Genomic DNA, 115,343 nt, shown 5'->3' with positions numbered 1-115,343 from the left:
ACCAATATATTCAGTGCGGATACGCTGCTGATTCATTCGCGGCGCTTCGCCTATTACCTGCTGCCATAAGCGAGCACAGCCCTGGTTACTGCGCTCCGCTACTGGCCAGCCCTCAGGGGACATAGCTACGGGCCGTCGGTCTCGTTCTATTCCTCTTTCATCAAACAACAGCAGTAATATTCGATCGGGCCGTCCCTCGGCGGCCCACTGCCAGTGAGCACTTTCGGCATGACTGGCAAACATAGCCGCCTTACGCAGAAACCCTGAGTCCTGCTCAGAGGGCGCACGACTTTGCATATAGATAATGCCGGCCACCAAAGCCGTGACAAACAAAGCCAGAATTAACCAACGAACCCACTGCACCGCTTTCACTGTCTTCTCCGCTATACCGTTAGCCCTTAAATGCGCCCATCATATCCCACATGGGTGTAAATATTCCCAGAGCCAATACCAACACCATGACTGAAACGATCGCGATCAGTATAGGCTCTATTTTCGAGGTCAAGGCTTTGAGGTCGTATTCCACCTCTCGTTCATAAAAGTCAGCCACATCTCTGAGCAGCACATCCACCTGACCAATTTCCTCACCCACGGCGATCATCTGCAACACCAGAGGAGTAAACAATCCGCTTTTCTTACATACTTTAGAGAGGCTCTCGCCTTTTTCGATGTTTTTACGCATCTCACTAATTCGCTTGCTCATATGGGCGTTATCCACCGAGTCAGAAACCAGACTTAAGGCATAAGTCATCGGAATGCCCGCTCGCAACATTAGCGTAAAGCTCCTGGCAAATCGGGAAAGCAAGGAGCGTTCCATAATACTGCCCACTGCATAAAGCCTGAGTTTGCGCTTATCCCAGCTTTCCCGTCCGTAATCAGTGTTAAGATATTGACGCACTGCGAATATGCCCACTATCAGGGCCAATATAAGCAGATACCAATAATGCACAAACAGATTGGACATACCGATAAGAAACTGAGTCATGGGCGGCAGCTCGGCGCCCAGTCGACTGAACATATTGGCAAAGGTGGGGATAACAAAAATGTTCATAATCACCAGTGCCACGCCAATGGCAAACATAACAAAAATAGGATAGCGAATGGCTGATGCTATCTGTTTACGAGTTTCTTGTTCGCGAGACAGGTATTGCGTAAGAGAAAGAAAGGACTCATCCAATTGGCCGGTATTCTCACCCACATGCACCACGCTAACATACAACTGGTTAAAAATATCGGGGTGACGATTAAAGGCCGTGGACAGATTACGCCCTCGCCCTAACTGATCGACAGCATCTTCTAATGCTGTTTTCAGGCGTTTATTCGTCGTAGTGCTAGCAATGCCTTCCAAGGCTCGGATAATAGGAATACCGGCCTTGGTTAACGAGTACATCTGACGTGAGAAAATCACCAGTTCATCTAGGCTCACCCGGCCCCGGAACCAGGCACCGACATTACCTACCTGAGTAGGTTGGCGCTCTTCCATCACATCCAGAGGGATCAATCCCTGGTCACGCAAATACTTGGCAACCGCATCGTGGTCGGAGGCATCCATGATCCCCTTAACCAGCTCTCCGCCTTGATTGCGGGCGTTGTATTTATATTTCGCCATGAGCAGAAGTCACAGGGGGCTCGTGGCTCACGCCATTTTCGGGCACCATCTCCACCAAGCGCAACACTTCATCTACCGAGGTAATGCCTTGTCTGGCATAGTTTAAGGCATCACTCCATAAGGGCTGATAACCGGGAGTCTGGCTGGCCAACTCACTGAAGCGAGCCGTATCGTTTTGCTTGAGAGGCTGCATCAGAGTGTCGTTCATCTCAAGGAGTTCAAACACACCAATACGCCCCTTATAACCGGTCTGATGACAATTAGGACAACCTTTACCTTGCTTAAAGCTGGCACCATCCAACTCCACGTTCAGACTCTCCAACCATACTTTTTGTTCTGCCGTCAGGGAGTGATCTTGGGAGCAGTTGTCGCATACCCGGCGGATCAGCCGCTGGGCAACAATGGCTCTGAGCGAACTGGCCACCAAATAGCCGGGCGCATCCATATCCAACAGGCGCACCGCACTGCTAATCGCATCATTGGTATGCAGGGTGGAAAGTACCAGGTGTCCGGTCAAAGCCCCTCGCAGGCCAATCTCAACGGTTTCGTTGTCGCGCATCTCCCCGACCATAATAATGTCGGGGTCCTGGCGCAGAGTGGTTCTGAGCACCCGGGAAAAAGTCAGATCGATCTTCGGATTGACCTGCACCTGATTGATGCGGGGTAAACGGTACTCTACCGGGTCTTCTACTGTAATGATCTTAACACCAGATTGATTTAGCTCAGTCAGCGCACCATACAGCGTAGTGGTTTTACCTGACCCCGTTGGTCCCGTAACCAGCACCATCCCGTGGGGTTGATGAATAATACGTCGGAAGCGCTTGAGTATGCCTTCCGGCATGCCGGTCTCGTCCAGACTGAGTATGCCCTGAGATTGATCGAGCAAACGCATCACCACCGACTCGCCCCACTGAATGGGCATGGTTGAAATCCGCAGGTCGATAATATGTCCCTTGACCTTGATTTGTGCCCGCCCATCCTGAGGCAATCGTTTCTCGGAAATATCCAGCCCTGACATCAACTTCAGTCGCAACACTAAGGCTGCGGCAATCTGTTTCTCCTTGAAAATGGTTTCCTGTAATACCCCGTCTACCCGCTGGCGGATGCTCAGGTGTTCCTCACCTGGTTCAATATGAATGTCCGAGGCTCCCATCTGCACCGCATCTTCAAACACAGACTGCAACAACTTGGCCACGGCGGTATCATTATCGTCATCGCTCTGGGCCTCGAGCTGAAATTCATCATCCTGCTGTTCGCTGGCCAACTCAGACGCAAAAGACGCAATTTCTTCAGTACGACGGTAATAGAGATCAAAAGCGTTAAGTAACTGGCTCTCCTTCACCACAGCGATCTTGACCGGTTTGGGCAGGATATTGGCAATAGTATCCACCACCGACAAGTCTGCCGGATCACTCATGCCTACCAGCAATGTATCGCCATTGTCGCTTAACACCAGCGCCCGGTAACGTCGGGCGTGACTCTCAGGAAGTAACTTAACCAGGTCTGGGTCCAGGTCCTGATGACTGATATCCACCAAGGGCACATCCAGCTGACGAGACAAGAACTGTAAAAGCTGAGGCTCGGTTACAAAGCCCATATTAACCAGTAAGTTACCCAGTTTACCGCCGGATTTCTTCTGAGCATTGAGGGCCCGCTGTAACTGCTCTTCTGAAATAATGCCTTCCAGTACCAGAAGGTCTCCGAGTCGCATTTTTAGTTTACGCATTACCTACCTCCTAATGCGTCAATACGCTGCTGAATGAAGCGCCTGGCTTGTTCAGGTAGTACCGTTGAATTACTGACCTGATGATATTGTTTCAGGGCTGGCTGATGTTGGCCTGCCTTATCAAGTGCAATAGCCATACCCAGACGCCAGCGGTCGTTGTCCGGCTGCAGTTCCAGCAGCTGATAGTAGTCCTTCACCGCCTGAAAAAATTGCCCCTGCCCCCGTGCCAGACCAGCCCGCAGTGCATAGTAATCTGTGTACGACGCAACCGGAGGCTTCGCAGCCATCAATAATGCCAGCGCCTGTTGTGGTTTATCCTGACGCCAGAGACGAGCCAGCTGCGAGCGATATTCATAGTGCTCCGGAAATTGCTCGACGGCCTGTTGTAACGTACCTTCGGCCAGCGGACGACGTCCTTGCCGCAAGCTTAAATTAATCAGCTTGGCTCTGATGTTATGCGCGCCGGGCTCTAGCTCCAGCAAGCGGGCTAGAAGTGGGAAGGCCAGCTTATACTTGCGCTCTGCAAGGAGCGGCTCCAGCTGGCGACGCACCTGTTCGGCTTCGCTCACCTCTACCTGGCGTTTACGCACGTCTGGTTGAGGTGGCTCGGCCGCAGCCTGCTCCGTAGCCGGTTGTGCTGTGTCCTGCTGGGCAGGCTGTTCACCGGCGTTCTGGGGTAACGATACCGCTACCTCTTTCGAATCAGTCTCAGGCTCCTTGGAGTCTTGCTCAATGGCGGCCGGTTTTGTTGCCGGGGTATTGGGTTGCTGCTTAGCAACCGTCGTCTGAACCTGTAACGTTTGGTTTGGCGAAGATACGTCAGGACCAGCAGTCGGCTGAGCCGTTTCATTGATTTTCTGCTCGGCTGGAGCAGATTCAACGTATTTTTGTATTGGCATGGGGCCTGCTGGCTGTCCCTTATCAGACACTTCCACCGATGCCACAGGCCTGAAGGTGTCAAACAACACCCAGCCAGCTATAACCACCAGCAATACCACCAACATAACCGGACCAAAGCGCCTCTTGAATGAGGTTTTTCTGGGTTGATAATCCGATTCGGCCGACGATGTGTGCTGTTGACGCTGCTCCAGATCTTTCAGCATTTTATTGACCACACTCACAACACCACTCCTCCCTGCCAGTACCACCAGCCAACAGCCAGCAGAGCAACGACACTGACAGCACAATACATTGGCCAGCGCTGCGGAGGCTGCTGCGCCGCTTCCGTATCTTTTATCGCCGCACGGATGTGGTCCTTGTTCACCTGATTAACCCCTTCACCATACGCTAACATCAATGCCTTATGACAAAGCACATTCACGATCCTGGGAGTACCATCCGTGGCCTGATACAGCATTTTACAGCAGCGTCGGTTAAACACCGGGGAGCCTTTGTGACCGGCAATTTTCATTCTGTGAGCCACGTACTGGTAGAGCTGGTCGGGGTCCATGGAATCCAATTGATAGCTAAAAGTGATACGCTGTTTTAGCTGACGCAACTCACGCTGCTGTAGCTTTTGATCCAATTCCGGCTGAGCGAAGAGAACCACCTGAAGCAGTTTGCGAGACTCGGTTTCGAGGTTGGAAAACAACCTCAGAGCTTCAATGCTCTCTGTCGGTAAGGCCTGGGCCTCATCAATCAGCAACGCCACTGTCTGTCCTTGCCGCTGAATGTCTATCAAACGCTGTTCAATGGAGCGGCTGAAGGCTTGCTGATCTACCGCATCCCCCACTTCCACTTCGAGTTCGCGGGCCACCGCCAGACGCAACTCCTGCGGGTTTAAATAAGGATTCGGGATATAAGCGGTAACAAAGTAGTCCGGCAGTTCATTCAGCAGTTTACGGCAAATGAGCGTTTTGCCAGTGCCCACTTCACCGGTGACCTTGATAAAGCCCTCACCGGTTTTCAGTGCCGTCAGCAGGGTCTCTAACGCCTGCTTATGACTGGGCAAACCAAAGTAATAACTGGTATTGGGCGTGAGGGTAAAGGGCAATTCATTCAGCCCGAAATGGTACAGATACATAGACGACTATTCGTTCAACCAACCTTTAACCTGGGATTCACTTCGGGACAGTTGCTCCTGCCAGGTGCCCGGCCCCACCACAGTTGGTTTAAGCATGATCACCAGTTCCTTCTTGCGTTCTTCGTCACGACGGTTTTTAAACAGTTCTCCCAGCCAGGGAATGTCCCCTAACAGCGGAGTCTTAGAGTGGGTTTCCTCGATAATAGTCTGCATCAGGCCACCGATCACCACGATCTCGCCCGAATCAGCTCGGATTACGGTATCCGATTCACGGATATTACTGCGCGCCAGCGGCAGAACCTGCTCCCGCCCGTTAACGGTAATCACCTTCTCCTGCTCCTCGGTTTCGATCACCGATGGATGCACATGCAATAACACACTGCCCTCATCATTGATCTGGGGGGTCACATCCAGAGCAATCCCCGAGAAGAAGGGCGTTAACTCAATATCTGCACTGTTCTGGGAGACACTGCCGGTAGAACTCGTGTCACTCTGTACATCGGTCACAAAGTATTCATCGTCGCCGACTTTTATCACCGCTTTTTGATTATTGGTGGCGGTTACTCTGGGGCTGGATAGTACCTGCATATTGCCCTGAGTAGAGAGTAGGTTGAGGATACCGCTAAAGCTGCCTGTTTCGAAGCTGACGCCGGTAATCCCGCCTAATGAATTAGTGATTGAGTTGCCCACATTGGCACCGGAGAAAGTAATGGGTCCCAAGCGGCTACTATTGGCAATCTTACTCCAGTCGATGCCCTGCTGATACTGATCATTCAGGGTGATCTCCACGATCCGGGCTTCCAGCACGACCTGACGTTGAATATTGCGTTCAGTCTTACTTAAAAATTCCCGCACCACTCTTAGCTCATCCGGCATAGCGCGCACTGTAACCAGGCCAGACTGAGGGGAAACCAGAATACTGCGGCCGCCACCCTCGCCCACAAACGAGTCCAGAGTCTCTTCCAGATCCTTCCAGAAGTCATTCTCCGAGTTGGTCATAATATTGGTGCCATTGATAGTACCCTGACCCATGCCGCCAAAGCCTTGCTGCTGCATATTATTGCCGAAGCCACCATAGCCGCCGCCGAGCCCGCCCATATTTCCCTGATTGCCAAGGTTATTGTTCCGACCGCCACTGCGGTTATTATTTGCATTCTGCGACACGCCGCCTGAGGTGACACTAATCTGAGTCATACCGTTACGGCGCATTTGCAGATAGTTCAGTGAAAAGGTCTCGGTACGCATACCAGCCGGGAAGACTTTAAACACCTTGCCGCTTTGCTGAATATCATAGCCGTACATATCCTCGATCAAAGCCACAATCTCGGCAATGGTCGCCTGCTTGAGATCCATACTGATGCTGCCATCCACTTCTGGATGCACCGCCACACTGTAGTCTGTATCGGCCACCAGGCCAGCAAAAAAGCCACGCACATCGGCGCCATGCGCACTGATGTCGTAACGCTCCTCCACAAGCATTTCCGTCGTTGAGATATCATCGCCAGTATGGCCTTGCTGCAACCATCCCTCGACATCATCGGGGACCTGTTCCAAAGGTGCGTTCGACATCAATTGACGCTGCTTTTGTTCCTCGGCGGCCTGCTCGAGAGAATCGCTTACCAGTTTGCCATCCCCGGTGCTCTGACAAGCTACTAACAGGAAGATGCCACTGCCAATCACACTGTACTTAAACTTCATCTTTCGCCACTTTTTTGATTGTGTTTGACGAGCCGACTTGACGCTTGACCAATCCTTCAGGCCCCGCAAAAGTCACCTCGGTTGGACGGATACGAGTAATCTTGATTTCCTGCCACCTGTCACCTTCGGCATACCACTGCCCAGCGATTAACGCCAGGTATCGCCCTTGGCGGTGCATCACCGCCTGCACCTTAGGCCAGCTCAATTCCGAGATTTGTGACTTCTGCTCTGCAGGCGCCTTCAACCAATCCTGTGAAGGACGGGTTGGGTCAGTCAGCCGCTGCCCGGGCAAAGCCGAGACAGATACAAATAAGCAAAGGGATAGTATAAGAATACGTTTCACTAGACCCCCAAAAAAGATGCGTTGGTGCTGAGCGTATAAAGTTCCAGAGTTACCTGAGCGGTAGGATATTCAGTAACTCGATAGTCAAACCGACGCCAGTACAACTCCCAAGGCAGCAATTCCATATCGGCAAGATACCGTTGCAGTTGAAAGTACTGCCCTTCCATTTTAATGGTAAAGCCGCGTTGATAGAGGGTATCACTGAGCACCTGCTCTGAGACGCTGAGTTTACTGACCGGCATTGAGGTAACCTCCAATACACTCACCCCTTCATGCTCTTGCAGCAGCTGGCTGAGCACTTGACGCATACGGTCTGCCGGTATCAGTTGAGTGGTCTTCTGACTAAGCTCCTGCTTAAGCTGCTCATACTCTTTCTGCAGCGCTTTGCGCCGGTCGATTAGAGAGGCATCGGGGTCGGTAATGCTGGCACCAAGCGCCTTTAACTCGCTCTCTAAAGCGCGTTGAGTATTATGGTGCTTTGTAAGCGCCTGCTGATAACTCTCTTGTTTATTTAGCCCTGGTTCTATCCAGCCTATAAAGCCCAGATACAGCAACAAGAAGGCACTGGCAAAGATGACGATTTTGCGCTCTCGCTCCTTTAATGCCATAAATCCTTCACTGAGGCGTTTGTGCCAATACTTCATGGCTTACCCCCCACGGACGCTTTGGGATCCAGGCCAGTATTAAGCACAAAATGTAAGCCCTTTTCCTGCTGTTGATACAGCCTGGCATCGGTAAAGTCCCGCCCCTGAAGTGAGGGTTGTTGAGCGAGCTGTTCGAGCCACTCAGGAAGCGCACTGGCTCGGCTAAGCTGGCCCTGCAAATAGAGGTCCGAGCCGGACACACTGATGCGAGATAACCACAATTGCGGGTGATCGGCAGCGGCTAAATCCTCCATTAGCCCGGCCAGTCCAAGATTCTGTTGCCCTTCCAGTGTATCCAGCTGTCTCAATAGCAGACGCTGCTCTCTGGCTTGTTCCTGCATACGGCGCACCTGATCCACTAGCTCCGGGCTCGGCCCCTGCTGTAACTCCTGGCGCTGCTTGGCCAGTATTTTCTGGAACTGTTGTACTTCCCGGCTTGCCTGTTGTGCCTGCTCTTGCCAATGCTCAGTGCGCGCCTGAACCAAAAGGCTGCCAGCCACCACCAGCAGCAAACAGAACCCCAATAAAACCAATGCGAACTGTAAGGTATAGAGCTCCACCTTGGGCTTCAGATCATTCGGATAAAGATTGACACGATACTTCATGAGGCCTGCGCCATCATTAGTTGAGAACGTCCGGCCTGGGCTGCCGCCACACTGGCAATGTTGCCGGGCAAGAGCTGAAAAGACCCTGTATCGAAGGACGGTACCAGCCATTCAACCCGAGCCATCACATTCTGCTGCAATGCCATTTTCAGAGCATCTAAATGAGGCGTATCCAGACAGATCACCAACTTTTGCACTTGAGGCTGACGCAGCTGGCTTTCAAAATAATCCATGGAACGCTGAATCTCTAGGGCCAACCCCTCCACCACATCACTGTCAGCCATTTGTGGCCCCAGCTTACTTAGTTGTCCTATCCCCCGGATTCGGCGGGTAAAATAGAGCTTTCCCTGGCGAACAATCAACAGGCAAACCTCGTCGCCCTGGCCCTGACTTATCAACATCTGAGGCTCATCTTTAACCCCCAGTAAGTCACATAAGCTGAGCTCTTCAATACTAATGGTATTCAGTTTTAGATGGGCCTTAGAGACATGCTCTATTACCGACTCAACCAGACTGCGGGGCGTCGCCACCAGATTAACCTTGTTGACACTGGAGGGCTGGACCGGCAGTTCAAAGCAATCAATAATCTGCTCTTCATTGGTCCCCATCAGTTCGGGCACCGACCACTTCAGCGCCTGTACTACTTCATCATCTTTGACGTTGGGCTTTTCCACCTGTCGTAACTGGTAAAGGCCGGTGGATAGGGTGACATGGCAAGGCGTGTTTTGAGCGCTGTGTTCAGCCACCCAGTCTGGCAGCTCTGTGGCCCATTTATTGGCGGCGAAGAACTGTTGCTGTTCCCACCGCCAGAGTCCATCTTGCTCCGAAAACAATGACAGGCTCACACCTTCGGCGCTGTACTCCAACCCCAGCGATGCATACACTGACGGCCCCGCTAAGCGACGTTTGGCCCAATCAACCCAACCAAATTTCATACGTATGTATATTTCCTCATAATTAAGGCGTACCTTAAGGGAAACCCTACTTCCTGTCTAGCGCTTCACACCCGCAAAACGCCATTACAACCAACATTATCAGCCTTTTTCCACCCTAGCATATGACGCTGATCATATTTCGTCACCCAGTTACCGACTTTTTTGGTACAAAACCGACTATGCCGGACAATCCACCTCTGAACGAGGCAGGGTCTGTTGATTCAGAATACCATTCGAAATAAAAAAAGGCCCTGATATTTAGGGCCTTTTTATACAAGTTCACTGCTCGTTAAAACGGAATATCATCATCGAAGTCAAAGTCCGGCTCCGGCATCTGCCCCGGCTGCTGATTTTGACCACCCTGATTCTGTTGCGGAGCTGGACGTTGCTGAGGTTGCGACTGACCATAACCGCCGCCCTGAGGCTGGCCATAGCCACCCTGGGCAGGGCCGCCACCTTGACCACCACCGCTTTGACCACCGCGACCACCAAGCATTTGCATGGTGCCATTGAAAGGGTCCAAAACGATTTCAGTGGTGTATTTGTCCTGACCGTTCTGATCCTGCCACTTGCGGGTTTGCAGCTTGCCTTCAACATATATCTGGCTGCCTTTACGCAAGTATTCACCGGCAATCTCAGCCAGCTTGCCGAACATCACTACCCGGTGCCATTCGGTTTTCTCCTGAATCTGACCGCTCTGATCTTTCCAGCTTTCAGACGTCGCCAGGGTTAGATTTGCCACGGCTTTACCATTGGCTGTATAACGGATATCCGGGTCCTGCCCCAGATTACCGACCAGAATTACTTTGTTGACGCCTCTGCTCGCCATAATCACTCCTTCAAAAACTGATGCGCTATTTTGGCACTTACGCCACCAAATTACTATGACGGCGCATCACCCCTTTCGCTTTATTGGGTACCGCTGCCCTGCGTCAGTGGCGTGGTAAAATCCAGGTACACCCGGGCGTTACTGCGAACCTGTTGCTGCTTGAGTTGCTCAGAGCCTAAATGCACACGTTCCAGATGATCGGCCGCCACCTTGGTAGAACTTTGGATCATCTTCATGGCATTTTCCAGTGAATAAGTCAGCTTATGGATCTCAGCCATATCCGCCGTGGATAATTCGCCTTCGAGCAGCCCTTCCAACTGTTTATTGTAGGTCTGCAGTACTTGCAAGGCTTCGCCAATGTCGTTCACTTTCTCCCCGGAAAAATGCCTGGGCTGCTCATCGGCGTGCCCCCCCAGGGAAGCGCTCAATACCAATAGGCTTATTAATAACCGTTTCATTATTCGTCTCTCTTATCTTGTTGTGACACAAAATCTCGGGCTTGTTTGAGGGAGAACTGTCCGCCATCCACCTTTAAATACAACGTTCGTTCTTCGGGTACCAGAGTGAGATCCCGCACCCCTGCCCAGTCGGCTAACTGTTTGGCCAGCTGCTGCATCTGCTCTGGCGAACCAGTCAAGGGCAGTTGATAGCGCTTGAGGTGGCGCTGTTCAAACTGCCCCTGCATCAGCCACAATAGCCAGACTAAGCAAGTCAGCGCGGCAAATAGCAAAACCCACGACTCTGACAACCACTGGCTTAGGCCGCCAGCGACCACCCCTCCCAGTGCCGCACCGGCAAATTGGAAAGAAGCATAAATGCCCATGGCCGAGCCCTTTTCTCCGGCTGGTGCCAGGCTGGACACCAGAGCTGGCAAGTTGGCTTCGACATAATTAAAGCCACTAAAGAACAGCCAAATCAATACCAACAACGCAGTAAAGTAGGGAGGTAACAAGGCCAGTCCCAATAGTGACAGTCCCAGCAGCCCAACTGAAAGCATTAATATAGCCCTTACCCCACGGACCCTTGCCAGGCGCATCAGCACCACCATACCCAACACCGAGGCGATAAGAATGGGCAGATACAATTGCCAGTGCTGCGCCAGCGACCAGCCCTGTTCAGAAAAACGGGTCGGCAGATATACAAATAGCAGCGTCATTAACAGGTGCAATACAAATACGCTCAGGTTCAGGCGCATCAGAGTGGCATTGGCGAACAACGCGCGGACTTTTTGCCAGTTGGGTAATGTATCGCCCGTGGGTGCCAAATTCACCGAGTCTGGCACTACCCACCACACCAGTGGAATGCAAAGCAGTGCCAGTAGCGCCGTGATTAAAAACAATCCGGTTAGCCCGAAGCCAGCACCAATCATGGGGCCTAACAACAGCGACAGATAAAAAGAAAAGCCAATGGCCACACCAATGATCGCCATCACCTTAGGCCGCTCGCTGTCGCGACTGATGTCACCGGCCAGCGCCATCACTGCACCGGCGATAGCGCCTGTGCCTTGTAGCAAGCGCCCCAGAACCACCACCCATAAGGAGTCCGCCAGCCCCGCCACCGCCGAGCCAAGAGCAAACAGCCCCAGTCCCAGCATGATCACCGGCTTACGGCCCCATTTATCCGATAGTATGCCAAAGGGGATCTGCAACAATGCCTGGGTCAGGCCGTAGCCACCGATGGCCAGGCCCAGCAATAGCGGCGTGTAATCCGCGTACTCCAGCGCCAGTATGGGGAGCACCGGCATCACCATAAACAGGCCCAGCATTCGAAGCACATAGACCGACGCCAACGAACTGGCGCCACGGATTTCTAATCGATTCAAAGCCCTGACTCGTATTACTGCCGAAAACGCGCCAGTTTAGCATAGGGCGCCTGGCGGCAGAAGCGACAAGGTAGCACCCGCTGGAATCGAATTTTAGGGTCGTGGTCACAAGCCATCCTATGCCATACTAGGCGGTCCATTTTGCTCAAACAGCAACGCTTGTTACCAAACCAAGAAGGGGTTATTAGTGGAAAACATCGAGGTTCGTGGCGCGCGCACTCACAATTTGAAAAACGTCTCAGTCACTCTGCCGAGAGACAAACTCATTGTGATCACCGGCTTGTCCGGCTCCGGTAAATCCTCACTGGCATTTGATACCCTGTACGCCGAAGGTCAGCGCCGTTATGTGGAATCACTATCTGCCTACGCCCGCCAGTTTCTGTCGATGATGGAAAAGCCCGATGTGGATCATATCGAAGGGCTCTCTCCGGCTATCTCCATTGAGCAGAAATCCACTTCCCATAACCCAAGATCCACCGTGGGCACCATTACCGAAATCTACGACTATCTGCGCCTGTTATTCGCCCGCGTCGGTGAACCACGCTGTCCCACCCATGACGTGGCTCTGGATGCCCAGACCATCAGTCAGATGGTGGATAAAGTGCTGGCACTGGAGGAAGGCAGCAAAATGATGCTGCTGGCCCCCGTCATCCAGAATCGTAAGGGCGAGCACGTCAAATTACTGGATAACCTGGCGGCCCAGGGCTACATCCGTGCCCGCATTGATGGCGAGGTGTGTGATCTGTCCGATCCCCCGCCCCTTGAGCTTCATAAGAAACACACCATCGAAGTGGTAGTAGACCGCTTTAAGGTGCGTGACGATCTGCAACTGCGTCTGGCCGAGTCCTTCGAAACGGCTCTCAGCTTATCCGGCGGCAGCGCGAAGGTGATCTACATGGACGATAAGGATAAAGACGAACTGGTATTCTCCGCCAACTTCGCCTGTCCTCACTGTGGCTATAGCATGACAGAGCTGGAGCCGCGCATGTTCTCGTTCAACAATCCGGCGGGTGCCTGCCCTACCTGCGATGGTCTGGGCATCAAGCAGTATTTCGATCCGGACAAGGTGATCATGAACGAAGAAATCAGCCTGTCCGGCGGTGCCATTCGTGGCTGGGATAAACGTAGCTACTACTATTACCAGATGCTTCAGTCAGTGGCCGAACATTATGACTTCGATCTGAGTACCCCTTTCTGCGAACTGAGCAAAGAGCATCAGAATATCGTGCTCTACGGCAGCAAAGGTACCGCCATCAAGTTCAAGTATATGAACGACCGTGGCGATGTGATGGAGCGTAAACACCCCTTCGAGGGGGTAATTCCTAACATGGAGCGTCGTTATCGTGAGACCGAGTCTAATGCGGTGCGCGAAGAGCTGATCAAGTATTTAAGCCAGCAGTCCTGCACCAGTTGCCACGGCAGCCGCCTGCGCGAAGAAGCCCGCCATGTGTTTATCGGCAACACTAACCTGCCAGCGGTCAGCGACATGTCTATTGGCGGCGCAGCGGACTTTTTCGAAACCCTGAGCCTGAAGGGGCAAAGAGCGCAGATCGCCGATAAAATTCTAAAGGAAATCCACGACCGTCTGCATTTTCTGGTGGATGTGGGTCTCAATTACCTGACCCTGTCCCGCAGTGCCGAGACCCTGTCCGGGGGGGAAGCCCAGCGAATCCGGCTGGCCAGTCAGATTGGGGCCGGACTGGTAGGCGTTATGTATGTGCTGGACGAGCCTTCCATCGGTCTGCATCAGCGCGACAACGAACGTCTGTTGGGTACCTTGCAACGCCTGCGGGATTTGGGCAATACGGTGATCGTGGTGGAACACGACGAAGACGCCATCCGCACCGCCGACTATGTGCTGGATATCGGCCCGGGTGCCGGGGTTCATGGCGGTCAAGTCGTGGCCGAAGGCAGCCTCGATGACATCCTAAACAGTGAACACTCACTGACCGGAAAATACCTGTCGGGTAAAGAGCTTATCGAAGTACCTCAAGAGCGTACTCAACACGACAGCAAACAGTGGCTGGAGGTCAGTGGGGCCACCGGTAACAACCTTAAAGGTGTAGACCTGAAACTGCCCATCGGCCTGCTCACCTGCGTGACCGGCGTGTCAGGCTCTGGTAAGTCGACACTGATCAACGACACTCTCTATGTTATTGCTCATAAGGAACTCAACGGCGCCACGGTGGGCGAAGCAGCACCACACAAATCCGTGTCCGGCATGGAGCATTTGGACAAGGTGGTGGACATCGACCAAAGCCCCATTGGCCGCACGCCACGCTCCAACCCGGCCACCTATACCGGTATCTTTACGCCGATCCGTGAGCTGTTCGCCGGGACCCAGGAAGCCCGATCTCGCGGTTATAAGCCAGGCCGTTTCAGCTTCAATGTAAAAGGTGGACGCTGTGAAGCCTGTCAGGGCGATGGCGTGATCAAGGTGGAGATGCACTTTTTGCCCGATGTCTACGTGCCCTGCGATGTGTGCAAAGGTAAACGTTACAACCGTGAGACTTTAGAGATTCAATACAAGGGTAAAAACATTAACCAGGTGCTGGATCTCACCGTGGAAGACGCCCGTGAGTTTTTCGATCCGATTCCGGCGGTGGCCCGCAAGCTACAGACCCTGATGGATGTCGGCTTGTCGTATATTCGCTTAGGTCAGGCCGCCACAACTCTGTCCGGGGGCGAGGCGCAGAGGGTTAAGCTGGCCAGAGAGTTGTCCAAACGTGACACTGGCCAGACCCTGTACATTCTGGATGAACCCACCACAGGTTTACACTTTCACGACATCCGACAACTACTGACCGTATTGCATCGATTGCGGGATCATGGCAATACTGTTGTGGTGATCGAGCATAATCTTGATGTGATCAAAACCGCCGACTGGATTGTGGATCTTGGCCCCGAAGGTGGCTCAGGCGGCGGCGAGATCATCGCCGAAGGCACGCCGGAGCAACTGGTCGAGAGTAAGGCCTCCCATACGGCGCGCTTTTTAAAGCCCATGTTAAAACAACAACAATAATAATAACGATGCTAAGCGAACAGTTTAATGTACGGTTCTATGAAACCGACGCCCTCAAACACGTCAGTAACACGGTGATCGCCGGGTGGTTCGAAGCCGCCCGCGAACCCATCTTCCGGTTTTTCAATGCCGACCTGGATCTTGATAACTGGCCACTGATTCTGGCCAGCTATAAGATCGACTTTTTGCGCCAGCTTTTTTTAGGCTCGCCGGTAGAAATCCGTTCCGGCATCTGCCGCATTGGTGGCAGTTCTTTCGATGTCTATCAGGAAGTATGGCAAAACGGCGAGAAGTGTGTCAGCGGCATTACCACCATGGTGCACTTTGATTATCATCAGCAAAAAAGTGCCCCCATTCCCGATGAGGTAAGATCACGCATGGTCGACATACAGGTAGAGTTATGACCGACTTTATCGAGGTCATCGACGATGCCCTGCCGGCGAAGACTTGCCAGCAGCTTATCCACCAGTTTGAGCAAAGCCCAGGCCGCTATCAGGGCCGCACCAGCGGCGGTGTGGATACAGAGAAGAAAAACAGCGAGGATGTGATGATCACGCGGGCCGAAGACTTCAAAGGTCTGCTGCCACAGGTGATCCCACCGACCACCGCTCACCTGATGAACTACATCGAAAAGTATTACTTCGCCCTCATCGGCCCGATGGGTCTGACCCTTAAGCACCCTGAAACCGGTGAGCCAGTGAAGGTGACTCAGGATAACTTCCATGAGGTTGCCAAACCCAACCTGCCTCACCTGATCCAGTATTTATTTCGCCTCGGGGATATTAATGCCCAGAAATACCAGCAGAACCGAGGTGGTTATCCCTACTGGCACTCAGAGGTCTACCCTCAGGCGGGCGGAAACGACGCCTTGCACCGAATGCTGTTATTTATGTACTACCTCAACGATGTGGAAGAAGGCGGAGAAACGGAGTTTTATTACCAGCAACGGGCCATTAAGCCCAAGCAAGGCCGTATGGTGATCGCACCAGGCTATTTCACCCACACCCACAGAGGCAACATGCCAATCTCCAACGACAAGTACATCATCACCTCCTGGATGCTGTTTAATCCTGCAGAAAAGATTTACCGTTGAGGCGCTTATTCAACGACTGCTGAAGCTCCGGCAGTAGCCCCGAGTGTTTCTTATGAATCACATGATGTAAGCGAACTTTTTTCAACTCTGTTACTTCAAAGCTCTCCCTGAGCTTATCGGTAAATGTGCCATAGGAACCAAAAATTCCGTACCTGACTCGCCCCTCTGTGAGCATTTCCAGAGTGTCGGATAGCTTCTCATTATTGACCACCCGGGCTTTGAACTGATAGCCATCCAGAATCCGCTGGTTAGCCATATTTGTAAGAATAATACTTTCGGGATCTGAAAATACCTCTGTTGTGCACTCAAGTCCCCGCTGACACAACAGTAGCAGCTCTCCGATCAGCAAGCCGGGTTCAACGATAATCAGGTTTTCGAAGGCCCCCGCATTGACGTCAATTCTGAGAACATCGGCATCTGAAAAGCCTTCATTAACCATGAAAAAGCCTCTCATGGCTGGCGTGGGCAGGAGCGTAACTTTAATACCCAAATCATCCTGATAAACGGCCTTAATCATACTGACAAAGGGCTGTATGCCCGGGTGATCGAGGTGAGAAATAACCAAGCGTTCAGGCTTTGAGTAGGTAGCTCTCTCCTCACCCGGGTAGCTCTCAAAACTCAGCAGCACCATTAACAGAGTGATTAACCTATACACTCTCGCCTCCTGCTCTTTTACGGTTATTCACCATTGTAGCCCAACCCTGAAAAAGCATATTGGCGCCGTATGTATTCACTTCGGTTGCCCTATTCAAATCGTCTATTGGCGTGGCTAGTAAACACTGGCTGGCAGAGAAGAACAATCCGGATAATCCCAAAACAGACATTGGAGCCATTACCCGTCGGCCCATAAGCGGGACGGGCCATTACCAAAGGGTACCCTCTTACGCGTCTGCACCAGAGCCTGTGCTGAGATTTGTAATGCATGTGGGTAAGGATGAAGTGGGCCTGGCAATGGCCGGAATCAAAAAACTCCTGGTAGTCACCGTTAACCCAACAGTAGTTTTCACAGGGAAGCCGGATATGATCGTACTCTCTGCCGGGCATTCCAGCCTATTAGAGAGTACAACTGTTTCTTCCTTTTATTCCCGTTGCTTTAGCTCACTGCCACAAGATAAGCGGGCTAAGGTTTGGGTTTGAGGAATAATCGCGTCAACAATGCCTTAGCGCAATCCATCTCCATTTCATCTTTTACGATGGATTCATTGTTTATTCGTAGCTGCTGACGCCGATACCCTTCAACCGATAGCCGACGGTGGCGATGTCGCCACTCCACTGTTTCGTTTCCAGCACGCCATGCACCCAGATGGCATCATAGAGGCTGTCGATAGGCACGCCGTTTTCAAACTTCACATACACAATCTGATTGGATGGCGGGGGCGGCACATGAATACAAGCACCGAAGTAAGGCACGAGTAAAAACTCGGTGAGGTTGTCGTCATCACCTTCCAAGGGCACCACGAAACCGGGGATTTTCACTTCCCTGCCGTCCAGCTCTTGCACCACCGGCGCATTCGGCGACATCTGCGTCATGCTATTTTCACCGCCATGGTCCACTTGCTGCTCCGGAGCCTCAAAATCTTTCGGGGCCAGGTCTTCCCAAAACAGCTCCTGAGGCTTGGCGGTGGCCATTAGAGGTAACAACGCCATTAATACGATCAATATTTTCATTTCAACTACCTGTGTTTTATAAGGCACGACAAACCACTCTGATGTTAGAGACAATCAGGCCAAAACAAAAGAGGCCAGCGACAGGCTGGCCTCAGACAACGTTCAAACACGCTTAGAATGCCGGTTTTTCCGGTGAGTCGTTATAGCGTTTTACGCTGCTTTCGATCTCTTTCTTAGCCGCCGCCGCATCGGCCCAGCCATCGATTTTAACCCATTTATTAGGTTCCAAATCTTTGTAGTGCTCGAAGAAATGCTCAATCTGATGGCGCAGCAGCTCTGACAGATCATTGATGTCCTTAATACCGCGATAGACCGTGGACAGTTTGTCTTTTGGTACAGCCAGCACCTTGGCATCAGTGCCTGACTCATCGGTCATCTTCAGTACGCCCACCGGACGACAGGCGATCACCGAACCCGGTAGCAGAGGGAAAGGCGTAGGCACCAATACGTCTACAGGGTCACCATCTTCTGACAGAGTGTGCGGCACATAGCCATAGTTGGTGGGATAGTGCATGCAAGTGGCCATAAAGCGGTCCACAAACAAAGCACCGGAGTCCTTGTCCACTTCGTATTTGACCGGATCGGCGTGCGCCGGGATTTCGATGATCACATTGACTTCTTCTGGCAGCTTGTCGCCAGCAGGTACATTGTTCAAGCTCATGGGAGATCCTGTGTTGAAGTTATAAAAACTGCGGCGATTATATCGGCTCCAGCCCCAATAGAAAACTCGACTTGTGGACAATTTATTCAATATTATGCCTCTGGTTATTTGAAGCAGTGAGTTTTCAGTAACAACTCCATAAAGGCTTGCGCCGACAGCTTCGCACTAGAGGCAATTGAACTTGGCGTTGCTGAATCGGCGACCTCATAGGTAATGGCAGGGATCTGAAGTTGTTTGTAAAAGAAGGTCTTGGCGTTGGTTCGTTTTGAAGAATGGCCGGGTCTGAGATCGAAGGTCAATTCAGCCCCTTTTTGTTGTATCGCTCTGTGCCAATGCTGGGCAAACTGCGGATATTTCGAAGGCAAGGAGTCAGGCTGGATATAGAAAATATTCTTTCGGGTGGAGTGAAAGTCAAGCATCACCGCAATTTCCCCATCTCTCCGCTGCCTTTCAATATCACGCCATAAGGTTTCTACTTCTGGTTGGGAAAATATACCCCAGTCACGATTGAGATCATGCCCCTTGGCATTATGCCGCCAATAACCATTGGCCACACCATCGGGGTTGAGGTTGGGATATATCAGCAGTGCAAATTGCTGCCTGAACTTTTCTGCCAATGCTGTCTTGGCCAACAAGGTCTGAACAAATTGCTGCATTGCTAAGGCACCTGTCACTTCTGGCGGGTGAGCCCGTCCCAGTAATACGATATATGTCTTCGGACGGTGTCTATCGCTAACAAGACCTGTCAGCACTCTTCCCTGAACAGACTTTCCGTAATGATTCAACCTCACATCCAGATTATCGGCCCTAAGGCGTTGATCCGCGCTGAGGTGTACATGCTCTGTTGGCAAAGGATACCAATGAATAAAGTCAGAGCTGAACTTTGGCCAATAGCGATGTTTGCTGTGCGAGTATTCAAGCAACAAGGTCAATTGACGCTTAGATTCAGACTCTAACGCCATCGCATACCAGGGACTCGGATTGATCGGCAGGTTTTCTGGTCTAATGATCACCTTAACCGCACCATCACCGGTCATTGAACAGCGAGCGAAGGCTCCACCACCAAAATGGTCATGAACCTGCAAACCATTGGCTTCGCAGCTTTCTGCTTGAGACTCAAATACCCCCAGGCAGAAAAAAAAGAGCAGGCCAGTTAGCCTGCTCTTTGAGTTATTGAGAGACTCCATAGAACTGCTGATAGGTTTGCCATGCCGCCGCCTGCAAGGCGTTAGCCACCTCTTTGGGCAAATCGGCATCATAGGCTAAGCCCTGTGGGGACTCTTGATAGAAGGTAGCGTAAAACACGCAGGCGGCTAAATAGGTACCTGCCAGAGACGGGTGCTTTAAGTCCTCTTTGTAAATCACGTCTCCCTGCTCAGTAAAACCTTTAACGTCGGCGTGATAGAGATCAATCTCCGGGTGCTTATGGTTGACATGATCGAAGGCCAAACCAACCGGAGCGACTAAAGCGTCGAGATGATTGCCCAAACTAACATAGCTGCTGTGCAAGGCATCTGTCATTTCCTTATGATGCTTATAGGGCCAGGTCATGAACAGCACGGGCTCTGCACCATGTTGACGAATGACCTTGGTCAATACCTTAGCGCCCTGAACAAACTTTTTATAACGCTTTTTCGTCACCGATTCATTGGAGTGACCTTGGATAACAACCATATCCCAGGCCTTGCCCTTGGGTTGATCGGCAAGATACGGCATGCCAGCAACATGTTCATATAACTTCCCACCCGAGAGGGTCTTCATGCGATAGCGGTTTTGACCTCTCTGCCACTTACCAGCCGCCCGAATCAGGTTGCTCACATGGTTATGTAAGCCTCCATTGAAGTAACTGAAGCTGTTGCCCACAAAGAGTACTTTCTGAGGCGTGCTCGAGGGGTTCACCTCCGGCTTTTCTATCTCCTTGGCAGCCGAGGAAATTGAAAAAGCGCCAACAGCTAACAAAATGAATAAGCTTAATTTACGCATCATGGTTTTATCCTATTAACAACATGGGTGCCCACCACACCGCCACGATAGACAGCAGGACCATTCCTAAGATGTTCAGGAGCACCCCACAGCGGATCATCTGTGGAATGGTCAACATACCAGAAGCAAAGACGATGGCATTCGGAGGTGTTGCCACCGGCAACATAAAGGCACAGCTGGCCGCCAGAGTAACAGGGACGGTCAGCAGCAGCGGAGATATATCCATTTGCATGGCAATCGCAGCCACCACTGGCAATAAGGTCGCCGTCGTTGCCAGATTACTGGTTAGCTCCGTCAGGAAAATCACCAAGGCGGTAGCACCGATGATTAATGCCGCAATACCAAAGATCGATAACGGTTGCAGTGATTCACCCAGGAAGGTCGCCAAGCCCGAATTGGAAACCGCAGCAGCCAGACTCAAGCCTCCACCGAAGAGAATCAACACCCCCCACGGCACACGGCTGGCGTCATGCCAATTAAGAAGGCGCGTCACCCCACCTTTATCGCTAGGGATTAAAAACAGCAGTAAGGCGGCAAGCATCGCGATACCAGCGTCAGTGACTCCCTCCAGCCCCAACCATTCAGTTAAAGGTCTGCGTAATATCCACGAAGCGATTACCAGCACGAAGACCACGGCGACACGTTTCTCAGCTGGCTTCATGGTGCCCAGCTCTTCACGTAGTTTATTAAGGTGGGCATCTACCGCCTGATTGGCAGCAATATCCACCTTGTACACCACACGAGTCAGAATAAACCACGCCAGTGGCAACATAATAAAACTGACTGGTAAGCCGACTTTCATCCAGGTGATAAAGTCGATCTTCATATCATAGTTTTCTGATAAAAATGCCGCCAGCAAGGCATTCGGTGGTGTGCCGATAAGGGTCGATAGACCGCCAATGGTTGCCGCATAAGCCAGCCCCAATAACAAAGCCGTTTGGAAGTGTTTGATTTGTGTTTCTGAGGCTTCAGTTAGGTTATCGGCAATCACTTTCGCCACGGAAAGTGCGATAGGCAACAACATTAGAGTGGTTGAGGTATTACTCATCCACATGGATAAAAATGCTGCTACCAGCATGAAGCCGGCAATTAAACGCCTCCCTTCAGTGCCGGTAACCGACAGTAGGCTAAGGGCAATTCGCTTATGCAAATTCCATTTCTCTACCGATATGGCCAGTAAAAAAGCGCCAAGGAATAGATAGATAATGGGGTTAGCAAAAGGAGCGGCAGCTTCCTTAAAGCTGGCGATACCGAGAATATCAAACATAGCCAGAGGCACCAGTGCCGTGGCAGGAACCGGAATAGCTTCCGATGCCCACCATATGGCCATCCAGATACCAATGGCGGCCGTGCGCCAGGCCACATCAGGCATGGCCGTTTGCGAAGAGGCAAACATCATCATCAAGGCAAAGGCCAATGGCCCTAACACGAGTCCAATGTCCTGATAGCGCCCGCGACTGGTAGCATCACCGGCTTTAGTTGTTTTTTTTTCTTCTGTCATAGTTTTCTACTTCATTAAATAAAAAGAGAAAAGCGGGTCTCCCCACTTTTCTCTTTCACTGACTCAAGGTTAGAAATACGCTTTCACGTCAACATAGTAATTGCGGCCATAGTCACGATGGGCATCTGAAGCGAAACCAAAGTAATCATCGGCTAGCGGGGCTCGTTCATCGGTCAGGTTCTTAACCCCAAAGCGCACCCGTGTGCGTACGTCATTCACGTCGAAGCGGTAATCGACCATAGCATCATAGGTGGTCATGGCAGGAATGATGTATTTAGTGCCGTCATCCAATGTCAAATGGCTCTGATAGAAACTGCCAATACGGTTGCCTGACACAGCTGCCCCCCAATCACCTTGCCTCCAAGAGAGCTTAAAGGTGTGACGCTGTTTTTGATTACCATCTTTACCGATCAGGTCAGCAAACCCCGTCACAGGGAAGCTCTCTGGCAATATACCCTGTTCTTTGGCATTCACCAGTACCGCTGCATCGCCGCCCGCTTCTTGCTCAAACTTGTCCAGGATGGAGGCATTATAACGGAAGTCTAAGCGACCGAAATCGAAAGTTTCCTCGTAGTAAACACCGATGTCATATCCCTGTACGGTTCGCGTATCAAGGTTGGCGTAGGTGTCGTTAATAAAGCGGATATCACCAGCAGGACATAAGCCAGCGGCCTCGTAGACCTCAGCCTGATCAGCGGACGCTTCAACCCGATCTACTGCCGGGTTGGTCATGCAATTATTCACATCCCCTTGTAACCGGTACACCAAATCGAGCAATGTGTGGTTTTCCTCACCCAACAAGCCAATGGTGTTGTTTTTCTCAATAGACCAGTAATCCAGCGTCAAGGTCAAGCTATCGGTGGGCGTCAGCACCAGGCCTAAAGAGGTGTTGGTAGAATCCTCCGGTTCCAGATCCTGGCTGCCTTCAGCACTACGCTGAGTGGAGTTACGGCAGTCCAGCACATCCTGATCCGGATCGCCGCCGTTTTCCGCGGCATACACACAAGTCCAGTCGGTACGGGTATTACTACGGGCAACAAATTCTTCATTGATGGTCACCAGATTCGGCGCACGGAAGGCTTCTGACCAGGAACCGCGAATCAACACAGACTCTGTAGGCCTCCATCCGAAAGCCAGCTTGCCAACAGTGGTGTCCCCCACATCAGAGAAGTCTTCATACCGCAGAGCCGCTTGCACGTCCAGAGTATCCAGCACCGGCAATTGCAGCTCGGTAAACAGCGAGGTTACCTTACGTGACCCGCTGTTGTCCGGCGTTGGGCTGGAGTTCGCCACATCCGAAACGAAGGGGTAGGTATCGCCTTCCCAGTCGGTAAAGCGAATGGTTCCATCCAGCCTGGGGTCACGATCGTCTTCAAAGGTTTCACGTCGGTAGTCTAATCCAACTAACAATCCCGCTTCTCCACCAGGCAATTCAAACATTGCGGGGTGAAAAGCTTTGATGTCAAAGGTAGTCAGGGTGGTTTCATTGTCTCGACGTACATCGACCAAAGCACGCTCAATATTACTGTCTACACCCGCACTGAATGGGTTATAGGCCGCTTCGGTCGGATCAAACAAGGCCTCCTGCATCAGGGTATTGGATACACGGTTGTGGGTCACATCAGACTTTTTGGCCTTGGAGTAGGCAATTGCCGACTCCCACTCCCAATCACCAATATAGCCGCGCAAGCCTTGTAATAAGCGGAATGTTGTCCCTTTATTGTCAACAATTCGCGGCAATTCGGCGAAGCGGTAGTTATCCAGCCTAAACTCAAGCCCTTCACAAGGCACATCCGGAATCATTTCATCCGGAAGGCGGTTTGGCGAGCCACAGGGGCCAAAAGGGTTGTAATAGTTCTGGGCGCCAACACGCAACTCCGAAGTCGAGAACTGAGCAGAAGGATGTCGGATCAGATTGGAGGTAAAATTGTAATAGGATGCCTCGGTAAAGGATTCCATGCCGTTATCGAAGGCATGGTTGACGAAGATAAACAAGTTCCGACGCTCTAAATCAGACACCAGATCCCGGCCGATGCCCGCATTTCCGTTGAAGTTAAACCTCTCCACGCCCTGACCATCGATGGCACCGCAAATGTACTCGTTAATAGTGTACTGACAGCGCTCGTCGCCGATGGGATAGGTTTCAAACTCGCCTCGGCTATCAGTAAGGACACCCTCCAGACCTACACTGCTTGCGCTTGCGCCCTGAAGATCAAACTGACCATAGAGTGAATTTGCCGAGTTATTACGAAAGTTTCTGTCGCCCGCCCAGGGAGAGTCTTCAGGAATGCGGTCACGGAAATCTGAATTGGACCAGCGAGGATCGTGGGTAGAATTCACCCGCCCACGATCATAGTAACTACCAAAGACACTGACATTGGTACGACCGTCATTAAAGTCTTCACCCCACTCTATGGTGAGTTTTTTGTCATTCCGGGGGAGATTCTCATAATCCTTGTAGCGAACACCGACATTAAAGCCCACAAAGTCGGTTTTTAAGACATTGTTGACCACTCCGGCCACGGCGTCGGCACCATAAATCGCCGAGGCACCATCACGCAGTACTTCTAAACGCTGCAGGCCACCAACGGGAATGGTGTTGGAGTTAACAGAATTCACGGGTACAAAGCTGCCGCCTACTTCTTCGGTCTGGTAAGAGGCTGAGTTAACCATTCGACGGCCATTGAGCAGTACCAGAGTATTACCTGTACCTAAGTTGCGTAGGTTAAATGCGCCCACATCACCGCGAGAGGCGTTAACACCACCGCCTATATTACCGGCTTCATTGAAGAAGTTCTGTCCGTTTTCCGGGATCAAGTCGAGTAACTCATCGCCCGACTCAATGCCCAGTTCGGCAATATCTTCGGCATCGAAGACGGAAACGGCCAGAGCTTCGCTGACCTTGCCACCTCGAATTTGTGAGCCCACCACGGCAACGCGTTCAACGTCTTCAGCCTCGGCAGACTTAGCGTCTTGTTCCTGTGCATTAAGACCAAAGGCGCTCAGGCCCGCGACTATGGTAAGTGGGAGTGTTAATAAACTGGCTTTTCGACCTCGAATCGCCTGGGTAATAGGGTTTAACATTTGCTGTGCTCCATATGATAATTCGATGATTTTTCTTGTTATCAATATGTAAACGCACGAGAACGTTACTTCCCCTACTAATTTTTAAAACTTTTTAAATCCGCTTACCCTATTCGGCTCCCAAAAGATACTGTGAACAGCATAGGAGCCACGAGTAGGGGCATGAGTCTTGTCATCAGCAACCGGTTTTTTACATACACCTGGTCGTTAGGCCTTGATGTTACAAAATACCTGCAACTAAACCCAACGCTATTAAGGCAATGGTGATATAGCTCAATAATGAGTAATAGCCTGCGCTAGGTGCTGTGGATTTATTGGAAGGCTTGGTTTCTGGAACTGATGCTTCCGGTCTGATTGATGTCCTGGCCCACACGGTCGACATTTCTTCAAAGGCCCATCGGTGGGTGGGATCATCATCCAACCAACTCATAAATAAGGCTTTTTCGTCGTCACTCATCTCTCCTGAGTCTAGGCGCGTCAGCCAGGAAATAGCCTGTTCAATAATTTCTTCTGGAATGCCATATCCCACCCATTCGTCAATAGACATGGCCATTACCTGTACTGTTGATACTTAGCGCTGTCTGGACTGGTTTGAGAGGGCCGACGAAAGGCATCAAAGCATGCCCTCATACCTCGGGCAATGTGATTTTCCACCGTTTTCTGGGAGATCTGCATAGTTTCTGCGATTTCTCTGTGGCTATAACCATGCAATTTCCTGAGCACAAACACCTGCCGGCAAACCGGGGGCAATTGACTAATTACGGACTGTAACTGCTCGTGTTGCTGTTTCGCCTTTACAGACTCAAAGGATTGACTATCCCCCGAGACCACCTCGATATCTTCGACTCGTTGCTCGAGGAACTTTCTGGCAACTTCTTTGTTCCTTAAGCGGGTGAGAGCAAAGTTGCGAGCAATACGATATACATAACCTTGAGGGTTTTCTGGCACAGCCTCTTTGCACACTTCAAAAAGCTTAAGATAAGACTCCTGAATAACCTCATCGGCCTCAGCAGCCGACAACATTCGACCTAAAGCGCGCTTGAGCTTATTGTGAGTATTTAGCACCAGGCTTTCGTACCAGCCCTCAGCGCCAGCCTCTGAATCATCACTTGCTTTCAAAATCGTTCAGCCCGTGCTATTCGCTCTTATTCAGAATGCGCGAATAATGCACCAATCGGTCACAGAGTTTCAAGCCGCTTCGCAACTTGTTTTGTTCTTTCCATAATTGATAGCCGCTAAGCCAATAGGTTTATTCATCTCGCTATTAGGTCTATATTGACAAAAGGGCTCGGTATCATGTCGTACGTAATGTCCTGATTTTGCTAAAAATAAAAATACAGGAATCGCTATGGACAACTACTTACTGCTACCACCACTATTCGGTGTGGTGGGCTTAGTTATCGCGCTGTTACTCTACCTGCTAGTCAAACGTCACCCTGTCTCCAACCCTAAGATCGCCAGCATCGCAGACAAAATCCACCTCGGTGCCATGGTCTTTATGCACCGGGAATATCAGATGCTGTTTATTTTTTCCGTGGTGCTGGCGGTGGTGCTGTTTTTCACTCTGGGGGCCAACACCACTTTGGCCTTCGCGGTGGGGGCCATTTGCTCAGGCCTGGCAGGCTATTTCGGCATGTTCACCGCCACCAAAGCCAATGTTCGCACCACTCAGGCAGCTCACGATGAAGGGGCGGCTGCGGCGCTGTCGATTGCCTTTTCCGGCGGCTCCATCATGGGGTTATGCGTGGCCTCTATGGGTCTACTGGGTTTAGGGCTGTTGTACTGGCTGTTTGGCAGCGATCCGGCCACCGCCCATGTTATCCATGGCTTCGGTATGGGCGCCTCTACAGTGGCGCTGTTTTCCCGGGTCGGCGGCGGCATCTTCACCAAGAGTGCCGACGTGGGCGCTGACCTGGTGGGTAAGGTGGAAGCGGGCATTCCCGAGGATGATCCCCGAAACCCCGGTGTGATTGCCGATAATGTAGGCGATAACGTCGGCGATGTAGCGGGGATGGGATCGGATATTTTCGAGTCGTACTGCGGCTCAATGATCGCCACCATTGCCATCGCGTCGGCCATGACCGTCAGTGTGTTGGGTGTAAGGGAAAACCTGATGTTCCTACCCCTGGCACTGGCCTCTGCAGGGCTTTTGTGCTCAGTCCTCGGCATCTTTCTGGTGCGGATGCTCTCAAGCAGCCAGCCGGAAACCGCGCTGCGGGCCGGTACCCTGACTTCGTCAGTCCTGTTTATGATCGTGGCCTTCTTTGTGGTAGATGCCTTAGCCATTCATACCCATGTGTGGTGGTCCATCCTGACCGGCGCCCTCGGCGGTATTATTATCGGACTCGTTACCGAATATTACACCGCCGCCAAACCGGTGCGTAAGATTGCCGAGGCCGGTCAGACAGGACCGGCAACGGTGATGATCACCGGCTTAGCGGTGGGTATGCAGTCGGTAGTGGTGCCACTTTTAACCATCTGTGTCATCATTTTCGCATCCACTCAGTTATCCGGTCTGTACGGCGTGGGTATCGCGGCAGTCGGGATGCTCGCCACCGTAGGCATTACTATGGCCATCGACGCCTATGGTCCCGTGGCCGATAATGCCGGAGGCATTGCTGAAATGGGAGGCCTGGGAGCGGAGACCCGGGCCATTACCGACTCCCTCGATGAATTGGGTAACACCACCGCCGCCATCGGCAAGGGTTTTGCTATCGGTGCGGCCGCACTGGCAGCCCTGGCGATCATCGCCGCTTTCGTTGAGACACTGTCGCTCAAGTATGTGGATTTCACCCTTCACCTGGGGAATCCCGAGGTACTGGTGGGACTATTCTTAGGGGGTCTGCTGCCGTTTCTGATCGCTTCTATCACCATGACCGCAGTGGGCGATGCGGCCTTTGCCATGATTAAGGAAATACGTCGTCAGTTCCATGAAATCAAAGGCCTGATGGAGGGCCGAGCCGAGCCGGACACCGCTCGCTGTGTTGATATCGCCACGACCGCCGCGCTTAAAAAGATGGTTTTGCCCGGTGTGATTGCCGTAGCGGCGCCCCCATTAGTGGGCTTTGGCATCGGTCCCCATGCGTTGGGCGGGATGCTGGGCGGAGCCTTGTTGGGCTGCGTACTGCTGGCGCTGATGATGGCCAACGCCGGTGGCGCCTGGGATAATGCCAAAAAGCATGTGGAAAAAGGCAACTTTGGCGGCAAAGGGTCTGAGGTACACGCAGCCACCGTCGTCGGAGATACCGTGGGCGACCCCTTCAAGGACACATCAGGCCCATCAATGAACATCCTGATTAACGTGATGGCCATTGTCAGTCTGGTGATTGCACCACTTTTATAAGCAATTCAGCGCAAACAGGGGGCAGGTGCTTGATATTAAGCGCCTTTACCCCAATATTTGAGATAGGGCGTTATTGTTTCAATAGGCAGTCAAGCGTGCGCATAAATAACCGTTGGCATTGGCTTATCAGCATTATGGCTGGGCTGTTACTTAGTGCAGCTCTGCCATCTTATGCCAGCGCTCATGATCCTGCCTATCAAGCGAGTACACCAGACTGCTTAGTCAGTGTTATTGCAGATGACACAGAAGGAGAGCAACCGGACAGTGCTGTTGCAAACGGTCATCTCTCCTTTACGGTTGTATTAACCAGCCGCACAATCAGGCCCTACCCCCCCTACTTTTCCACCTTTACCGTAACTCCGGGCAACCGCAGCCCCCCAATCTCTCTCTAACGTCACTAGAAATCTTTTAATCCGTTGGAGAGACAATATGAAAACTTACAAACACTTAAAGTTAGTGTCCCTAGGCACTGACGCCAATCTGCTATCCCCCAAAAAAAGCGACATTTCTTTGAGCAGTCCGGCTCTCGATGCAGTGACTCGCCTCAGTAGTCAAAGCCCTTATTTACTATCACAGCGGTTAACCGTGGATGAGGCACTTCAGGTCATCCAGCATACAGGATTGTCGTCCCGAATCGTGGTGAATGATTTGGGCGACTTTGTGGGCATCGTTTCGAAACTGGATTTATTAGGAAGGAAAGTCCTGATGGTAGCGACACGTCAGCAAATATCACGCCACGATGTCACGGTTGCCGATGTAATGACACGGCGGGATCAGCTACATGCGGTCAGCTTTACTACGTTAAGAGAAGCTACTGTGGGTGATGTGCTTGCAACCATGAGAGATGAAGGTGATCAACACCTTCTGGTGGTCAACGAGCTTGGAGCCCTAAAAGGAGTCATTTTCGGTAGTCAACTAAACCACCTGCCCGGTTCATCGCATCTACCCTATAAGGTGCATAACTTTAAGGAAATCGTCTCCGTTGTGCACCGCCAGGATGAAGTCGGTTAACCCTCGCCCCGAGCTTTCTGCTCAATCAAGCTCTTTATTGCTGGCTGGCCGTTCAGGTCAGCCAGTTCGGCCAGATAAGACAACTCGCTCTCGCTCCACTGACGCACCGCCAGCAATTCAACAACCCGGCTCCGCTCGCCATTGGCGATACTGCTTTTCAGTGCCGACATCTGGTTTATGTCGTCCTTATCGGAACCATTCTGAATCTTAAACAGAACTAACTGGGCAATAATCGCCAGAGGCCCCAGAATTAGGCCAACCAAAAACCACCCCGTGCCCCTGCGCCCTTTTCGCACCGCTATCCACCAGCACAACCAGGCACTCAGTAACGCCAGTATTACTAAATACACCATGGGATGCCCCCGATTAAGACCAATACTAACTATAGGGTGAGGCCGAATATCGAATAAGCCAAATAATAGACGTTAAATGAATACTGTTTTTTCATACAGTGTTCATGATAAGGTAGTCCCGTCATTTACTCGCGCTATAGCGAAAAGCCCAAGACAACAGGAGATCCATTATGGCGGTAATAACCCGATACGTTGTTGAACACAAAGGGGTGGAAAAACTGGTGACCACAGATAAAAAAGAGGCCGACAAATACGATAAGATGCTGGACGTGGCGGATAATCTGGCGCGTTATATTGAGGCCAAAGGCATCAAGCTGGACGAGCCGGTGATGGAAGAACTCAGCATCCTGCTATCAGAAAACAAAGATGTGGTTGGCAAACTATTCAAAGGCACCGGTGCCTCTGAGTTGCTGGAGCAGGAAAAGGCCGAGATTGTCGAACTGGAACGCAAACAGGCCTGATACCCATTCGCAGAATCAAGGCTCCTGCTGATCGGGCTGACGCCTGAGTACACGGCCCGGTCGGCGTCCGGTCAGTTCACCTTCGTCAATGGCCGGAACGCCATTGACGAACAGGTAACGCACCCCTGTGCTAAACCGGTCCCAATACTCGAAGGTCGCCCGCGGCGCATAGTTTTTGGGATGAAACACCGTCAGGTCGGCATAGTAGCCGACTTTAATACGTCCACGTTCTGGTAAGCCCAGAACGTCGGCCGTTTTGCTACTGCTTTGATGAATAAACTGTGCCAGCGTCAGCACCGATGCATTGCGCACATAGTCCTGATACTTACGCGGAAAGCTTGCGAATTTTCGCGGGTGCCCATCAGATCCGTCCGAAGAGGTCACCACCCAGGGCTGCTTCATTAAAGCTTTCACATCGTCTGCCTGCATATTGAAAGACGCGACACCAAAAGTGGCTTCCTGGATAAGTTCAATGGCAGTGTCCACTGCCGACTGTTCTCGTTTCTCGGCGACCTCACCTAAAGTCTGCCCCAGATACGATGTCGGCCCACGAGTTATCAACAAAGAATCGGCGCCGCCCCGTCCCCGGAGGTTATCAGCCATATCCCGCTTTATCTTCTGAAGCGTAGCTGTATCTGTCAGCCTGGCCTGAAGCTGAGCTTCACCACCCGCTCTGGCCCACCTGGGCACTAAGGCGGCTCGAAACGATGTTCCTGAGGCCAGCCAGGGATATTGGTCAGCACTGACCACCACACCGCGCTCATGAGCCTGTTCGACCTTCTTGATGACCGCCTGGCTTTGGCCCCATACATCCACCCCAAGTAACTTAAGATGAGAAATATGCAGTGGCACCGAGGCGTTTTCGGCAATTGCGATGGCCTCATCCAGCGCTGCAAGGATACCAACATTAAAGGCACCTTCGTCTCGCAAGTGGGTGTCGTAGTAACCTGAGAATGGTGCCACCTCCTGAGCCAGCGCAATCACTTCCTGAGTATCGGCGAAGCTGCCCGGGGTATAAAACAGTCCTGACGACAACCCCAAAGCACCGTCTTTCATAGCTTCACGAACCAGCGTCTTCATGGCGGCCAGTTGTTGCTTATCAGGCCTGGTGTCTGCCTGACCGAGCACCTGCTTTCGAACCGCTCCATGGCCCACTAATAACCCCACATTGGTGCCAATACCGTGAAACAGCATGGCCTGCGTCCGCCCCTGAATATCCGCACTACCGGCTCCGTCGTTACCTACCACTACGGTGGTCACGCCCTGAGTAAGGTAATTGGCATTGACGGCCTTATCGGCGTGCATCAGCTCTGGCAAGGCATGGGTATGGGGGTCGATGAAGCCAGGGGCTACTATTAACCCCCTGGCATCAACCAGCTTATTCTTCGTGGTCTTAATGGCACCCAACGGGGCAATACGGCAGATTCGCTCGCCACACAACGCAACATCCAACGCCTGAGGAGTGTTTTGCTCGCCGGTAAATACCCGGTCCGAGCGGATAACCCAGTCCACCTCGGCTTGTGCAGCCGAGCTCAGAAAGAGACTGGCGATAAGCATTACTAAACGCATAAATCCTCCTGAGCCCGAGGCACTTTAAGACTCTTTGTAATACTCCAGACAGGCGTTCACTTCCCCCGCGGAGCCCATAATCACAGGAACCCTCTGGTGAATATCCTCCGGCATGATATCCAGAATATCGTGCTCGCCAGTGGAAGCCTTACCTCCAGCCTGTTCCATTAGGAAAGCCATTGGGTTGGCCTCGTACATGAGTCGCAGCTTGCCTGCTTTTCCTGGGTCGCGATAATCAAACGGATAGGCAAAAATCCCGCCGCGACATAGCATCCGGTGAATATCCCCCACCATGGCTGCTACCCAACGCATATTGTAATTTTTGCCCCGAGGACCATCGCTGCCCGCCAGCAGGTCGTTAACATACGCCTGCATCGGTCCCTGCCAGTGGCGCTGGTTTGACATATTAATGGCAAATTCCTGAGTCTGTTCAGGCACTTTGACATTCTCACGGGTTACCAGGAAACCGCCGTGGGTCTTATCCAGTGTATACATGTGGGTGCCATTACCGGTGCTCATTACCAGCATGGTTGACGGACCATAGAGCACATACCCTGCTGCTACCTGCTGAGTACCAGGCTGCAAGAAGGCTTTAGGGTCATCCCCTTCCAGCCACTGAGGCGCATGCATGATGCTAAAGATGGTACCGATCAGGCTGTTAATATCGGAATTAGAAGAACCATCCAGGGGGTCAAAGCTCACAAGGTATTTCCCTTCGGGGTGGCAGGCGATGACATCGTCTTCTTCCTCTGAGGATATTGCCTTTACGTAGCCCGACTCGCTGAGAATATCCTTGATGATCTGATTGGAGATGACATCCAGCTTCTTCTGGCGTTCGCCCTGCACATTTTCGCTCAGGGTAGAGCCCAGTACACCGGCCAGAGCGCCCTGACTAACGCGGAAGGAAATTTCCTTACAGGCTGCCAGCAGAGTGCGGATAAGCAAAATCAGCTCAAGAGGACAACCGTCTTCCTGAAGTTGGGTGTTGAGTCGTTTCATGGTTCAGACCTTATATTATTTTGTAGGGTTGGCACGCAGAGTTGTCTCTGTCTTATTAGTGCCGCTATTGTAACCAAGAATCCTGCCGCTGTCCTCGCTGAGCTTTGCCAACTGTGGCTTTTACGGCATAATCCCAGTGAATTAACCCGCATAGGAGCTCTTATGCCCAAGCCCATTACTCTGGCCATCACCGGCGCTTCAGGAGCCCCTTATGCTCTGCGTTTACTGGAGGTGTTGCTTAACAGTGATACCCCGGTGTATTTGCTCATCTCTTCCGCTGCCCGGGTGGTGCTGGCGACAGAGCAGGACTGGCAACTGCCAGCCAATCCACAAAAGGCCAGTGAGATGCTGTGCCAGCACTTCGGCGCATCGCATGATCAGCTTAACGTGTTCGGCAAGGAAGACTGGTTCTCACCGGTGGCCTCCGGCTCGGCCGCGCCTAAGCAGATGGTGGTCTGCCCTTGCTCCACGGGCACCTTATCGGCCATCGCCTGCGGTGCCAGTGATAATCTGATCGAGCGCGCTGCCGATGTCGTTTTAAAGGAGCGCGGCCAGTTGATTCTGGTGCCAAGGGAGATGCCGCTGTCCAGCCTGCATCTGGAGAACATGCTCAAGCTGTCCCAGATGGGGGTAACCTTAATGCCCGCCTCACCCGGGTTTTACCACCAGCCCAAGTCTATCGACGATCTGGTGGATTTCGTGGTGGCCCGGATTCTGGACCACCTGGGACTGGAGCAAAGCCTGATGCAGCGCTGGGGCTACGACCAACGCTAGTACCTGATCAACCTAAGCCACCCAGCGCCAGATATTTGATTTCCAGATAGTCATCCAGTCCGTACTTGGAACCTTCACGGCCAAAGCCGGATTGTTTCATGCCGCCAAAGGGTGCAGCCGCATTGGAAATCGCCCCTTCGTTCACGCCAACAATGCCGTAATCCAGCCCTTCGCTGACCCGCCAGATTCGGCCAATATCCCGAGCATAGAAGTAAGAAGCCAGACCAAAGTCAGTGTCATTAGCAAGCTCAATGGCCTGCTTTTCATCCTTGAAGGGGATGAGCGGCACCACGGGACCAAAGATCTCATTGCAAGACAGTGGCATATCTGGGCCGACATTCGATAGCACCGTCGGCTCGAAAAACAGACTTTCGTCGTCAGCCGGTTCACCGCCCACTTCAATTTTGGCGCCCTGAGCCACTGAGTCCTTCACCAGCTTGGCAACCTTCTCAAGCGCGGCACTGTTAATCAGCGGCCCGATGGTGACTCCATCATCCAGACCGTTGCCCATTTCCAGAACTTTGACTCTCTCCAGAAGCTTGGCTTTAAAGGCGTCATACACCGAGTCCTGCACCAGAACCCGATTCGCACAGATACAAGTCTGTCCGGCATTGCGGAATTTGGACGCCATAAGCCCTTCTACGGCTGCGTCCAGATCGGCATCATCAAACACCATAAAGGGAGCGTTACCCCCCAGTTCCATAGACACCTTTTTAACCGTATCAGCGCACTGCTTGATCAGCGTTTTGCCTACTTCTGTTGAACCGGTGAAGGTAAACTTGCGGACCCGATCATCCTGGGTGAGCACCTTACCGACGCCTTTCGAATCAGTGCTGGTAACCACATTAAAAACCCCCGCCGGAATACCGGCCTGATGCGCCAGCTCCGCCATGGCCAATGCCGACAGCGGGGTTTCCGAGGCGGGTTTAACCACAAAGGTACAGCCTGCCGCCAGGGCAGCAGCGGCTTTTCGGGCTATCATGGCATTGGGGAAATTCCACGGCGTAATTGCCGTCACGACACCGACGGGCTGTTTAAGCACCATGATACGGTTGTCGGGCGATGGCCCAGGGATAGTATCGCCGTATACCCGTAATGCTTCCTCGGCAAACCACTTCACAAAACTGGCCCCGTAGGCAATCTCACCCTTAGCTTCGGCCAACGGCTTACCCTGCTCTTCGGTGAGCAGTTCTCCCAATGCCTGTTGATTGTCCATCATCAACTGATACCACTTCATCAACAGCTCACTGCGCTCACCGGCGGTCTTATTTTTCCAGCCCGAAAATGCCTTATGAGCGGCCCCGATGGCGGACGTCACCTGCTCAGGGCTTAAGTCTGCAACCTTGACCAGTTCACTGCCATCGTAGGGGTTGGTAACCGAAAACTCGTCTGTCGCCGAGATCCATTGCCCGTCAACAAAGGCCTTATCTTTGATTAACGCCTGTTTCTTCAGTGTCATGATGTTCTCTTGTTCGGGGGTTTATCATTCAACATAGCCCCGAGACCGGATATCTCAACCCCGACAGGCTCAAAGGTAGTCAGTTTGATCAGTAAAACGCTCGGCCAGCGGCCGGAAGAAGCGCTCCGCGTAGCTGGCAGGCGTCCCAACGCAAGGCTGTGCAGGCACATCGGGAAGCAGGCCGCTACCGGCTAACAGGCAGTACCAACTGGGTCTGAAATACACTAACTCGGATTCCATCTCCGTTAAAACCGGCTCAAGTTCCGCGCCAGTGCGCCAGGTATCCAGAATTGCCTGTAAGCGATCGGAAGCTGGAGTCTGCTCGCGGTTATCCCGCCAATAGGGCGTATCTTGGCGGCCATTGGTCTTGTAGTGAGCAACGATATAATCCCGAACACCGTCGAACATTCGGTTTACCTCTTGATTAAAACAATGTTCGGGGGAGCCCTTTATCAGCGCCCGAGCAAACCGCTCGACGGTAAACTGCACCAGCATCAATGCTGTGGCTTCAAGAGGTTCAATAAAGCCTTGCGATAAGCCCACTGCCAGACAGTTGTTCTGCCAGTGCTTTTCGACCCTGCCCACCTTCATAGACAGGCGCCGGGCGGGAATCTCATCGCCAACTTGCAAATAGCGCCGCAACTCTGTCTCGGCTTGGTCAGGCGATTGATAGTTACTGCTAAACACATAGCCAAAGCCAGTGCGCCGTATCAGCGGGATACGCCAGGCCCAGCCATTCGATAACGCTTCGGAACGGGTCTCACTGACCAGGACCTGTTCATAATCACGGGGCAACTGGATAGCGACAGCGCTGTCATTGAGCAAGTTATCGGCAAAGGAACAAAAAGGCACACCCAGGTTTTGTTGTAACAGCTTGCTGGCAAAGCCGGTACAGTCGATAAAAAAGTCTGCGGCTACCGCTTCACCGTCGGCGGTGATCACCGAAGCTATATCGCCACTGGGATGGCGGCGCACGGCGTCGATGGTATTCAGACGATGCCTGATCCCTCGCTGAATGCCAACTTTCTTCAGATACTGCCCCAGCAATCCGGCATCGAAGTGATAGGCATAATCCAGATGAAAGGCATTATCCGGCACTTTCGGCGCCTTACCCTGACTGGCGAGATAGTGAGCCAGGAAAAAGCGATCCGGCTGAGCTTCTGCCATCTGTCCGCGACGCCTTAAGTTGGCATTGACAAAAAACGCCTCACCAGGCTCTTTATCCACACCAGAATAAAAAGGATGGAAGTAAGAGCCATGTTCAGGGTTGTCGCTCCAGCTGGGAAAACGAATTCCGCACTTAAAGGTTGCCTGACACTCTGACATCCACTCACGCTCAGACAGGCCAATGGCACTAAAAAACTGGCGAATGTATGGGGTGGTCCCCTCTCCTACGCCGATGGTGCCAATCTGTTCCGACTCCATCAACGAGACTCGCACTCCGTACTCCGAAAGCTGCTGATTCAGCAACAGAGCACTCATCCAGCCGGCAGTTCCGCCGCCCACAATTAAAATATGTGGTCCCTGTTCGGACCCTTTCTTCAGTTCTAGCAAACGGCTATCTACCCTACTCAGTTATGCGAAAACCATGGCGATCCTGCGACCTCCACCCTGTGAAGAGAGTGAATAATTTATCATTTGCATTATTCATAACGCAGGAATAACCTAATTCTAACCAAATACCAACACCCTAAACCAGATTTTAATACGAGGTCATTCATGGTCAGCGCCGTAGCCGTACTCACGCCAGACGAACACTCCAGCCTTAAGCTTAACCGCCAACAACAGGATTTGTCCCATTGCCGGGACAAGCATATGGTGGCGCTGACCGCTGCCGAGTTTCCCCAGGCCGGCGGCAGTTTCCCAATTCTTTTTGTTCAGGACCCGGACTCCGGCGAATTTCGCAGCATCGGCCTGTTGGGCCTTCAGCCGGGGCAAAATCTAATGGTTGAAGACAATCGCTGGCTTGCCAGCTATATGCCCTTATCCTTACGCAATTACCCGTTCTTACTGGTAAGCGGAAACGATGGAGACCAGGAGCACCAAGCCATCGGTGTCGACACCAATAGCCCTAACCTGAGCCAAACTGAGGGGGAGCCGCTGTTTGATGACACTGGCGAACCCAGCCCCTTACTGGAGCAGATTCGGGATCAACTCGCGCAAACCCACCAACAGGCCACCGTCACCAGCCACCTTTTAAATGAACTGGCGCAACATAAAGTATTCAAGCCTCAGCACATTAATATCAAGCAGCCCGACGGCAGCACCCAGACCGTTGAGGGGTTTTACTGTATCAGTCAGCAGAAACTCAATGAATTAGATGCGGAGACCTTTATTCGCTGGCGCGATCAGGGGTACTTACCGGCGATTTACGCTCACCTGGCATCGCTCAACACAGTGCATGAGTTGGTTAAGCGTTTGCATCAGGACTGAGCCATGAATCAGTCGATACAACGTATTTTGGTTGTCGGCGGAGGCACCGCCGGCTGGCTATCCGCCGCTTATCTGGCCAAGTCTCTGCGCGTCGCCGATCCAAACTCACCCTACAGGATCAGTCTGGTTGAATCGCCGGATATTCCCACCATCGGTGTGGGCGAAGGCACCTGGCCAACCCTGCGCAATACATTGCGCCATCTTGGTATCTCAGAAACTCGTTTTCTGCGTCAGTGCTGCGCCAGCTTTAAACAGGCTTCGAAATTTATCGACTGGCAGCAAAGTCCCAAAAATGGCCAGCACAATCATTATTATCACCTGTTCGATCTGCCCGGCATGCACTGGCCCTTCAGCCCGGCCGGTTACTGGGCTGCCGGACTAGCCGGAGACACACCTTACGCCGACGCGATCTCAGTTCAGGCCAAGGTCTGCGAGGCTGGCCTGGCACCCAAACAGATCACCACGCCCGACTATCAGGGGCTACTCAATTACGCCTACCATCTGGATGCAGGCAAATTTGCAGAGCTGCTCACAGAGGTGGCGACCGGGGAATTAGGCGTCACTCATATCCAGGCCAACGTGACCGAGGTCCAGAAGCATAACAATGGTGATATCGCCGCCGTCGGCACGGACAGAGCGGGTCTGCTGGAGGCGGACTTATTTATCGATTGCACCGGGTTTCAGTCATTGTTGCTGGGACAAAGTCTGGAGGTTCCTTTTAAGTCATTAAGTGATGTGCTGTTTACCGACCGCGCTGTGGTTGCCCAAGTCCCCCATACTAACGAGGATACCGAACTGGCTTCCTGCACCCTATCCACAGCGCAACAGGCAGGTTGGATCTGGGATATCGGCCTCACCAACCGCCGTGGTGTGGGCCATGTGTACAGCAGCAACCATACCGATAAGACGACAGCAGAGGAAAGTTTGCGTCGCTACATTGGCAGCGGCCATGACGCATTAAATTACCGTCACCTGAGTATGCAAGTGGGCCACAGAGAGAAATTCTGGCACCGCAACTGTGTGGCCATTGGCCTGTCCGCTGCCTTTATGGAGCCCCTGGAAGCCAGTGCCATCTTCCTTATTGAGGCGGCGTGTTACATGGTCGCTGACCAGTTCCCCAAGAATCGCCAGGTCATGGACACCATCGCCGGTCAGTTTAACGACTCTTTTCGCACTCGCTGGCAAAAGGTAGTGGACTTTATCAAGCTGCACTATGTGCTTTCAGGGCGCACCGATAACGCCTTCTGGCTGGATAATAAAGACCCGTCCAGTATCCCGGACAGCCTAAAACAAAAGCTTGAGCTCTGGCGTCACCAATTACCCAGCCGCTACGACTTCAGCTTTGCCTTTGAGCCTTTCACTCAGGAAAGCTATGAGTTTATCTTGTTCGGCATGACCCCAGGCAAGTTGCCTGAGGCCGGGCCGTTGGATCCGGATTTGGCTTCCCGGGCCCGAGAACAATTCGAGCGCATTCAGACCGCCTGGACTCAGGTGAACTCGGACCTCCCCTCCCACCGGGCGCTACTCAACCGGGTGCAACAACAAGGCTTCTACCCAAGCTAAATCACTCTCTACCAAAGGTTCGATCCTATGCGTTTTATACTCTCTTTGATGCTGATGTTCAGCGCCAGTACCATGGCGCAAACGACATCATCCTTGCCTGAAGCGGTGCGCGGTGTGTGGCTCACCAATGTAGCGTCTGAGGCCCTGCACAGCCAAACAAATATTCAACAGGCTGTTGATCTGTGCGCCGACATTGGCATTAACACCATCTTTGTGGTGACCTGGAATAAGGCTCAGACCCTATATCCCTCGGCGATCATGAAGCAGCTGACCGGCGTTGCCATGGATCCGCTCATGGACCCCAAAAATGTCGGCAGGGATCCGTTGCAGGAGCTTATTGATGCCGCCCACGCCAGGAACATCAAAGTCTTCGCCTGGTTCGAATTTGGCTTCGCCGCCTCTTACGACGAGCAGGGTGGCGTGCTGATAGACAAAAAGCCACACTGGCAAGCAATGGACCAACACGGCCGGTTAGCCAGTAAGAATCGTTTTGAGTGGCTGAACGCCTTCGACCCGGACGTACAGGATTTTATGACTTCTCTGGTACTTGAGGTGGTGAATAACTATGACATCGACGGTGTTCAAGGCGATGATCGCCTGCCTGCGCTACCTTCCAATGCCGGTTACAACCCGGATGTCGTCGCCGAGTATCGCCAACAGCATAATGGCGCCGAGCCGCCCAGAGATCATAAAGATCCCGACTGGGTTCAGTGGCGGGCCGACAAACTGAGCCAATACGCGCAGACACTCTATCAGGCCGTTAAGAACGCCGATCCGGAAGTGATCGTCTCCTGGTCACCTTCCGTCTACCCTTGGTCCAAAAAGGAATATTTGCAGGACTGGCCGCAGTGGGTCCGCCAGGGCAGTGTCGACCTACTCATTCCCCAGGTCTATCGCTACGACATCGACAACTACCGTCAGACCTTAAAAGACAATATTCAGGCCATGCCCGACTCGGCTCAGGCCCGTTTTTTCCCCGGAATGTTGATACAAGTCGATGACTACAACCCCGACGATGAATTTTTTATTCGCATGCTTCAGGCCAATCGAGAAGCAGGTTTACTCGGGGAAGTGTTCTTCTTTTATGAGGGACTCAGGCATTATGCACAGCCTTTAAAGCAGCACTATCAGGCGAATCCTGTGCGCTTTCCCAGCTGGATCGATAAGGAATAACTTAAACAAAAAACAATTGGTAAAATGGAATATAATATTTGACCTTTGTAAACGGCTTGTATAAGTTTGTTAATGACGGTGTATTTTTTAAGCGGTAATGACACCGTTGTCATAAAGAAAAATAACCGATGTAGGGAACGGAGAGAATTCATGCACACAAAATCCAAGATATGGCGTTTATCAGCCCTGGCAGCAGCCATGGTTACCGCCTACCAAGCACCTGCACTAGCGCAGGAAGAAGACAAAAAAGACGATCAGAAAGACGTCGAAGTCATTCAGATTCGCGGCTTTGCTGCGTCTCAACAGGAAAACCTGAACGTAAAGCGTTTTTCATCTCAGGTGGTGGATGCCATCACGGCTGAAGATATCGGTAAATTCCCGGATAAGAACGTCGGTGACGCCCTGCAGCGGATTCCCGGTGTCGCGGTTGAACGTCGCTTTGGTGAAGCTGACGGCGTCAGTATTCGTGGCTTAGACCCGTCTCTGAGCATGACTTATCTTAATAATCAGGCCATCGCGACGGCGCAATGGTTCGAGGGCTACCGTCCTACTCGCGGCTTCCGTTCTGATATGCTGGCCTCTGAGCTGGTAGCTGGCCTTGAAGTATACAAGTCTCCTCAGGCCGATCTGAACGCAGGTTCCATTGGCGGCACCGTCAATATCAAGACTCGTCGCCCGCTGGATCTGGACCCGAACATTTTCCGCGGCTCCATTGAATATCAATATTCAGAAAACGCCGAACGGTGGGATCCCGCCCTTTCCGGTCTTTACAGCTGGAAGAGTGAAGACGAAACCTGGGGCGTACTGGCGACCGTTTCCCATCAGGAACGATTTACTACCTATGATGGCATGGAAAACTATTATGGTGCCGGCATCAGCAATAAGCTTGTTGATGACACCAGCGGTGCAACCAATGCCACCTGGGGGGCCGGGCACGCGGTTTTCCAGCAACAGCGTGAACGAAGCGCTTTCAATCTGACCGCCCAGTACCGCCCAACCGACGCACTGGATATTACCGCTAACTACCTGCATTTCTCGCTGGCGGCCAATAACGTTAACTCAAACTACCTGGTGGTTCCCGGCCGTGCGGGCACAATCCGCAATGTCACCGACACTCAGGAATTTGGTGCCGGAACGGGTGCATTGAAACACGATATTTATTTAAGCGACATAACCGGCGATCCCGGCAATGATTACTGGTTTGGTCCTGACACCTTCTTCCGTAATACCGAGCCTACCGCCGAAACCTTCGATGTAGAAATCGACTATCAACATGATAACTTCGACGCTCACTTCCAGCTCGGTCAAACCGAGGCTTCTGGCGATATCAAAGTGTTTGGTTTCTTCGGTAAGATCAACACCTCTAATATGGATCAGGCCGGTCTGACTGGCGACGAGCAACTGACACTGGATCTGACCGGCAATAAGCTTGGGGTGACCTTTGATGGTTTCGACCCGACCGATCCCAATAGCTACCCATTAGAATTCCGTGAAGACAACGCTCATATTACCGACTCCAACAAGCAGCGCTATGCTCAGGCAGACTTTGAGATTCCGGTAGACATGGGTCCTGTAATAGCGATTAAAACCGGTCTGAAGTATCACACCCTGACTCAGGAACGTCACCTGTATAACTTCACCAGTAACATTCCCGACAGTATTCTGGAGAACACGCCCACTATCGGCGACCTGTCATTTGTGGATACTGAGTGCGGCTTGTTTGAGGGACAGCGTAAGGACACAACGTTAACCTGTCTGCCCCTGTTTGATCTGAACGGCGTTAAAGATTTCTCACTGGAGTATGCGGGCTTTACCAAACAACGTGAGTCGCTGAATGACTTCTACGAAATCACCGAAGATCGTATCGCCGCCTACGCGATGGCCAAGTTCGACGGTGAAAACTACCGAGGCAACTTCGGTTTGCGCTACGTGGATTATCAACTGGATTCCATCGCTAACCAATACAATGCCGGTGATGATGTCTGGATCGAAAACGTTAAAACCGAGAACGATTACACGGAAGTGCTGCCTAGCCTGAACCTGGCGTACAACATTAATGAAGATCTGATCGTCCGCTTTGCGGCCGCCAAGGTCATTGCTCTGCCTAACTACGAAGACCTGAAGAATACCTTCAGTTTCAACGATACCACCTTCACTGGCTCAGCGGGTAACCCCTTCCTGAATCCCTGGAGTGCCAAGCAGTTCGATTTAGGCATCGAGTGGTACTTTGATGAAGCGTCTCTGGCGAGCATCACATACTTCCGCAAGGACATTGACGACTTCCTGTTTGGATTCAGCGCCGAAGAATCGGTACCCGGTTATGAACAAAAATTTATCATCAACCGTACCCGTAATGGTGGTTCTGCAGAATTGGATGGTATTGAAGCCCAATTCCAGACCGAACTCGGCTATGGCTTTGGTATGGTCGCCAACTACACCTGGACTGATGCATCCGTTACCAATGAAGAAGGCGTATCCGGCCTGAACCTTCCCGGTAACTCAGAGAAAATGTGGAACGTCACAGGTTACTGGGAGAATGAGACCTACAGTGCCCGGATTATGGCGAACCACCGCGGTGGCTTCTTTAACGGATTCCGTATCGGCACAGCGTCTCTGACCGAGGACTTTACCTCTGTGGATGTGGCGTTATCAGCCGAGGTCAACGAATACCTGACCCTTAACCTGCAGGGTCTGAACCTGACCGGTGAGCTGTATCGCACCCAGAACTCTCAGGAGAACTGGGGCGGGATCTTCCAGCTTATCAATGATGGTGGTACCCGTTGGTTTGTGAACGCTTCTGTGAAGTTCTAACCACAGGATACTCTGGCAAGAATTTGCCCTCTCGCTGGAGTTGTTTCGGCCGGTCCTTTGGACCGGCCTTTTTATTTTTACAAGTGGGACTGATCAACTCGCCTTGCCCGATTGCGACTGGCTCAACAAGTCTCTAAAGTAGTCCCATCCAGTAACAGGCTCTGGGAATCTCCATGGCGGTATATAATTTCGGTTCCATCAACTGGGACCATGTGTTTACCGTGCCACATCTGGTGCGCACAGGTGAAACGCTCTCCAGCCTCGGTTATCAGGTATTTCTCGGTGGTAAGGGAGCAAATCAGTCAGTGGCCCTCGCAAAAGCAGGCGCCGACGTTCACCATATCGGCGCATTAAAGCAATCTGATCCGGCCTTAGAGCATTTGACCTCGCTCGGGGTCTGCACTTCAGGGATAGAGCAATTAGACATAGCCACGGGCCAGGCCATGATTCAGGTGATGCCTGACGGGGATAACGCCATTGTATTGAGCCCTGGCGCCAACCACCGCAATCATTTGTCCTGGCTCGAGCGGCAATTAGCTAATGCCGAAAGCGACGACTGGCTGCTGTTGCAAAATGAGACCAACCTCATCGAGGCCGCCGCCAATAAAGGGCAGCAGCACAGTATGAAAGTCGCCTTTAACCCCGCCCCCATGGATAAAGATAAGGTGCACAGACTGTTGTCGTTATTGGATCTGCTCATCATTAACCAGATAGAGCTCACCGACTTAACCGGCACCGAGGATCTGGAAAACGCCCTGCAACAGCTTCATCATCAGGCCCCGAGCCTGGCGATACTGGTCACTCTGGGAAGCCGGGGCGCCCTTTACCAGAGCACCACCGAACGGGTCTCAACTCAGGGCTTTCGGGTACAGGCGGTGGATACCACCGGAGCGGGCGATACCTTTATCGGCTATTTTATTGCCGCACTGGATAATGGCCTGACTCCCTCGACGGCACTCTCTCAGGCTTCTGCGGCTGCTGCCATCAGTGTTACCCAGCACGGCGCTATGGACGCCATCCCCAATGCCGATGAAGTGCATTACTTTATGGACAATTACTGATATCGAACGCATCTATGACCACTACAAAGACTAAGATCATCATCGACACCGACCCTGGCGTCGACGACGCCCTGGCCATTTGCATGGCGCTGAATAGCCCCGAGTTGCGAGTAAAAGCGCTGACCACCGTGTTCGGTAATGTCAGCGTCGAGCAGGCCACTCAAAACGCGCTTTTTCTGTCTCAGTTTGCACATGACTTACCTGTGTATACCGGGGCTGCTGCACCTTTGATAATTCCGCCTAATGGGTATCCCGCTCATGTCCATGGTCAAGGCGGCTTCGGTGACTTTCCTCTGCCCACAATGCCAGCGGATTTATTGGCCCAGTCACTGCCTGCGGCCGACTACCTGGTTCAGGCCACCCGCGAGGAGCCTGGAGATATCACGCTAGTGGCGCTGGGCCCACTGACGAACCTGGCACTGGCACTGCAACTCGACCCCTCGATGACCCAAAGGGTAAAACAAGTGGTTGTGATGGGTGGTGCGGCTCATACTACAGGCAACGTGTCACCCGTGGCCGAGGCTAATATGTACGCCGATCCGCACGCTGCGGATTTAGTCTTTGGTGCCGACTGGCCCATCACAATGGTAGGACTGGATGTCACCGAAAAAACCATACTCAACGAGGCCCTGTTAGCCACACTACCTGATGACACTCAGGGCCAGTTTCTAAAGCAGGCCAGCGCCTTTTACATCGACTTTTACCGCCAGGCCATGGGCTTGGATGGCTGTATGGTGCATGACCCCTCCACCATCGCCTATCTGCTGAATCCCGCTTTATTTAACCATGAGCCAGGTAGGGTCCGCGTGATCGCAGAAGGCCTGGCCATCGGCCAGACCGCTATCGCCCCACCTCACCTTGAGTTTATGCAGGCCGGTTGGGAAGACGTTCCGGTTAACAATATCTGCACCGACGTGGACAGCCAGGGCGTGCTGGATACTCTGCTCAGCGCACTACGCAATCGTCAAACAGCTTAGTCAGCGCCTGCAAGCCTTCTGTCAGATGCTTTTCAGGGATGGTCAGCGGCGGCAATAAACGAATTACATTGCCATAGAACCCACAGGCCAAGAGGATAAGCCCGTACTCACTGGCTTTGCCAATAAGGGCTTTGGTCAGCTCTGGATTCGGCTTATCGGCCTGGCCGTCTTTAACCAACTCCATGGCGATCATGGCTCCGGCACCGCGTACTTCGCCGACAAGATCCGGGTAGCGTTGTTTCAGCGCGCCCAGCGTTTCCATAAACTGATGCTCAATCCACCTGGCTTTCTCAAGCAGCGACTCTTGCTCAATTACATCCAATACCGCCAGCGCCGCCGCACAACCAAGGGGGGAGCCTCCATAGGTACCCCCTAAGCCACCGGCAGGGGGCGCATCCATGATCGCCGCTTTTCCCACCACCGCCGAAATAGGTACGCCTCCGGCAATGCCTTTGGCCATGGTCATAATATCGGCTTCGATGCCCGCTGCCTCGGTGTAAAACCAATGCCCGGTGCGGGCAAAACCGGACTGGATTTCATCGCAGATCAGCACAATGCCATGCTGATCACACAGCTTACGCAATGCCTGCAGTAACTCAGGCGGAGCCACATAGAAACCCCCTTCGCCCTGGATCGGCTCAATAATAATGGCCGCCACATCGCTGGGAGCAATGTCCACTTTAAACAGGGTTTCTAAGCCTTTAAGCGCATCTTTCACCGACACACCATGCAGCTTCGAAGGGAAAGGTGCGTGATAGATCTCACCGGGAAAAGGACCAAACTTGTCCTTGTAGGGCGTTATCTTGCCGGTCAGCCCCATGGTCAGGTTGGTGCGGCCATGAAATCCGCCGTTGAAGGCCACCACTCCCCGACGACCGGTATGAGCACGGGCGATTTTCACCGCGTTTTCCACCGCCTCGGCCCCCGTCGTCACAAAAATCGCTTTCTTATCACTGTCGCCGGGCGCCAACTGAGTTAAACGTTCGGCCAGTGCCACCGCCGATTCATAAGGGTTGATCATGACACAGGAGTGGCTAAAGTGAGCAACTTGCTGTTGCACCGCCTCCACCACCTTGGGATGGGCATGCCCTGTGTTACACACCGCGATGCCGGTGCCGAAGTCCAGATAACGATTGCCTTCGACATCCCAAACCTCGGCATTGTCAGCCCGTTCGACAAAAATTGGATACAGGTTGCCCTGTCCTTGCGCAAACACCTTTTGCTTGCGCGTTTGAAGTGATGCATTGGTACTCATGCTAAGCCTCCCAAACAGCGGTATTGAATATTCAGATAATCATCCAGCCCATATTTGGACCCTTCCCGGCCATAACCGGATTGTTTAATGCCGCCAAAGGGCGCGGTGGGATTGGAAATAGCCCCCTCGTTGATACCCACCATCCCAAACGCCAAACCATTCGCCACTCGATGAACCCGACCAATATCCCGGCTGTAGAAATAACTGGCCAGTCCATACTCGGTTTGGTTGGCAAGCTCTATGGCCTGTTGTTCATCGGAAAAAGACAGCACCGCCACCACCGGGCCGAAAATCTCCTCCTGTGCCAGAGGCATGGATTCGGTCACGCCGGTAACCAGGGTGGGCGGGTAGAATGCACCGCCCTTCCAGTCCCCACCTAGCAGACATTCGGCCCCCTCTGCGAGCGAGTCCTGCACCAGAGCGTGAACATTTTTGGCAGCCTGCTCGCTGATGAGCGGCCCCATATCCACCGGCTCCAGTCCATGACCCGAGCGTAAGGCCCGTATTTTTGTCTTCAGCTTGTCGACAAACTCATTCATCACCGCTTCGTGCACAATAAAGCGATTGGCGCAGACACAGGTTTGTCCGGCGTTGCGAAATTTTGACGCCATGGCGCCAGTCACCGCCGCATCGATATCGGCATCGTCAAACACAATAAAGGGCGCATTACCTCCCAACTCCATGGAGACGCGTTTGACCGTAATGGCACAGTCGGCAATCAGCTGACGACCTACCTGAGTGGACCCGGTGAAGCTAAACTTGGCGACTTTCTCAGACTGTGTCAGCACCCGGCCAATCCCTCTGGCATCGGTGCCCGTGATCACGTTCAACACGCCCTCGGGAATACCAGCCTGTTGAGCCAGTTCCGCCATAGCCAGTGCCGATAGAGGGGTTTGCGCAGCCGGACGAACCACAAAAGTACAACCAGCGGCCAGGGCAGCAGCGGCCTTGCGAGCGATCATCGCGTTGGGAAAATTCCAGGGCGTTACTGCCGCTACCACCCCCACGGGAGAGTTTTCTACCTGTATCGACTGGCTGTTTTGTAGTGGCGGTATCGTATCGCCATAAACCCGTTTGGCTTCCTCGGCGAACCATTCCACATAACCCGCCCCATACGCGATCTCACCTTTGGCCTCGGCCAGGGGTTTGCCCTGCTCCAGAGTCAGTAATCGACCCAGCGCATCCTGATGGCTCAGCATCAAGTCGAACCAGCGCCTCAGTAGTTGGCTGCGCTCTTTGGCCGTGGTCTTACACCATGATCTAAACGCCTGGCTTGCAGCCTCAATGGCTTGCTCGGCTTGCTCTGTTCCGGCATCGGCCAGCCGCGCCAAAACGGTACCACTGGCTTTATCGGTCACCTCAAAGCGGTTATCCGACTGATGCCATTGGCCGTTGATGTAAGAGCCCTGCTTCAGTAATCCTGCAAAATCCTGGTTCATTGGAATCTCATATCGAATGCGTGATGACAGCTATTGCATCAACAACGCGAAAGGCGTTAAATAACAAACATTCAACCTTTAGTTTGATTTCATAAAACTTAACGATGAGCTTGTTTCAACATCGCGCCGTGACCGAATACGACCTTAAACTGTTGCGTGTGTTTAAGGCCGTGGTGGAAAATGGCGGCTTCGCCGCCGCCGAGGACGAGCTGGGCATCACCCGTTCTACCATCAGCATTCATATGAGCAGTCTGGAAACCCGGCTGCGACTGAAGCTTTGTAGCCGGGGGCGCAGTGGCTTTGTGCTGACACCGGATGGCCAGGTGGTCTACAAGGCTTGTCTGAAACTGTTTGCCGCTTTGGGCGAGTTTTCCGGCGCGGTGTCGGGTCTGAGTCAGGCGCTGAGTGGCGAGTTGGTGATACTGCACGCCGACATTCTGGATGAACAACGGTTAGAATTGCTGGCTCAGGTTGTGGCCAGGCTCAATCAACAGGCGCCGGAGTTAACCATCACTCTGGACGGTGAGCGCATCGACCATATTGAGCAGGCGCTGCTGCGCGACAAGGCTCACATAGGTCTGTTTCCCGGCTATCGAAAAGTGGCCGGGCTGCATTATGCGCCCATGTTCCAGGAGCACCTGTACCTATGCTGCGCCCGCTCACATCCGCTGTTTGAGACAGACGATGCCAACATTGACGATGCTCTGTTGGCCGGGTTCCCGGCGGTCATGCCGGGTCTTGAGATCAGTCCGGATGGCCGGGAACAACTAAAAAAACTCAAACCCGGCGCCAGCGCCTATCAGTTTGACTCACGAAAAGCCCTGATCGCCTCAGGCCGGTTTATCGGCTATCTGCCCTACCACTATATTCAAACCGATGTCGAGCAAGGACGGTTCCGCTTTTTGAAGCCCGAGTGCTATCACTATCCCTTCGAGCAGTCCCTGGTCCATAAACAAGGCGCGGCCGAACCTAAGAAAGTGGACGTGTTTCTCGACCTAATGCAGCACCTGATAGCCCAGCAAGGTGAGAAGCTGTCTGGAACTCTGCCCCTCAGTCCATAGCTAAGCCGGCGTCGACAAAGGTTTCGTAGACATCGCTCAGCTGGGATTCGAATCGCTTCCAACGCCCCACCGAACTGGTATAGACAGGTTGTCGAACTTGGGTGGCGCTGCCCGTCGTCACACTGCGGGGCTGCTTAAAAAAGTCTAAGCACTGGCTTTCAAACGGCAATGCGCAGGCGCTGAGCAGTCGTCGCATCTGCGGCTCGGGCTGAGTGACCAACGCCTCATAGTCCACTTCGATCAGCCGTTCACCAAGTTGCTTGCGCCAGTGTTCCATCAACCGTTCATAGGCCAGCAAGTAGCGGGCAATGTCTTTTGGATCGTAAGAGTAGGGATAGGCATGGGTGAACAGGTGCTTGTAGATTGCCCATACCGCATCCATAGGATGGCGCCGCACATGGATGATTTTGGCCTTAGGTAAAGCCTTTTGGATTAGACCCGTATAAAGAAAGTTCAGCGGCAGCTTATCGGTCAGGTGAGGTCTATCGCCCTGCAAGTGCCGGGTGGCTGACAGATAGCCTTGCCCCAGTGCGTTAAAATCCAGCTTCGGGCAGGCGCCGATGGCATCGAGCACACTGCCGCTGGTGAGCTTACTCAGCATCGGCATCATGGTTTGAGAAAAGGCATTGAGTTCACCGCCCATGGCGACCTGACTGTGAGCCGCCAGGATATTTTCCACCAGAGTCGAACCGGTTCTGGGCAAGCCCAGAATAAAGATGGGACTGGCCTCACTCTTACCCGTCGGAAGACGGGCAAAATGCTCATTGTCACAGCTGGCCCGGATGGTTCTTAGGATCCGTTCGTCCTGCGCCACATCGTATTTCAGATACTTTCGTCGCAGCGACCCGCCCCTTGCTATGGCGTCGAAGGCCTGCTCATCGGCGCCTATATCCTCCAGCTCCTTGCCGAGAGCATAATACAAGTGCACACGTTGTTTTGGCGGCAGATCGGGGTTGCCGAGCTGCTGACGAAGCTCCGCTACATGATTCGAGTCGGAACACTGCGTTTTTAGCTGGCTGCGCAGATATTGCCCTTCGCCATCGGCAGGGTCCAGAGCCAGCTGACGATCCAGTGCCTGTTCGGCGGCGTCCAGCTCACCCAGCACTCGCCGGGTGGTGGCCAGATTATACCAGTAAGCCGGTTTGTCCGGATGCGCCTCGCACAAAGACTGATACAGCCGGGCCGCCTGAGCGTAATCGCCCAGGTGGCAATACCAGTAGGCGGTATCCGCTGTGACATCCGGCGACGCGGCTCTTGAGCTTAAATGATCCAGAGCCTGTTTAGCCGACAGACGATCCCCGGCCTCAATCAAAGGCCGGATCCGTTGCTCTACACTTAAAGCATTATCAAAAACGGTAATTAAAGGACACTCCTATGGTTCTTGGCTGAGTGATGTACTTCTTGGAGGCATTACCGTAGAAGTTCTCGGCCGGATCTGTCCCCATGTAGGCTTCCGACAGTACTCCGGTCACACCTTCCTCATTAAACAGGTTTTTAATATACAGGGTCGCACTCCAGTCGTCAGCATGCAGTGCCGTACTGGCATTGGCGATCCAGAAACTGTCCAGGTCGATGTCGAAGGTGGGGTTACTGCCCAGCGCATTGCGGGAGTCCGACTGATAGTAAGCGCCCACACGGCTGACCAGATAGAAGTCGGCGTTAATATCATAGTCATGCTCCAGATTGGCACTGAAAGTGTGCTCGGCGGTACTGGGCAGTCGCTCACCTTTTTCCGCTCTTAACACCTCACTGGGGTTGGCCTGAGTACCGGCTGGCACATAGAGGTCATCAGTCAGTTCCGCGTCGGTAAAGGCATACTGCAAGTTATACTGCAGGTTGTCGCTGATATAACCGCGCGTTTCCAGCTCCAGTCCCTGGGTGCGCGCCGACTCACCATTCACCGCCGCATAAAAGCCCCAGTTAGGCGTAGCCACGTTAAGCTGAGGATCTTCCCAGTTCATACGGTACAGGGTCGCGGAATAGAAAAGCTCTCCGGTGTTACCTTTAATGCCCACTTCATAATTGGTCACCCAATCGGCGTCATACGTCAGGTAGTCAGGGTTCTCGGCAAACGCCCCGGTCAAGGGTACCGCACTGGTCCCCCCGCGACGATAGCCCTCTGATACCGTGGCATACAGCATGGCTGCGTCATTCATCTGATAAGACAGGTTAAACTTGAACAGGGTATCGCTTTCTTCATTTTCGGACCGCACCTCTGAAGGCCCCGGGTAAATAGGCAGCTCAATGATGGTGTCATTGGCAATCTCATTATCGAAACGACGCACACCCAGGGTCGCATTAAGCTTGTCGCTGAAGTGATAGGTCAGCTCACCGAAGATGGACACATCTTTCACGTTACCACTGTCGCGATACAGAAAATCCTGATCGCCCAGCACGCCACCCCAGGAGGCTAATGTCTCATCGAAACCACTGGCCATGGCCCATTCAGAGAAGCCCGGCATAAAGCTGTCCTGCGTGGCTTCGGTGTCCTGATCCATATAAAAGGCCCCCACTATCCAGTCAAATGGACCATCACTATTAGACACCAGGCGCAGTTCCTGGCTCACCCCTTCATCGGCATAGGTACGGGACGCTTGCGCCATAGGGCGCGGTGAGCCGCCATAGAACCAGGCGAACCAATTGTTCTGGGCATAAAAGCCGGTGTTATCACTGATAGAGCTGCCTTCGTGTTCGTATTTTGAGGTACTGGAGGAGAGAGTCGCAAAGCCAAGGTTCCACTCCATCTCCAACGCCATCAGATCGACCTTACGTTCACTCGGCTCCCGCTGAATCGCCCCATTCTCATATTCATCATAGGCCTGCTCCTCGCCAGACACCCAGTTGGTGCCGGTGGTCACCTGACGACGTCCACCGATATCATCAGACTGGTACTGATAGGACAGCAAGGCACTGAAGGTCTCGGACGGCTCGAACAACAATGATGCGCGTCCGTAATCGATGTCCACGGTGTCGGCGTCCTCGATCTTCTCAAACAGCGGTCCACCGTTAGCGATATCGCCATTTTCCGCCACAGGCGCCCCGCTACTGTCCAGCTGATACACATTGGCATAATCCACGATGCCGTCGTTACGGATCACACCGGCGTTGGCGCGAAACGCCAGATTGTCACTAATCGGCAGGTTAATCAGGGCGTCATAATTCTGATTGATGCCCTCGGAGCCGTCGGTACGACTGATGCTGGCACTTACCGCGCCACTGGTGTAATCCAGATCGGGCCGCTTCATCTTGTAGCGCACGGTTCCGGCCAGTGCGCCCGAGCCATATAGGGTTCCCTGAGGGCCGCGCAGGACTTCCACCGCATCGATGTCTTTGAGAATAAAGTTGGCAAACAGAGGGGTATCGTTCACGTAAGAAGATACGGTTGGTGCAGCATTAAGGGCAAAGTCGCCATTGCCCGAGGAGTCCACGTTCATGCCGCGGATGATGATGTTATTCAAAACCCCTGAGTTGCGGTAGCCGCGGTCCACCGCCGTCACACCAGCGACGTTGCGGATCATCTCCACCGAGTCGACAATGTTACGGTCACTTAAATCGCTGCCGTTTATCACAGAGATGTTGTAAGGCGTTTCTTCCACCGTCGTCACCCGACGGGAGGCGGTCACCTGAATTCGTTCTACCACCTTCGCTTCATCATTGTTGTTGTCCTGGGCATAGGTGCCGGAGGACATCACCGCCATGGTGGCACTGGTCACGGCAAGTGCCAGTGGAGATAAGGTAAACAGACCGTTTTTGTGATGATTGTGTTTCATAGTCTCTTCCTGTTGGTCCTGATTATTGTTCTTTTAATTTGCTTAAGGCTGACTGTAGAAAAACTGACCACTTGCCCGTTAGAGCCAGTTATCAACTTTGCATTAGGCCAGTTTGGAGCCTGGTTTTCTGAGTGGCCCCAGATTATCCAGACACCCGGAGCGTGCGCCTGCCTGATATTGGGGGTAGTCGATAGGGTGATCTCTAAAGCTTTTCAGAGGCTGGCCCAGGCTGTTCCAGCCCGTCTCCCTGACCCGGCGAACATAGTTCATATCAATATCCATCACCATTACATCTTGCTCGGCACCCGACTGATGCAGTGTCTCGCCACCTGGGCCAGCGATAATGGACTTTCCGACGCCCATAGGAGCCGCCGCGTTGACATCAAACAGATAACATTGGTTGGTCGCGGCACTGGCCTTAGCGATCGACAACTCCACGTCGCGATCCACGGTGTTAGTCAGAGTGGGGTGCAGAATCACCTCAGCCCCCTGCCAGGTGAGAGCCCGGATAGTCTCGGGAAACCACATGTCGTAGCAGATCGACAGACCAAAACAGCCCACGCCCGGAATATCGAATACACACGCCTCTTCCCCGGCAGAAATGCCCTCTTCATAAGGTAAGAATGGGAACATCTTGCGATACCTCGCCACCACTTCCCCTTGCGGTGAAATTGCCGATGCAGTGTTGTAAACCCGCTCGTCGGCGCGTTCAAATAGGGAGCCGGTAATGAGCCACAGGTCGGTTTCTGTGGCCAGCGTCCGATATTTCTCTTCCATATCACCGGGCAGTGTTTCGGCAAAGCGCGGTGCGGGGCCGAACGTCGCCAGCTCCGACAGCATCACCAGGGTTAAATGAGGAAAACGCTTCTTCACCGAGCGTACCTGACTGGCGATAGTGTCGAAATTATTGGTATTCGGGGGGAGGGCTAACTGTAAGCCGGCCACTGTAATTACACTCATCCATTGTCTCCTGTCAGCCCGAAAAGGCATATTACAATGAGACCAGCTTAGGCATGAGTGATTAAAAGCCATAGGTCCAGTTTTTGATTACCGCTGGCACCAGCTGCCTTATGTGTGCTGACAGGCCGTGGATATAAAAAAGCCCGCTCTCTGGCAAGAGCAGGCTTTTTATGTCTGTCGAACTCTCAGAGATTACTCGTAAATATGTAACCAGAGATCATCGCCGGTGCCATTATCATTAATGGCATGCTCAAACGCGGCCTTAGAATATTTCTGATCTTCGCCAGACACACTGGTGTCATAACTGCCCCACTTTTCTTCGTTCCATCGTCCATTAGGGTCATTGACAATATAATGGCTTCCATCAAAGCCCTTCACCATTACAATATGACCGGATTGAGTAAACCAGCCATGAATAATAGCCAGTTTGCCCGATGTTACCGCCTCTCTGAGCTGCTGAATGGTGCCCGTAGTGGTACTCTCTGCCCGCTTGTCGCTACCTGCACGCCGGGCTATTTCATTGAATCCCCATTCCAGAGCTGGAACATCCTGAAGGACCCCTCCTAACTGGTTAAACAGGTAGTCCGGGCTTCGGCCATTCACAGAAGGGTCCGTAAAGCCAAAATAATCCGTCACCATTGCCAATGAGGTGAGAGAACAGGTTCTCTCTGGTTCATGCGCGTTATTGGTTTGTTTCCAATAAGGAATTTCCTTACCGGAGAGAACTGCCCCGGGGTTATCTTCGGAACGACTCTCGGTTTTTCTGAGGGGTTTATCTTCCTTCACCACATTTTGCTGGGCCTGTACGGGTAAGAGAAACAGAACTCCCACAGCCAGTGTCGTGAAAACTGTCGTCGCAATAGTCATAATCATTCGCCTTCATAAAAGAAAAAACCAGCCCCAAAATTGAGGCTGGTCGGTATTACAAGGGCTTAGTAGTAGCTATAAGACAGATTCAGACCAATGGTTCTGGGCTGAACGAAGATGGTTCTCCAACCGTAACCCACACTGGTTTGCCCCGAGGTTTCCGCACGTTCGTCGGTAAGGTTTTGCACCCACAGTGACACCTTCCAGTCATCGCGCCCATAGCTGACGCTGGCACTGTAGGTGGTGTAGGAGTCTCGACTGTAGACGTCTTCATCGGGGAAGTCCTGACGACCACTGGGTGTTTCCCCGACATAACGGCCATCAATGTTGGCGGTCATGTAGCCTTCATCAAAGTCCTGCTCGTAGGAGAAACCATAGTTGTGGCGCCATTCTGGGGTGCCACCCAGATTACCGCCGTCTTCCCAGCTACGGCACTGAAGGTCCGCATCGGGAGCATTGGCCACAGGAGCAAACACGCAACGCTCAGCGGTTTCGGTCCACTCCCCTTTGGTTTTCGCTGCGGCATAGCGGAAGGTCAGGTTATCGGTAATCCGATACCGTGAGCTTAATTCAAAGCCCTGTGTTTTAGCATCCGGTCCATTGGTGGTGCCGTTCAGCGGGAAAATACCATTCAGTGTCTGTGAGAAGTAGGTCTGAACATTATTCCAGTCAATGCGATAGACGTTAGCTTGCAGGTACAAATCACGGTCTAGCAGAAATCCTTTGATACCCAGCTCATAGTTGTCGGTAGAGTCTGGCTTATAATTTTGCGCATCGTCGGCCACCTCCTTGTCAACGGTATTGCCGTCTTGATCGACGGTGGTGTCATCTTTAAAGCCATTACTGCCACCGCGACGGAAGCCTTGCGAGAACGTAGCATAAGCCAACATATTGTCGGTCATTTGATAAGACGCGTTGAACTTGAAGAAGGACTCATTACCACTGGCCTCGGAATCCGAACGACTGTCAGTAATACCGGTGTAATCCACGATGGTGGGTTCATTACGGTCTTCGTAATCAAAGAACCGTGCACCCGCCGTTAAATCCAGCTTGTCGGTGACCGCATAGGTAACTTCACCGAAAATGGCGAGCTCTTTGTAATTATTATAGAAATTCTCATGGTAGCCTTCATCGGTCATACCCAGACGGGAATCACCGTACCATGCCTCTCGATCAAAGCCGTAGAAGGCGTTGGTGGCCGCGTCGAAGCCAGGCACAAACTCGGAGAAAATCAGCCGCTTCTCGGTATCAGTGTAATAAACACCCGCAATCCAACTTAACGGCCCTTCCGTCGTAGAGGTCAGACGCGTTTCATGATTCAGGCCCTCATGAGTGTTGTCATAAGTAATGTAGGCCGAGCGATCGATATCACCTAAGCCCAGGCCAGGCACCCAGCCGTAATAGATTTGCCCATAACCAAGATAATCAGCCTGTCCCTCGCGGGTATCCTTAAAGTAAGACGTGCTGCTGTGCAAATCGGCAAAGCTCAGTGTCCAGTCGAAATCGATGGAGTCGAGACGAAATTCCCGATCCGAGAACTCCTCGTAGGTTGAGACAATGGTGTGGTCGTTAACCTGAAAAGGTGTATTGTAACGGTCGTATTTGTTATCACAGGCATCCCCCGTCAACCCTTCCAGTTCACAGGCCTCACCAACCGGATAACGACTCGCACCCCGTGTACCGTGAGCCATCTGGTCCTGCTGAATATGAGTCAGAGTGACACGGAAATCTTCATCAGGCTGCCAGCGCAGGGCAATTTTACCACTGGTAGTTTCTTCCCAATCATCGTCTTCATAAAGATTCTTATTGGGATTCGGGTCAGGTGTCAGACGCTCGTCCTCATCGAAATACACCGGATTCGCGATACGATCCACATAACCACTGTCATCCAGGTGCGCCACAGACGCCCGCAGGGCCAGCGTATCCGTCAGAGGGACATTGACCACGAAATCGGTGTCATAGCTTAAATCGCCGTGTTTGGTCTGAAACAAGCTGGCGTTAGCGTCGAAGGTAAACATATCCAAATCAGGCTGATTGGTAATATACCGAATGGTGCCACCCAGGCTACCACCACCGTATAACGTCCCCTGAGGTCCTAATAGTTTTTCCACCCGATTCACATCTTTGATGCGATAGGCGATGTTCGGCAATGGTGTGTCATCCAAATAATATGCCACGGTGGTGCGAACAAACTGCTCCAGGTTATTCGCATTTACGGGGGACACATTCAGGCCACGCACAGTGACCGACTCTGCCAGACGATTGTTATTGCCCGGTGAACTGATGGCGACAGAGTCGGCAATCAAATCTTTAATATTAGTGATGTTTTTACGGCGCAGTTCAGCCTGACCCACAGCAGTAATATTCATCGGGATTTCATTGGCCGTGGTCAGACGACCACCACCAGAGACCTGAATAACCTCGATATCCTGTTCTTTCAATTTATCTGATTTCTTTTCGTCTTCTGATGCTTCCTGAGCGAAAGCCGCACCTGTAAACAGGATACTGGATACCAAAAGAGCGAGCGGGCGTTTATTTGTAGTTATCATGATGGTTCCTCAACACGTTGCTTGCTTATTCCTGCACTACAGCAAAATGCGCAGATATTTTATTCTTTTCATCTTGTTGAACCTCATATTCATCAATTAGTATGGTGGTTAAAAGTTATTTACTATCGGTTGAGGCGATATATGGAATTCTCTCTGGAACAACTCAGAGCTTTTATGGCCACAGTTGAAGCAGGCAGTTTCTCTGGTGCGGCGCGCAAATTGGGCAAGGCTCAGTCGTCTATTAGCGGCCTGATCGGCAACCTGGAAATCGACGCCGGCTTCGATCTTTTTGATCGCTCCTCCAAAACCCCCAAACTGACGGCGGAAGGGCTGGCATTGATGAATGACGTCAAGGCTGTCCTCAAGAGCCACCGGAACCTGTGCTACCGCGTGGATAACCTAATGGACCATGTAGAAAGTGAAATCAGCCTGGCCTATGACGATATGGCCATTCCGGATTCACTGATGCTGGATGTGGCCGCCGACTTCGAGAAAGTTTTTCCACAAACCTCACTGATGTTATTGCAGGCCACCCATAAGCGGGCCTACCACCTTATTGCCGACAACAGAGTAAACGTAGCGGTCGTCATCAGCCAGGACGATTACCCTGAGCACTTTGCCTTTCGAGGCGTGGCTCAGGTCCAATACTGCACCGTCGTCGGAGTAGGCCACCCGTTGGCAAAGAGCGAGTCGGTCAGCACTCAGGATCTGGCCCAACACCGGCACCTGCGGATCACCGATACCGAAACCGGCTTTCGACGCTTCGAGTCGGACATTACCAGTAACATCTGGTACTCCAATTCTCACCGAGCCATGTTAGATCTGTTGCAGCGTGGCCTGGGATGGGCCGAGATGCCCATGCATATTGTCGAGCCACTGCTGGAAAAAGGCCAGTTGGTACGTGTGCCCACCAGTCATCAGCGGGTCACCTTCCCCCATTGTGTGGATTTACTCTGGCCGACCGAGCAGGCCTCAGGTCAATGCTTAAGTTGGTTATTGGAGACGCTGACCGAGCGTGGCCAGTCGCTCACTTAAGGGCTTTAGTCCAGCCACTGTTGGCGAAAGCGCTGAACCGATCGCGCCAAAGAGCTTAATACCGGTTTAATGGCGGCCACAGTTTGATCCGGTCCGCCAAATAGTTGCTCTGCCTGCGCCTGCGCCCCAATTTCCAATAACAACGCCCCACCCTCGGAGTGACCGACAATATGTAAGGTTTGATTGGGCTGAAACCGAATTTGTTTTTCGTAGCCGGGCCGGATGCGCAAGCCTGTATCCTCAAGCTGCCTGAGAACCTGCGTACGAAATAGCAGAGACTCCGCCAGTAACCGCGCACTGTTACCGACACTGCGCTCATCCAGTATGATCTGAGCTCCACCTTCATAGACTACTTTATCCGGCTCAATGTCGTCATAGATTTTGTCCGCATCATAATGCAGCGCCAGTATCGTCACACCCGCTTCGACGGCGGTCTTCAACACCTGGTCATAGCGCTGGTAAGCCAGTTCAAAATCGGCCTTCGTTGTTATAGGCCCGTCGACCATCTGTTCCACATTAAGGATCTGACTGGTGACGGACAACTGCGTGAACTGGCTCTGTAGTTCAGACAGTGTCGGATCGATGTAGATGCGCTCGCGTCCATCAGCACCGCCACTGGACAAGTTAAGATGCCCAGGCAGGGTATGATCGGAAACCAAAAGCACCTCCACTTCGCTGGCACTATTGCGATAGTGCTGCCAGTCATAATTAGTAAAGGGAGACTGGCAGGCACTCAACAAAGTCATACACCAACAAGCGAGTAGGATTCTTAGCATTATTTCTCTCTCCGGCTAATGGCTTACACCGCCGCCCGTGTTATCGAGTCAAAGGCCGGGAAACGCGTGTGATAAAAGTCAGCACTGAGGGTCCTGGACAGTTGCCGAGCAACAGCGAACACAGCTTGTTCCTGATAAGGCCGCCCTACTATCTGGACAGACCCGGGGATGCCATTATCACACTCTCCTACCGGCATGGTCAGAACCGGGCACTGGCCCAGGGTATTGAACGGATAGGTCATAAACCAACCTTTGTTGGGGTCCACAATCTGACCATCTACTTCAATTTGGTGACGACTGTAATCAAAATCGGCCGGCACCTGAGTGGTGCAAAGCGTCGGACAAATCAACACATCATGCTGGGCGAAAACCTGTGACAAAGACTGCCACATATGGCAAAGATACAGGTTGGCTTCCAGTATTTTTTTGGCGGTAACGGCCTCAGCATTATCCAGGTATTGTCGGAGATAGCTGGTCATATGCGCACGATTTTCCGGACGATTCCATCGTTGGGCCAAATACAGACCCATGTTGGCCCGCTGATGCACCTTAGCAGTTTCTATAACCTGTTCATCCCAGTCGAGCGTTATGTCGGTGGCGACCACGCCCGCTTGCGTTAGCTCACCAACCGCCTGCCGAAGACAACGTCGCACATCCTGCTCTACCGAATAAAAGCCAAGATCTTCACTAACGCCCACTTTTACATCTTTCAACGACACGATATCGGCTTCCTGCGGCCTTGGCACGAAAGAATGCAAATCCCCCTGATGCGGGCCACGGATGACCTGATATCCAAGCTGAATATCGTCCAGCGTCCTTGCGAGCAGACCGTGGTGGCAGTAAGGATCAATGTTATAAGGCGCGATCTCCGGCACCCAGCCATGGGCCGGTTTATAACCATAAAGACCACAAAACGCCGCCGGTATGCGTACCGAGCCACCTATATCGGTGCCGTTGGCAAAGGCCGTCATCCCGCTGGCAACCGCAATCGCAGAGCCTCCGGACGATCCTCCACAGGTCACCTCGGGGTTCCAGGGGCTGCGGCTCACTCCCCAAAGATCGGACCAGGTTACCGCCGCTGTTGAGAACTCTGGGGTAGTCGTTCGGCCATGCACTATCCCGCCAGCCGCAATTAAGCGTTCTGCGACAGGGTCGGTACTGGTTGCCACATCCCCTTGCAGCAAGCGGCTGCCATTGGTGGTTTCCTGTCCCTCAATATAGGTTTCATCCTTGATTGCAATCGCAAGCCCCTCAAGAGCCCCTGCCTGTCCGCTGGCATAAGCCTGTTCGGCTTTACTAGCCTTTGCCAATGCCTGCTCAAAAAAAGTGAAACTAAAGGCGTTCAGGCTGGGGTTCACCTTGTTATATTGCTGGATATAGTCGGTCATCACCTCTACCGGCGAGGCCTCCTTGCGGCGGTACAGCTCCACCAATTCCGTTGCGCTTAAATAATTCAATGCTCGCCCGCAGTCGTTTGAGTGATACACGCACCATATACCGACAAATAAGATTGTATAAATGAATAACTATCGCCTGGAGCGATAGTTGATACTGCCAATCGATCTATCGGTAAACCTGTGAGATACCATCTTGTTATAGGCCAACGGTCACTATAGGTTGGATGAAATACAAACAACAAGGATAAAAATCATGCTACTTCGATTCAGCATTATGGCGTCAGCATTCATCGCACAGGCTTCTCTGGCCGCACCGGCCATTAATGAAAAAATCTCCGAGGCTGCTAAACCGTGGGCTGATCAGCCATACAGAGTGGGCCAGGCGGAGCAATGTATGAACTGGACCCGGGAAATATTAACCGCCGCTTGCGGTGAACACTTTCAAACAATCTCATCAAAGAACCCCTGGGATGCCCATTTGCTGGGAGCAGGGGATGAGTTGCTGCCAGAGCACGCCGACTCTCTGGCCGCGGACGAATTTGGTCAGAAGGTTTCCAGTATCAGTGACCTGAAACCCGGCGATTTGGTGTTTTTGAAGAACACCTATGGGAACTGGGCCGATGGTGTATATACCCATGTGGGTATTGCGACTGGTGACGGTAACTACATACACCGGATGACATCCAACAAAGGCATCGTGCGTGTTCAGCCTATCCCAGAGGCCGACTTTGCAGCAGGCATCCGCTTAGATGAGGACTTATGCAAGTAACCAAAGACTAATTTGGGTACCACCGGTTATTTTGCCGGTTGGTATCCGGTATCTTGCGCTGAGGATCCAACACCGCACCGGACACATCTCCCTGGGCCGGTAATGGCAGCTTCAGCCTGTTCTTCCCCTCCCATTGAGAAGGGGAAATAATACGACGCTCAATCCGACCGTCCTGCCACAAAAGGTTCACCTCTACCGGAGCTAATAAACCGCCTCTATTCTCAATGATAAGTTGCGGCTCTGGCTTTGAGGTCATACCGATAACCGCCAGATCCAGATGCTGATGACTCTCCAACCACGGCAACCAGAACCAGTCCAACGCTTTATTCGTGTGCTGTTCAACAAAGTGGATCCAGTCGGCAAAATAGGCACGCTTCCCTCGCCATTGGCGGATGAATCGGGTTAGCAGGCGATCAAATTGAGCTTCACCCAAATACTCTCTCAGCAAAACATGGCTTACGGCCGGTATATGATAGTGGGCATCCAGTTTCTGTGTCGATGATAAGGCATCAGCCTGAGTGACCGGCGCCGTATAGTGGGGCTGTGCCATCACCTGGGCGGCCGGATCCGCAAAGCCGTAAAAGCTCTGAAAATCCCGGCTATAGGCCTGTTCGGTCATAAAGGCGATGAAACTGGTCAGCCCTTCATCGAAAAATCCCTGAGCTCGCTCATTGGTATTCACCAGCATCGGAAAGTACACATGCGCCACTTCGTGGATAATGCCACCAATCACATCATACTTCTGAGTTCGACTGAAAGGCGGCGTTTCATCACCCTGTTGATCCGGGCCCCGAAAACCAACCCAGGTGATGCCGGGATACTCCATACCCAATCCGGCAATATTTACAACGGAATATTCTGTATCCGGAAAGGGGGCAATCTGAGCGTCCATAAACTCTACCGCATGACTGACCGCCTGCATGGCGTATTGCTGCCACAGATAACGGCCATTGTCTGGGTAGTAGACGTTAATTGCCGTCTTGCCGCCTTGCGTGGCGATTTTTCGTCGTTCCCACACCCAGTTATTGCTTAAGGCAATGCTAAAGTCCCGCACATTCTTTGCCTCAAAACGCCATTGCCGCTGCTCGGCATCCCCGGAGAGCGCCGCTCTGATAAACTGAACCTGCTCACCGGCGTTCCTGTATTGCTTAAGACCTTGTTCAGAAAGCACCTGATTGGCGTTCGTTAAATTGCCTGTCGCAGCCACCAGCATGTCACCAGGTGCCGTCACCGTGACCTCATAATTGCCGGTCTCCAGGTGAAACTCTCCATTACGGCCAAAGGGTAGACGCTGCCACCCCGTACTACTGTCATACGCCAACACTCTTGGGAACCATTGAGCCAATGCCATTGCCAGACTGCCATCGGCAAAAGTTTCAAACCCCGCTCGAGGCTTCAGGGCGTGTCGCCGGTCAATCAGTTGCAAGTCCCAGCTGAGTCGGAATTGGCGTTGCTGCCCAGCAGGCAATGGCTCATCCAGTGTGACCCGATAATAGGTGCTATGACGCATTACACTCAGTGGTTTTGCCTCACTTGTCACGGTGAGGGCTCGGGTGCCCGCGAGACGCCCATTGACCTCAATGCCTTTGTCACGAAACAGTTGCTGAGGTAACTCCAACCAAAGCTCAGACAATGCCTTTGGTGAGTTGTTGTGGTAGGTCAGAGAGCCCACGCCAGTCAGTGACCGGCTCTCGGGGTCTACCGTCACCGATAATGTGTAGTCTGCCTGTTGCTGCCAATAGTCTGCGCCGGGAATGCCCTGCGAATTACCGTTTTGCCACGCTGTCAGAGACTGTGCAGCAACCGAACCGCTCAACAACAATAACAGTAAGTAGCTAACTGATTTTCTTAACCTCACCACGGTGCTCCAGATAGGACAGAACGGGATCCTCAGTAATCGGGTGCACGGCGCCAGCCAATATATCGATAAACAGCGCCAGTAACTCCGGTTGCGAGCCAATACCCAGTTTGACGTAAATCTTTTTGCGATGCATTTTCACGGTTTCCAGACTGCACTCCAACTGTCGGGCAATGGTCTTGACCGGATAGCCTTGCAGCATCAACAGCACCACCTCATGCTCTCTGGGGGTACAGACGCTGCTGGCAAATAGACGTTGAAAGTCATCAATTAGCACCGCATGGCGGCGGGCATCCAGGGCCTGAGGTGAATTTGATTGTGTCAGGCAGCCCTCATGTTCCACCACCAGTTGGTCAATCAGGGGGAACAACTCGTGCAACTGTTGAGCGAGCTCTGCGGAGAAGCCCGCATTATCCTCGAAGTTGGCAAACTCGATATGAATAAAGCCCGATTCTGTTTGGATCAGGTAACCCATCTCATCGACAACTTTAAGATAGCGAAAGTAGCTGTTGTAATAGTCCTGAAAGGCACGTTCACCATCTTCAATCAGCGCCTGCAAACGGAAAAAACCTTGCTGCCCCTGATGAGCGCCTGCCTTATAAAACGGATCCAACACATAGGCCTTATCAAGATACAGAGTCAGATTGTCTCCCTCGGAAGCCTGACTTTGCCATCGAAGTTCGGGGGGCTGCTCGGTATTAAACCTGAGGATCAGCAGTTCATCGAAATCGCCCAGTAACTGCAATAAACTGGCTAGGTGTGGGTAAAACTTTGGCCCTCCCACTGAGCCAGACAAGCGAAGTAACTGCTCACTCCAAATAGCGAGATTCATTGCTCACCAGCCTGACTCAATATGGCACGCAAGAGCACATTGGCCCCGGCCTTTGCGTCCTGTGGTTTAATGTTTTCAGCCTCATTGTGACTGATGCCCTTTTCACAGGGAATAAAGATCATTGATGTGGGCGCGACGCTGGACACGTAAACCGCGTCATGGCCGGCACCGCTGAATAACCGTTTGCTTTTAAGTCCCAGCTCGTCTGAGGCGCGTTGCACCGTTTCAACACACTCAGATGCAAAACTCACCGGTGGGCTGAGCCATTCATCGCGAATTTCAGCTCTGACCCCTGCAATTTCTGACACCTCGTTGGTAAGCAGGCGAAATGCCTTATCCATTTGTTCCAGCACATTGGCATCCGGATGGCGCAGATCCACCGTGGCGGTGACTCGCTCGGGCACCGTATTGCGTGCACCTGGATAGGTTTCAATACTGCCGAGAGTTACTCTGGCCCAAGGCCCATGCTCACGCGCCAGTTCATAAAGCTTTGCGGCAATGCTGGCGTAGGCCAACACCGGATCTTGTCGGACGTCCATAGGGGTAGGACCGGCATGCACCGGCGCACCCGTCAGAATAAGGTCATACCAACGCATTCCCTGCACCCCCTCAACAACGCCAATCGGTGTCTTAGCCTGTTCCAGAATCGGTCCTTGTTCGATATGCAGCTCAAAAGCCGCCTTAATCGGATAAGGCTGACAGGGTTGTAATGCGTCATACCCAAGCGACTTGATGGCTTGTTTTACCGTCGTCCCAGTGCTGTCCGTACGACCAAGACCGTACTCAAGTGAAAACGCGCCCGCCCAGACTCCAGAACCCAGCATAGCAGGCGAGAACCGGGCACCTTCTTCGTTAGTCCACACAGCAATATCAATGGGGTGTGTGGTGTCTATCTGGTGGTCATTTAAGGTGCGGATAACTTCCAGTCCCGCCAGTACGCCATACACACCGTCAAACTTGCCGCCGGTGGGCTGAGTGTCCAGATGACTGCCCGTCAACACCGCTGGCGCGTCAGGTTGAGTACCGGGCCGGCGCACAAACAGGTTACCCATTTCATCCAACCACCAGTGGCAGCCTGCTTGTTCACACCAGCGTAAAAAGAGTGCTCTGCCCTGTTGATCTAACTCCGTAAGCGCCTGGCGATTGCAGCCGCCTTTATCCGTGGCACCGATCCCGGCCATTTGCATCAGCGAGTCCCACAGACGCTCCCCATTGATGGTAACGGCACTCATGCGACACGCTCCCGCCGAAGTGGCTGACACATACAGTGGACACCGCCACCGCCAGAGGTAAACATGGATAAATCCGGTGTCAGTACCGTCAAACCATGGGCGCGGCATTTGTCGATAAGTTCGGTACTGGCGGCGGGCACCATCACGCGATCGTTGCCCAAGGCCACAACATTGACACCCAGCTCCAGTACCGACCGGTAGGAAATATCGATAATTTCGATGTTACGCGCAGCAAACCAATCCAGCAGTTCATCCTCCACCGCTTCGGTGCAGACCGCGGCCAACTTGTCGCTGAGCATGGCCACTAACACATCCAGGTGTAAAAAATAGGGATCAAACTGATAGGCATGAAATTCCCAACCCTGGGCTTCAACCCAACCTTGCACCTGACGAAGCCCAGCTTCGCTGGTGCGCTCACCAGAATAACCACACAGTACCGCGCCGGGTTCCAGCACCATAAAGTCACCGCCTTCAAAACTGCCCGCAGTAACAATATCGAACAACGGGATATCCATGCGCTGGTAGAACTGCAGCACCTGATTCCACTCACCTCGACGCCACGGACTGTAAAGCTGGGTGATAATCGGTCCCCAAGGCGTCATGACTGATGAGTCACGGGCGTATAGCTGATAGGGCAGGTTTTCATCGGCCATCAGAATATGCGGCTTCACACCAGCATCACGGTACATGGCCAGCATCGTTTGGTATTGATCTTTTGCTTTAGCCTGATCATAACTGCGGCCAAGGCGCATGGCGCGCCGCGCCATGGCATTCCCGGTCTGCCAGCGATAATGATCCATAGGGCCGATCAGTACGTCTTTCAGCACCCCGTATTCCGAGTCCATGCCCCAGTTGGACAAGGGTGAAACCATGCCCATCTCCTGACGACGTTTAAACACAAATTCGCTCATTGGTTACTCCATGATCACGGATTGCAACTCAAGAAATTCGTCGATGCCCTCAGGGCCGAGCTCGCGTCCGAGTCCCGATTGCTTAAAACCACCAAAGGGCACATCGTTACGCATCAACGCCTGGTTTAGATAAACCTGACCGGCACGTAACTGTCCCGCGATGCGACTCGCCTCTGTGGCGTCGTCGTGCCATACCCTCGCACTGAGCCCGAATGGGGTGTCATTGGCAATGGCGATGGCGTCATCAATCGAACTATAAGGTATGAGGCACAGCACAGGACCGAAGATTTCTTCCCGGGCAATGCGCATTTGATTATGCACATCGGCAAACACGGTGGGACGGACGAAGTACCCGCCCTCAAGATTCTCAGGCAAAGGAGTCAGACCGGCGATCTGCCTTGCACCTTCCTCCCGGCCTAACTCAATATAACGCTGAACCTTCTGATACTGACCTTTGCTGACCAGCGCACTTAAGACAACATCGGGCGTGTCAGGGAGGCCTATATTGATACTGTCTGCCGCAGTGGCAGCGAAGTCACATGCCTCGGCGTATTGCTCTTCATGTACCAGCATTCTGGTCAGGGCATTACAGGTTTGCCCGGCGTTAAGCATTACATCCTCCACGCCCAGGCTGACCGCCTCGGAAAGCTGTTCGGTAGGCGCAATCAGGTAAGGCGACTTTCCTCCCATCTCCAGACAGACTCGTTTGGTAGAGGATGCGGCAGTTTGCTGGATAGCTTTCCCCACACCGGTCGAGCCAGTAAAAGAGACCACATCCACCTCTGGATGCTGAATAAGCGCGTTCCCTACCGGGTCTCCCGCGCCAATCACAAGGTTAAACACCCCTTCAGGTAACCCCGCCGCGTCAATGGCTTCCGCCAGAATCAGGGCATTTTCCGGTGACAGTTCAGAAGGTTTTACCACCATAGTACAGCCAGCAGCCAACGCAGGCGCCACCTTAGCCACCAGTTGATGCAAAGGGTAATTCCAGGGTGTAATTAACACTGCCACCCCCTTTGCCAACCACTGCTGACGAACACCGTCTTTATCGCTACTCAGTGTCAGCTCCCGGGTCCAGGTCTCGTGCTTGGCAAAGGCATCGATGGGATCGTCCACCTGAATTTCTTCGACAAACCAGCGCGGGCAGCTAAGTTCGCGCACAATTGCGTCCACTAAATCATCCCGCCGCGCTTTGAGTTCGGCAACAATTCGGCCGATGGCATCGGCTCGCTCATCTTTCGGGGTGCTAGACCAGCGTTGAAACGCCTGTCGCGCCGCCATAACCGCTTGCTCAGCCTGTGAGGCATCGGCAAGGGTCAGCTCAGCATAAGCAGCACCGGACGCACCATGGATCAGCGTTTGCGTATTCTGGCTTGGGCTGGGTTGCCACTGCCCATTGATATAATGACGGTTAATCTGTTTCACGGCGGATCTCCTGCGCGTATTTCTGACTGCTCTGGCCGGCCCGATCCAGCAGCACCATGCTAAGCACGATCGCCACCCCTCCGAGCCAGAGTACATCTTTGACCTCTGCAAAAGTCACCACCGCTCCGGCCACGGGCGGGCCGATCACCAGGCCCACCTTAAAGGCTGATACGCAGAGCACGATCAGGCGACCAGAGCGGTCCACATCATTAAAAATGCCCATCATCACAGGGACGACAAAGCTCCACATAATCTGATACACCACGGTGGCACTGGCGTACACCCACCAGGCATGACCGGGTACCATCCAATAAAGCGCCACCAGACAGGGCAGCTGAAGCAAAGCCGTAGCCACCAAAGCCGCCCGGCGACCATAGCGCACCGCAAACGCTCCGCTGACCATCGAGCCCAGTACACTAATGGCAAACCCGGCCCCCAGAATTTGTCCGGCCTGAGCCTGAGTTAACTCAACGGCCACGGCCATGCGCTCTAGATAGGCCCAGACTGTTCCCTGAGCGAAGTAGTAAGCGACGACTCCGGCGAATACCAAAGCGGCGGCCCGCTTGCTGCCATCGATAGAGAATGTCGACACTTTGCTGGTTCGTTGATTGGTAGAATAGTTGAGCAGTACCAATAGAAAGGCAGGTAACAGACACAGGTTAAAGAACCAGAACACCCCATCCAGGCCCTTATCGTCGATGATGCCGGGAAGCACCCAGAATCCCAGCGTGCCGAACGCCACCTGTACCGACACCATGGCCGAAAAAGCCTTATCGGCGTTCCCGCGGTCGCCCAATGCCGCCAGACTGATGGCATAGGTCACACCGCAAGCAAGACCCGCGGCAAGGCGAATAAGAAATAGGATGGTGAAATCGGTCACCGCCGCCGACAGCCAGTTACAAAAGATGAATACCACCAACCCAAACAGCGTCATTAGTCGCCAGTGGACGCGCCGACACCAGAAAAATGCCGACACACTGGCGGTAAGAATCCCGGCAATATCGGCCGATGTCAGCCACCCCACCTGTGTTGGAGTGAAATGCCCCGAATCGCTGTAGGCCCCGACCATCAAAGGCATCAGATTGGTCACTGCAGCGCCCATCATGGCCACCAGCAGTAGACCGACAACGTTTATCGCATTACTGAGCCAATGCGAGGTCATCGTGTTTGCCTGCTCCAAATTGCCTCCCGTACGGGTGTAGTTTTGTATGTAGCCTCACCATGCCGCAATTTAACCGATAAGTTAAAGATAAGTACCATCGCTTTAACCGATACCTAATGGGTAACCACGTCAGTTTTCCGCGTACGCCGCCACCTGCTTCCAGGCATTCCCCAAACGGGGAATAGCCGTTTTTAGACCTTACTGTCAGACTTTGTCGCATTGAGTTCTCTGACCCGCGTCGCAGGTTTTCATTATGTCTACTAAAACACACGCCCAGCACATTATCGAACTGGATAAAGCTCACTTTACCCATCCATGGACAGTCTTCGACGTTTTTAACGACGAAGGGGCTCTGCCCATCGCCAAGGCGGAAGGCATTTACATCACCGACAGTCAAGGCAAGCGCTACCTGGACGCCGTTGGCGGACTTTGGTGCACGAATATTGGTCTGGGCCGGGAAGAGATGGCTGATACCCTTGCTGAGCAATGCCGCAAGATGGCCTACGCCAACCCCTTTGTGGATATGACTAACGAACCTGCTACCCTGCTGGCCGCTAAGCTGGCAGAGCTGGCTCCAGGCGATATAGACCACTGCATTTTTACCTGCGGAGGCTCCACCGCCGTGGACTCGGCCTACCGTCTGATTCAGTATTATCAAAATTGCCGCGGCAAGCATGAGAAAAAGCACATTATCTCGCGCAAGAACGCCTACCACGGTTCCACCTATCTCTCCATGTCCATTGGCGGTAAGGCAGGCGATCATCCACCAGAATTTGACTTTATTGATGACTTTATCCACCACCTCAGCTGCCCGAACTTCTACCGGGCGCCGGAAGGACTCAGCGAGCAGGCTTATCTTCAGACCCTGGTGGAAGAGTTTGAACAAACCATTACCCGTATTGGTCCGGATAAGGTCGCGGCTTTCTTTGCCGAGCCCATCATGGGCGCCGGCGGTGTAATTGTGCCACCCAATGGCTATCACCGGGCCATGGCAGATGTGTGTCAGCGTCACGATATTTTGTATGTGGCCGATGAGGTCGTCACGGCTTTTGGTCGACTCGGCGAGTGGTTCGCCAGTGAAGAGCTCTTTGATGTGACTCCGGATATTATTACTTGTGCCAAGGGCATCACCTCAGGCTATCAGCCTCTTGGTGCTTGCCTGTACTCGGATCGTATTCACCAGGTAATCAGCGAAGCCGGGCACGAGCGTTGCTTCGCGCATGGGTTTACCTACTCGGGGCACCCCATTGCCTGCGCAGCCGCATTAAAGAATATAGAGATCATTGAGCGTGAAAAACTGCTGGATAATGCGCGTGATATTGGCCCTTACTTCCAGCAACAGATGCAAACCCTCACTGACTTGCCCATCGTAGGTGAGGTGCGCGGACAAGGGCTTATGGTGTGCGTGGAGAATGTGGCAGATAAGAACAGCAAGCAATTATTCCCGGAAGCGCTGGATATCGGTAAGCGCATCAGCGATCACTGCGAAGAACTGGGGCTTATTATTCGCCCTATCGTGCATTTGAACGTGATGTCGCCGCCGCTGACCATTACCCGGGAAGAAGTGGACTTTATTGTCAGAACCCTGCGTCAGGCCATCTTGCGGGCCACCGATGATCTGGTCAAAGAAGGCTTACTCGCCGCTTAAAAAACCTCCGTTCCTACTGGTTTTTGCAGGGCTTCGGCCCTGTTTTTTCTTAAGGTTAACCTAGCTTCTGGTAATCGGCCGCATCCACCAGCTTGCCATCGCGCACCCAGTGAATCCGGGTATCGGTAATGTAGACATCAAACCCCAACAGTTCACCGTAGGACCAGTTTTGCCATTGTCGATACCAGGTATCGTCTTTTAACCACCAGGTGCCCGCATCCTGCTTTTCATCCCTATGGCCTTCGAAACCTTGCATTGAACCGTCTGCATCAAGAGTAATCCGGTATGGGTCGCCAAATACGGTGGTGCCGCTGAATTGCACCCCCGCCAGAAAAAGCTTGAGCTTGTCACCCTGCAAATGCTCACCAAAGGTCGCGTCTTCCCGGGCTTCTACATCATCAATCAGTTTAGCCAGCTCCTGGATTCCGGGCCGGATCTTATCTTTGGGAATACTGCGTACACCGAGCCGGAAAAAACCTCGCGCCTTCTCGGTACGGGCATAAAACCGCTCTACCGGCTCAATCAATATGCCTTTTTCGGCCGCCTGCTCGGCGAAATGACGACTGTCCAGCCCCGGCGGACCTTTCACCCAGCACGTACTGCCACCCATGGTTTCGGAGGTGAGGATATAAGGCCCCAGATAGTGATTCAAAGCCTCGCGCAATTCCTGCCAGCGTGCATTTATGGCCTGGTGCAAGCGTCGCATGGTCATGTCGTAATAGCCCAGTGACAGAAACAACGCCATGATGCGCTGATTGTTGGCCGGAGGGTGACGCAATATCAAGGACCTCAGTTGTCTTGCTTTCTTTATCAATTCTGGACTGGCGACCATAAACCCCAGTCTCAAACCCGGAGCCAGTACCTTAGAAAAGCTGGAGATATACACCACCCGGCCTTCGCCATCCAGACTCTTAAGCGCCGGGTTCGGGTTACTGATGAAATTAGCTTCACTTTCGTAATCGTCTTCGATGATCACAAAATCTTCCTGCCGGGCTTTTTCAACCAGAGCCTCACGCTTTTGTCGTGACATGGTGACCGCCGTCGGTACCTGATGGCTGGGCGTAACATACAGCAAGTCCGTCTGCGGGCAGACGTCCTCCAACTTCACACCGTCTTTTTCCACCTCGGCATAGCGAGTCGGACACAGGTTGATCTGGGCCAGCTGGCGCATTCCTTGGTAGCCGGGCTCCTCCATGGTCAATAGGGTCGAGCTGTTCATCAACAATCGGCTAAGCAGGTACAGTGCCTGTTGGGAGCCCAGTGTTACCAGGATCTCATCTGGCTGAGCCATGATACCTCTGCGCGGCAATACCTTAGTGCGGATCTCATGGATCAGGTTAGGATCGTCCTGTTGACCACTGTCCCCGGCCCAGCTCTTTATCTCGTCCACGTTCAGACACAATCGGGAGCATTCCCGCCACTGGTTCAGCGGAAACAGTGACTGGTCGTATTGCCCGTCGATAAAAGGATAGGCGTAGCGCTGCCAATCGTCCGGATACGGTGGCTCGCTGGCTTCCACATTCAACGAATTAAATCGCTGCTGCCAGTCATACTGAGGTGTATCGGGCGTCGGTGGGGCGTCGGTGGTAGCATGGTCGTCGTAGATCTTATCGTTGACGTAGATGCCACTGCGTTCACGACTGACCAGATAGCCTTCCTCAATCAACTGCTCGTACGCGGCCACCACCGTATTACGGGACACCTGCAACTGCTCGGCTAACTTTCGCGAAGACGGCATCTTCGAGCCTCGACTAAAATAGCCGCTTAAAATGGACTCGATAAGCTTGCGTTGTAGCTGGCGCTGAAGACTGGTCGCACCATCATCGTCGAGAGTAAACAGGTGTTGTAACATAGGCGTAGTTTAAGGCCTTAATCTCTACATCATTTCATCCTGTCCCGCTTTACCTGCTTTATCAAGAAGTTGTGAAGGATAGAGGCAAATCAGCAACCCCAAAACCAAGGCCACCGCGGCAACATTAATCAACACCCCGTAGCCTTGCGCGTCTAGCATCAGTGCAGCTATAAAAGGACCAGAGGCTAAGCCGGTCTTGGACGCAAAGCCACCGAGCGCGGCCATTTTGCCCGCCTTATCAAATTCAGCACAAACCCCTAACAAGTAAGCAATACTGAAAGCCCAGGTAATGCCTACCAACACATTGGCCAACCAGAACACCCATTGCACCTCACTCCAATGCAGAGCCACCGTTGCCAATACCGTCAGGAGCATGGCACCGAACAGGGGCAAGGTGCGGCCAAACTTAGTGGAAAACAGGATCACCAGCCAGGCACCCACCAACCCGGCCCAGGCGGAGATACCTAAGGTAGGTGAAATAAAATCGATGGTCAGCCCGTAGGCTTTTCCTAAATCAATGATGTAAGCGTACAGGCCCATATTGGCACCCTGAAATAAAAATACCGCCAGCAGAGCAGCCGATAAGGGTCGCCACTGGATGGGCACTTCAATATCATCACTGCTGGGTACCTTGACCGGGTAATCGGTCAGAAACAGCAACATGATAAAGCTGGCCAGACTGAACGCCGCCAAGGACAGAAACAGCGCTGCGGTCCCAAATTGAGGCTCCAACTGGGGCAAAAACATCACGCCAAGCCCGCCAAGCCCGAATTGCACAAACAGCAGGTACCCAAAGGTTTTGTGCACCTGAGAAACCCGGGCGATAACGGCAAAACTGACGCCCACCAGGACGCCGCCCACTACACCGTGCAAGCCTCGGGTCAGCTTCATGGTCAGGGGCTGTTCGATAAAAATGGACAGAATATCCAATGCCATCAACATCAGTAGCAATGCCACCGCCTGCGGTTTCCAGTGCCAGCGACCGACAAAGAATACCGCCAATAAGGCTCCGGCGGCGGCCCCATAGATATTCAGCGACCCCACCATGCCAGCATCACTGCGGCTAAAGTTCAGAGAGTCGATCAAGCCCGACACAATGGCCGGCATGATATTGACATAGAACAGACCCGCCGTTGCCAGAAATGCAAGCATCACCCGGGCCGCCATACCATCGGAAGCCACCTTGGGAAGTAAGAACATGGGCGTTGTTTTTATTGTTTTTTCCATAATTTCAGCCTATCGGGACGCTGGCAATGGGCATAGTGCCAGTTGCCAATTACCTGAGGCACCAGTTTGGTCGGTGCCTGCCACCGTCTTGTCTTCAGAGTCCACACAGGGCACTAATCTTAGCCAGCTCCTTGACGGTCTTGGTAAAACCATATTCCTTGTTATCGCTGACATAGTAATACAGCATGTCGTTGGGCAACATCACCACACCAATGCCACCAAAACCGGACATGTAGGGTATCCAGGTGGGCTGGCTGCAGCTCACCACCGACGACGCACTGAGATCATAGGCCCACACGCTATTCTGGTAGCGGCTACTGGCCGTGCCTGTGCTCAGCCCGCCATTGCTGGTTTGCTGCAAGGCATCGGCTAACATGCCGCTATCCAGCATGGTCTGACTGCCCAGCATGCCATCTTCCTGAGCCATAAAGCGGCTCAACTTCAAAAAGTCATCGCCACTCAAAGTCAGGCCATAGCCGCCCCAGACCTGCGCTTCACTGCCATAGGTGCGCTTACTGTCATAACTCAGCGGGCTCAGGTTGAGGGGTTTAAACAGTTCCTCCACCAGCATATCCCGGTAATAATCAGCATTCAGACCTTCCTGCTGCTCGTAATAAGTCTGTAAGGCCCGGCTCAGGATGTAGGTGTCCGAGGTGTGATACACCCAGGAGGTACCAGGCGTCGTCTTACGCGGATAAACGCAGGCGTGGCTAATTTTGTCGCTGTGTGACGAGACCAAAAAGAAGTCATCCACCGTTTTTTGTGAGCCTTCGTCCACCGAATCTCCTGAAGAATCATAATTACCGGTGGCCATATCCAGCGCCTGCTCCAGTGTTACGTCCGTCCATTGACTGCCCGAGCAGGCACTGACCGTATTGCTCACGATGAGGTCCTGCTGTGAACCGCCGTACTTTTGTTCCATCCGCATCAATCCCAAGCCCGCCACGATGGTTTTCGCAGTGGAATAAGACGGTAACGCCATTACGTCACAGAAAGGATATTGTCCCTGCCGGGTCTGACACTCTCCCAGATAATGCACGCCCTGATAGTAAACGCCATAAGCGGTTAGGTGGCTGGCGGTCTGGTCGCTACCAATATTGCCAGCAGACACACCGGCATTCGGATAGTCGATACTAAGCTCACTCAGGGGTCGTATCTCAATGCGATTGGCCACTTCCTGTACATAGCCATCGATCAAAGCTTGCTCGTTGGGGAGCACTTGCGGCGTGTAGCTGGCGTTGAGCTGACCGTGCAGATCGTATTTAAAATACTCGCAGGTTTCCTGAGCAATCTGATAGGCCACATCGGACACCGAGCCGTCGCTTTTAAACAGGAAAGTCAGCACACCGTTATGGGTGCAGTTGGCGTTGATCTCCTGCAAAGCAAAGGGCAACGCCGCCCGGCTATACCCGTTATCACCATTTTCATCCCAGACCCGCCCCGGCAATAACACCCACTCCCAGGCCGTATGACCGGTATTTGTGACCTGACGCTGCTCAGGGATAAGATGGGTGCCATGCTGCACAAAGTTAAAGTCAAACGGGGGCAAGCTATCGGGATTAGTATAGGCGGAGGCCAGATTCGTCCCCCGCTCAGTCAGACTCCCAGGGGCTATGGTCAGACTCAGGTTACCGCTGAAGCGATGACTGGGGTCGGCCGCACTGACAGGCACACCATAATGACTGTAGTCCAGAAGCGTCAGTGCCGAGCCTGACATTAACTGATTATAATCGAGCTGACTGCGCCCGGTATTCCCGTCTCCGCCCAGGCAGTCATAGTCACAGTTTCCCGCCAATACTCCAACGCCTTCCAGCACCACATCTTTGGGAGACTGAGGATCATTGGAGGCAATAGCAAAAGTCTGGCTGCTACTACCGTCACTGGCTGGGCTGAATTCCAGAGTCAACTGGCAGCTTTCCCCCACCGCAAGTAACTGATTACTGCAATTATCAGCCGCTAAATAAAACGGTGCCGAGGGGGCGTTCAGCGCATCAATATTTAAGGTGGCACTGCCCGTATTACTCAAAGTCAGGTTACCCGAAGCACTGGTACCCACCGACACACTGCCGAAGTTAGTGCTGCCGCTCACAGAAAGCTGGGGTTCATTTACCGAACTGACCGCTTCGCCGGTCACCAGAAGATTATCGCCATAACAATAATTGCCATAAAGCGTATACGCCCGGTAACGCACCCAAAGCTGGCTTACGCCATCCAACCCCGTACTGATGGTAGCGCTAATCATGGTGCCATCGTCCTGTCCGTTACCAAGAGTCAGCAAACTCTGCCAGGTCTGTCCTCCATCGGTGGAGTATTCGGCATGGCACTGATCTCCAGATACCAGATACAGGGCCGCCAGCTCCATGGATAGACTCACGTTCTCGAAACCTTGAGTAGACAGGATCTTCGTGGCCTGGCGAACCCCATCCAAGCGCAGGGAGTCATTGCCCTGATAGCTGTTTAAGCTGTCATTACCATCACCAGATAAGCTCCAGTCACTGTACTCCCCGTCCTGAAAGTCATCACTGGCAATAGTGCCCCCACTAATCGGTGTGCCTTCCAAAGCCAGATCATCGGCGTAACAAAAGTTGTCATACAAACTGTATGACCGAAAGCGCAACGACAGCTGACTGATGTTGTCCAGACCCGAGCTTCGCGTAAAGCTCTGAAAGCCGCCTCCGGAGGCGCTCACACCAATACTGCCCAATTGCTGCCAATTCGCGCCACCATCGACGGAGTATTCAGCGTAACAATAATCACCATACACCAGGTCAGTGGCCGCCAGTTCCATACTCAGGCTGACGGATTGATAATCGGCGGTAGAAGTATCTAACCGGATTTGTCTTAATCCATCCAGTTTGACCGAATAGTTCGACTGGTAAAGATGGATACTGTCCTCACCATCACCGCTTGCAGCCCAGGAGGAATAGTCGCCGGATTGAAAGTCATCTGAGGCTATGGTGTCTGCATACCCCTGCCCAGACAGGACAAAGAAGAGTAAACCCAAGACTGTAGTGCTGCCGAGTAAACGCATAGTTGTCTCCGCTTTTTTGAGTCATTGAGAATCAAAATACGCTGTTTACATTGGGTTAACAGAACCAGTTTCAGAGCTTTATTGGGACCAGAGCGATTGTGACAGAATCTTAATAGCTCACCGGATGTGTAAAGTTAAGAAAGCCCGTGATGGTCAGTCGACCGCTTTGCGGGTCATCCGTTAAACGGCGATCGTCATTAACCAGGCCGGAATGAAGCAGACTGGCCGGGTACAGCACAATCCGGTTGATTTGGGCGGGCTGTTGATACAGGCAGTCATAATACTGATCGCAATAACGGCTGTAACCGGGCTCAACATCCTTAATATAGCTATCCAATACCGTTTGATAGCGATCCAGATTATCCTGAGTGACGTTCTCAATGCCGGTTTGGCGCTGACGAAAGAATCCGGTTCCGTCAAATGGCGATTCGCACAGGTAGTGCACCATGGCCAGTTGCCGACCCGTTATGGCATCAAAATGGGGCACCGATTGCAGTCGGGTTAACTGTTGCTCGCATTGAGTCGCCAGTGAGAAACAGCAAAATGCCTCATCTATCTGCTCTGGCGTCAGCCCATAGGCCTGCTTTAATGCCGGGGCCATCTGTTTGATCAACTGTTCAAAGTAGTCCCCTGGCACCTGTGCCCGAATTCCCGGATAGGCATTACCTCCGGGGATCCAGGTTTCCTGCGTTGCCGCCATAGCCAGCCGTTGATGAGAAAAATCCCCGGCAAGGCTGATCACAGGGGTTTGCTCGGTGCCCACACAGAAGATATCGCTCGCTTGACCGGGGTCTTTCATGCGCGTTGTCTGAGTTGTTGCTGCCACTGGCGCAGAAAGCGTTTGCCTTCGCGCTTACCCACCAGGTAGTCATACTGCAATACATGGGCCGAAGAGCCTAACACCATACTTTGCAGAGTGCCTCTGGGGGCGATTTGTAGAATCTCTACATCCTCCGGCGGGTTATTGATAAAGTCCAAGGCCTCGGCATAACAACGCTGGTGATGCAGATACATATCGAACATCTTCGGCGATTGACGCACCCGTCGCATAATCGGTTTTAACCGTTCCATGATCGGCATCCGCCCATCGTCATCAGCTTCCATAGTGCGGATCAGCAGAATCCGCTTAGCACCCTGTTCATAGGCCCACTTTACCGGTAAGGGATCGGACACCCCGCCATCCATCAGCCTAAGTCCTTCTACCTCTACCCCCGGGCGATAAAGAAAAGGAATGGCACTGGATGCTTTCAGATGCTCGAACATATTGTCATACCAGGTATGCAGGTAGTGCGGCTCCAGGGTATCCACATTGGTCGCCACGGCATAAAAATTGGCAGTCTTATCCAGGTTTTCGGCCGCAGTAGGAAAGCGGTTTTTCTCATCGTGCCGTACCTGATGGAAGTACCAGTCCAGATCGATGACATTGCCGCCGGTAAAAAACTTTGACGGTTTAAAAAATGGTTGGGTGGTGGTCAGCTGCTGTATCGCCCGGCGGGCATACTGGCGCGCCCGGGCCGAATAAGCGGCCAGGTTTTGTGCGCCGGCCGAGACGCCCACCTTCAGATGAAAGGGCCAAAATTCAGCATCTAAAAAGGCATCCAACACCCCGGCGGTAAAGATGCCCTTTTGTCCGCCGCCTTCGGCGACGATGGCAAATTTTGTTGCTTCGGTGTGCTTTTCCTGGCTCAACGTGACCTTCCCAAAAATTAAGGACGACAACTCCACTTCAGGCTAACACAGTTATTGGGCGTATTGGCGAACTTTACAACGTCAGTCCCACCGCTTTCTCGGTGATTGCCTTGTACGTTATCTGGTTTGTCGCTTACATTAATTTGCATGGACTGTGCATCGTATAGCCTGATGACGTCCGACTCAAAACAGGAGAACAACAATGAAAAAAGCCTTACCGCTCATCGCCACTCTGCTATTCAGTGGCGTTGCCAACGCTCAACAGCATCAGGATGTCAGCCAGATGGCTGAGAACATAGAGCCGCAGGTGATTGAATGGCGACGTCACTTCCACCAAAATCCAGAGCTTTCTAACCGTGAATTTGAAACCGCCGCCTATATCGAAAAATACCTGCGCAGCCTGGAGTTGGATGTCACTACCGGTATTGCCAAGACCGGTGTGGTGGGCGTGCTGGAAACTGGGAAGCCAGGACCAACGGTGGCCTTGCGAGCGGATATGGACGGCCTGCCAGTCAAGGAACAAAACGATCTGCCGTTTAAATCCGCCGCTACCGGAGAGTTTAATGGCGAGACCGTGCCCGTGATGCACGCCTGCGGTCATGATACTCATATGGCCATGTTGATGGGGGCAGCCAAAATCCTGGTGGATATGCAGGATAAGCTCACCGGCAAGGTGAAGTTCATCTTCCAGCCTGCCGAAGAAGGCGCGCCGGAAGGTGAAGTGGGTGGCGCCGAGGTCATGGTCAAAGAAGGCGTAATGGAAGACGTGGATGTTATCTTCGGCCTACACATCAGCTCGGATACCGACGTTGGCGTGGTGGAATACCGCCACGGTGGCATAATGGCGGCAGTCGATCCCTTTAAGGTGGTGATTAAGGGCAAGCAGGCCCATGGCGCTTACCCCTGGCTGAGTGTGGATCCCATCACTACCGCTTCTCAGGTGGTATTAGGCCTGCAAACCATCGTCAGCCGTGAGCTGCCGCTGATTCAGGATGCGGCGGTGATCACCATCGGCTCCATTCATGGCGGCAATCGCTCTAACATCATCCCCAACGAGGTGGAACTGGTTGGCACCATCCGCACTCTGGATGACAAGATGCGTGACCATATTTACGAAGCCATTCCCCGTAAGGTCAACGCCATCGCAGAGAGCATGCGCGCCGAAGCCGAAATCACCCTGCCGCTGGATTACAACTACCCGGTGACCTATAACGAACCGGCCCTGATGGACCAGATGCTGCCTACACTCAAACAAACGGCGGGCGAGGCCAATGTGCATCAGGTGAATGCTGTCACAGGGGCAGAGGACTTTTCCTTCTTCCAAAAAGAAGTGCCCGGCCTGTACCTGTTTGTGGGCGGTAAGCCCAAAGATCTGCCCAAGGACCAGGCCCCAGCGCACCACACGCCGGAATTTAAGATCGACGAATCCGGCATGCAGTTAGGCGTGGAACTGCTGACCAATCTGACGTTGGATTATATGCACCAGCAATAAGGCCAAACATAGGTACGGCAAGGATGCTGTACAACGCCGCTCACAGCGCTAACCAGCGTTGCTAATTCCACCCTAGTTTCCGTTCCATTTATCGCCTGAAGTTAGTACAGCCAGCCCCTGCTGTAATACCAACCTGCATAGATCTCTGGTCCCTCAGAGCGAGTCAAAAGGTCTTGGGCCAAGGCGAAAAGGCACTCTGGCTGTGTGATTAAAGATCTATACGGGTTGGTATGATAATGTATAGCGCATTATTCTAAGCTTATTGGAGTCGCCGCCAATGCAGCAATTAGCCAAGCTGTACCCTCAGCATATTGAAGAGCTTCAAAAACGCACCCGGAATGCCCTTGCCCGCGAGGGCATTGATGGGTTAGTCATCCACTCCGGCCAGGCCAAACGCAAGTTTCTGGACGATATGGATTACCCCTACACCGTTAACCCCCATTTTAAAGCCTGGGTACCGGTGCTGGATAACCCCAACTGCTGGTTGGTAGTGGATGGCAATACCAAGCCAAAACTGATTTTCTACCGCCCCAAAGACTTCTGGCACAAGGTACCGCCCGAGCCGAGTGACTTCTGGGCAGAGCATTTCGATATCGTACTATTAGCCAAACCTGAGCAGGTAGAAAAACACCTGCCGTTCGACAAGGCCAGATTTGCCTATATCGGCGAGTACATCGAAGTGGCCAAAGCGCTGGGCTTTGATCTGGTGAACCCGGACCGGGTGATGCACTACCTGCATTACCACCGGGCCTATAAAACCGATTATGAACTCGCCTGTCTGCGTGAAGCCAACCGCATCGCCGTCGAAGGCCATAAGGCCGCCAAGGCCGCGTTTTTTGCAGAAAAAGCCGAGTTCGATATCAATCAGGATTATCTGTCTGCCGTGCGCCTGGATATGACAGAAGTGCCCTACGGCAATATCGTGGCCCTGAATCAAAACGCCGCCATCCTGCACAATATGGAAGTGGAAACGGAGAAGCCCGACGAGTATCACTCGTTTCTGATCGACGCTGGCGCTCACTTTCATGGCTATGCGGCGGACATCACCCGTACCTATGCCCGCCAGGATAATGATTTTGCCGACATGATTCTGGCCATGGATCAGGTCACACTGGATCTTATCGACATGCTCAAGCCCGGCGTTCCCTACCCTAATCTGCATATTGAGGCTCACCGCCGCGTGGCCGAGCTACTGAAACTGTTTGGGGTGGTAAACCTGGACGCCGATGGCATCGTGGAGAAAGGCATTACCCGTACCTTCTTCCCTCACGGCATTGGTCATCATCTGGGCCTGCAGGTACATGATGTGGGAGGACAGTTTGCCGATGATCGCGGTACACCTGTACCGCCACCTCAAGAACACCCGTTCCTGCGCACCACTCGTGAAGTCGAGGCCCGCCAGGTGTTCACCGTAGAGCCGGGGCTGTACTTTATCGACAGTCTGCTGGCCGATCTCAAGGCCACCGAAGACTCCAAGTACATCAACTGGGATAAGGTGGATCATTTCCGCCCCTTCGGCGGCATTCGCATCGAGGATAATATCATCGTGCATAAAGACAAAAACGAGAACATGACCCGGGATTTGGATCTCAACTGACCGGGCTGCCTGCGGCCCGGCCGCAGGTCTAAAACAACAAGAAAAGAGGAAATCACTTTGCTAAAGAAAACTGCCCTGTTTGCCCTGCCGCTATTGGCCAGTGTGAGTGTCAGCGCCATTGAGCCCAGCGATAAAGCTATTCAACTGGCTCAGGATACCATCATCACCGATGGTCACATCGATGTCCCCTATCGTCTGAACGACGGCTGGGAAGACGTCACTCAGGCCACCGATGGCGGTGATTTCGATTATCCCAGAGCGGTTCAAGGCGGCTTAAACGCGCCGTTTATGTCCATTTATATCCCGGCCCGCTATGAAAAGCAGGGCGGCAGTGTACTACTGGCCAACAAGCTGATCGACAGCGTAGAAGCCATCGTCGGTCGCGCACCGGGCAAGTTTGCCCTGGCCACCAGCCCGGACGAAGTGGAAAAGGCGTTTGCCGAGGGTAAGATTGCCCTGCCCATGGGCATGGAAAACGGCACGCCCATCGAAGGTAAAATAGAAAACCTGAAGCACTTCTATGACCGTGGAGTGCGTTACATCACACTGGCCCACTCGGAGAGTAACCATATTTCCGACTCCTCCTACGATTTGCGCCGTCAGTGGGATGGCCTGAGCGATTTTGGCAAGGAGTTAGTAGTGGAGATGAACCGCATCGGCATGATGGTGGATATCTCCCATGTCTCCGATGACGCCTTCTGGCAGGTGATGAAGATTTCCAAGGCGCCAGCCATTGCTTCCCATTCCTCGCTGCGCAAATACACACCCGGCTTCGAGCGCAATATGAGTGACGACATGGTCAAAGCGCTGGCAGAAAATGGCGGCGTGATCATGATTAACTTCGGTTCCAGCTTTGTGTCTAACTCAGCGCTAAAATGGAATAACCAGTTTAAAGATAAGATGGCCGAGAAAAACCTGTCCTGGGGCGACAGCGGTGCCAATAAATTTGCCAAGATGTATCGCAAGGATAACCCCTACCCTTATGCCAGCTTAAAACGGGTACTGGACCATATCGACCATGTGGTTGAACTGGTGGGGATTGACCATGTGGGGATTGGCTCTGACTACGACGGTGTGGGTGACTCTCTACCGGAAAACCTCAAGGATGTGTCTTCTTACCCCAATCTGGTACAGGGTCTGATTGATCGCGGCTACAGCGACGCCGACATCAAAAAGATCCTGTCCGAAAACACTCTGCGCGTCTGGCGTGAAGTGGAAGCGGTCGCCAAACAGATGCAGCAGTCGTCCTGAGTATTACCTAGGTCTCGGCTCCGGGCCGGGACCTGCTGCCAAACAATATTTAATAAGGGCCGCCTAGGCCCATTTACTGACCAGAACGAAAACCGCACAGCCCGGCTAAATTTTCTCGCCGCCTGGTAGGTAGATCTTGCCAATTAAATACGTCACCGCCTGTCCTTTCAGCATCACCCGGTCACCAATCAGCTCACATTCCACCACGCCGCTGCGGGCAGACAGCTGCTTTCCGGTAAGTATAGGTTTATCCAGTTTCGACGCCCAGTAAGGCGCTAACTCACAATGGGCCGAGCCGGTAACCGGATCTTCATTGACGCTCAATCCGGGAAAGAAACAACGGCTAACAAAGTCATGTTCGCTACTGGCAGCGGTGACGACCACCCCCCGCTTATCCAAATGCTTCCAGTGACCCAGGTTCGGTTTCAGTGTCTGCACGGTTTGTTCACTGTCCAGCTCAACAATAAAGTCAAAGCCTGCGGTCACGTTCACCGGAGACACTCCCAGCCCTGCCAGTAAGGCGGTAGGTATGGACACCGCCTCAGGCTCCGAGGCTGGAAAATCCATGGCTAAATGCGGCCCCGAGCGACTCACAGTCAATACACCACTTCGGGTATGAAATCTCAACGTTTCCCGGGCCACATTCCCATGCTCAAACAGCACATGGGCGGCCGCCATAGTGGCATGGCCACAGAGGTCCACCTCATCGGCTGGCGTAAACCAACGCAGCTCGTAATCGTCCTCTCTGACCACCAGAAAAGCGGTTTCAGACAGGTTATTTTCGTTGGCAATCCGACGCAGGACATGGTCTGGCAACCAATACTCCAGAAACACCACGGCCGCCGGGTTGCCCTGGAAAACAGTATCGGTAAAGGCATCAACCTGGTAAAGAGGCAGTTCCATCACAGTTTGTTGCATCCATTTTGTTGGGTCACTGATTTCACCAATCCTAGCAGAAACTGCCATTTGAACGATGGAATTGATACAGCCTGCCGGTTAAAACCGATTAATCACTGCCTGTCTGCTTCAGAGCCTCTCACCTGCCACAGCACAGCCCCAGGTTACCCGTTTTCACTCAACGCCAGCACACTGTAAACCCTATCCAAAACGGCTTGCCAAACTGGTTTTACAGAAGGGTAGCCCTCGGTTTTGTCCGGCAAGGCCGGATGCTGCCTGTTGGTGAGCAGTATCACCACTAACTCGTCCTGCGGCTGAATCAAAAACTGCGTACCGGTAAAACCTGGGTGCCAGTAAACCTTTGCCCCATCTGGACTGGTGGAGGCCCAGTAGCCGTGAGCCTGATTGTCATCAAAAGGGGTTTGAAAGAAGACCTTGACCGTTTCCCGGTCAGTAATGCGCGCCTTGCCATAACAACCACCATTAATCAGGGTCTGTCCTAGTATCGCCAAATCCCCGGCAGTGCTGAACAGCCCGGCATGACCGGCCACGCCGTTCAGCCCATAATAAGCATTGCCATCATTGGCCTCGCCGACAAGGGTGTACTGGCGGTAATCAAACTCCTGCTCATCCGGTATGGGGCGGGCCATGGGGTAGGGCTTGCCCGTTTTTATCATCTTCCGCTCGAAGGGGTTGCCGTGAGAAGTGGCAGCAATACGTTGTTTTAACCTGGCTGGAGGCCGGTATTGGGTATCAGCCATGCCCAGAGGCTGATAAATATGCCGGGATACGTACTGGTCCAACGTCACCGCCGTTACCCGCTCGATCACCTTGCCCAACAAGATAAAGCCAAAGTCAGAGTAGGCCCGGCGCTCACCGATGGGATAGCGTCGAGGTAAACCGGCCAGATAGTCCACCACATCCGGCTTTTGCTCATTCAGAAATAACCAGCTGGGCTGCCATTGCCATAAACCGCTGCGATGCGTTAGAAGCTGCCGCAGTGTGATGTCGGCCTTATCGGTGCCGACCATCTCTGGTAAATGCTCACCCAGTGTATCGTCCAGAGAAAGCTGGCCCTCACTAACAAGGCGCATCAGAGCGGTAGTCGTTGCCGCCACCTTAGTCACCGAGGCCAGGTCAAACAACGTATCGGGCTGCATGAGTCTGGGTGACTCATGCTCCACAAGACGTCCCTTCTCATCCAGCCACATCTGCTGTGCCTGCCCCACCGCCTGGTGATAAATCACATTGCCCTTATAGACCACTAAAGCCACAGCGCCAGAGTACTTTGCATTACTCCCGACTCCTGCTGAATCTTTTAAGAGCGTCCCGACTGCCTTCGTTAACCGGTTACTAATAATGCTTTTCTCTTTCTTGAGAATAGGGCAGGTTGCAGCCGGTCCCGCCACAGCCGTTTGAGAATAGACTCCCCCCCCTCCGGGTATTAGCAGTAGGAACAATATCGGCAATAAGCCTGTTCTCATTTCAACCCAACATTTAGACCTTGCCAAAAACGATCTCCTCTCATCCGAACTTCTTTTGTCAGCATATTTTACAGTCCGTGCTTTCATGCCCAATAAGCTTTATTAAAACGGCTTTTAAAGCAAAGGGATACTTATTCTGGCACAGAGTGTGCAGTTATCACCTCTCTTGTTGTAACGACGCACTGGATATCTAAGCAGTTCCAGTAAACTGATTAACATTGGAGCGCTTCATCATGTTAAGGCTAACCATACTGATACTTACCATGTTGTCATTCAACAGCGTTGCAGGGCTGATTGTCACGACCTCATCAAGTGGCAGCGATTTCACAAATGCAATTAGCGGTAGCGGCATTACTATCGATTCAGGGTCGGTTAATTATATCGGCTCCGACACACAAGGCGGCCTATTCTCGGGTGGAGTAAGCGCCGGTATCGGGATCGAATCCGGCATCCTGTTAACATCCGGAAACGCCACGGGTGCCGTCGGTCCCAACACCAACACTGGCTTTTCCGGTAATATTGGCTCTGCCGGTGACGCGGATCTTTCCGCCCTTATTGGCGGTACATCCACCAATGACGCCAATATTCTGGAATTTGAGTTCACTACGGACACTGGAAACCTGTTTTTTAATTTTGTGTTTGGGTCTGAAGAGTACAATGAGTATCTAAGCTATATTGACCCCTTTGGCCTATTAGTGAACGGCGTAAACTATGCGCTGGCCCCCGATGGCCAAGCCATCTCGGTGGGTACGGTTAACTGCGGCAGCACTGGCGCTGGCACTGGCCCCAACTGCTCCTACTTCAACAACAACGTCGGCGGTATTTTTGACATCGAATATGATGGTTTCACCGATGTATTTACGGCCAGTATTTCGAACCTGGCCATCGGTCAGACTCACACTATGAAGTTCGGTATTTCTGACGCGACTGACAATGCTCTGGATAGCGCGGTCTTTATTGAAGCAGGCTCATTCTCCAGCACTGACCCTGCCATCTCGGTGCCGGAACCTTCCAGCATGCTATTACTGATATTGGGACTGCTCAGCCTTTGCTTGTTAAGGGTACACCGTTACTGAGCATGGTATGCAATCATACAGGCCCACACCAGTGGGCCTGTTCATTAACGACTAAGCTGCCGCTCAACCCAGTTTAACACTCTGAGATCGGCTTCCACCGCATCCCGTTGCCGGGCAAAGAGAAAGTCTTTGTAGCGGACATCCTCCTTCTCAAACAGACACAACCGCCCCTCCGCATTCTCAAGCGCACCGGCCTCACCAAACAACGGATTCTTAGTCACACCATCTTGATGATAGACCGCATATCGACCAAAGAAAGCCTCTCCTTCAGGCGGTTGCCAGAAGTCCTGCCAACGATGCTGAGGGCAATCGGGTATGGCCTGCTGTAAGGCATGCAATGTCTGACGGGCGGTTTGCCGTAAAATGGTGTCGATTTTCGGGTTATGGTGGCTTATTTGCTGGCAAAATCCTGTATCTTCAAGCAGCTGACTTTTAATTCTTGAGCTTTGCACCGGCTGTTTATCGACGGCATCGATAATCATGCCTTTAAACTCGGGCCGAAACGCCTGCATATAATCGACTAAGGGCTTTAACTGGAAGGGCCCCACCACCTCAATCAAAGTCGGCCCGTGATAAACCGGCACCACATGGGCGGGCACCGTCATATCCTCAATAAAGTGCATCAGGCCACCGGCAAACATCAGCTTATGATAGGGTTTTCGGTGCTTCTCCAGCCCCTGCTTTAAATCTTGCCAGAGCCGCTCCAGTGACTGCTCCACTAACAAAGCCCGAGAGTGATGAGTACGCTCAGGATGATAAAAGTGCCAGTTCACCGAGCGCCGCCACAGACTAAAAACCCCGTCATCATTCAGCCGTAGCCAGTCGACAAGGTCGAAGCCCAGCCCCTCATCCATGGCACGGTTACCTTCCACCAGCCGTGCCCGCCAGCCGGACACCCGGGCCAAATGGCTGCCAGTAAAGCAACGTTGATATATCTCGGTGGCGACGTTAGTCAGCGGCTCATGCCCCGACTCTGGCTTATAGGCGAAAGCCGACGCGGCAAATAGGATAGTAATGAACGTAAGTAGCAACCCGCGCGACATTCCCTGTCTCCTCTTATTTCTCAATGGCTTGATTTGAAGTCACACAGCTTAGTGTAGCCTCAGCTCAGCCGACCTGGTAACTATAAAGCAACAACCGTTGCCACTGGACACAAGGTCATCAAAGCTTTGTCAGCGCAAAGTGATGGCTGGCGATATGAAAGCCTTCGCGCAGATAGAACTTATGCGCATCGAAACGCTGCACGCCCGAGTCCAAACGAATCTGTTGGCAGTCATGCTGGCGGGCGTAATCTTTAAACCAGTTGATAAGAAAGGCACCCACTCCGCTGGCACGATGTTGCTCGCAGGTCACCAGATCATCGATATAAATGTGTTTGCCCCAGGCCAGTTTCTCGCTCATCACAAAGCCTGCCGCCGCCAGCACCTGCCCCTCCTGCTTCACGTAGACAACTCGATAGCCTTCAGCCTGCTGCCGCTCTATCTGTTCCATCAGGGACTGATGGTTATATTGCGGACGAAGCTGGAGCAGTGTCTCCAACACCCCATTGAGATCGTCGTTATTCTCCAAAAAATACACATGCATATCGGCAGCTCCTTTTTATATCCTGGTCAGGGCGCATTACGTTCGGAAGGAGCCCGTTTGAAGGCCTTGATCGACGCGTGAGGGTCATTGTGTTGCCGCTCGCGGCTTGTCGCCTGCGCCCACCACAATAGCTGCTTAAAGCTGCGGCCAATATAGTCAGCCCAGCGATCTTGCTCAGCGCCAACCTGCACCTGCCCACTGTCCGTAAACACCTTCTGCGCCTCAGGAATATGCACCATGGCCGATACCGGCAAGCAGCCCAGCTCCGACAAAAACGTACGCATTCCCACCGCCGCGCGCATACCGCCCCACTGCCCTGCGGAGTAGGTAACAATGGCGCTGGGTTTGTAGGAAAACAGCGAACTGCCAAAATGATTCAAAAGGTGAGTCAGCGCTGGACTCATGGTGTGATTGTATTCCGGGCTGACCATAATGTAGCCATCGGCGGCTTCAATCTGAATTGCCAGCGTGTCCAGATCCTCCGGCACCCGGCTTCTGGGATAAGCGAAGTGCGGCTTAAACACCGGCCCGGCAGGATAATCCAGCGCATCGACCAGCGTGACGTCTATCTCTGGCGCCTGATGCTGAAACCAATCCAGGCAGGCTTTCGCCACCCGTTCGCCCAGACGGGACGGACGAGGCGGACTGCTGTCTCTCACCGTACCGAGGAAAAGCAATAACTTCATTCTGACATTACCACCACTGAGTTTCAGTCAGACAACCATACTGGTATTAGTGAGCAGAAGAAAGCCACCGGCCTACCCCGGCCATTTCAGCAGGGTTTTAACAAACTGCCAGTGCCAGGCGATTCCCGCCAACACGGCGATGTGAAATAGCTCATGAGGGCCAAGCACACCGTCGATAAGCACCGGCCAGCGCAGAAAATCCAGTGTTGCACCCAGCGTATAGGCCAGTGCCCCGAAAAGTAACGGCCTGATGATCGCCAGACCATGCATACGGTGAGTCAGATAGGCTGAGACAATCCCCAGCCATCCCAACCCGATATAGAAGATAAGCCCCAGCCATTCGGCGAAATCATTAAAGAAAATGGTTTTCAGCGTTAAACCTGTGATGGCCAGAGTCCAGATAAAGGCCAGGAAGCCCCAACACCAAAAGCCACGAAAGATAATAGCGTGAATGGGCGTGAACGTGCCGGCAATAAGCAGGAAAATACCGGCATGATCCAAACGTTTTAGCACCGCCCGTCCGGTAGTGCCCGGCTCCAGCAGGTGGAACACGCCGCTCATGGACAGCAGAAACACCACCGAAAACACATAGATGCCAACGGTAATCACCCGCCGCCGCTTTCCTAAGGCCTGTTGGATCAAAAAGTAGCCCGGAATCAGGACCAGCCCGGCGGCTAACAGGTGACTGATTGAACTAAAGGGGTCGCTAAAACCGGGGATCTGGATAACTTCCATCAGGGTCTTCTATGCGTTAAGGAATTTTTCATTAACTGCCAAGCATAATTTTCTTAGGGGTATAGTTAATCCAGTCTTCTTGCGCAATCACCTTGCCCGCCTGGTTCAGCTCCTGCCAAATGATGAACTTCCAGGGCCCCATCCTGTTACCGTTATACTCAAACTCCCTGAATACCCCTTTCGTGATCACTTGGTTTCCCGATATCACCTGTTCCTCAACCTCCAGTGCAGGCCCTGCGTCAACCACCGTGAAGTCGCCGCGGTGCCAGTCAAAGAAGTCTCGTATATTGTCCTTACCGTTAATTTCATTGCCATACACGATGTCCGTTAGCTTTGCGTCATCAGCATAAAAGCGCATAAAGCGATCGAAGTCAGACCGCTCGGCATAGGTTTCAAAATACGAATGGGCAACCGCCTGTACGTCGGCCTCAGAAGAGTTAGGCAATACCGTGCAAGCGGATAGCAATAAGCAGTACACCAGCGACAAGGCTCCTGCGACTCCCTTCCCTAGCCTGAACGCACCGATACGGGCCTGAATAGCGTTATATTTATACATCATATTCTCTTGATTCTGTTTGCATGCGCGAAAGGGACATGGCGCTATCGCCCTCTGGTTATAAGGCAATATAACTCACTGTGACATAGGCAATATAACCTAACAGCAAGACAGCCCCCTCAATCCGGCCCAGCCTGCGACCACTGTATAACATTCCCATCAGGACCACCGCCACGCCCAGCATGACCCACTGGTCAAAGGCTGCCACCCGCCCGGACAAAGCCAGAGGCTGCGTTGCCGCCGAAATACCGAGGATCCCCAACAGATTAAAAATATTGCTGCCGAGAATATTACCCACCGCCACATCGGCATGCCGGCGAATCGCCGCCATAACAGAGATGGTTAACTCCGGCAGAGAGGTCCCCACGGCGACCAGAGTTAAGCCGACAACCGCCTTGGGAACACTTAAAAGCTCAGCAATACCCACTGCGCCTTTCAACAATACCTGCGAGCCGCCAATCAGTGCCGCCAACCCAACCATAATGGCCCCAAAAGACCATGCCAGGGACTTGGGTACCGCCTGTACTTCGACCGCCTCTGCCTCGTGCACCCTGGCAACGGGCAAGGCTTTGTCCCGCTCACTGCGATAGGCCCAGATTAAGTAGCCCGCCAGTGCCACCATTAAAATCACCCCGTCAATGCGCGACAAAGCCTGACACCAAGCCAGTCCAATCATAAGCAGACTGGCACCGACGACCACAAGCCCATCCCGGTTCAACGCCGTGGGCGTCACCGCCATAGGGGTTATCAGCGCACAGAGGCCTAAAATAAACAGGATATTGGCAATATTGCTGCCCACCACATTGCCAATGGCGATATCAGGCTGCCCGCTCAGAGCGGCATCCAACGACACCACCATCTCTGGCATAGACGTACCGAAGCCAACGATCACCAGCCCAGACAGTAAGGCCGATATCTTAAGCCTTTGGGAAATCCCCAGAGCGCCGCGAATTAATGCCTCCCCGCCGCCTGCGAGTAGCGCGATTCCCGCTAATAGATACAAAACCTCAAGCATTGGCTCTCCTTCATCCTGCCGCCTGATACCGCTGCCGAATGACAGCTGCTAGGACGATGTTTGAATATAATTGCGATGAATATACGCGCACCACTGGGGCGACGTTAGTGCAGGCACTGACTCATCCTCCCGAATCCCCAACCTGAACTCAATAACAGAACGCCACTCCTCAGAACCATAGTCGGGACCATGGCCCTGACCATCTCCGGTCGGAATGAGACTTTCGACAAGCTGGTACCAGCTTTCATTGCAACTAATGGCATCACCTGAATCGGTGACTCTGGCCCCTTCGCAGCCTGCAATCATTACCAAACCTGATGCCAGAATGAGTCCGGTTTTAGTCATCGTGCACCTCATCTTACCCTGCTAAGAAACAACGATTGTCCTGCAAGGTGCTTAGGAATAACATAAATGCTCCAGCGCCTGCGAATGATATGGCCAGACATTACCGATAGAATAGCGGTAACGCCGCGTTTTATCTTATTGCCACAAAAGTCACCACGCACTTGTCTTGTCAGGGTGGCTCGTTTTGAGTGTGACCGGCCTGAGACAATATACCAGCACAGACGCCCACGTGGCTTTTGCGTTCGATAACCCATACTATCAATAATCTTCAGTTTGAGAGGCACAGATGACAACCCGCCTTAATGCAGACTTTGAGCAACCTGTGGTAATCCGGCCTGAGGATTATCAATGGTTGGACTCACCCATGCCCGGCGTGCAGCGCATGATGCTGGATCGCATTGGGGATGAAGTAGCCCGGGCCACATCGCTGGTTCGTTATGCGCCTTTTAGTGAGTTTTCACCCCACACCCACGATGGTGGCGAAGAATTTTTAGTACTGGAAGGCACCTTCGCCGACGAGCATCAAAGCTACCCCAAAGGCAGTTATGTGCGTAATCCCATCGGCACCGCCCATCAGCCCCGGATTGGTGAAGACGGCGCCACCATATTCGTAAAGCTGCACCAGTTTGATAAAGCAGACCAGCAGCAAAAGGTGATCAACACCCATACTCAGCCCTGGCATCAGGGATTGGTGGATGGGCTCACCGTCATGCCACTGCACGAATTCCAGACCGAGCATGTGGCGTTGGTAAAATGGGCACCTAACACTCAGTTTAAACCCCACCGACACTGGGGCGGCGAAGAAATCCTGGTCTTGGAAGGCACGTTCTACGATGAGCATGGCGTGTACCCCAAGGGAACCTGGCTACGCAGCCCCCACCTGAGTGAACATACGCCGTTTACCAAAGAAGATGGTGCGCTGATTTACGTCAAAACCGGGCATTTGTAAAAACGCCCGGCGCCACTGCGTGGCAACAACGCCAGTGTGGCTTTGCCACTAAAACAGGCGGCGAATTTTTGCTGACAGCCAGGGCGCAGCGAACGTCATAACCAGCGCCAGAGCAAACAGGTTGCCCTGTGTAACATCGAAGACCTGCAAAACCTCAGACCAGGACTTACCAGAGACGAAGTACCCCAGCAGCAATTCAAAAACCAGTGTGAGCACAAACCAGACCGCCCCTATAGCAAAGCTGGCACGGCTTGTCTCAGGCCGAAGCCAGGGCAGGCTTAACCAGGCTATCAGCAGGATAAGAGCCGTGAGCAACACACCACTGGCTGGCAGCGCCAGCTCCGCCCCGATCACGGGGACCAGCAGCAACTCCCGAATGCCCGCATTTACTATCGCCATTAGCAGTATTATCAACCAGATACCCACTGCTTTAAGCAACCGGCTGGTCTGAGTCATCTTCATACAGGTTCCTTTTCGCCTTTCTCGGACAGATTACACCGCCAGCCTCGCCCCTACTCTGGCAACCAGAGCCTCAGTCTTCACGGAATTAAGTTGCGCATAACTCCGCCATTAACTATCTGTTATAGCCTGTTTCTTGTCGAGAGCTTAGGTTTTGAGCCAGATTGATCGTCGCCGCTTTTTAAAACTGTTCAGCGCCGCGTTAGCGGTTGGCAGCACTAAGCTCAGTGTCGCCGCAACCATGTCACAGCGCAAAGTCGGCGTGGCATTACTGGGACTGGGCAACTACAGCACCCACCTGTTGGCCCCGGCACTGCAAGCCACCCGCTTCTGTGAACTGCGCGGTATAGTGACCGGCTCACCGGAGAAGATCCCGAAATGGCAGCGCCGGTACGGGATACCCGATGCCAATGTGTACAGCTACGACACCATGCACCGGCTGGCCGACAACCCGGATATCGATGTGGTGTATGTGGTGACACCGACCAGTTTGCACCTGAAGTACGCCGAACGTGCCGCCAGCGCCGGTAAACATGTATGGTGTGAAAAGCCCATGGCGATGACCGAAGCCGAATGCCAGCGCATGATCGATGTGTGCAACAAAAACCATGTGCAGCTTGCCATTGGTTACCGGATGCAGCACGAACCCAATACCCGCGCTATGGCCAACTATGCCCAAACCAGCCCCTTCGGCACCATAACCTCGGTCAGCAGCTTTGCCGGCTATCCGGGCAATGGCTTACCGGCCGATAACTGGCGTATGCAAAAGGACATGGGCGGCGGTGCTCTCTACGATATGGGCGTATACCCCATTAACGGCGCACGCTTTCTAACCGGCATGAACTCGGTGGCCGTGACCGGTCGGTTTGAAAAATCCCACCCCGAGATCTTCACCCAAGTGGATGAAACCACCTATTTTACCCTGGAGTTTGCCAATGGACTTATCGCCGATTGCGGCACCAGTGTGGTGAGAGGCTTTAATCACCTGCAGGTGGATTGCGAATCCGGCTGGTACCGGTTAGCGCCCATGCAGAGCTATTCGGGCGTGACCGCCACCACCAGCTCGGGCAAGCGACTGGCGCCCATCAAGGGCATGCAGCAAACCCTGCAGATGGACAACGACGCCCAGGCCATTCTGGGCCAGGGCCCAATTCTCGTGCCCGGTGAAGAAGGCCTGGCCGATATCCGACTGGTGCAGGCTATCTTTAAAGCCGCCGAATCCGGCCGGCGAGTCGCGCTATGAGCGTTTCCTGATATTCGTGCCGCTTCTGATTGCCTCAGTCATACTGCTACCTGTAGAAGCATGGAATCGCCTCATCTAGTTATTACGGGCCACACCCATCAATACGTCCATTTTGTCGCCCCCGGCCTGCACTGAAAAAGCGGTGGATACCGTGCAGTCCACCAGGCCAGCGGCGGTCATCGCCGAACGGATCTGGTGCGGTGAAAATCCTGCCCCCTCATCGTCCTGCTTTTTGAGCCAGTCCCACTGTATAAGTCTGCCACCAGGCTTCAGCAGTTGCTTTAACAGACTGACCGTCTCCACGTAATCGGGCACAAAGGCCAGCGCCGATGACGCCACAATAAGATCAAACCCCGGGGTGAGCAGCGGATGCTCGGCGGCCAGTTTAGGGTCTAACCCGGCAGTGATGGTGGCCACATTGCTCAGCCCCTTATTCTCCAGTACAGCAATCATTTTTGGGGCTGGGTCCAGTGCCACAATCGATGCGGCCGAGGGCGACAACCGCTCGCTCAGCAAGCCCGTACCACAACCAAAGTCGAGAACCCGGAAGCCTGCCGGATCCATAACCTGTATCAGCGCCTGGTGTGCTTTATCAGCATAGGCGATGACCGCTTCATTGCTGTCCCAGCCCGGGGCATAATCGTCCCAGCTTTCACTCATTATTCATTCTCCTGTTGGCTATAACCAGCGTCGGACCCGGCGAGTATACGCTGTGTACGATTGCTGAAACATGGCCTTGAGGGCTCTTTCTTCCTCGGGAATTTGAAACCGGTTGATGTACCAGAAAAAGACAACGCATGCGGGCAATGTGTAGAGGTTCGCTAAAGCGATAGACCACGCCAGCAACATCATCAGAAAGCCGACATACATCGGATTGCGGGAGATCCGGTATATACCGGTTTCCACCAGCGAGCTGGCTTTATCCGGCGATAAAGGGTTAACGCTGGTCTTCGAACGCCTGAATGCCAGCACCCCACTTAAGCTAATGCCTGAGCCCGTGATGAAGATAACGGCGGCTGCCGTGAACCGCAGTACAGGATGCACAACCACCGATGGCGTAAACAGTGAGATGACATACATCAGCGCGCCCAGTAGTAAAACAAGTAATAGAGGGGGTATTTTCATATTTCCTTAGAGGCCAGTTCTGCACTTCAACATTGGAATATTCGACCGAAGCTCTCACTTTGGATACACACTACGCGTTACTGTCCCTGCGAGCCTGCAAACGATTAAGTGCGATTATTATGTTCGTGCCAACGCAAAACGACGCTTTAGTCTTTTTACGCAGCGCACAAAAGTCGCTATCGCGGTCACTCCGCCACAAATAACGCCGAATTGAAGCATCGATAACTCAACAGTGCCCGATACGAAAAATCGACCCATCGCTGAGCCAAGAATAAAGATAGCAACAATGAGCACGGCAACTGAAAGAACCAACATTGCCCCCACCCCGGCGATTTCCCATTTATTCATACTAACTCCCTAAATAGTTTTAACTGCATAAGTCCAGTAAAAGGGGCGCAACTTGTTAAATGCTGTATTGCCCTGCGTCAGATGCCGTTATTTTCTGCGTTTTGCGAGTCCGTGAAAGTGGGTGGGGCCGCCCGGAATGGTTGGGTCCATATTGAAATCGATATCAATGATCTCCCAACCATCTTGCCCCAGACTATTCAGGTAGCTCTCTACAGAGTCGACGGTTCGACCTTTTAAAAAGCCTTCCTTTTCGGCCAGGGAAGAATCCACAATTTTATATTCCCACATTTTCATTCCTCTTCTCGTCATTTAGGTATTGTTTTTTCAGGCGTATCTGCGCATTACCATTGGAACACTCGGTCAAAGTTTTCTCCGTCCCGAATTCTGGCCAGTTTTGAATACAGGCTCGCGGGCTCCAGCGATTCCACCGCCAGCCTCGAGGCGAGATAATGCTTGTGGGTATTGGCGCCATCGAAAAAGGCTCCACCAGTATTGAGTTGCTTTACAGCATCGACCTCGGCCTGGCTCAGGTGAATGTTTTTAACCAAAAACGGCGATCGGTGATCCACCATCAGAGCCACGCCCTCATTAAACCAAACCGGTATTTCCTGCCGAAACCTAAACCAGCCAACCCGCTGGCCGACTTCGGCATGTACCCATTCATGGGCGATCACATCCACATTCTGACCCTTTGGCCCAAGGACCATGCAGGTTCCAAAAGGAGTAAAGTGAGCGGTAGCCGTTGAGTTAGCCCCAAAATCAGCCGCTTGTTCTGCGTTGGCGACCAGGATCAGTGTTGGCCGCGCCGTCAGCACGCCAAACGTCGCCTCGACCCGTTCTTTCCCCTTGCGGACTGGTGTCAAAAGCGAATCCGGGTTATTCAGCTCGGGGGAGGCAAACACACCAGGCGCAATCATTTGATAGCCGGATAACGACACCGCCTCGCAGGCGATAGCATGACGTTGCCAGAAGAGACCGGCAGCGATAACCACCAGACATAGCAAAGCCACTAACTTAATAACCTTCATTGCTTTCCTTAAGAAGCGGGGCGGCGTCAATCGATACCTCCCCGAGTTTATCAACACGCTGACAGCCATCCATAACGACTGTGACTTGCTATGTTTTACCCTCGCCGCTGTCGGCTTCGGCTTTTTTGCTTTTCCTGGCCCGAAAATGAACAACCGCGGAGCGCAGTAAGATGATGGCCCCGACGATAGTCATTATCAGCCAGGGGAGTACACCAAAATCCCGTTTAATATCTAACCGGTAGGCGGTTTCAACGGCATCAATGATTTCTGGAACGACGAGCCCTGTGATGACCAGCGCAACACCTACTTTGGTCCATTGACCCATCATGCTTCACCACTCACCGCCCTGTTACCCTTGGCTCACTAAGGAATAGAGTTCATACCACATCCCCAGCAACACCAAAGTGGACAACAAAAATATCAAAAAGCGGTGGAGGGGGTGGTTGTAGCTAATGTGGATTGCCGTATGCAGTACCCGCAGCCCCACAAAGGCCCACGCCATAGATAAAAACAGTGGGCTACTGACCGTTAACACCAGACTCAGTACACAGACCACATAGAACAGCACCGGCAACTCCAGTAAATTGCCAAAATTACGCTCTAGTTGTTTTAGGTGCTCCGGCAACTCGTAGCCAGACATCAGTTTAAAATAACGTCCGTCCACTTGGCCTTTTTTGATACTGGCAAATCGTGCGCCCCCGAGCGCAAAGCCCACCAGCGCGGTGAGTATGACCATGCTAAAGATGGGGTTGAGAATTTCCATGGTTTGTTCCTCCTGAAACCGGCACGCTGACCGTATTGATTCGATAAGGCATCAACATATCACCCACAACGACCCGGTGCACACACCGGAACGGCACTTCTGTGCGGTTATGGCCTGTAAAGGTTGCGGCCTTGCTCAGCGCTGACCAGCCCCTTTCTGACACGCCTGCTCGATATTGGCTTGCAACCCGTCAAGCCCCTGATCACCAACGAGGGCGTTGTAGGACTGGATACCCAGCCCTATGACAACCAGTGCCAGCGCCGGTGATAACATCCCGGCGACGGCAAGCACCCGAGCTTTAGCGCCGGTTGTGACTTTGCGCCCCTTAAAGCCGGGCATTCCCGCTGGCGGAAACTGCCCGCTTTTCAGTGACTCATAACTGATGTAACTCATATAGCCTGCGCCCAGAAAAACCGTGGCTGGCAGCAGATAACAATACATCAGCATGGCTAAAACCAGGGTATTAACACCGAAAAGCGGCTCACACTCCGGCCGGTGCAGAATCATCAGGTAACCGGTGAAGCCAAGCTGCAGGGCTATCAACAGCAGTAGCGGCCAGTAAAACTTAACAACGGCTTTCATCGGCCTTACCACGCCATAAGCTTAATGACATTGTGTGGCATCCGCTCACTGCCTGCGCCGCCTGACTGGAAACAACCCCAGCCAAAAGCCCGCCTCAAGGATGAAGCCAAGAATGATAAAGACAAACATGCCTGTTTGACTGCCAACGCTATAGGCCGATATCGCAGCAATAAGCAATGCAAGTAAAATCAGATAACGATAAAGTCTTTTCATCGTGCTCATCACGTCCCTTTATTTTTGTGTCTGTCGTCCATCAGCCGCAACTGCAGTGACACAGACACTATGAGTTGCCGTCACGGCTATTTGGGTCACAGCCGCTGTAGTAACCGTTTTAATTCCTCGACAACCAGCTCTGGCACATCGTCCTGCACATAGTGGCTGCTTTGTTCCGCCAGAACAGCGCGCCCACGGGGAAAGGCCTGCACCCAGTCACTCTGATACTGGCCCCATAGCTTACGCCCCTCGGCGCTTTCAAACAGGTTTCTGGGTTCGGCGGGCACCTTCGCCGCGGCGATCAGGGTAACGGGCAGATCGCCAATGGCCTCATAGCCTAACGACTCAGTCTTATCCCAGATAATATCCAAAAAGCACCATTTGCCCGCGCCCGCTTCATAATCCGCTTGCTTCACCGCTTGAATCTGCCTGGGGCCATCCACCGGGTCCAGTTGTTTTAAAATATCCACATCGTGCGGGTTATAGGGGTCGAGCAACAACATGGCCGAGACCTCGCCCCGATGCGCCGCAGAAAACTGCCGCGCTGTAATGCCGCCAAAAGAATGCCCCACATACACAAAGGGCCGCTCAATATCGAGGGCAGTAAGAACCTTATCCACCTCCGCCACATAGTCCTGTCGGCTGCGCTTGCCTGTGCAAGCGTCAGACTCGCCCTCACCCAGGCGGGAAAAGCGAATGGCGGTGATATTGGAGGGCAACTGCTCCCAAACCGAATCCCAGCCAGCCATACCCATCAGGGCACCGGCATCGAACAAGACCGGAATTGGCCCATCGCCCTTTACCTCATATTCGATGGCCTTGCCGTCGATGGTCAGTGTGGATGAGGCACAAGCCACCTTTACTACCGCCAGTAGCAGCAAAGCCAGTATCAGTCGTAACATAAAATTCCTTACGTAAATGATGAAGCAGGTGAGGCGAAAGGCGTCGGCCCTGTGACTCGCGCTCACTTACAGGCAGCCTTTAGTCTGAACTATCGACTCACTGCTTTGGGGAAGCATCATCCGTTTTTAACGGCGCCAGTAAAAGATAAAAAACCCAGGCGAACCAGGACACAAAGATCACCAACAGAATCCAGGCAATCTTCTCATTACCCCGGGTCCTGTCTGAAATACCAATCATGATCACCGGCACCAGCCAAATAACTAAGAGGATTGGTAGCAGGATTAACATTTCCATATTATGACTCCCCTGTTTATAGACGCACTGCGATGGATAACAAGCCACGTAGAGCGGCTCTTATTGTCGAAGCCTACAATACCCCCAACCAACCGTCTTTAGCAGCAGTAATTGGATAATAAGCTTCCTGCCGCTGTTTTATCGCTCAGCTACTTTAAAGGCCTCATTAATCGCTGCGCCCACCACTGCCGTCATAACACCGAATATGGCCCCTTCACTGGAGGGGTATGCAATGCCCCCAGCGGCCTCCAGCAAACTGGTCACGACCAACGACGCGACTAAACCAATACCTGAATACTTAAGCCATAGTTTGGTTGATGCTTTCATTACGCACACTCCTTGTATTGCTGACGCGACTTGTTAGCCATAATGAGCTTCACGGTGGCAGTTCGGACAAACCGCTTCTGTATTATCGATTGTATCCGTTCCGCCCTCGGACAATGGGACTGTATGGTGCACTTCAAGGTATGGCGAGTTATCAAATCGCTTCCGAAAGGGTGCTGGACTTCCACACCTTTCACATACCCCATTTGCACGTCTGAGTACAAAAGCGGATACATATGGATTTCGTCCGAACTGGTAGCTAGCTGTCAAGTGTTTGACTGGCTTCTTCGGCGCCTCATTAGCACGCTTACGAATTTCCTCATCCGAAAGCGTGCTTCCAGCCAACTGATCTGCTTTTTTACGCCACTCGTTGTAATATTTTTGTTTACTATCCAGCCGAACGACCGAATATTCCCGCTCTGCGAGCTCTTTCCGTGCGTGGCTAGTATTGAAATTTCTAGGCGCGGAATTGGTTGCTAATGCCCAGATGTACTTGAGCGGATACAACCGACCTACCCCGTCCGCGACATACCAGTCTCGTTCTACATGCGTCCAGGGCCGCTCACCGGTACGGTACCGGGTAAATGCTTGCTCAATCTCTTGGCTCATATGCCTCATTCACTTTTACTGGCTAACGCCCCAAGCAGCGGAAAACGCGAACGTTTTGGCGCAGCCAGTGAGTGGTTTTCCGATGACTTGCCTTGTTAGCAGTAAATTGCATGACTATTGTTCAGCAACACATTTAAATCGGATTTCTGTTTTAGGGAAATTACCGAAAATATAAGGTGGTTTTGCATCGATTGTTTCTATTACTTGAACAATTTTATTAGACTTTCGGCATTGAGCATAAGCTTCCTTCATTGCCTCAGCTTTTAGAGTGCCCATTCCAGAAAAACCAGTCGCTGCTTGACGAGAAACCATATAAGTATCTCCACCCATCGGGATAATCCCAGAGTTTTGAGCGCAACTAGTAAGAAATAAAACTAATATCAACCATTTCAACTTCATATTAAAAACTCCCTTTTACTGCTAACGCCGCCAACACAGGCGGCCGAAACGTAGTGTAGGCCGTCCAGTGCAATGCGCTTTTTGCATTGCACGATTGTGCTTGGCCTTGTTAAATGTTTTTAGCAATCGTAGCGATCTTTTATATATTGGTGATAATACTGACCAACTGAGCGAGCATTCACGAACTCTCTAAATACCCGCTCAGGAACTCTGCAAAATGTATAGACAGGGTCACTATCTTCAAAGTCGATATACATACGCATTGAATCTGAGTCATACCCAATGCGGCGGATTGCCGTAGACCTAACATTTACCCACTCAGTCATTTAGGCCTCCTATTTTTTAAGCCAAGGCAGTGTATTGGAGGGGCCATAAATATGACCATCTTCTATCCAAAACTTACCACCATCAGTTGGGCCCCAAATCCAGTTGTCTTCAATCCACCACTTTCCAGAATTGTATGGCCCCCAGACCCAACCATCGTCGATCCAGAACTTACCCGATTCTTCAGGCCCCCAAATGTAATTATCGTCAATCCAATATCCGGTATACATGATTACTCCCTGTACATTTAACAGTTATTAGTGTGCATGCGCACTAAATACGGGATGATTGTAGCTGGTTTGAGGATAGCGCATCGGTTAACTCCTTTTAAAACAATCCTTTAATGGCCTTTGGGCAGATCGCCATGTGCCAGAAGATATGTAGAAAGTGAGCACAGTCTAACCGAGCGCTCGCTAAAAACACAAGCTTGACGAAAAATGGCGTTTTATCAAACTGTTGCGATAACCCTCTTGCACAATGCGAGCACCAGTACACTCTCTCCAACTGGAAAATGACACATAGTCTATTATAACTGTATATAAACACAGTTGTGGGTAGGGCCTTATGCCAAAGTCTCAGTTTATGGAGTCGGTAAGAGCTGCACTTAGGACTCGTCAATACAGCATTCGAACAGAAAAATGTTATCTGTACTGGGTGCGTCAGTTCATTCGTTTTAATGCCATGCTACACCCGGAGAACATGAACAATGAGCATGTCGAGCGGTTTCTAACCGACCTTGCCGTAGCCAAAAAGGTCAGTCCTTCAACACAAAACCTCGCACTGTGCGCCATCGTATTTATGTATCGCTATGTAATTGGTAGGGAGCTTGAAGGTTTGAATTATGGCTATACTCGGACACCGAAAAATTTGCCAGCGGTGCTGTCTCCCTCGGAAGTTAAAACCATTATGGAGCAGCTTCACGGAAGAGCAAAACTCATTACCGCTTTACTCTATGGATCTGGCTTACGCATTCACGAGGCCCTACGGCTCAGAGTTAAAGATATAAACTTCTATGATCGGTCTGTTTTCGTTTTTAGAGGTAAAGGGCGTAAAGACAGATACACCCTTTTACCCAGTGGGCTTGTCCAAGGGTTGATGCAACAAATGGAAAAAGTCAGGGAGTCGCATAATGCTGACCTTGCCGAAGGGTTCGGCGCTACCTCCGTACCTGCGTCTTTAAAACGTAAATATCAGTCGGCATTAAATGACTACGCGTGGCAGTATCTCTTCCCGTCCGATGTGCGCTGCCAACATCCAGTGGATGGCTATATCTGTCGCCATCACTGGCATACGTCCTCTTACCGACGGCAACTCAGAGCTGCGGTGGTAAAGTCCAACTTGCCCAAGCGCGTGACCGCGCACACGTTTCGTCACTCTTTTGCGACCAGGCTACTGGAACAAGGAACCGATATTCGCACCGTTCAGGAATTGCTGGGGCACACTGATTTGAAAACAACCGAAATCTATACCCATGTTCTTGGGAGTAGGCGAGCCGGAGTGTTAAGCCCCGTAGACGGCATAATTAATACGAAGCAACAAAACTCATAGCAATAAAAAGCCCGGCGCTGGGCCGGGCTATTAAAGGCTAACGAGACGTTAGGCTGGCTTACATCATGCCGCCCATTCCGCCCATACCACCCATGCCGCCCATATCAGGGGCACCGCCTTCGTCTTTCTGAGGAATCTCAGCGACCATGGCTTCGGTGGTAATCATCAGGCTGGCAACAGAGGCTGCGAACTGCAGCGCGCTGCGGGTTACCTTGGTTGGATCCAGGATGCCCATTTCCAGCATGTCGCCGTAAGTATCGTTACCGGCGTTGTAGCCGTAGTTACCTGTACCTTCGGTTACCTTGTTGATAACCACAGAGGCTTCAGCACCGGCGTTGGTGGCGATTTGACGCAGAGGCGCTTCCATCGCACGCAGGGCCAGGCGAACACCGTGAGTCTGGTCTTCGTTGTCGCCGGTCAGTTCAACAATCTTAGCGGCGGCACGAACCAGCGCCACACCACCACCAGGTACTACGCCTTCTTCAACGGCGGCGCGAGTGGCGTGCAGGGCGTCTTCAACGCGGGCTTTCTTCTCTTTCATTTCCATTTCGGTGGCCGCGCCAACTTTGATAACGCCAACACCGCCAGCCAGCTTGGCCAGACGCTCTTGCAGCTTCTCTTTGTCGTAGTCAGAAGTCGACTCTTCGATTTGAGCGCGGATTTGAGCAACACGGCCTTCGATGGCAGTGTCTTCACCAGCACCGTCAACGATGGTGGTGTTGTCTTTGTTGATTACAACGCGCTTGGCCGTACCCAGATCTTCCAGAGTGGCTTTTTCCAGGTCCATGCCGATTTCTTCAGAAATCACGGTACCGCCAGTCAGAATGGCGATGTCCTGCAGCATGGCTTTACGACGGTCGCCAAAGCCAGGCGCCTTAACGGCAGCGGCTTTCACGATACCGCGCATGTTGTTCACAACCAGTGTTGCCAGCGCTTCGCTTTCTACGTCTTCGGCGATCAGCAGCAGCGGCTTAGAAGCTTTGGAAACGGCTTCCAGAGTCGGCAGCAGTTCACGGATGTTGGAGATCTTCTTGTCAACCAACAGGATGTAGGGGCTTTCCAGCTCTACCTGGCCGCTTTCCTGGTTGTTGATGAAGTAAGGCGACAGGTAACCGCGGTCGAACTGCATACCTTCAACCACGTCCAGCTCGTTTTGCAGCGCCTGACCTTCTTCAACGGTGATAACGCCTTCTTTGCCGACTTTTTCCATCGCGTCGGCGATGATCTGACCGATTTCTTCGTCAGAGTTGGCAGAGATAGTACCTACCTGAGCGATAGACTTGCTGTCGGAACACTCGGTAGACAGCGCTTTCAGCTCTTCAACGGCAACGGCAACGGCTTTGTCGATACCGCGCTTCAGGTCCATGGGGTTCATGCCGGCGGCAACAGACTTCAGGCCTTCGGTCACGATGGCTTGCGCCAGTACGGTGGCCGTGGTGGTACCGTCACCGGCTTCGTCGTTGGCTTTAGAGGCAACCTCTTTCACCATTTGCGCGCCCATGTTCTCGAACTTGTCTTCCAGCTCGATTTCTTTCGCTACAGATACACCATCTTTAGTGATGGTTGGGGCACCGAAAGACTTGTCCAGAACCACGTTGCGGCCTTTTGGACCCAGGGTAACTTTTACAGCGTTTGCCAGGGTGTTTACGCCCTTCAGCATTCTGTTGCGGGCGTCGTCAGAAAAACGTACTTCTTTAGCAGCCATGATTGTTTCCTCTTAAATTCGTTCGCTCGATTATTCTTCTACAACGGCCAGAATGTCTGACTCGCTCATGATCAGCACTTCTTCACCGTCGACTTTTTCGGTTTTCACGCCGTAGCCGTCGTTGAAGATCACGGTGTCGCCCACTTTAACGTCCAGCGCTTTCACGTCGCCGTTATCCAGGATGCGGCCATTGCCTACGGCAACAACTTCACCGCGCGTGGATTTCTCAGCGGCTGAACCAGTCAGAACGATGCCACCGGCAGACTTGCTCTCCTGCTCTTGGCGTTTAACCATCACACGATCATGTAAAGGACGGATTTTCATTCTCAATTCTCCTGAATATTGAAAATATCAGCTGTAAATATCCCGGCGGAAACCGGGAAACCTGCTTGGCTCGGAGGTAAGTCTGAGCCGTGAATTCGTAGATGCTAGGCTAGATGGGGTTGGTCGGTATGATCTCAAGTGTTTACCCACATTTTTTTTGCACTTTTTTGTTTTTCTTTGAGGGATAAGGAGTTAGGCGGCACAAAGGTGGTTTTTGGGGACTAAGACAAGGAATTCATATCGCCAATGAATTTCTGCCCGGTGGCAGAAATGGCTATTTTTGTAATTCCCGAGGGTATATACAACAAAGCCTGCCGCGAAGGGCAGGCTTTCTGAGCGTCATACCAGCTTTGAGAGCAGGCCGGTATTACTCCATATAGCCTTTTGGCAGGGCTTCTAAGTCGGTGGCACCGCTGTCGATGGCGGCCTGGGCCACGGCCTTAGCCACACGCTGACACAAGCGAGGGTCCATCGGCTTAGGAATGATGTAATCCTTACCAAACTCGAGTTTGTCGATATCCGCCGCTTCCAACACTTCTTGTGGCACCGACTCTTTGGCGATGGAACGGATGGCTTCTACCGCCGCGACTTTCATTTCATCGTTAATGGTGCTGGCCCGCACATCCAGCGCCCCGCGGAAAATAAACGGGAAGCAGAGCACATTGTTCACCTGATTGGGGTAGTCCGAACGGCCGGTGGCCATAATCAGATCGTCCCGCACCGAGTTGGCGAGCTCAGGCTTGATTTCCGGGTCCGGGTTGGAGCAGGCGAAAATCACCGGATTTGGCGCCATCAGTTTCAGCGCTTCCGGTGGCAATACATCCGGGCCGGATACGCCCACAAATACATCGGCACCTTCCAGAACATCTTCCAGGCTGCGCTTATCGGTATTGTTGGCGAAGGCCTGCTTGTGCGAAGGGAGCTCTTCACGACGGGTGTGGATCACACCTTTGCGATCCAGCATATAGATGCGTTCGCGCTGGGCACCGCATTTAATCAGCAGCTCCATACAAGCTACAGCAGCCGCACCCGCGCCCATACAAACGATAGTACAGTCGTGGATCTCTTTGCCCTGAATCTCCAGCGCATTCAACATACCCGCAGCGGTCACAATAGCAGTGCCGTGTTGGTCGTCGTGGAAAACCGGTACCTGACAGCGCTTGATCAGCTCTTGCTCGATCTCAAAACACTCGGGCGCCTTGATGTCTTCCAGGTTAATACCACCAAAGGTGTCGGCGATATTGGCTACGGTGTTGATAAACTCTTCGGTGGTGCGGTGTTTAACTTCGATATCGATGGAGTCGAGCCCCGCAAAGCGTTTAAACAGCAAAGCCTTACCTTCCATAACCGGCTTGGAGGCCAGCGGACCTAAGTTGCCCAGACCAAGAATCGCCGTGCCATTAGAAATGACCGCCACCATATTGCCCTTGGCGGTGTACTTATAGGCATTGTCTGGATCGGCGGCGATTTCCTTCACCGGCTCAGCCACGCCCGGGCTGTACGCCAGCGCCAGGTCAGACACCTTCTCGGCGGGCTTCGTCAGTTCGACACTGATCTTGCCGGGAACCGGTTTAGCGTGATAATCCAGAGCTTTTTGACGAAAATCGGACATTTTAGCCTCTAGTTTTTGTTGTAGGGTTCAAGGTAAAGCACAGCTTTTTATTATTATTGTGGCGTTTCGTGTGTGCTTTTTATGTATTCAGTTATATGAGGTAGCAAGTTACCACAAGACTTTAGTACAACATATCAGATGAGCCGCGTATCAGGCAGTTAAAAAAACATCTAAGTTTTTACTTCTGAGTATAAAAATCATGAATATGCGTATATTTGCGGTTAATGTGAGAGTTTATGCTGAAACGATGAAAATTTACCTGCGTAATTTTTTCGAATAATAATCAGTCCCTGGAGCTGGGTTTTAGCGCCGCTGCTGGATACTGAGTCATTCCTGCCCCCGAGCAGGGTGAGAGCCGCCAGGAAATGGTGAGGGCGCGCAACCATTTCAGGCTCGAACGCGAGGCAACGGATGCTGAGCTGGGCGTTCAGTCAGGGAAGACATATCGCAGACTTGAAGATATTGATTGCGCCGATGGATGCCTGCTTTCGCAGGCATGACGGAAGGCGTTGCTCGTTGCTCGTTGCTCGTTGCTCGTTGCTCAACCCACCTTACAGGCACAAAAAAAGCGTCCGAAGACGCTTTTTTAGAGAAATAAGTCGATGCTTACTTCTTACCACTCAGCATACCGAAGCGCTTGTTAAAGCGGTCAACTCGGCCACCGGTATCAACGTTACGCTGCTTACCAGTGTAGAAAGGGTGACACGCTGAACATACGTCCAGGTTGATGTCTTTTTTCAGAGTGGAACGGATCGCCATTTTGTTGCCACAGGTGCAAACAGCGTTGATCTCGTTGTACTCAGGATGAATACCTTGTTTCATGGGTTACCTCATCGTATAAGGCCGCATCGCTATCCAGCCCGAAGCTGAACACCATACGTCATTGTCAGGAAAAATTTGCGACTTGCCGCAAAGAGCGGCGCATATTAATGTATCCACAGGCTGGGTTCAAGATCTTTGTTGTCGAAATAATCACCGCCTTTCGTCCGCTTATAACCAAAACCTAATACACCGGACCTTATGACCAAACCCATTGCGCAAATCGCTTTACCCGTGCCCATGCGCCGACTGTTCGATTATAGCTTACCTGAGCCGCTGCGTGCATCGGCCCTGCCCGGAGTGCGTGTGCAAGTGCCCTTCGGCTCACGCCGGTTGGTGGGCATTGTGGTGACACTGAAAAGCGAATCAGACGTTCCGACCAGTAAGTTACGCAACATTACCGAGGTGTTGGACAGCGAACCGGTTCTCCACGCGCTGCACCAAAAGTGGCTGCACTGGGCCAGCCAATACTATCAGCATCCTATCGGAGAAATTTACCAGGCGGCGCTGCCGGTGAGTCTGCGCAAAGGGCTGCCCGCCGAGCAGCAACATATCAAGATGTGGCGTACGCTGGGCGACGAGGATGCCGCCGAGTCGTTAAAGCGCGCTCCCAGACAAAAGGCACTGTATCAACTGCTTAAACAGCAGCCTCTGACCGATGCGGCCCTGAAGCAGGAATTTTCCCCTCAGGTTTTTAAAGGCTTAGAGGAAAAATCGTTAATCGAGTGCTACCAAAGCGACTATGAGCCCGACACCCAGTGGTTTAAGCATCTGGACATGGGCCCGGCGCCCCGCCCCAATGTAGAGCAGTCGCTGGCCATCAGCGGCATTAACCAACTCTACCAGCAGTTTGGCTGTGTGTTGCTGGAGGGCGTGACCGGCTCCGGCAAAACCGAAGTCTACCTGCAATGCATCGAGCCACTGTTAAAGAGCGGCCATCAGGTGTTGATTCTGGTGCCCGAAATCGGCCTCACACCGCAAACGGTGCAGCGCTTTGAACGCCGTTTTGGTTTGCCGGTGGGCTTGCTGCATTCCGGTCTGACCGATAACGAGCGCCTGAGCGTATGGCAAAAAGCCAGAAGCGGCGAACTGGGCATAATTATCGGTACGCGCTCGGCCATTTTCACACCGCTGGCGAGACCTGGCATGATCATCGTCGACGAAGAGCACGACCATTCTTATAAGCAACAGGACGGCTGGCGCTATCACGCCCGGGATATGGCCGTGGTTCGCGCCAGTCTGGAAAACATTCCACTGGTACTGGGCAGTGCCACGCCGTCGCTGGAGAGCCTCAACAATGCGTTGACCGGCAAATATCGTCATTACCTGTTGAAACAACGGGCCGGTAATGCCGAGCCAGTCAAACAGCAGATGCTGGATGTAAAAGACCAGCCGCTAAAATATGGCCTGGCGGCTGGAATGCAGGACAAAATCGCCCAGCACCTTCAACGGGGCCAGCAGGTGATGCTGTTTATTAACCGTCGTGGCTATGCGCCAGCGCTGATTTGCCACCACTGCGGCCATGTAGAGATGTGCCAGCGCTGTGACACCAGCTTTACCCTGCATCGCCGTCAGAATAAGCTGCAATGTCACCATTGTGGTGATGCCAAGCCACTACCGCGAGCCTGCCCCTCCTGCCAGCAACCACAGTTAACCCCCGTGGGGCTGGGCACCGAACAACTCGAACAGGGTTTGACCGAGCTGTTCCCCGAATACAGAGCCGTGCGCATCGACAGCGACGCCACCCGCGGCAAGCAGAAGCTGCACCAGTTGCTGGAAGATATTCAGCAAGGTGACTATCAGCTTTTGATCGGCACCCAGATTTTGGCTAAGGGTCATCATTTTCCCAATGTGTCTCTGGTGGTCATTGTGGATGTGGATGCGGCCTTGTTCAGCGCCGACTATCGCGCCGCCGAGAAGTTGGCCCAGTTAATTACCCAGGTTTCGGGACGGGCGGGCCGCGCTCATGTGGCCGGCGAGCTGTGGCTGCAAACCCACAACCCCAGTCACCCGCTGCTGCAAGATCTGTTGAATAACGGTTATCAGCACTTTGCCCGCTATGCGCTCAGCGAGCGTCAGTTTGCCAATTTGCCACCCTTTTCCCATCAGGCTTTGGTGCGCGCTGAAAGCCACGACCCGCGCCAGGCCTTTGAATTTTTAAGCCAGGCGCGTACCTGTTTTGCCGATACCGACGGCGTGCTGCTGACCGGCCCCCTGCCAGCGTTGGTTGAGAAACGCCAGGGGCGATTCCGATTCCAGCTATTGCTGCAAACGGCCAAGCGCACCGGCATTCAACAGGCGCTCAACCGCCGCTTACCGCAAATGGAATCGCTCAGCCTGGCCCCGAAGGTGCGCTGGTCGGTGGATATTGATCCCCAGGATTTTAGTTAGCGATAGTCCAGAGGCAGGCCCTACCCTTCTTGTGTCATTCCTGCCTCCGAGCAGGGTGAGAGCGGCCAGGAAATGGTGAGGGCGCGCAACCATTTCAGGCTCGAACGCGAGGCAACGGATGCCGAGCTGGACGTGCAGCTAGGGAGGGCATATCACAGACTTGAAAGTATTTATTGCGCCGATGACTACCTGCTTGCGCGGTATGACGATATTGTTAACCGCAGACCGGGTGTCCAGTTCCTTCGGTAGCAGTTTCTTTTCGACTGTCGTTGGTATTCTGATGGCAGGGCGGTAAAATCCGACTTTCCTTAGTCGTAACAGCATTGGTTTTCATGGCCCATAAAGACTACGTTTCCCGAGGCAAAGCCAAACAGTCACCACCGCCCAAGCCGCCGGTGCCCTGGATGCGCATTATTATTACCCTGGCGTTGATCATCGGTTTCGCTACCTTCTTATGGTTTATTAAAGACAATGCCCCTGAGCCCGCGCCAGGCTCGACTCAAAGTACCGATAGACGACAGCAACCCGAGCCACTACCGGAACCACCGGAAGAGGAATGGGAATTTATCGAAACGTTGCCTAACCGCACCGTGGAGGTGGAAACGCCGGAAATCGAAACCTCCGACGTTCCATGGTTGATGCAGTGTGCCTCCTTTAAACAGCGCCCTCAGGCGGAGGAAATGCGTGCTAAGATTGCCTTTGCCGGGCTGGAAGCACAGATCCGAGCCACCAATGGCAGCAACGGCCTTTGGTACCGGGTGATTCTGGGTCCCTATGAGTCCAAGCGTAATGCCGAGCGGGATCGGCACCGGCTACAGGACGTCAACATCAACACCTGTCAGATCTGGCATTGGAATCTGGACTGAGAAAACACTCAGTCCAGCTGGCATTGGTTGATGTCGTCTGTGTCGGGGGGCTGGTCATACCTGGTGCTTTTTTGTGCTGTCCGCTCGTAGTATGATTGATACAGCTCACTTGATTAGACAAGTTAATGCCAAGCCCAGGCATCGAAAAGGACCCCATCATGCGCTCATTGCTCCGATATTGCTGGCCACTGATACTGTTTGTTAGTGCCTGCCAACCCCATACCGAGACTACATCCGAGCCAACCGGCCCGCGCCCGGTAAAACTGCATTACATAGCCAAGCAAGAGGATCATCGGGTACGCCATTTTCCGGCGGAAGTCTCCACCCAGGACGGTTCGGTGCTGGCTTTTCGGTTACCCGGTCAAATACAGCAGCTGCCAGTGCGCAACGGCCAAGGTGTCAGTAAAGGTGAGCTGTTGGCAAAGCTGGATGACACCGACTATCGCAACCAACTCCTCGACCGTCAGGCTCAATTCGAGTTGGCGGAGTCTCAGCTGAAACGAGCCGAACAGATGCTGACGAAAGATCTGATCCCTCAGGCCTCTTTCGACGAAGCCAGAGCGCGTTTTACCCAGGCACAGGCGGCGCTACGCATTGCCCGGGATAACCTGACTTACACCGAGCTGCGCGCCCCCTACGATGGCATCATCAGCAAGCGATATGTAGAAAATTATCAGTTTGTGCAGGCAAAAGAGCCCATCTTGCAGCTTCAGAACGACAAAATGATCGATATTACCATTCAGGTTCCGGAGCGATTGATCTCACGCGTCAGGGACGAATCCCGAGAGTATGAGCCCAAGGTGCGCTTCGAGAGCGCCGCCGAACAGACATTTTACGCCCGTTACAAGGAACACGACGCCATTGCCGATCCGGCCACCGGCACCTTTAAGGTCACACTGACCATGGAAAAACCCGAGACGGTCAATATCCTCCCCGGCATGTCAGCCGACGTTTCGGTAGACATGAGCCAGGTGTTTCACCTCCCGCGGGAACAAGCCATAGTGGTCCCCGTGGCGGCCGTTTTTCGTAAAGATGGCGCCGACGGCAGCTATGTATGGCGCTATAACCCCGAGAACCAGACCGTCAGCGAGCAGGCGGTTACGCTGGGCGAGATTAGCTCAGGTGGGGTAGAGGTCACAGGAGGTATCAGCGCAGGCGATACCATTGTGGCGGCCGGAGTGGACTTTCTGAGCCCGGGGCAACAAGTGCGACCGCTGGAAAAAGAGCGGGGTCTGTAAATGTCCATCGCCGCCTACGCTATTCGCCACAAGGTTATCTCCTGGCTGTTTGCTCTGATTTTAGCCATTGGAGGTGTGGTCTCCTTCTTCGAGCTGGGGCAACTGGAAGATCCGGCCTTTACCCTCAAATCGGCCATGGTGATCACCCAATACCCCGGAGCCTCTCCCACACAGGTGGAAGAAGAGGTCACCCTCCCCATTGAGCAGACCATTCAATCCTTGCCCTATGTGGATTATGTCACCTCCATTTCCAGTCAGGGTCTGTCACAGATCACCGTGGAGATGAAGCCCACCTATCGTGAGCCTGAGTTAAAGCAGATCTGGGATGAACTGCGCAGTAAGCTGTCCGATCTGGAACAAAAGCTGCCTCCGGGCGTCGAGCCGATTCGGGTTATGGATGACTATGCCGATGTGTATGGCATCTTTATGGCCATTACCGGCGATGGCTACAGCTATCAGGATTTAAAGAACTACGCCGACTATCTGCGTCGTGAACTGGTGCTCGTGGAAGGCGTTGGCAAAGTTGCCTTAGGCGGGGTACAGCAGGAGCAGGTATTTGTGGAACTGTCCCGGGCCAAGCTAGCGGCGCTGGGCATCAGTCCCAACCGAATTTTCCAGCTGCTCAGCTCACAAAACTCCGTTAACCCCGGCGGGCATGTGCGGGTAGGCGATGACTATATTCGCATCTACCCCACTGGCGAGTTCAGCAGCGTCAAACAGATGGAAGGTCTGTTGATTTCCGAGCCGGGCAGCAAAGATCTGGTGTATCTGGGGGACGTGGCCAATATCCACCGAGGCTACAGCGAGGTCCCCAGCCATCTGTATCGATTCAATGGAGAGCATTCACTGACCTTAGGCATCGCCTTTAGCAGCGGGGTCAATGTGGTAGAGGTGGGCGAGCGTGTGGAAAGCCGTTTGGCGGAACTGGAATATCAACGGCCAGTGGGCATGCAATTAAGCACCATTTACCACCAGCCACAACAGGTGGACCAGTCTGTCAGTGACTTTCTGATCAACCTGGGTGAAGCCATTGCCATTGTCATCATCGTGTTACTGGTGTTTATGGGGCTGCGTTCCGGCTTGTTAATGGGCTTGATTCTGCTACTCACCATCCTCGGTACCTTTATTGCCATGAAGATTGCCGATATCGAGCTACAACGCATCTCGCTGGGAGCGTTGATCGTGGCGCTGGGCATGTTGGTGGATAACGCCATTGTCATTACCGAAGGTGTGCTGATCGGGTTAAAACGAGGCCTGAGCAAATTAGACGCTGCCAAACAGATTGTCGGCCAGACCAAATGGCCATTGTTGGGCGCTACGGTGATTGCTATCACGGCCTTTGCTCCCATCGGCCTGTCTACCGACGCCACTGGCGAATATGCGGGGTCCCTGTTCTGGGTATTGTTGATTTCGCTAGGTTTAAGCTGGTTCACCGCCATTACCCTCACGCCCTTTTTCTGCGATTTATTCTTTAAAGAGACCATCGCTAAGGGCGAGCAGGCAGGCGATGACCCCTACAAGGGGGCGGTTTATCAGCTTTATCAGAGCCTGCTGCAATTTTGCATTCGCCATCGGGCGCTGACCCTGTCGATCATGGTGCTGGCTCTGGTCGCTGCCGGAGTGGGTTTTGGGCAGGTCAAAAACTCCTTTTTCCCACCCTCGAATACCCCGCTGTTTTTGGTGGACTACTGGTTGCCACAGGGCAGTGATATCCGTGCGACCAAAGAACATGTGACGCGACTGGAACAGCAGGTGCTGGACATTAACCATGTTGAACAGGTGACCAGCACCATTGGACAGGGCGCGCAGCGTTTTATGCTGACCTATGCGCCCGAGAAAAAATACCCGTCTTACGCCCAGCTTATGGTAGATGTGGATCAGCGAGAGAACATTGAAGGGGTTATCGCCCGTGTGCAAGAGGCGGTGTATCAGCAACACCCGGATGCCTTTGTGCGCATCCGCCGTTTGATGATTGGTCCCAGCCCCAAGGCTGCCGTCGAGGCGCGCTTTGCCGGTCCCGACCCGGAAGTTCTGCGAACTCTGGCAACGCAGGCCCGGGATATTTTCGAGCAGGACGGGGGCATGGAATCCATTCGTCACGACTGGCGGCAACAGGTTAAGGTGATCCGTCCCCGGTTTGCAGAGGCTCAGGCCCGACGCGCCGGTATCAGCCGTCAGGATCTGGATGATGTACTGGCGATGAACTTCCCGGGCAAAACCGTCGGCTTATACAGAGACGGATCTCAGCTGCTGCCAATAGTGGCCCGCCCCCCGGCTGACGAGCGTAACGCCGCCGACCACATCAAAGACGTGCAGATATGGAGCCCGGTGTTCAACACCTACCTGCCGATTACTCAGGTGGTGTCAGAATTTGACACGCGATGGGAAAACGCTCTGATCATGCGGCGGGATCGAAAGCGCACCATTACGGTCCAGGCCGAACCCAAAGTACTGGGTGAGGAAACCGCCGCTCAGGTACTTAGCCGGGTGCGCCCCAAGGTAGAGCAGATCTCCCTGCCTCAAGGCTATAGCCTGAGCTGGGGTGGCGAGTACGAGAAATCCTCACAGGCTCAGCAAAGCCTGTTCTCCAGCCTGCCCGTGGGCTATCTGCTGATGTTTATTATCACGATTTTCCTGTTTGATTCGGTGCGCCAGCCATTGGTGATCTGGCTGACGGTGCCTCTGGCACTGGTCGGTGTCACCAGCGGCTTGCTGCTGATGAATGCGCCCTTCAGCTTTATGGCCTTACTGGGCTTTTTATCCCTCACAGGGATGCTGATCAAAAATGGCATCGTGCTGGTTGAACAGATCAAACTCGAGCAGGATGAGGGTAAAGAGCCCCTAAGCGCCATATTACATGCCTCGGTGAGCCGGGTTCGTCCGGTGTGCATGGCAGCAATCACGACCATCTTAGGCATGGTGCCCTTGCTGTTCGATGCTTTTTTCGAGTCCATGGCGGTGGTCATCATGTTTGGACTCGGGTTTGCCACTGTGCTGACCCTGATTGTGGTGCCCGTGCTCTACACTCTGTTTTATCGCATTCAGGCTCGGTGATCAGGCGCTGCGTTGCAGCACCATTTCCACCGCCAGGGTCTGAATGCCGTCGGGGCTAACATTGAACATACTAACCAGTGTCTGCTGCGGATCGGGCTTGAACTTGATCCGCCAGCCCCAGTCGGGACCAGACGCTGCCGCATAGGTACCAAAGACATTCCAGCCGGTATCCAGGCCAAGAGTGCCCTTAAGTACCATAATATCCCGCCCCATGTGCCAGTTATCGGCCCAATGTAGGCACGCCAGGTCTGACGTAGGTTGATAACCAAAGATCATAAAGCCTTGATGGGGCTGACCCTCGTGCTGCCATTGATAATCCAGCCGCACAAAATGCTGATCCAGCATTGGCGTAACCGAAGCAGTGACGCCGGAGCGGGCGGCACTGCCCACTTCGGCCAAATAAAGTTGGCTATGGCCTTGCCATTGACCTTGCAAGGCCAACACCGGTTCCAACTGCGTTATCATTTTAAGACTTCCTTCCCTGTCGCAGTATTGAAGCTCAAGACATTAACGCTCCAGTACCAGACGATAACGCACGTCACCTGAGCGTAATTGATCCAATGCTTCATTCACCTGATCAAACTTATACGTTTGCACCATTGGTTTTATCCCATGTCGCTGGGAAAAGTCCAACATCTCAGTGATGGTAGCCGGACTGCCTACCGGTGAACCGGACACGCTGCGCTGACCCATAATCAGGTTAAACACATTGATATCCAATGGTTCCAGAGCCGCACCAACAAAATGCAGTCGCCCCTTAGGTTTCAGGGTATTCAGGTACAGGTTCCAGTCCAGTTTGACGTTCACGGTGGACAAAATCATATCAAACTGCCCGGCAGCTTCTTCGAGAGTCTTTTCGTCGCGCGAGTTAAGGGTATGGTGAGCGCCAAGTTCCAGTGCCTCCTGCTTCTTGGCTTCACTGGAAGTAAATGCGGTAACCTCACAACCCCAGGCATTCAGGAATTGCAAGGCCATATGACCCAACCCGCCGATGCCAATCACGGCTACTTTATCGGTGGGTTTGATATTAAATTGGGTCAGGGGATTAAATACCGTAATGCCACCACAAAACAGCGGACCGGCAGATTTAAGATCGACGCCGTCTGGAATTGGAATTACGCTGGTAGCATCAGCGCGTACCTTGTCGGCGAAACCGCCATGGTGGCCGACGATAGTCATGGTGGACTCCTGACAAAGGTTATGCTCGCCGCTATGACAATGAGCACACTGGTGACAATAATCGGAGTGCCACCCCAGCCCCACGACCTGCCCGGGTGTGACTTCTGTCACCCGCTCACCAACCTGGGCCACCTTGCCTACGACTTCGTGGCCTGGCACCAAGGGGTATTCCGATAAGCCCCATTCATTGTCGATCATACTCAGGTCACTGTGGCAGATGCCACAATAATGCACCTCGATTTCCACCTCATGCTCCCCCAGTTCACCGGGGTCATACTGATAAGCCTCTAGCTTGGCTCCAGGCTCAGTGGCTGCATAAGCGTTGATCATAATCTCTCCTCATTATTG

Annotated in this window: 107 protein-coding genes (1 of these 107 running past the window's edge); 28 read left to right on the top strand and 79 right to left on the bottom strand. The window is 52.8% G+C overall.

Features of this window, described 5'->3' with window-relative positions:
- The 13 genes from HMF8227_RS01380 to HMF8227_RS01320 all read right to left on the bottom strand — a co-directional run.
- Positions 1–372: the 5' portion of a hypothetical protein gene (locus tag HMF8227_RS01380; RefSeq protein WP_109338477.1), read on the bottom strand. Its footprint begins 102 nt before the window's first position; 372 of the gene's 474 nt are visible here — the first part of the coding sequence; its start codon is at positions 370–372; its stop codon lies off the left edge, out of view.
- A 19-nt stretch (positions 373–391) separates the two neighbouring features.
- Complete coding sequence (locus HMF8227_RS01375) at positions 392–1,609, bottom strand: type II secretion system F family protein (RefSeq protein WP_109338476.1); 1,218 nt, start codon at positions 1,607–1,609, stop codon at positions 392–394.
- Positions 1,596–3,335 carry a GspE/PulE family protein gene (locus HMF8227_RS01370; RefSeq protein WP_109338475.1) on the bottom strand — a complete coding sequence of 580 codons (1,740 nt, stop codon included), beginning with the start codon at positions 3,333–3,335 and terminating at the stop codon, positions 1,596–1,598. Before HMF8227_RS01370 ends, HMF8227_RS01375 begins: the two co-directional genes overlap by 14 nt.
- The gene (locus tag HMF8227_RS01365) at positions 3,335–4,456 is read right to left on the bottom strand and encodes a tetratricopeptide repeat protein (RefSeq protein ID WP_109338474.1); all 1,122 of its coding nucleotides are present in this window, start codon (positions 4,454–4,456) and stop codon (positions 3,335–3,337) included. Before HMF8227_RS01365 ends, HMF8227_RS01370 begins: the two co-directional genes overlap by 1 nt.
- The gene (locus HMF8227_RS01360) at positions 4,453–5,358 is read right to left on the bottom strand and encodes an ExeA family protein (protein WP_109338473.1); all 906 of its coding nucleotides are present in this window, start codon (positions 5,356–5,358) and stop codon (positions 4,453–4,455) included. Before HMF8227_RS01360 ends, HMF8227_RS01365 begins: the two co-directional genes overlap by 4 nt.
- Before the next feature lie 6 nt (positions 5,359–5,364).
- Positions 5,365–7,056 (bottom strand): pilus (MSHA type) biogenesis protein MshL, encoded by a 1,692-nt coding sequence (gene mshL, locus HMF8227_RS01355; RefSeq protein WP_109338472.1) that lies wholly within the window; start codon positions 7,054–7,056, stop codon positions 5,365–5,367.
- On the bottom strand, positions 7,046–7,399 hold the full coding sequence (locus HMF8227_RS01350) for a hypothetical protein (protein WP_162558451.1): 354 nt from the start codon (positions 7,397–7,399) through the stop codon (positions 7,046–7,048). The genes mshL and HMF8227_RS01350 overlap by 11 nt, the downstream gene beginning before the upstream one ends.
- Complete coding sequence (locus tag HMF8227_RS01345) at positions 7,399–8,043, bottom strand: type II secretion system protein M (protein ID WP_109338470.1); 645 nt, start codon at positions 8,041–8,043, stop codon at positions 7,399–7,401. The genes HMF8227_RS01350 and HMF8227_RS01345 overlap by 1 nt, the downstream gene beginning before the upstream one ends.
- The gene (locus HMF8227_RS01340) at positions 8,040–8,648 is read right to left on the bottom strand and encodes a PilN domain-containing protein (RefSeq protein WP_162558450.1); all 609 of its coding nucleotides are present in this window, start codon (positions 8,646–8,648) and stop codon (positions 8,040–8,042) included. The genes HMF8227_RS01345 and HMF8227_RS01340 overlap by 4 nt, the downstream gene beginning before the upstream one ends.
- Positions 8,645–9,583 (bottom strand): 2-oxo acid dehydrogenase subunit E2, encoded by a 939-nt coding sequence (locus tag HMF8227_RS14995; RefSeq protein ID WP_162558449.1) that lies wholly within the window; start codon positions 9,581–9,583, stop codon positions 8,645–8,647. The genes HMF8227_RS01340 and HMF8227_RS14995 overlap by 4 nt, the downstream gene beginning before the upstream one ends.
- A 289-nt stretch (positions 9,584–9,872) precedes the next feature.
- Positions 9,873–10,412: a single-stranded DNA-binding protein gene (ssb, locus tag HMF8227_RS01330; protein WP_109338467.1), complete on the bottom strand. Its 540-nt coding sequence runs from the start codon at positions 10,410–10,412 to the stop codon at positions 9,873–9,875.
- A gap of 80 nt (positions 10,413–10,492) precedes the next feature.
- Entirely contained in the window at positions 10,493–10,870 is a 378-nt protein-coding gene (locus HMF8227_RS01325; protein WP_109338466.1) for a DUF6746 family protein, read from the bottom strand.
- Complete coding sequence (locus tag HMF8227_RS01320; RefSeq protein ID WP_109338465.1) at positions 10,870–12,234, bottom strand: MFS transporter; 1,365 nt, start codon at positions 12,232–12,234, stop codon at positions 10,870–10,872. The genes HMF8227_RS01325 and HMF8227_RS01320 overlap by 1 nt, the downstream gene beginning before the upstream one ends.
- A gap of 187 nt (positions 12,235–12,421) precedes the next feature.
- On the opposite strand from HMF8227_RS01320, the gene uvrA reads away from it, so the two are divergent.
- From uvrA to HMF8227_RS01305, 3 genes are read left to right on the top strand one after another with little or no spacing between them, the layout of a single operon-like run.
- On the top strand, positions 12,422–15,256 hold the full coding sequence (gene uvrA, locus HMF8227_RS01315) for an excinuclease ABC subunit UvrA (protein ID WP_109338464.1): 2,835 nt from the start codon (positions 12,422–12,424) through the stop codon (positions 15,254–15,256).
- Positions 15,257–15,264: 8 nt separating this feature from the next.
- The gene (locus tag HMF8227_RS01310) at positions 15,265–15,660 is read left to right on the top strand and encodes an acyl-CoA thioesterase (protein WP_109338463.1); all 396 of its coding nucleotides are present in this window, start codon (positions 15,265–15,267) and stop codon (positions 15,658–15,660) included.
- Positions 15,657–16,349, top strand: coding sequence for a 2OG-Fe(II) oxygenase (locus HMF8227_RS01305; protein ID WP_109338462.1), 693 nt, complete (start codon positions 15,657–15,659; stop codon positions 16,347–16,349). Before HMF8227_RS01310 ends, HMF8227_RS01305 begins: the two co-directional genes overlap by 4 nt.
- Here HMF8227_RS01305 and HMF8227_RS01300 read toward each other — a convergent pair.
- The 9 genes from HMF8227_RS01300 to HMF8227_RS01260 all read right to left on the bottom strand — a co-directional run bounded on the left by HMF8227_RS01300 (position 16,321) and on the right by HMF8227_RS01260 (position 26,365).
- Positions 16,321–17,004 carry a hypothetical protein gene (locus HMF8227_RS01300; protein ID WP_162558448.1) on the bottom strand — a complete coding sequence of 228 codons (684 nt, stop codon included), beginning with the start codon at positions 17,002–17,004 and terminating at the stop codon, positions 16,321–16,323. The genes HMF8227_RS01305 and HMF8227_RS01300 overlap by 29 nt on opposite strands.
- 551 nt (positions 17,005–17,555) lie before the next feature.
- The gene (locus HMF8227_RS01295; RefSeq protein ID WP_109338460.1) at positions 17,556–18,017 is read right to left on the bottom strand and encodes a DUF3299 domain-containing protein; all 462 of its coding nucleotides are present in this window, start codon (positions 18,015–18,017) and stop codon (positions 17,556–17,558) included.
- A gap of 112 nt (positions 18,018–18,129) precedes the next feature.
- Positions 18,130–18,678: an inorganic diphosphatase gene (gene ppa / locus HMF8227_RS01290; protein ID WP_109338459.1), complete on the bottom strand. Its 549-nt coding sequence runs from the start codon at positions 18,676–18,678 to the stop codon at positions 18,130–18,132.
- Positions 18,679–18,782: 104 nt separating this feature from the next.
- The gene (locus HMF8227_RS01285; RefSeq protein WP_162558447.1) at positions 18,783–19,865 is read right to left on the bottom strand and encodes a M14 family metallopeptidase; all 1,083 of its coding nucleotides are present in this window, start codon (positions 19,863–19,865) and stop codon (positions 18,783–18,785) included.
- Positions 19,849–20,664 (bottom strand): SGNH/GDSL hydrolase family protein, encoded by an 816-nt coding sequence (locus tag HMF8227_RS01280; protein WP_109338457.1) that lies wholly within the window; start codon positions 20,662–20,664, stop codon positions 19,849–19,851. The genes HMF8227_RS01285 and HMF8227_RS01280 overlap by 17 nt, the downstream gene beginning before the upstream one ends.
- A gap of 4 nt (positions 20,665–20,668) precedes the next feature.
- Positions 20,669–22,162 carry an SLC13 family permease gene (locus HMF8227_RS01275; RefSeq protein WP_109338456.1) on the bottom strand — a complete coding sequence of 498 codons (1,494 nt, stop codon included), beginning with the start codon at positions 22,160–22,162 and terminating at the stop codon, positions 20,669–20,671.
- A gap of 69 nt (positions 22,163–22,231) precedes the next feature.
- Positions 22,232–25,246 carry a TonB-dependent receptor domain-containing protein gene (locus HMF8227_RS01270; protein WP_109338455.1) on the bottom strand — a complete coding sequence of 1,005 codons (3,015 nt, stop codon included), beginning with the start codon at positions 25,244–25,246 and terminating at the stop codon, positions 22,232–22,234.
- A gap of 220 nt (positions 25,247–25,466) precedes the next feature.
- Entirely contained in the window at positions 25,467–25,793 is a 327-nt protein-coding gene (locus HMF8227_RS01265; RefSeq protein WP_162558446.1) for a FecR/PupR family sigma factor regulator, read from the bottom strand.
- Positions 25,794–25,798: 5 nt separating this feature from the next.
- Positions 25,799–26,365, bottom strand: a complete 567-nt coding sequence (locus HMF8227_RS01260; protein WP_109338453.1) for an RNA polymerase sigma factor — start codon at positions 26,363–26,365, stop codon at positions 25,799–25,801.
- Between the two features lie 229 nt (positions 26,366–26,594).
- On the opposite strand from HMF8227_RS01260, the gene HMF8227_RS01255 reads away from it, so the two are divergent.
- Both HMF8227_RS01255 and HMF8227_RS01250 read left to right on the top strand, forming a co-directional pair.
- Entirely contained in the window at positions 26,595–28,589 is a 1,995-nt protein-coding gene (locus tag HMF8227_RS01255; RefSeq protein WP_109338452.1) for a sodium-translocating pyrophosphatase, read from the top strand.
- A 429-nt stretch (positions 28,590–29,018) separates the two neighbouring features.
- Positions 29,019–29,600, top strand: a complete 582-nt coding sequence (locus HMF8227_RS01250; RefSeq protein ID WP_109338451.1) for a CBS domain-containing protein — start codon at positions 29,019–29,021, stop codon at positions 29,598–29,600.
- Here the strand turns inward: HMF8227_RS01250 and HMF8227_RS01245 are convergent.
- The gene (locus tag HMF8227_RS01245) at positions 29,597–29,953 is read right to left on the bottom strand and encodes a hypothetical protein (RefSeq protein WP_109338450.1); all 357 of its coding nucleotides are present in this window, start codon (positions 29,951–29,953) and stop codon (positions 29,597–29,599) included. The genes HMF8227_RS01250 and HMF8227_RS01245 overlap by 4 nt on opposite strands.
- Positions 29,954–30,123: 170 nt before the next feature.
- Here HMF8227_RS01245 and HMF8227_RS01240 point away from each other — a divergent pair, with 170 nt between their 5' ends.
- Positions 30,124–30,414, top strand: coding sequence for a YebG family protein (locus tag HMF8227_RS01240; protein WP_109338449.1), 291 nt, complete (start codon positions 30,124–30,126; stop codon positions 30,412–30,414).
- Positions 30,415–30,429: 15 nt separating this feature from the next.
- On the opposite strand, the gene HMF8227_RS01235 is transcribed toward HMF8227_RS01240, so the two are convergent.
- Both HMF8227_RS01235 and HMF8227_RS01230 read right to left on the bottom strand, forming a co-directional pair.
- A complete protein-coding gene (locus tag HMF8227_RS01235; RefSeq protein ID WP_109338448.1) occupies positions 30,430–31,983 on the bottom strand; it encodes an N-acyl-D-amino-acid deacylase family protein in 1,554 nt (517 codons plus the stop codon).
- A 24-nt stretch (positions 31,984–32,007) separates the two neighbouring features.
- A complete protein-coding gene (locus HMF8227_RS01230) occupies positions 32,008–32,982 on the bottom strand; it encodes a class 1 fructose-bisphosphatase (protein ID WP_109338447.1) in 975 nt (324 codons plus the stop codon).
- A 162-nt stretch (positions 32,983–33,144) separates the two neighbouring features.
- Here HMF8227_RS01230 and HMF8227_RS01225 point away from each other — a divergent pair, with 162 nt between their 5' ends.
- Positions 33,145–33,756 carry a flavin prenyltransferase UbiX gene (locus HMF8227_RS01225; protein WP_109338446.1) on the top strand — a complete coding sequence of 204 codons (612 nt, stop codon included), beginning with the start codon at positions 33,145–33,147 and terminating at the stop codon, positions 33,754–33,756.
- Between the two features lie 7 nt (positions 33,757–33,763).
- On the opposite strand, the gene HMF8227_RS01220 is transcribed toward HMF8227_RS01225, so the two are convergent.
- Both HMF8227_RS01220 and HMF8227_RS01215 read right to left on the bottom strand, forming a co-directional pair.
- Complete coding sequence (locus HMF8227_RS01220) at positions 33,764–35,218, bottom strand: NAD-dependent succinate-semialdehyde dehydrogenase (protein ID WP_420820545.1); 1,455 nt, start codon at positions 35,216–35,218, stop codon at positions 33,764–33,766.
- Between the two features lie 66 nt (positions 35,219–35,284).
- Positions 35,285–36,721 (bottom strand): tryptophan halogenase family protein, encoded by a 1,437-nt coding sequence (locus HMF8227_RS01215; protein ID WP_275425511.1) that lies wholly within the window; start codon positions 36,719–36,721, stop codon positions 35,285–35,287.
- Positions 36,722–36,934: 213 nt separating this feature from the next.
- Between HMF8227_RS01215 and HMF8227_RS01210 the strand changes: the two genes are divergently transcribed.
- From HMF8227_RS01210 to HMF8227_RS01185, 6 genes are all read left to right on the top strand, one after another.
- Positions 36,935–37,648, top strand: a complete 714-nt coding sequence (locus HMF8227_RS01210; RefSeq protein WP_109338443.1) for a SapC family protein — start codon at positions 36,935–36,937, stop codon at positions 37,646–37,648.
- 3 nt (positions 37,649–37,651) lie between these two features.
- The gene (locus HMF8227_RS01205; protein WP_109338442.1) at positions 37,652–39,211 is read left to right on the top strand and encodes a tryptophan halogenase family protein; all 1,560 of its coding nucleotides are present in this window, start codon (positions 37,652–37,654) and stop codon (positions 39,209–39,211) included.
- A 27-nt stretch (positions 39,212–39,238) separates the two neighbouring features.
- Complete coding sequence (locus HMF8227_RS01200; protein ID WP_109338441.1) at positions 39,239–40,384, top strand: glycoside hydrolase family 10-like protein; 1,146 nt, start codon at positions 39,239–39,241, stop codon at positions 40,382–40,384.
- 150 nt (positions 40,385–40,534) lie between these two features.
- Positions 40,535–43,195 (top strand): TonB-dependent receptor, encoded by a 2,661-nt coding sequence (locus HMF8227_RS01195; RefSeq protein ID WP_162558444.1) that lies wholly within the window; start codon positions 40,535–40,537, stop codon positions 43,193–43,195.
- 173 nt (positions 43,196–43,368) lie between these two features.
- Positions 43,369–44,256, top strand: coding sequence for a ribokinase (locus tag HMF8227_RS01190; RefSeq protein WP_109338439.1), 888 nt, complete (start codon positions 43,369–43,371; stop codon positions 44,254–44,256).
- A 14-nt stretch (positions 44,257–44,270) separates the two neighbouring features.
- Positions 44,271–45,233, top strand: coding sequence for a nucleoside hydrolase (locus HMF8227_RS01185; RefSeq protein WP_109338438.1), 963 nt, complete (start codon positions 44,271–44,273; stop codon positions 45,231–45,233).
- Here HMF8227_RS01185 and gabT read toward each other — a convergent pair.
- Together gabT and HMF8227_RS01175 are read right to left on the bottom strand one after the other, a co-directional pair.
- The gene (gabT, locus tag HMF8227_RS01180; RefSeq protein ID WP_109338437.1) at positions 45,202–46,488 is read right to left on the bottom strand and encodes a 4-aminobutyrate--2-oxoglutarate transaminase; all 1,287 of its coding nucleotides are present in this window, start codon (positions 46,486–46,488) and stop codon (positions 45,202–45,204) included. The two genes, HMF8227_RS01185 and gabT, sit on opposite strands and share 32 nt — an antisense overlap.
- Positions 46,485–47,927: an NAD-dependent succinate-semialdehyde dehydrogenase gene (locus HMF8227_RS01175; protein WP_109338436.1), complete on the bottom strand. Its 1,443-nt coding sequence runs from the start codon at positions 47,925–47,927 to the stop codon at positions 46,485–46,487. Before HMF8227_RS01175 ends, gabT begins: the two co-directional genes overlap by 4 nt.
- 104 nt (positions 47,928–48,031) lie before the next feature.
- Between HMF8227_RS01175 and HMF8227_RS01170 the strand changes: the two genes are divergently transcribed.
- Positions 48,032–48,988 (top strand): LysR family transcriptional regulator, encoded by a 957-nt coding sequence (locus tag HMF8227_RS01170; RefSeq protein ID WP_109338435.1) that lies wholly within the window; start codon positions 48,032–48,034, stop codon positions 48,986–48,988.
- Here HMF8227_RS01170 and HMF8227_RS01165 read toward each other — a convergent pair.
- The 5 genes from HMF8227_RS01165 to HMF8227_RS01145 form a co-directional block, all read right to left on the bottom strand.
- A complete protein-coding gene (locus HMF8227_RS01165) occupies positions 48,978–50,300 on the bottom strand; it encodes a tetratricopeptide repeat-containing sulfotransferase family protein (protein ID WP_109338434.1) in 1,323 nt (440 codons plus the stop codon). The genes HMF8227_RS01170 and HMF8227_RS01165 overlap by 11 nt on opposite strands.
- Before the next feature lie 34 nt (positions 50,301–50,334).
- Positions 50,335–52,758, bottom strand: coding sequence for a TonB-dependent receptor (locus tag HMF8227_RS01160; protein ID WP_109338433.1), 2,424 nt, complete (start codon positions 52,756–52,758; stop codon positions 50,335–50,337).
- Positions 52,759–52,860: 102 nt separating this feature from the next.
- On the bottom strand, positions 52,861–53,718 hold the full coding sequence (locus tag HMF8227_RS01155) for a carbon-nitrogen hydrolase family protein (protein WP_109338432.1): 858 nt from the start codon (positions 53,716–53,718) through the stop codon (positions 52,861–52,863).
- Positions 53,719–53,910: 192 nt separating this feature from the next.
- Positions 53,911–54,585 carry a C39 family peptidase gene (locus HMF8227_RS01150; protein WP_204101017.1) on the bottom strand — a complete coding sequence of 225 codons (675 nt, stop codon included), beginning with the start codon at positions 54,583–54,585 and terminating at the stop codon, positions 53,911–53,913.
- 65 nt (positions 54,586–54,650) lie between these two features.
- Positions 54,651–57,134, bottom strand: coding sequence for a TonB-dependent receptor (locus tag HMF8227_RS01145; protein WP_109338430.1), 2,484 nt, complete (start codon positions 57,132–57,134; stop codon positions 54,651–54,653).
- Positions 57,135–57,275: 141 nt separating this feature from the next.
- Here HMF8227_RS01145 and HMF8227_RS01140 point away from each other — a divergent pair, with 141 nt between their 5' ends.
- The gene (locus HMF8227_RS01140) at positions 57,276–58,169 is read left to right on the top strand and encodes a LysR family transcriptional regulator (RefSeq protein WP_109338429.1); all 894 of its coding nucleotides are present in this window, start codon (positions 57,276–57,278) and stop codon (positions 58,167–58,169) included.
- A 5-nt stretch (positions 58,170–58,174) separates the two neighbouring features.
- Here the strand turns inward: HMF8227_RS01140 and HMF8227_RS01135 are convergent, their stop codons facing one another.
- Both HMF8227_RS01135 and HMF8227_RS01130 read right to left on the bottom strand, forming a co-directional pair.
- Positions 58,175–58,945 (bottom strand): hypothetical protein, encoded by a 771-nt coding sequence (locus HMF8227_RS01135; RefSeq protein ID WP_162558443.1) that lies wholly within the window; start codon positions 58,943–58,945, stop codon positions 58,175–58,177.
- A gap of 23 nt (positions 58,946–58,968) precedes the next feature.
- Positions 58,969–60,402, bottom strand: coding sequence for an amidase (locus HMF8227_RS01130; RefSeq protein ID WP_162558442.1), 1,434 nt, complete (start codon positions 60,400–60,402; stop codon positions 58,969–58,971).
- 193 nt (positions 60,403–60,595) lie between these two features.
- On the opposite strand from HMF8227_RS01130, the gene HMF8227_RS01125 reads away from it, so the two are divergent.
- Positions 60,596–61,111: an NlpC/P60 family protein gene (locus HMF8227_RS01125; RefSeq protein WP_204101016.1), complete on the top strand. Its 516-nt coding sequence runs from the start codon at positions 60,596–60,598 to the stop codon at positions 61,109–61,111.
- Positions 61,112–61,118: 7 nt separating this feature from the next.
- On the opposite strand, the gene HMF8227_RS01120 is transcribed toward HMF8227_RS01125, so the two are convergent.
- From HMF8227_RS01120 to HMF8227_RS01095, 6 genes are read right to left on the bottom strand one after another with little or no spacing between them, the layout of a single operon-like run.
- The gene (locus HMF8227_RS01120; RefSeq protein ID WP_162558441.1) at positions 61,119–62,969 is read right to left on the bottom strand and encodes a M1 family metallopeptidase; all 1,851 of its coding nucleotides are present in this window, start codon (positions 62,967–62,969) and stop codon (positions 61,119–61,121) included.
- Positions 62,947–63,801, bottom strand: a complete 855-nt coding sequence (locus HMF8227_RS01115) for a LuxR C-terminal-related transcriptional regulator (protein ID WP_109338426.1) — start codon at positions 63,799–63,801, stop codon at positions 62,947–62,949. Before HMF8227_RS01115 ends, HMF8227_RS01120 begins: the two co-directional genes overlap by 23 nt.
- Complete coding sequence (locus HMF8227_RS01110; protein ID WP_109338425.1) at positions 63,798–65,033, bottom strand: Zn-dependent hydrolase; 1,236 nt, start codon at positions 65,031–65,033, stop codon at positions 63,798–63,800. The genes HMF8227_RS01115 and HMF8227_RS01110 overlap by 4 nt, the downstream gene beginning before the upstream one ends.
- On the bottom strand, positions 65,030–65,944 hold the full coding sequence (locus HMF8227_RS01105) for a dimethylarginine dimethylaminohydrolase family protein (RefSeq protein ID WP_109338424.1): 915 nt from the start codon (positions 65,942–65,944) through the stop codon (positions 65,030–65,032). Before HMF8227_RS01105 ends, HMF8227_RS01110 begins: the two co-directional genes overlap by 4 nt.
- Before the next feature lie 3 nt (positions 65,945–65,947).
- The gene (locus HMF8227_RS01100; protein WP_162558440.1) at positions 65,948–67,369 is read right to left on the bottom strand and encodes an aldehyde dehydrogenase family protein; all 1,422 of its coding nucleotides are present in this window, start codon (positions 67,367–67,369) and stop codon (positions 65,948–65,950) included.
- Positions 67,356–68,531, bottom strand: a complete 1,176-nt coding sequence (locus HMF8227_RS01095) for an MFS transporter (RefSeq protein WP_109338422.1) — start codon at positions 68,529–68,531, stop codon at positions 67,356–67,358. The genes HMF8227_RS01100 and HMF8227_RS01095 overlap by 14 nt, the downstream gene beginning before the upstream one ends.
- A gap of 253 nt (positions 68,532–68,784) precedes the next feature.
- Here HMF8227_RS01095 and HMF8227_RS01090 point away from each other — a divergent pair, with 253 nt between their 5' ends.
- A complete protein-coding gene (locus HMF8227_RS01090) occupies positions 68,785–70,179 on the top strand; it encodes an aminotransferase (protein ID WP_109338421.1) in 1,395 nt (464 codons plus the stop codon).
- A gap of 55 nt (positions 70,180–70,234) precedes the next feature.
- Here the strand turns inward: HMF8227_RS01090 and pdxR are convergent, their stop codons facing one another.
- From pdxR to HMF8227_RS01065, 5 genes are all read right to left on the bottom strand, one after another.
- Positions 70,235–72,031, bottom strand: coding sequence for a MocR-like pyridoxine biosynthesis transcription factor PdxR (gene pdxR / locus HMF8227_RS01085; protein WP_109338420.1), 1,797 nt, complete (start codon positions 72,029–72,031; stop codon positions 70,235–70,237).
- A gap of 24 nt (positions 72,032–72,055) precedes the next feature.
- Positions 72,056–73,258, bottom strand: coding sequence for an MFS transporter (locus tag HMF8227_RS01080; protein ID WP_239421171.1), 1,203 nt, complete (start codon positions 73,256–73,258; stop codon positions 72,056–72,058).
- A gap of 94 nt (positions 73,259–73,352) precedes the next feature.
- Entirely contained in the window at positions 73,353–76,289 is a 2,937-nt protein-coding gene (locus tag HMF8227_RS01075; protein WP_109338418.1) for a choice-of-anchor D domain-containing protein, read from the bottom strand.
- Positions 76,290–76,398: 109 nt separating this feature from the next.
- Positions 76,399–77,088 (bottom strand): DUF6445 family protein, encoded by a 690-nt coding sequence (locus HMF8227_RS01070; protein WP_109338417.1) that lies wholly within the window; start codon positions 77,086–77,088, stop codon positions 76,399–76,401.
- Positions 77,085–77,978, bottom strand: a complete 894-nt coding sequence (locus HMF8227_RS01065) for a patatin-like phospholipase family protein (protein ID WP_109338416.1) — start codon at positions 77,976–77,978, stop codon at positions 77,085–77,087. The genes HMF8227_RS01070 and HMF8227_RS01065 overlap by 4 nt, the downstream gene beginning before the upstream one ends.
- A 202-nt stretch (positions 77,979–78,180) precedes the next feature.
- On the opposite strand from HMF8227_RS01065, the gene HMF8227_RS01060 reads away from it, so the two are divergent.
- The 3 genes from HMF8227_RS01060 (at position 78,181) to HMF8227_RS01050 (ending at position 82,318) form a co-directional block, all read left to right on the top strand.
- Positions 78,181–79,470 carry an amidohydrolase gene (locus HMF8227_RS01060; protein WP_109338415.1) on the top strand — a complete coding sequence of 430 codons (1,290 nt, stop codon included), beginning with the start codon at positions 78,181–78,183 and terminating at the stop codon, positions 79,468–79,470.
- A 277-nt stretch (positions 79,471–79,747) separates the two neighbouring features.
- Positions 79,748–81,067 (top strand): Xaa-Pro dipeptidase, encoded by a 1,320-nt coding sequence (pepQ, locus tag HMF8227_RS01055; protein WP_109338414.1) that lies wholly within the window; start codon positions 79,748–79,750, stop codon positions 81,065–81,067.
- Positions 81,068–81,124: 57 nt separating this feature from the next.
- Complete coding sequence (locus tag HMF8227_RS01050; protein WP_109338413.1) at positions 81,125–82,318, top strand: dipeptidase; 1,194 nt, start codon at positions 81,125–81,127, stop codon at positions 82,316–82,318.
- A 105-nt stretch (positions 82,319–82,423) separates the two neighbouring features.
- Here the strand turns inward: HMF8227_RS01050 and HMF8227_RS01045 are convergent, their stop codons facing one another.
- Both HMF8227_RS01045 and HMF8227_RS01040 read right to left on the bottom strand, forming a co-directional pair.
- Positions 82,424–83,236: a PhzF family phenazine biosynthesis protein gene (locus HMF8227_RS01045; protein WP_338056542.1), complete on the bottom strand. Its 813-nt coding sequence runs from the start codon at positions 83,234–83,236 to the stop codon at positions 82,424–82,426.
- Between the two features lie 143 nt (positions 83,237–83,379).
- Positions 83,380–84,699 carry a serine hydrolase domain-containing protein gene (locus HMF8227_RS01040; RefSeq protein ID WP_109338412.1) on the bottom strand — a complete coding sequence of 440 codons (1,320 nt, stop codon included), beginning with the start codon at positions 84,697–84,699 and terminating at the stop codon, positions 83,380–83,382.
- 233 nt (positions 84,700–84,932) lie between these two features.
- Between HMF8227_RS01040 and HMF8227_RS01035 the strand changes: the two genes are divergently transcribed.
- Positions 84,933–85,775: a choice-of-anchor L family PEP-CTERM protein gene (locus tag HMF8227_RS01035; RefSeq protein ID WP_109338411.1), complete on the top strand. Its 843-nt coding sequence runs from the start codon at positions 84,933–84,935 to the stop codon at positions 85,773–85,775.
- A 44-nt stretch (positions 85,776–85,819) separates the two neighbouring features.
- On the opposite strand, the gene HMF8227_RS01030 is transcribed toward HMF8227_RS01035, so the two are convergent.
- The 7 genes from HMF8227_RS01030 to HMF8227_RS01000 all read right to left on the bottom strand — a co-directional run bounded on the left by HMF8227_RS01030 (position 85,820) and on the right by HMF8227_RS01000 (position 90,696).
- Complete coding sequence (locus tag HMF8227_RS01030) at positions 85,820–86,818, bottom strand: phospholipase C/P1 nuclease family protein (protein ID WP_109338410.1); 999 nt, start codon at positions 86,816–86,818, stop codon at positions 85,820–85,822.
- A 118-nt stretch (positions 86,819–86,936) separates the two neighbouring features.
- Positions 86,937–87,359: a GNAT family N-acetyltransferase gene (locus tag HMF8227_RS01025; protein ID WP_109338409.1), complete on the bottom strand. Its 423-nt coding sequence runs from the start codon at positions 87,357–87,359 to the stop codon at positions 86,937–86,939.
- Between the two features lie 26 nt (positions 87,360–87,385).
- Positions 87,386–88,045, bottom strand: a complete 660-nt coding sequence (locus tag HMF8227_RS01020; RefSeq protein ID WP_109338408.1) for an NADPH-dependent FMN reductase — start codon at positions 88,043–88,045, stop codon at positions 87,386–87,388.
- Positions 88,046–88,117: 72 nt separating this feature from the next.
- Positions 88,118–88,780, bottom strand: a complete 663-nt coding sequence (gene trhA / locus HMF8227_RS01015) for a PAQR family membrane homeostasis protein TrhA (protein ID WP_109338407.1) — start codon at positions 88,778–88,780, stop codon at positions 88,118–88,120.
- Between the two features lie 31 nt (positions 88,781–88,811).
- Positions 88,812–89,339, bottom strand: coding sequence for a nuclear transport factor 2 family protein (locus HMF8227_RS01010; RefSeq protein ID WP_109338406.1), 528 nt, complete (start codon positions 89,337–89,339; stop codon positions 88,812–88,814).
- Positions 89,340–89,394: 55 nt separating this feature from the next.
- Entirely contained in the window at positions 89,395–90,351 is a 957-nt protein-coding gene (locus HMF8227_RS01005) for a calcium/sodium antiporter (RefSeq protein WP_109338405.1), read from the bottom strand.
- Between the two features lie 48 nt (positions 90,352–90,399).
- Positions 90,400–90,696, bottom strand: coding sequence for a hypothetical protein (locus tag HMF8227_RS01000; RefSeq protein WP_109340970.1), 297 nt, complete (start codon positions 90,694–90,696; stop codon positions 90,400–90,402).
- Positions 90,697–90,982: 286 nt separating this feature from the next.
- Between HMF8227_RS01000 and HMF8227_RS00995 the strand changes: the two genes are divergently transcribed.
- A complete protein-coding gene (locus HMF8227_RS00995) occupies positions 90,983–91,645 on the top strand; it encodes a cupin domain-containing protein (protein WP_109338404.1) in 663 nt (220 codons plus the stop codon).
- Between the two features lie 48 nt (positions 91,646–91,693).
- Here HMF8227_RS00995 and HMF8227_RS00990 read toward each other — a convergent pair whose 3' ends face one another.
- On the bottom strand, positions 91,694–92,107 hold the full coding sequence (locus tag HMF8227_RS00990; RefSeq protein WP_109338403.1) for a hypothetical protein: 414 nt from the start codon (positions 92,105–92,107) through the stop codon (positions 91,694–91,696).
- Positions 92,108–92,258: 151 nt separating this feature from the next.
- Between HMF8227_RS00990 and HMF8227_RS00985 the strand changes: the two genes are divergently transcribed.
- Positions 92,259–93,347 carry a Gfo/Idh/MocA family protein gene (locus HMF8227_RS00985; RefSeq protein WP_109338402.1) on the top strand — a complete coding sequence of 363 codons (1,089 nt, stop codon included), beginning with the start codon at positions 92,259–92,261 and terminating at the stop codon, positions 93,345–93,347.
- A gap of 75 nt (positions 93,348–93,422) precedes the next feature.
- On the opposite strand, the gene HMF8227_RS00980 is transcribed toward HMF8227_RS00985, so the two are convergent.
- From HMF8227_RS00980 to HMF8227_RS00910, 16 genes are all read right to left on the bottom strand, one after another.
- The gene (locus tag HMF8227_RS00980; RefSeq protein WP_109338401.1) at positions 93,423–94,007 is read right to left on the bottom strand and encodes a class I SAM-dependent DNA methyltransferase; all 585 of its coding nucleotides are present in this window, start codon (positions 94,005–94,007) and stop codon (positions 93,423–93,425) included.
- Positions 94,008–94,025: 18 nt separating this feature from the next.
- Positions 94,026–94,472: a methyltransferase family protein gene (locus tag HMF8227_RS00975; RefSeq protein WP_109338400.1), complete on the bottom strand. Its 447-nt coding sequence runs from the start codon at positions 94,470–94,472 to the stop codon at positions 94,026–94,028.
- 117 nt (positions 94,473–94,589) lie between these two features.
- Entirely contained in the window at positions 94,590–94,820 is a 231-nt protein-coding gene (locus tag HMF8227_RS00970; protein ID WP_109338399.1) for a hypothetical protein, read from the bottom strand.
- An 87-nt stretch (positions 94,821–94,907) separates the two neighbouring features.
- A complete protein-coding gene (locus HMF8227_RS00965) occupies positions 94,908–95,108 on the bottom strand; it encodes a DUF4177 domain-containing protein (RefSeq protein ID WP_162558439.1) in 201 nt (66 codons plus the stop codon).
- 53 nt (positions 95,109–95,161) lie between these two features.
- Positions 95,162–95,848, bottom strand: a complete 687-nt coding sequence (locus HMF8227_RS00960) for a hypothetical protein (protein ID WP_109338397.1) — start codon at positions 95,846–95,848, stop codon at positions 95,162–95,164.
- Positions 95,849–95,936: 88 nt separating this feature from the next.
- Positions 95,937–96,176 carry a hypothetical protein gene (locus HMF8227_RS00955; protein WP_162558438.1) on the bottom strand — a complete coding sequence of 80 codons (240 nt, stop codon included), beginning with the start codon at positions 96,174–96,176 and terminating at the stop codon, positions 95,937–95,939.
- Between the two features lie 21 nt (positions 96,177–96,197).
- On the bottom strand, positions 96,198–96,611 hold the full coding sequence (locus HMF8227_RS00950) for an MAPEG family protein (protein WP_109338395.1): 414 nt from the start codon (positions 96,609–96,611) through the stop codon (positions 96,198–96,200).
- A gap of 135 nt (positions 96,612–96,746) precedes the next feature.
- The gene (locus tag HMF8227_RS00945; protein WP_109338394.1) at positions 96,747–97,193 is read right to left on the bottom strand and encodes a hypothetical protein; all 447 of its coding nucleotides are present in this window, start codon (positions 97,191–97,193) and stop codon (positions 96,747–96,749) included.
- Between the two features lie 45 nt (positions 97,194–97,238).
- Positions 97,239–97,415, bottom strand: coding sequence for a hypothetical protein (locus HMF8227_RS14990; RefSeq protein ID WP_162558422.1), 177 nt, complete (start codon positions 97,413–97,415; stop codon positions 97,239–97,241).
- An 86-nt stretch (positions 97,416–97,501) separates the two neighbouring features.
- The gene (locus HMF8227_RS00940; protein WP_109338393.1) at positions 97,502–98,308 is read right to left on the bottom strand and encodes an alpha/beta fold hydrolase; all 807 of its coding nucleotides are present in this window, start codon (positions 98,306–98,308) and stop codon (positions 97,502–97,504) included.
- A gap of 97 nt (positions 98,309–98,405) precedes the next feature.
- Positions 98,406–98,597: a hypothetical protein gene (locus HMF8227_RS00935; RefSeq protein WP_420820544.1), complete on the bottom strand. Its 192-nt coding sequence runs from the start codon at positions 98,595–98,597 to the stop codon at positions 98,406–98,408.
- Between the two features lie 144 nt (positions 98,598–98,741).
- Positions 98,742–98,930, bottom strand: a complete 189-nt coding sequence (locus tag HMF8227_RS00930; RefSeq protein WP_109338391.1) for a hypothetical protein — start codon at positions 98,928–98,930, stop codon at positions 98,742–98,744.
- A gap of 33 nt (positions 98,931–98,963) precedes the next feature.
- Positions 98,964–99,536: an HNH endonuclease gene (locus HMF8227_RS00925; protein ID WP_239421170.1), complete on the bottom strand. Its 573-nt coding sequence runs from the start codon at positions 99,534–99,536 to the stop codon at positions 98,964–98,966.
- Positions 99,537–99,650: 114 nt separating this feature from the next.
- Complete coding sequence (locus tag HMF8227_RS00920; protein ID WP_239421169.1) at positions 99,651–99,935, bottom strand: hypothetical protein; 285 nt, start codon at positions 99,933–99,935, stop codon at positions 99,651–99,653.
- A gap of 119 nt (positions 99,936–100,054) precedes the next feature.
- The gene (locus tag HMF8227_RS15300) at positions 100,055–100,261 is read right to left on the bottom strand and encodes a KTSC domain-containing protein (RefSeq protein ID WP_109338389.1); all 207 of its coding nucleotides are present in this window, start codon (positions 100,259–100,261) and stop codon (positions 100,055–100,057) included.
- Between the two features lie 9 nt (positions 100,262–100,270).
- Positions 100,271–100,489 carry a hypothetical protein gene (locus HMF8227_RS00910; protein WP_109338388.1) on the bottom strand — a complete coding sequence of 73 codons (219 nt, stop codon included), beginning with the start codon at positions 100,487–100,489 and terminating at the stop codon, positions 100,271–100,273.
- Between the two features lie 334 nt (positions 100,490–100,823).
- Here HMF8227_RS00910 and HMF8227_RS00905 point away from each other — a divergent pair, with 334 nt between their 5' ends.
- Positions 100,824–101,807 carry an integron integrase gene (locus HMF8227_RS00905; RefSeq protein WP_109338387.1) on the top strand — a complete coding sequence of 328 codons (984 nt, stop codon included), beginning with the start codon at positions 100,824–100,826 and terminating at the stop codon, positions 101,805–101,807.
- A gap of 58 nt (positions 101,808–101,865) precedes the next feature.
- Here the strand turns inward: HMF8227_RS00905 and groL are convergent, their stop codons facing one another.
- The 4 genes from groL to rpmE form a co-directional block, all read right to left on the bottom strand.
- Positions 101,866–103,512, bottom strand: a complete 1,647-nt coding sequence (gene groL, locus HMF8227_RS00900; RefSeq protein ID WP_109338386.1) for a chaperonin GroEL — start codon at positions 103,510–103,512, stop codon at positions 101,866–101,868.
- A gap of 30 nt (positions 103,513–103,542) precedes the next feature.
- Positions 103,543–103,836, bottom strand: a complete 294-nt coding sequence (locus tag HMF8227_RS00895) for a co-chaperone GroES (protein ID WP_109338385.1) — start codon at positions 103,834–103,836, stop codon at positions 103,543–103,545.
- 367 nt (positions 103,837–104,203) lie between these two features.
- Complete coding sequence (locus tag HMF8227_RS00890) at positions 104,204–105,448, bottom strand: malic enzyme-like NAD(P)-binding protein (protein WP_109338384.1); 1,245 nt, start codon at positions 105,446–105,448, stop codon at positions 104,204–104,206.
- A gap of 606 nt (positions 105,449–106,054) precedes the next feature.
- Positions 106,055–106,270 carry a 50S ribosomal protein L31 gene (gene rpmE / locus HMF8227_RS00885; RefSeq protein ID WP_109338383.1) on the bottom strand — a complete coding sequence of 72 codons (216 nt, stop codon included), beginning with the start codon at positions 106,268–106,270 and terminating at the stop codon, positions 106,055–106,057.
- Positions 106,271–106,468: 198 nt separating this feature from the next.
- On the opposite strand from rpmE, the gene priA reads away from it, so the two are divergent.
- From priA to HMF8227_RS00865, 4 genes are all read left to right on the top strand, one after another.
- Complete coding sequence (gene priA / locus HMF8227_RS00880; RefSeq protein ID WP_109338382.1) at positions 106,469–108,658, top strand: primosomal protein N'; 2,190 nt, start codon at positions 106,469–106,471, stop codon at positions 108,656–108,658.
- Between the two features lie 332 nt (positions 108,659–108,990).
- Positions 108,991–109,524, top strand: coding sequence for an SPOR domain-containing protein (locus tag HMF8227_RS00875; protein WP_109338381.1), 534 nt, complete (start codon positions 108,991–108,993; stop codon positions 109,522–109,524).
- Between the two features lie 158 nt (positions 109,525–109,682).
- On the top strand, positions 109,683–110,762 hold the full coding sequence (locus HMF8227_RS00870; protein WP_109340968.1) for an efflux RND transporter periplasmic adaptor subunit: 1,080 nt from the start codon (positions 109,683–109,685) through the stop codon (positions 110,760–110,762).
- On the top strand, positions 110,763–113,816 hold the full coding sequence (locus tag HMF8227_RS00865) for an efflux RND transporter permease subunit (protein WP_109338380.1): 3,054 nt from the start codon (positions 110,763–110,765) through the stop codon (positions 113,814–113,816).
- Here the strand turns inward: HMF8227_RS00865 and HMF8227_RS00860 are convergent, their stop codons facing one another.
- Positions 113,817–114,281: a DUF1579 family protein gene (locus HMF8227_RS00860; protein WP_109338379.1), complete on the bottom strand. Its 465-nt coding sequence runs from the start codon at positions 114,279–114,281 to the stop codon at positions 113,817–113,819.
- A 42-nt stretch (positions 114,282–114,323) separates the two neighbouring features.
- Complete coding sequence (gene ahr, locus HMF8227_RS00855; RefSeq protein ID WP_109338378.1) at positions 114,324–115,325, bottom strand: NADPH-dependent aldehyde reductase Ahr; 1,002 nt, start codon at positions 115,323–115,325, stop codon at positions 114,324–114,326.
- Positions 115,326–115,343 lie beyond the last annotated feature (18 nt).

Source organism: Saliniradius amylolyticus (assembly GCF_003143555.1).
Classification (GTDB): Bacteria; Pseudomonadota; Gammaproteobacteria; order Enterobacterales; family Alteromonadaceae; genus Saliniradius; species Saliniradius amylolyticus.
Note: the sequence above shows the minus strand (reverse complement) of the source record. Positions and strands in the feature narration are given on the sequence as shown.

Bases quoted from the DNA above. Each gene is read 5' to 3' on its own strand.
- HMF8227_RS01170 (WP_109338435.1), top strand. From the start codon at position 48,032: ATGAGCTTGTTTCAACATCGCGCCGTGACCGAATACGACCTTAAACTG.
- HMF8227_RS00995 (WP_109338404.1), top strand. From the start codon at position 90,983: ATGACAACCCGCCTTAATGCAGACTTTGAGCAACCTGTGGTAATCCGG.
- HMF8227_RS01010 (WP_109338406.1), bottom strand. From the start codon at position 89,339: ATGATGTATAAATATAACGCTATTCAGGCCCGTATCGGTGCGTTCAGG.
- HMF8227_RS01000 (WP_109340970.1), bottom strand. From the start codon at position 90,696: ATGACTAAAACCGGACTCATTCTGGCATCAGGTTTGGTAATGATTGCA.
- HMF8227_RS01195 (WP_162558444.1), top strand. From the start codon at position 40,535: ATGCACACAAAATCCAAGATATGGCGTTTATCAGCCCTGGCAGCAGCC.
- HMF8227_RS00920 (WP_239421169.1), bottom strand. From the start codon at position 99,935: ATGAAGTTGAAATGGTTGATATTAGTTTTATTTCTTACTAGTTGCGCT.
- HMF8227_RS01360 (WP_109338473.1), bottom strand. From the start codon at position 5,358: ATGTATCTGTACCATTTCGGGCTGAATGAATTGCCCTTTACCCTCACG.
- ahr (WP_109338378.1), bottom strand. From the start codon at position 115,325: ATGATCAACGCTTATGCAGCCACTGAGCCTGGAGCCAAGCTAGAGGCT.
- ssb (WP_109338467.1), bottom strand. From the start codon at position 10,412: ATGGCGAGCAGAGGCGTCAACAAAGTAATTCTGGTCGGTAATCTGGGG.
- HMF8227_RS01345 (WP_109338470.1), bottom strand. From the start codon at position 8,043: ATGAAGTATTGGCACAAACGCCTCAGTGAAGGATTTATGGCATTAAAG.
- HMF8227_RS01030 (WP_109338410.1), bottom strand. From the start codon at position 86,818: ATGTCGCGCGGGTTGCTACTTACGTTCATTACTATCCTATTTGCCGCG.
- HMF8227_RS00865 (WP_109338380.1), top strand. From the start codon at position 110,763: ATGTCCATCGCCGCCTACGCTATTCGCCACAAGGTTATCTCCTGGCTG.
- mshL (WP_109338472.1), bottom strand. From the start codon at position 7,056: ATGAAGTTTAAGTACAGTGTGATTGGCAGTGGCATCTTCCTGTTAGTA.
- HMF8227_RS01140 (WP_109338429.1), top strand. From the start codon at position 57,276: ATGGAATTCTCTCTGGAACAACTCAGAGCTTTTATGGCCACAGTTGAA.
- HMF8227_RS00960 (WP_109338397.1), bottom strand. From the start codon at position 95,848: ATGAAGGTTATTAAGTTAGTGGCTTTGCTATGTCTGGTGGTTATCGCT.
- HMF8227_RS01125 (WP_204101016.1), top strand. From the start codon at position 60,596: ATGCTACTTCGATTCAGCATTATGGCGTCAGCATTCATCGCACAGGCT.
- HMF8227_RS01305 (WP_109338462.1), top strand. From the start codon at position 15,657: ATGACCGACTTTATCGAGGTCATCGACGATGCCCTGCCGGCGAAGACT.
- trhA (WP_109338407.1), bottom strand. From the start codon at position 88,780: ATGGAAGTTATCCAGATCCCCGGTTTTAGCGACCCCTTTAGTTCAATC.
- HMF8227_RS01225 (WP_109338446.1), top strand. From the start codon at position 33,145: ATGCCCAAGCCCATTACTCTGGCCATCACCGGCGCTTCAGGAGCCCCT.
- HMF8227_RS01240 (WP_109338449.1), top strand. From the start codon at position 30,124: ATGGCGGTAATAACCCGATACGTTGTTGAACACAAAGGGGTGGAAAAA.
- HMF8227_RS01245 (WP_109338450.1), bottom strand. From the start codon at position 29,953: ATGGTGTATTTAGTAATACTGGCGTTACTGAGTGCCTGGTTGTGCTGG.
- HMF8227_RS01255 (WP_109338452.1), top strand. From the start codon at position 26,595: ATGGACAACTACTTACTGCTACCACCACTATTCGGTGTGGTGGGCTTA.
- HMF8227_RS00935 (WP_420820544.1), bottom strand. From the start codon at position 98,597: ATGTTAATCCTGCTACCAATCCTCTTAGTTATTTGGCTGGTGCCGGTG.
- HMF8227_RS00895 (WP_109338385.1), bottom strand. From the start codon at position 103,836: ATGAAAATCCGTCCTTTACATGATCGTGTGATGGTTAAACGCCAAGAG.
- HMF8227_RS01105 (WP_109338424.1), bottom strand. From the start codon at position 65,944: ATGAGCGAATTTGTGTTTAAACGTCGTCAGGAGATGGGCATGGTTTCA.
- HMF8227_RS01035 (WP_109338411.1), top strand. From the start codon at position 84,933: ATGTTAAGGCTAACCATACTGATACTTACCATGTTGTCATTCAACAGC.
- HMF8227_RS00970 (WP_109338399.1), bottom strand. From the start codon at position 94,820: ATGAATAAATGGGAAATCGCCGGGGTGGGGGCAATGTTGGTTCTTTCA.
- rpmE (WP_109338383.1), bottom strand. From the start codon at position 106,270: ATGAAACAAGGTATTCATCCTGAGTACAACGAGATCAACGCTGTTTGC.
- HMF8227_RS01185 (WP_109338438.1), top strand. From the start codon at position 44,271: ATGACCACTACAAAGACTAAGATCATCATCGACACCGACCCTGGCGTC.
- HMF8227_RS01160 (WP_109338433.1), bottom strand. From the start codon at position 52,758: ATGAAACACAATCATCACAAAAACGGTCTGTTTACCTTATCTCCACTG.
- HMF8227_RS01200 (WP_109338441.1), top strand. From the start codon at position 39,239: ATGCGTTTTATACTCTCTTTGATGCTGATGTTCAGCGCCAGTACCATG.
- HMF8227_RS01375 (WP_109338476.1), bottom strand. From the start codon at position 1,609: ATGGCGAAATATAAATACAACGCCCGCAATCAAGGCGGAGAGCTGGTT.
- HMF8227_RS01310 (WP_109338463.1), top strand. From the start codon at position 15,265: ATGCTAAGCGAACAGTTTAATGTACGGTTCTATGAAACCGACGCCCTC.
- HMF8227_RS01080 (WP_239421171.1), bottom strand. From the start codon at position 73,258: ATGGAAAAAACAATAAAAACAACGCCCATGTTCTTACTTCCCAAGGTG.
- HMF8227_RS01265 (WP_162558446.1), bottom strand. From the start codon at position 25,793: ATGTCTATTGACGAATGGGTGGGATATGGCATTCCAGAAGAAATTATT.
- HMF8227_RS00975 (WP_109338400.1), bottom strand. From the start codon at position 94,472: ATGAAAATACCCCCTCTATTACTTGTTTTACTACTGGGCGCGCTGATG.
- HMF8227_RS01275 (WP_109338456.1), bottom strand. From the start codon at position 22,162: ATGACAGAAGAAAAAAAAACAACTAAAGCCGGTGATGCTACCAGTCGC.
- HMF8227_RS00910 (WP_109338388.1), bottom strand. From the start codon at position 100,489: ATGTATACCGGATATTGGATTGACGATAATTACATTTGGGGGCCTGAA.
- HMF8227_RS14990 (WP_162558422.1), bottom strand. From the start codon at position 97,415: ATGAGCACGATGAAAAGACTTTATCGTTATCTGATTTTACTTGCATTG.
- HMF8227_RS01025 (WP_109338409.1), bottom strand. From the start codon at position 87,359: ATGCATGTGTATTTTTTGGAGAATAACGACGATCTCAATGGGGTGTTG.
- HMF8227_RS01270 (WP_109338455.1), bottom strand. From the start codon at position 25,246: ATGTTAAACCCTATTACCCAGGCGATTCGAGGTCGAAAAGCCAGTTTA.
- HMF8227_RS01040 (WP_109338412.1), bottom strand. From the start codon at position 84,699: ATGAGAACAGGCTTATTGCCGATATTGTTCCTACTGCTAATACCCGGA.
- priA (WP_109338382.1), top strand. From the start codon at position 106,469: ATGACCAAACCCATTGCGCAAATCGCTTTACCCGTGCCCATGCGCCGA.
- HMF8227_RS01145 (WP_109338430.1), bottom strand. From the start codon at position 57,134: ATGATAACTACAAATAAACGCCCGCTCGCTCTTTTGGTATCCAGTATC.
- HMF8227_RS15300 (WP_109338389.1), bottom strand. From the start codon at position 100,261: ATGACTGAGTGGGTAAATGTTAGGTCTACGGCAATCCGCCGCATTGGG.
- HMF8227_RS01235 (WP_109338448.1), bottom strand. From the start codon at position 31,983: ATGCGTTTAGTAATGCTTATCGCCAGTCTCTTTCTGAGCTCGGCTGCA.
- HMF8227_RS01340 (WP_162558450.1), bottom strand. From the start codon at position 8,648: ATGAAGTATCGTGTCAATCTTTATCCGAATGATCTGAAGCCCAAGGTG.
- HMF8227_RS01190 (WP_109338439.1), top strand. From the start codon at position 43,369: ATGGCGGTATATAATTTCGGTTCCATCAACTGGGACCATGTGTTTACC.
- HMF8227_RS01205 (WP_109338442.1), top strand. From the start codon at position 37,652: ATGAATCAGTCGATACAACGTATTTTGGTTGTCGGCGGAGGCACCGCC.
- HMF8227_RS00890 (WP_109338384.1), bottom strand. From the start codon at position 105,448: ATGTCCGATTTTCGTCAAAAAGCTCTGGATTATCACGCTAAACCGGTT.
- HMF8227_RS01005 (WP_109338405.1), bottom strand. From the start codon at position 90,351: ATGCTTGAGGTTTTGTATCTATTAGCGGGAATCGCGCTACTCGCAGGC.
- groL (WP_109338386.1), bottom strand. From the start codon at position 103,512: ATGGCTGCTAAAGAAGTACGTTTTTCTGACGACGCCCGCAACAGAATG.
- pepQ (WP_109338414.1), top strand. From the start codon at position 79,748: ATGCAGCAATTAGCCAAGCTGTACCCTCAGCATATTGAAGAGCTTCAA.
- HMF8227_RS01155 (WP_109338432.1), bottom strand. From the start codon at position 53,718: ATGAGTGTAATTACAGTGGCCGGCTTACAGTTAGCCCTCCCCCCGAAT.
- HMF8227_RS01070 (WP_109338417.1), bottom strand. From the start codon at position 77,088: ATGAAAGACCCCGGTCAAGCGAGCGATATCTTCTGTGTGGGCACCGAG.
- HMF8227_RS01135 (WP_162558443.1), bottom strand. From the start codon at position 58,945: ATGCTAAGAATCCTACTCGCTTGTTGGTGTATGACTTTGTTGAGTGCC.
- HMF8227_RS01280 (WP_109338457.1), bottom strand. From the start codon at position 20,664: ATGATGCGTAAATTAAGCTTATTCATTTTGTTAGCTGTTGGCGCTTTT.
- HMF8227_RS01060 (WP_109338415.1), top strand. From the start codon at position 78,181: ATGAAAAAAGCCTTACCGCTCATCGCCACTCTGCTATTCAGTGGCGTT.
- HMF8227_RS01115 (WP_109338426.1), bottom strand. From the start codon at position 63,801: ATGAATCTCGCTATTTGGAGTGAGCAGTTACTTCGCTTGTCTGGCTCA.
- ppa (WP_109338459.1), bottom strand. From the start codon at position 18,678: ATGAGCTTGAACAATGTACCTGCTGGCGACAAGCTGCCAGAAGAAGTC.
- HMF8227_RS00930 (WP_109338391.1), bottom strand. From the start codon at position 98,930: ATGAAAGCATCAACCAAACTATGGCTTAAGTATTCAGGTATTGGTTTA.
- HMF8227_RS01095 (WP_109338422.1), bottom strand. From the start codon at position 68,531: ATGACCTCGCATTGGCTCAGTAATGCGATAAACGTTGTCGGTCTACTG.
- HMF8227_RS00945 (WP_109338394.1), bottom strand. From the start codon at position 97,193: ATGAAAGCCGTTGTTAAGTTTTACTGGCCGCTACTGCTGTTGATAGCC.
- HMF8227_RS01090 (WP_109338421.1), top strand. From the start codon at position 68,785: ATGTCTACTAAAACACACGCCCAGCACATTATCGAACTGGATAAAGCT.
- HMF8227_RS01210 (WP_109338443.1), top strand. From the start codon at position 36,935: ATGGTCAGCGCCGTAGCCGTACTCACGCCAGACGAACACTCCAGCCTT.
- HMF8227_RS00870 (WP_109340968.1), top strand. From the start codon at position 109,683: ATGCGCTCATTGCTCCGATATTGCTGGCCACTGATACTGTTTGTTAGT.
- HMF8227_RS01150 (WP_204101017.1), bottom strand. From the start codon at position 54,585: ATGACTATTGCGACGACAGTTTTCACGACACTGGCTGTGGGAGTTCTG.
- HMF8227_RS01020 (WP_109338408.1), bottom strand. From the start codon at position 88,045: ATGAAGTTATTGCTTTTCCTCGGTACGGTGAGAGACAGCAGTCCGCCT.
- pdxR (WP_109338420.1), bottom strand. From the start codon at position 72,031: ATGTTACAACACCTGTTTACTCTCGACGATGATGGTGCGACCAGTCTT.
- HMF8227_RS00950 (WP_109338395.1), bottom strand. From the start codon at position 96,611: ATGGAAATTCTCAACCCCATCTTTAGCATGGTCATACTCACCGCGCTG.
- HMF8227_RS00905 (WP_109338387.1), top strand. From the start codon at position 100,824: ATGCCAAAGTCTCAGTTTATGGAGTCGGTAAGAGCTGCACTTAGGACT.
- HMF8227_RS00925 (WP_239421170.1), bottom strand. From the start codon at position 99,536: ATGAGCCAAGAGATTGAGCAAGCATTTACCCGGTACCGTACCGGTGAG.
- HMF8227_RS01175 (WP_109338436.1), bottom strand. From the start codon at position 47,927: ATGAACCAGGATTTTGCAGGATTACTGAAGCAGGGCTCTTACATCAAC.
- HMF8227_RS00860 (WP_109338379.1), bottom strand. From the start codon at position 114,281: ATGATAACGCAGTTGGAACCGGTGTTGGCCTTGCAAGGTCAATGGCAA.
- HMF8227_RS01250 (WP_109338451.1), top strand. From the start codon at position 29,019: ATGAAAACTTACAAACACTTAAAGTTAGTGTCCCTAGGCACTGACGCC.
- HMF8227_RS00875 (WP_109338381.1), top strand. From the start codon at position 108,991: ATGGCCCATAAAGACTACGTTTCCCGAGGCAAAGCCAAACAGTCACCA.
- HMF8227_RS01295 (WP_109338460.1), bottom strand. From the start codon at position 18,017: ATGAAAATATTGATCGTATTAATGGCGTTGTTACCTCTAATGGCCACC.
- HMF8227_RS01075 (WP_109338418.1), bottom strand. From the start codon at position 76,289: ATGCGTTTACTCGGCAGCACTACAGTCTTGGGTTTACTCTTCTTTGTC.
- HMF8227_RS01370 (WP_109338475.1), bottom strand. From the start codon at position 3,335: ATGCGTAAACTAAAAATGCGACTCGGAGACCTTCTGGTACTGGAAGGC.
- HMF8227_RS14995 (WP_162558449.1), bottom strand. From the start codon at position 9,583: ATGAAATTTGGTTGGGTTGATTGGGCCAAACGTCGCTTAGCGGGGCCG.
- HMF8227_RS01045 (WP_338056542.1), bottom strand. From the start codon at position 83,236: ATGCAACAAACTGTGATGGAACTGCCTCTTTACCAGGTTGATGCCTTT.
- HMF8227_RS01325 (WP_109338466.1), bottom strand. From the start codon at position 10,870: ATGAAACGGTTATTAATAAGCCTATTGGTATTGAGCGCTTCCCTGGGG.
- gabT (WP_109338437.1), bottom strand. From the start codon at position 46,488: ATGAGTACCAATGCATCACTTCAAACGCGCAAGCAAAAGGTGTTTGCG.
- HMF8227_RS01230 (WP_109338447.1), bottom strand. From the start codon at position 32,982: ATGAAACGACTCAACACCCAACTTCAGGAAGACGGTTGTCCTCTTGAG.
- HMF8227_RS01110 (WP_109338425.1), bottom strand. From the start codon at position 65,033: ATGAGTGCCGTTACCATCAATGGGGAGCGTCTGTGGGACTCGCTGATG.
- HMF8227_RS00980 (WP_109338401.1), bottom strand. From the start codon at position 94,007: ATGAGTGAAAGCTGGGACGATTATGCCCCGGGCTGGGACAGCAATGAA.
- HMF8227_RS00965 (WP_162558439.1), bottom strand. From the start codon at position 95,108: ATGTGGGAATATAAAATTGTGGATTCTTCCCTGGCCGAAAAGGAAGGC.
- HMF8227_RS00955 (WP_162558438.1), bottom strand. From the start codon at position 96,176: ATGATGGGTCAATGGACCAAAGTAGGTGTTGCGCTGGTCATCACAGGG.
- HMF8227_RS00990 (WP_109338403.1), bottom strand. From the start codon at position 92,107: ATGAAGATGACTCAGACCAGCCGGTTGCTTAAAGCAGTGGGTATCTGG.
- HMF8227_RS01285 (WP_162558447.1), bottom strand. From the start codon at position 19,865: ATGGAGTCTCTCAATAACTCAAAGAGCAGGCTAACTGGCCTGCTCTTT.
- HMF8227_RS00940 (WP_109338393.1), bottom strand. From the start codon at position 98,308: ATGTTACGACTGATACTGGCTTTGCTGCTACTGGCGGTAGTAAAGGTG.